Consider the following 110,411-nt stretch of genomic DNA (forward strand, 5'->3'; position numbering starts at 1 on the left):
CAGCAGGGCCGGGACGGGAATGGGCACTCCGGCGTACAGGCCGATATGGCGGGGCAGGAAATAGGCGTCGAAGCTGGACTGGGCCATGTTGCCCGCCACCACCATGTCGATGTCCTCGGCCGCGATGGTGGATTTCGCCAGGGCTTCGCGGGCCACCTTGATGCCGAGATCGGTGGGCGAGATGTCCGCCAGCACGCTGGTAAAGTCGGCGAACCCGGTCCGCACCCCATCCACCAGCCAAATATCGTCGTAGACGGTTCCGTGCCCGTTGGTCATTTTTCCAGTCTCCAAACTCTTGCCGTCATTCCCGCGAAAGCGGGAATCCATTTGAGTGGCAGTACAATCCGCAATGGTCCACGTCAGGCGCTGTTCCCGGCATGGACCCCCGCTTTCGCGGGGGTGACGAAGGAACGAGGGGTTCAGCCCAGGCGGATGACCTCGGGGTCATTGCCCTCGGCATAGAGTCGCTCCACCAGGGCGGCCCGGCGGGTCAGCACGGCGCGCTGGTTGATATAGCCCTTGTCGGTGATCTCGTTGGCGTCGATGCCGGGCGGCTCGTCCATCAGCAGCGCCCGGGCGACGCGGTGCGAGGTGCCCTTGCCCTGGGCCGCCAGGGCCTTCAGGGCGGCGGCCATCTTGTCGCGCACCGCCGGTTGGGCCATCAAGTCCTTGAGCGGCGTATCGGCGGGCAGGCCGGGGCACAGGGACAGGCAGCCTGCCGGGCTGGCGAAGCCCAGCACGCCCACTTCCTCGCGGTCGTGGCCGGTGATGACGGCGTCCTGGAGCACCGGCTGGGCGGCGTCGATCACCGCGACGCGCAGCGCGCCCACCGGCACCCAGGTACCCGACATCAGCTTGAAGTCCTCGGCGACGCGGCCGTCGAACAACACGCCCTTGGCGGGATCATTGGGGTCGGCCAGCTTTCCCGCGTCGCCGATGATGTAGAAACCGTCCTCGTCGAACGCCTTCTTGGTCAGGTCGTCGCGCTTGAAATAGCCCGGCGTGATGTTGGTGCCGCGCACCCGCATCTCCAACTTGCCGCCGTTGGGAATCATCTTCAACTCGCAGCCGGGGGCGGGCAGGCCCACATTGCCGGCCCGCTCGATGTCGAAATGGACGGTGGTGATCATGGGCGAGGTCTCGGTGGAGCCCCAGGACGACACCAGCCGCACCTTATACCCCAGGGCGCGCATGGACAGGGCTTCCAGCTTTTCCCACAGGCTTTGCGGCAGGGCGGCGCCCGCATAGAACATCAGCTTCAGGTTCTTGAAGAAATTGGCGCGGAGCGCGTCGTCGCTTTCCAGCAGCGGGATCAGCATGTCGTAGCCGCGCGGCACGTTGAAATACAGGGTGGGCGAAATCTCGCGCAGATTGGCCACGGTCTTTTCCACCAGCCCCGGCATGGGCTTGCCCTCGTCGATATACAGCGTGCCGCCGTGGCGCATGACCATGTTGAAGTTGTGATTGCCGCCGAAGGTGTGATTCCACGGCAGCCAGTCCACCAACACCGGATGGGAATCCGCCAGGAAAGGCCAGCATTGGCGGATGGCCTGCTGGTTGGAGCACATCATGCGCTGGGTATTGATGACGCCCTTGGGCAGATCGGTGGAGCCAGAGGTGAACAGGATCTTGGAGACGGTGGACGGCCGCACCGAGGCGAAGGCGTTTTCCACCTCGGGACCGGGCGCATTGTTCAGCAGGTCGGCCAGGGTGGCGGCGCCGGGCAGCGGATTGATGCTGGTGACCACCTCGACACGGGCCAGTTCCGGGATGTTCAGGGCATCGGCGAAGCGGGCGCCGTCATGGGCGTAGACCAGACCCGGCTTCAACAGCTCGGCGATGTATTTCAGCTTGGAATGGTCCTTGGAGACCAGGGAATAGGCCTGGGAGATGGGAGCCACCGGCACCCCCACATGCATGGCGGCCAGGGCCAGCAGGGCGTGGTCGATGCTGTTGTCCGACAAGATCATCACCGGCCGGTTCTTGTTCAGGCCGCGATCGAGCAGGCTTTGGGCGATGGCTTCCACCGAGCGCAGCGCCTCGGCCCAGGTGACCTTGCGCCAGCCGCCCTCGGCGTTGCGCTGGGCCAGGAACGGGGCGTTGGGAATGCGGTCGGCCCAGTGGTGCAGCAGGTCGCCCAGGCAGCGCGAGAACGGCTTCAGGCTGTCCGGCGAGCGCAGGATCATGCCGCCGTCGGGAAGCTCCTCGACGACGACGCGCGCGGGCGCGAAATTGATCTCTCCCCAGGTCATGGTCTGATCTCCCCGAATTGCCAATTCATCGTCATTCCCGCGAAAGCGGGAATCCATGCTTGATCAAACATAGCCGCCTTACTTGCGGCGATGGTGCTGGTCCCGCCATGGACCCCCGCCTTCGCGGGGGTGACGATAGGATGATGGCAGTCTCCGCTCATGCTCGCCTCACAGTCCCAGATAAGCCTGACGCACCCCGGCATCATTGAGCAGCGCCGTCCCGGTTCCCGACAGCACGATGCCGCCGTTTTCCAGGACATAGCCGCGATCGGCCAGTTTCAAAGAGGTCGAGACGTTCTGCTCGACCAGGATCACGGTCATGCCCTCGGCATGCAGGTCGCGGATGATCTTGAACATTTCGCTCACCACGGCGGGGGCGAGGCCCAGCGACGGCTCGTCGAACATCATCAGGCGTGGCTGGCCCATCAGGCAGCGGCCGATGGCCAGCATCTGCTGCTCGCCGCCCGACAAGGTGCCCGCCGACTGGTCCAGACGGGACTTCAGCTTGGGGAACAGTTGGAAGCAGCGTTCCAGCGTTTCCTTGCGCTTGGCCCGGGCACGCGGGATCACGGCCCCCATCTCCAGGTTTTCCAGCACGCTCAGCGTCGGGAAGATCTGGCGGCCCTCGGCCACCTGGGCGATGCCCAAATCGCAGATGCGGTTGGATGACAGGCCGGTGATGTCCTTGCCCTCGAACATGATCTTTCCGGCGCCGGGCTTGGCCATGCCCGCGATGGCGCGGATCAGCGAGGTCTTGCCCGCGCCATTGGCGCCGACGATGGCGACGACTTCGTGCTCGGCCACGTCGAGCGAGACCCCGGCCAGGGCCTGGGCGTCGCCATAGAACAGGTCGAGGCCGCTGATCTCCAGCATCACACGTGCTCCTCGCCCAGATAGCATTCCAGCACCTTGGGATGGCTGGTGACCTCGGCGGGGGTGCCTTCGGCGATCTTCTCGCCGTGATGCAGCACCACCACATGGTCCGACAGCGCCATGACGGCCCGCATGACGTGCTCGATCAGCAAGATGGTCAGGCCGGATTCCTTGTTGAGCCCTTGGAGAATGGCGACCATGCGGTCGCATTCCACCGGCCGCAGTCCCGCCATCACCTCGTCCAGCAGCAACAGCTTGGGCCGGGTCGCCAGGGCGCGGGCCACTTCGAGACGCTTGCGGTCGGGCAGGGTCAGGGATTGGGCCGGATGGGTCGCCTTGTCGCCCAGTTCCAGCAGGTCGAGAATCTTGCGCGAGGCGGCGCGGGCCTTCTCCACATGGCCGCCGTCATGGCGCAGGGCGCCGACCATGACGTTCTCCTCCACCGTCAGCCCGGCGAAGGGCTTGACGATCTGGAAGGTGCGGCCGACGCCCTGGCGGCAGATCGCCGCCTGTCCCATGCCGGTGACATCGTGGCCGTCCAGCAGGACGCGGCCGTCGCTGGGGGGCAGGGCTCCGGCGATCAGGTTGAAGGTGGTGGTCTTGCCCGCGCCGTTGGGGCCGATCAGGGCGACGATATCGCCCCGGGCCACCTGGAAGGTCACCGCGTTGACGGCGCGCAGGCCGCGAAAGCTTTTGCCCAGATTATCGACGGACAGCATGGGCGCGGTCATTTGGCGCCTCCGTCCAATCCCAGCCGGTGGCGCAGCCACGGCCACAGTCCGCCCGGCTTCAGGATCAGGATCGCCATCATGCAGGCGCCATAGGCGATCTGCTTGATGCCGTCGATGCCGATCTTCTCGCCCAGGATGGTCAGCCCCTCGCCCAGGGCGGTCAGCACCACGGCGCCGAGGATCGGCCCGAACAGGGTGCCGATGCCGCCGATGATGGTCCCCAGGATCAGCTCGATGGAGCGATGCATGGAGAAGATGCTTTCCGGGTAGAGGTTGTTGTTGAAGAAGGCGATGAACATGCCGCCCAGGCTGGTCATGGCGGCCGAGATGATCACGGCGATCATCTTGAGGCGGAAGACGTCGATGCCCAGCGCGTCGGCGGCGTCCTCGTTCTCGCGGATGGCCTGCCAGTAAAAGCCGATGCGACGGCGCAGCAGGGCGCGCGAGAACAGGAACCCGCCCGCCACCATGGCCAGGATGACGTAATAGAACATGGAGGCCGAGCCGCGCAGCAGCCAGATGTCGTCGTGGCTCCGGTTGGACACCGGCAGGAACAGGCCGGACGACGCGCCCACCCAGCCCCAATGGTCGAACAGGACGCGGGTGAATTCGGCGAAGGCGATGGTCAACAGGGCGAAATAGACTCCCATGACCTTGAAGCGGAACCCCAGCGCGCCGATCATGGAGGCGAAGGCGACCGAAACGCCCATTCCGGCGACCGCCCCCAGCCAGGGGGGAGTCCCGAAATGCACGAACAGGGCGCCGCTGGCATAGGCGCCCAACCCCACATAGAGGGCGTGGCCCAGCGAGAACTGACCGGCGAAGCCCATCATCACGTTCCACGACATGCCCAGATAGGCCTGCAACAGAACGGTGATCATGATGGACAGCATGTAGTCGCCGGCCATCAGCGGCGCCAGCATCAGAAGAATCAGCAGGCCGAGCAGCAGCCGGGTGCTCTGATCGGAAAAGTTCAGACTTCCGATCATGGCTTCTTCCCCAAGATGCCCTGGGGCCGCAGCAACAAGACCAGGATCAGCAATCCGAAGCTGAACATGCTTTTCAGGCTGGGTGCGATCAGGGCGCCCGACAGGGCTTCCGACAGCCCCACCAGGATACCGCCCAGCAAAGCGCCGCCCAGGCTGCCCAATCCGCCCAGGATGACGATGATGAAGCCCAGCAGGGTGTAGTCGGACGACAGGTGCGGATGCACGTCCACCAGCAGCAGCAAAAGGCAACCGGCGGCGCCCACGCAGGCGGTGCCGATGCCGAAGGTGATGGCGTAAAGCTGCTCCACGTTCAATCCCACCACGCGGGCGCCGATGGGATTGTCGGCGCAGGCGCGGATGGCGGTGCCGGTGGTGGTGTAGCGGAAGAAGGCCCAGAGCAGGGCGGCGACGCCGCCTGCGGTGAAGGCGGCGATGACGCGCACCTTGTCCAGGATCAGCGGGCCGACGGAATAGCTTTCGAAACTGGCTTCCAGTTGAATGTTGCGGGCATCGGGGCCAAACACCATCAGCATGGCATTGGTGATGATGATGGCGATGGAGAGCAGCAGCAGGAACTGGATGTGTTCCGTCACGCCCAGGAACCGGTTGATGAGGAAGCGCTGCAGGAGGTAGCCGAGGACGAAAAGACCACCCGCCACCACCGGCAGCGCCATCACCGGTTCGACGCCCAGTTTGGTGAACATCAGGAAGGCGGCGTACATGGCCACCACCATCATGTCGCCATGGGCGAAGTTGACCACGCGCATGACACCGAAAATGACCGACAGCCCCAAGGCCATCAGACCGTAGACCAGGCCGGTCAGAAGACCGGCGCTGGTTACGTTCATGAAAAAGCTCGCGTCCATGGAGGACTCCCGGCCTGTGCGGTATTGACGGCGTCAGGTGCGGCTTTTGAAGGCCGGTGCCGGGAAGACCAGCTTTGCCTCGGCGGATTCCGCGGGAAGCACCACGGTCGGCCTTCCGTTGAGGTTCTGGACCACGGCGGAGCGCAGGTTCATGTTCTGGCCGTTGGCCTCGAACTTGATCGGCCCGCCCAGCATGACGCGCTTTTCGATATTGGTGGCCCGGAGCGCCTCGGTGAGAACCTGGGGATCATTGCTGCCGGCCCGCTTGTGGGCGTCGGCGGCGATGAGGACCGCCTCGAAGGTGAAGCCCACGTTGAGATCGCAGCTTTCGTCGGGGAAGGCCTTCTCGAAGGTCTTGCTGAGCGCCGTGGCCATGTCCTGCTTGGGGTCGAACCAGGGAATGTTGACCGAGCAGAAGTCGGCGTATTTGCCCAGCGCCTTCAGGAACTGCTTGTCGTACATGCCGGGGCTGCCGGGCGAGGTGATGCCCATGGTATCCATCTGCTGCTTGACCATTTCGCGCACCAGCAGGATGGCGTCGTTGAGCCGCGTCACCGTCATGACGAAATCGGCCTTGGCCGCCTTGGCCTTGGCCACCTCGATGGACAGGTCGCGCGCCTTGGGGTCGTAGGCGATGGTCTCGACGATGGTGAAGGGCAGGTCCAGCTTGGGCATCAGGGCGTTGATGCCGCCCAGCATGCCCATGCCGAAGCTGTCGTTGATGTGCAGCAGCACGGCGGTCTTGGGCGTGACGCCGCTGGCGGCGAACATGTCCTTGTAGAGCAGCAGTCCACCCTTGCCCAGCATGCCGGCCGAGGGGAAGTTGCGGAAGACGTATTTGAAGCCCTGCTCGGTGATCTTGGGCTCGGCGCCGATATTGACCACGAAGGGAACGCCTTTCTGCTCGGCCACGCCCGCCACCGCCAGGGTGGTCGCCGAATCGAAGCAGCCCATCAGCATGTTGGCGCCTTCGCGGATCAGCTTTTCCGCCTGGGTGCGGCCAACATCGGGATTGGATTCGGTGTCGGCGTTCATCAACTCGACCGAATAGCCCAGATCCTTCAGCATGGGCAGGCCGATCTCGGCGCCACGCTGACAGGCCTGGCCGATCAGGGCCAGATGGCCGGAACGGGGCAACAGCACGCCCAGCTTCAAGGGCGTCGCGGCGCGCGCCGAGCGGGCGGGCAGGCCGACGGAAGCGGCAACGGCGCCCACCGCCGCGGTGGCGGTGAATTGGCGACGCGTGAGAGCAGACGGATTGATGGCGTTGTCAGACATTGGACGTCCCCTTATGACAGGTGAATAACCTCCGGAGGTCGCTCTTTGGCGACTTGTTGGAGATGATCCTGATCCGCGAAATGCAATTCGTCAAGGGGTATTGTTTTGCATAAAAACTGTTGCGGTGCGCAACAAAATGCCCATGATAGGCTGACGCTGTGTTTTGTCCGGGAGAGGCGCGATGAGCAAAAACCAAAAGATCGGGTTGGTGGGGGCTGGCACCATGGGGGCCGCCATCGCCCAAGGCGCCGCCGTCAGCGGTTTTGAGGTGATTCTCAACGACCGCGACCCGGCGGTGGTGGACCGGGCCATGGCCCAGATCAAGTCCTCGCTGGGGCGTTCCGTCGAGAAAGGCAAGATGACTGCACCGGATGCCGAGGCCGCCTTGGCGCGGCTTACACCGTCCAGCGACTTGGCCGATCTCGCGCCTTGCGCCCTGGTGATCGAGGCCATCATCGAGAACTTCGAAGCCAAGAGCGCCCTGTTCTCGGCTCTGTCGGGCCTGCTGGCGCCAACCGCTTTGATGGCGACCAATACCAGTTCGTTGAAGGTGGACGATCTGGCCAAGGCGGTGACCAATCCGGAACGGTTCCTGGGGCTGCATTATTTCTTTCCCGCCGCCATCAACCCGCTGTTGGAGATCGTTCGCGGCGCCGCCACCTCGGACGCGGTGATGGATACTGCTTCCGCCTTCGCCACGGCCACCGGCAAGCAAGCCATCCGCTGCAAGGATGCCTATGGTTTCGCGGTGAACCGCTATTTCGTGCCCTATCTCAACGAGGCGGCGCGCCTGCTGGACGAAGGAATGGCGCCGGGCGACATGGACCGTGCGGTCATGGATGCGTTCGGAACCGCCGTCGGTCCGTTCAAGCTGATGGATATCTCCAAGCCGGTGATCGCGCTGCATGCCTGCCGCACCCTGGCGGTGATGGGGGCGTTCTATCAGCCCGCGCCGTCACTGGTGATCAAAGGCGAGGCGGGCGGGCCGTGGAATGCCGAGATACCGGCCACGGTCGAACCCGAATTGGCTCGTACCATTACCGACCGCCTGCAAGGGGCGGTGCTGACCGCCATGCTGGAGGCCCTGGACGAGAAGGTGGCCACGCCCGAGGACATGGACCTTGGCGCCCGCATCGGCCTGCAATGGCAATGGCAGCCCTGGGCCGCCGCCGTCAAGCTCGGCCGGGCGGGAACCCAGGCGCTGGTGGCCCGCTACTTCGCGGGACGCGCCTTGCCCGTCAGTCTGGGACGTCTGAAATAGCCGATATCAGTCGTCATTCCAGCGAAAGCGGGAATCCATCCTTCTGGCGGCACGATGGCGAACGGCCAAAGCTCCGCAGGACGCCGTCATGGACCCCCGCCTTCGCGGGGGTGACGAAACAGATTAGAAAAAAGAGGAGACCTGACGCGTCGGCGTTCAGGTCTCCAGTGTTTCATCCGGGAGGATGAAAAGGGGATCAGCTACCCGCCTTGGCCGCCTTGCCTTCCAGGAAGGCGCGCATGCGGTTCTTGGCCTCGGGGCTGGTCTGGGTCATGGCTGCCATCAGCGATTCGGCGAACAGGCCGTCGCCTTGCGACATGTCGGCGATGCGGGGCAGGGCGTTGATGATGGCGTAATTGGTCAAGGGCGCGTTGGCCGCGATGCGCTCGGCCAGTTCGACGGCCTTGGGCAGGGCCTCGCCTTCGCCCACCAGATGGTGCGACAGCCCCATGCCCTGGCCTTCCTGGGCGTTATAGGCGTGGCCGGTCAGCATCATCTCGGCCATGCGACCGGCGCCGATGATCCGGGCGATGCGTACCGAGCCACCGCCGCCGACGAAGATGCCGCGCTGGCCTTCCGGCAGGGCGTAGAAGGTGGAGGGCTCGGCCACCCGCACATGGGTGGAGGTGGCCAGTTCCAGGCCGCCGCCGACCACGGCGCCCTTCAAGGCGGAGACCACCGGCAGACCGCCCATCTGGACGTGGTGAAAGGTGCGATGCCATTTCTGCGAATGCATCATGACCTCGAAAGCCTCGCGGTCGCGATGCTCGGCCAGATCAAGACCGGCCGAGAAATGCGGCCCATGGCCATGCAGCACCACGACGCGGGCATCCTTGGGCGGCGACGCGAAGAAGGCACAGATCTCGTCGATCAGCGGGTCGTTGATGGCGTTGCGCTTCTCGGGCCGGTTCAGGCCGACGACGGCGACGGCGCCGCGCATCTCGACGCTCAGCAGCGCATAGGATTGAGTGCTCATGGTGCATCTCCTCGGATCACCACGAGATGTTATTTGCTTAAATTGTTGTGCGCAACAACAAACTGGGAGTCAGCCCTGATACAGCCGCAGCAGCAGGCTGTTGAGCTGAACCCGTTCCTCGGGGCCGAGGCAGGCGGTGACGCGGTTGTCGTGTTCGGCCACCATCCGCTTCAGTTCGGCCAAGGTGGTCGCGCCCTTGTCGGTCAGCATGATGGCGTAGGTGCGCCGGTCCACCTTGGAGGGGACGCGGGCGGCGAGACCCTTGCCCTCAAGGGCGTCGATCAGGATCACGGCGCCGGAACGGTCGATCCCCATGGTGGTGGCCAGCGTCGTCTGGCTGAGACCCGGATTGGCGCCGATGATGGTCATGGCGGCGAATTGGGCGGGGCGGATATCCAGGGAGCCCACGGTGCGCACATAGTCCTGATAGACCAGCACCTGGGCGCGGCGCAGCCGGTAGCCGACGATATCGTCGAGCATGTCCAGGCAAAGGCCGGTCGTCGGCGCGGGCGGAATATTTCCCGCCAACGGCTGCTTATTGCCCTTCCGCGTCGTCGTTTTGACCGTCAAGATTTCCTCGTGCGTCTCTTGCTACATTACCTTTATTGTTTTCCTGGCAGGGGCACAACTGCATTAGTGTCTGGAAGAGGCCAGTTACGGTAAACCACTATACCGGGAGTGCAAGATTGATGAATTGCCCGTTCTGCGCCGAGGAGATCCGGGATGAAGCGGTGGTATGCAAGCATTGCCGCCGCGACCTCAGCATCGTGCGCCCGGTGCTGGATCAGCTGAAGGCCATGGCGGCCCGCGTCGAGGCGCTGGAAGCCGCGGGCGTGCTCCAATCCGAGTTGGCGGCCAGGGTGGCTGTGTTGGAAGCCCAGCCATCGGCGCGCTCCGCCACCGAAGGAGGGGGGGGCGATGCGCCAATCGTCGTAGCCGAGGCAAAGGCGTCGGCTCCGGCCTCGGGAATGGCGGCGGTGGTCGCCGCCATCGCGGTTCCCATCCTGGCCCTGCTGATGACTCATTGGCTGGTGGTGATCGTCTTCGACATGAAGTTCTGGGTCATCCGGGCGGCTTCCCTGCTCGTGCCCCTGGCCTTTGCCCTGTTCATGCCGATTCGCGGCGGCCACAAGGTGGCGGTTCCGGCCGTTCTCGGCCTGGTGATCGGCGGGGTTTCCGTGCTGGGGATGATGTCCATCACCGGTCTGATCGACGACCAGCCCATCATGCCCCAGGATCGGCGCGAATGGCGCGAAGTGATCGAATACGGCGTCAGCATGTGGCTCAGCTATCTCACCGGCGGCCTGATCGCCAGCGTCTTGCAGTCACGTCGATCGGCCGCCGCCACCGATACCATGGTGAAGCGGCTGGCCCGCGACCTCGCCAAGCTGACGGCCCCCGAGAACGAAAATCGGCAGCAATTGGAAAAGCGCATTCAGACCCTGGCCGTCACCATCGGCACCCTGGTGCCGGTGGTGACCGGCGCGGGATCCATCATCTCGGGCATGCGCAAGCTTTGGGAGTAGGCGCTATTTCACGGTGAGTTGAAGGGTGGCGCTGCCTGCGCGGCCGTCGCTGTCCTTGACGTCGACCCGGATGGAATGCTGCCCCGCCGGAACCTCCGCCTTGCCCATATCGATGCCGTCGGCGGTGACGAAGGGTTTGACACGGTCGGTGATGTCAACCGTCGGGGACTTCAGATAGACCACCTTGACCGAGCTGGGCTCGATCTTGGCGCCGCCATGGGGTTCGAACGCGACCTTCAGATTGAAGGGAGACTTCACCTCGGACGGATTGATCAGCTTGACGCCCGGACCACGGGTGACGCCACGCATGGTGATGCCGCTGGCGGCGGGCAGCGCGGCCTCGGCGGCGGTGATCAGGGTTTCCGCCATGGCATCCGCGGCGGTTGCGGCAAGCAAAGCCGCGGCGATCAGCAAGGCCTTGGACATGGAATCGGTCTCCTAGACGTCTGGCCGCAATTCTAGCCACGAGGCGGTCGCGAAAAAATGAAAAAGTGCAGGCCCGGCCGTGCCGAATTCCCACCCAAACGGCATGATCAAGGGAATGTGACTATAACCTTGGTTTTGCTATCGCAACATGGTGTCACAACTTCTTTCCCAACGCGTTTGGTAAATCAAGCCGCCCCGGAGCAGAATAACAGCAGTAAGGATGTTGTATGGTTGCGTTTTGGGGTGCTGCTCATGGATCCGTCCCTGATTGAAATCATCAAGCAAGCGGTGGTCAATGCCCGGCGACAGGGGCTGGCCGGTGGCCAGCAGCAGGATGCCGCCGTCTCGGTTCTGCTGAACATGATGCCTTCCCTGTCTCCTTCCATCGCCGGTCTGATCGTCGAACAGCTCTATCCCTTCGTGGAGGATATGGGGGCCGTCGCCTGACCCTGTCATGCGGCGTCACAAATCCTCCATATTCGGCGTTGGCTTGTTGCTTTGGGTTCGGACGATGATGATCGGACGGTTTTGTCGGCCATAGGGGAGGGGATCCCATGAGCCCAATTTTGATTGATCTGGTGACCCATGTGGTCGAAAGCGCCCAGCGCGCAGGCCTCGACGGCCGGGATCAGCGCGACGCCGCCGAGGCGGTCCTGATGGCGGCCATGCCTTCGGAATCTCCGGCCATCGCCCATTTCATGGTCGAGCTGCTGTATCCCGGCTTGGCGGCCTAGGATACGATCTTTCCCGGATTCATGATGCCCTGGGGATCGATGGCGGCCTTGATGCGCCGCATGACGTCGAGACCGTCGCCGAACTCCTCGTCCAGGAACTCCATCTTGCCGTGACCGATTCCGTGTTCGCCGGTGCAGGTGCCGTCCATGGCCAGGGCGCGCCGCACGATGCGGCGGTTGACCGCTTCGGCCTCGGCGGAATCCTCGGGACGCTTCGGGTCCACCAGCAGCATGACATGGAAATTGCCGTCGCCCACATGGCCGACGATGGCCGAGGTCAGCGAGCAACGGGCAAGATCGGCCCTGGTTTCCATCAGGCAGTCCGCCAGCCGGGAAATGGGAACGCAGGCATCGGTGGTCCAGGCGCGGCAGCCGGGCTTGAGCGCGATCCCGGCGTAATAGGCGTTGTGGCGGGCCGCCCATAACCGGGTCCGCTCCTCGGCGCTGGTGGCCCACCGGAAGTCGGGCGCGCCGAAGTCGGCGGCGATGGCCTGGACCTTTTCCGCCTGCTCGCGCACCCCGGCCGCGCTGCCGTGGAATTCGAAGAACAGGGTTGGGGCCACCGCGTGGTCCGTCTTGGAATAGCGATTGACCGCGTCCGCCATGACCTCGTCGAGGAATTCGATGCGCGCCACCGGAATGCCGGACTGGATGGTCAGGATGACGGTCTGCATGGCTGCCTCCACCGAGGGGAAGGGGCAGACCGCCGCCGATACCGCCTCGGGAATGCCCTGCAGCCGCAGCGTCAATTCGGTGATGATGCCCAGGGTGCCTTCCGATCCCACGAACAGTCGGGTCAGGTCATAGCCCGCCGACGACTTGCGGGCGCGGCTTGCGGTGCGGATGACGCGGCCGTCGGGCAGCACCACTTCCAAGGACAGCACGTTGTCGCGCATGGTGCCGTAGCGCACCGCGTTGGTTCCCGACGCCCTTGTGGCCGCCATGCCACCTAGGGAAGCGTCGGCGCCGGGATCGATGGGAAAGAACAGGCCGCTGTCGCGCAGATATTCGTTCAACTGCTTGCGGGTGACGCCGGGCTGGATGGTGACGTCCATGTCCTGGGGCCGCACGCCAAGAACGGCGTTCATACCGGCCACATCGACGCAGACGCCGCCCCTCAGCGCCGCCACATGGCCTTCCAGCGAGGTGCCGGTGCCAAACGCGATGACCGGCGTTTGGTGCTGGGCGCAGGCCTTGACGGCGGCGGCGACCTCGGCGGTGGACAGCGCGAAGACGACGGCGTCCGGCGGGCAGGGCGGAAAATGGGACTCGTCCTTGCCGTGATGTTCGCGCACCGCCGCCGAGGTGGACAATCGGTCGCCGAAGATGGCGGAAAGCTGGTCGAGAAGGGCTGGGTTGAGGGGCATGGTTGATACGACACCGAGGAGCCAATGACATATTCATTGGCGAGGAGTTGCGGCCAAGGGCCGGCGCCGCTCGTGCGGCGAAAGCCAAGGGATTCGGAGAATCCCGCCCGGCGATTGAGGGACCATGAATACTTTACGTTTCCTTGCCCGCCCGGCGCAAGGACAGCGCCAGTCCCATTCCGGCCAGCCCCGCCGGAACCAGGATGGCCGAGGCGGCGCCCCAACCCCATGCGGCCACGGCGGCGCCCACCACCACCGGGCCCAGCAACTGGCCCAGATTGCTTCCCTGCATGAACAGGCCCAGCGCCACCGGCACCAGATTGATGCTGGGGGCATAGACCGAGGCCGCCCCCAGGATGCAACTGGGCAGCAGTCCGGCGGTTCCGGTCACCAGCAGGCACAGGCCATAGGCGGCCAGGGGCGGCATCCAGGATTGGAAGATGCCCGCGCATCCCAGCAGCATGACCAGAAAAGCCCCGGCCATGGCCCTGCGTCGGCTCACCCCGGTTCGCAGCAAGGGACCGGACGCCAGGTTGCCGATGATGTTGGCGGCGGCGGCCAAGGCGGCCATCAGACCGGCCTCGCCCGCACTGACTCCCATGCGCTCCATCAGCAGGGTGGGCAGGAATCCGGTCAGGGCGGCATAGGTGGCGGAATAGGGGATGAAGGCCAGCGCCAGCAGCAGCGGCCCCGGCGCCTTCACCGTGGCGCCGATGTCGGCCAGGAGATGGCTGCCGGGAGATTGCGGCGGCCGTTGCGGACGCGGCATGGAACGGTGGACCCACAGGGCATAGGCCGCCAGCAAAGCGGCCATGGCCAGCCACAGCCCCCGCCATCCCAGCCAGGGCAAGCCGGGGGCGGCGGCCATGGAAACCGCCATGCCGAATGGCATGAAGGCCCCCCACAGGCCGAAGGCCATCTGGCGTTGGGCGGGCAGGGTCAGCAAGGTGATCAGGGCCGGGGCCGAGATGGTGACCAGCATGAAGCCGATTCCCTCGGCCACCCGCGAGATCAGCAGCAAGGAGAAGCTGGGGGCCAGGCCCCCCGCCAGGCTGGCCACCGCCAGCACGCCAAGGCCCATGGGCAGCAGTCGGCGCGAACCGATCCGGGTTACCAGCGTGCCCATGGCGCTGCCCACCGAGGCGCCCATCAACGCGAAGATGGACAAGACCCAGGCGGCGGTGGGCAAGTCCAGGCCCATTTCCGCGCGGATAAAGGGGAGCGCGACGGGGGCCTTGCCCACCTGGAAGGCGGCGAAGACCCCAGCGCCCACCGCCATCAAGACGGCGGGCCATTGGGTGCGGTCGGGCGACACCCTCACTCTCGGTCGAGGCAGGACTGCTCGCCGGGCATCAGTTCTTGATGGTCTTGCGGCAGGCGGTGGCGGCGCGGCGGCAGGCCTCGGCGCATTCCTTGAGACGGACATCCTCCTTGGACAGCCGCTCGCAGGCGCTGGCGCATTTGTCGCTGACTTCGGCCGCCACCTGACAGGTGAGATGATGCAGCCGCGAGGAACGCAGCATGAAATCGGCGGCGGTTTCGTTGATGTCGGCGCAGTCGAGCAGCAGCTGGACCAGTTCCCATTCGGCGGTGTGACCGCCATGCTGAAGGCCGTGAATGACGGTCTCGGTACAGATGCGATGGGCGTTTTCGCAGGCGTCGATGCATTCGGTCAAAGGCATATTCACACTCTCCCCTGAAGGTAAAGGCGGCGGCACTGACCCCCTTGGCCCGTGCCGCCCATGATTATTTCGCGTAATCGTATTTGCCGTTCTTCCAGACATACATGACATAGCCCGGCGCGGCGACGTCACCCTTGGCGTCGAAGCCGATCTTGCCCAGGGCGGTGTCGAACTTCTCGGATTTCAATACGGCGGCGACCTTCTTGGCATCGGTGGTCTTGGCCTTTTCGGCGGCCTGGGCCCAAGCCTGGATGGTGCCGTAGGTGTAGAGCGTATAGGCCTCGGGCTCGTAGTTCTGGGCGCGGTAGAACTTCACCAGATCGGCATTGGCGGGGTTCTTGCGCGGATCGGGGCTGAAGGTCATCAAGGTGCCTTCACCGGCGGCGCCCGTGATGGACCAGTATTCCTCGGTCACCAGGGCGTCACCGCCCATCAGCACGGTCTTCAGGCCCTGGTCGCGCATCTGGCGCACGATCAGGCCGCCTTCGGTCTTGTAGCCGCCCAGATAAAGCACGTCGACCTTGGCTTGCTTCAACTTGGTCACCAGGGCGGAGTAATCCTTTTCCCCGGCGGTGATGGCCTCGTAGACCGCTTCCTTGACGCCCAGCTTGTTCAGCGCGTCCTTGGTCTGGTCGGCCAGTCCCTTGCCGTAGGCCGACTTGTCGTGAACGATGCCGATCACCTTGCCCTTCAGCTCGGTGGCCATGTATTGGGCGGCGATCTGGCCTTGCTGGTCGTCGCGGCCGCAAGTGCGGAAGACGTTGCCCAGGCCCCGCTCGGTGAATTTGGGATTGGTCGAGGCGGGCGAAATCTGCAAGATGCCGGTTTCCGAATAGACGTCGGAGGCGGGGATGGAGGAGCCCGAGCAGAAGTGTCCGGCCACGAAGGGCACCTTCTTGGACGCCATCTCGTTGGCCACCGCCACGGCCTGCTTGGGATCGCAAGCGTCGTCGCCCATGGCGAGCACCAGCTTCTGGCCCAGCACGCCGCCCTTGGCGTTGATGTCGTCCACCGCCTTGACGGCGCCGCGGCGGAACTGCTCGCCGAACGCCGCCTCGCTGCCTGAAAGCGGCCCGGCGACGCCGATGGTGATGTCGGCACGTGCCGCCTGGGCGCTGAACAGCACGGCGCAAGCGACGGCCAGCGCCGAGAAAGTGGTCCTGGTCATGGGGCACTCCTCCCGAGGATTGGATGACATTGGGTCCAGTTTAGCAGGGCTGGCGGCTTACGCCACCCCGAATGGGGGCGCTGGCGGCGTCATAAAACGGTCATTTGAAAAGCGATATCGCTTCGATATAGCTTGACGCTGTAATTCAGTGCCCGCGTTTTCAGGAGATCACGTTCATGACGACCGAACCCAAAGCCGCCAAGCCCGAGGCTGTCGCGGCTCCCGCCGAGTCTGTCGCCCCCGCCAAGGCGGCCAAGCCTCAAAAGCCCACCAAGCCCGCCAAGCCCGCCGCCGCTCCCAAGGCGCCCAAGGCGGCCAAGCCAGCGGTCCCCGCCGCTGCTCCGGCGGTGAAGGCGGAAAAGCCCGCCAAGAAGGTGAAGAAGGACAAGAAGAAGGGCAAGAAGAAGGACAAGAAGAACAAGGAGGCGGTCATCATCCGCTTCGAGGATGACCAGATTCCCCAGGTGGATGCCCGTGCCGAGGCGCTGGGTCTGTCGCGCGCCGCCTGGGTGCGCATGGTGGTCGCCCAGGCACTGGCCAAGGCCTGAGAGCGGTTTCTTATGCGGGCGGGACGCCCGCGCTCCGAGTGGGATTGGGAGCGTGGGCATCTTGCCCGCCCCCTTTTCTATTCCTTTCCCAACTCCCGCCAGCCGAACGGGCCGTTGCGCTCGTAGAGCCAGGGGTATTGTTCCGCCATGCGGCGGGCGCGGGTGAAGCGGTAGGACAGCAGCGCCACCAAAGTCAGGACACCGCCGTCCAGCACGAAGCCGGGCAGCGACAGCAGCTCTCCCTGGAACAGGGCGAATTGCAGGAAGCGGTCGCCCGCCCCCAGCAGCAATGCGTAGGGGACCGCCTGGACCCAGGGGCGCCAGGTGGCGGCCAGGGCTTGGCCGGTCATGAAGGCGCAGCCGCCGAACAGGATCAGGGTCAGGCCGACGAAGACCGGGATGGAAGTGATCACGAGGCACCTCCATCCAGATAGTGGGCGCGGATTTCCGGGTTGGCCAGCAGGTCCGTGCCGCTGCCCGACAGGGCCACCTTGCCGTTGACCAGCACATAGCCGCGATGGGCCAGCTTCAGGGCATGGAAGGCGTTCTGCTCCACCAGGAAGATGGTGACGCCCTGGTCGCGGCTGATGGCGGCGATGATCTCGAAGATATGGCGCACCACCAGGGGGGCGAGGCCCAGCGAGGGCTCGTCCAGCAGCAGAAGCTTGGGGCGGCTCATGAGGGCGCGGCCGATGGCCAGCATCTGCTGCTCGCCGCCCGACAGGGTGCCGCCGCGCTGGTCCAGGCGCTCCTTCAGGCGGGGAAACAGCGCCAGCACCCGTTCCAGATCCTGGTCGAAATGGCGGGGATCGGAGACGGCGGCGCCCATCTGCAGGTTCTCGTAGACGCTCATGCGTGGAAAAATGTGGCGACCCTCGGGGCTATGGGCGAGGCCGCGCCGGATGATCTGATGGGTGGGCAGGGCGGTGATGTCCTCACCCGCCAGCAGCACCCGGCCCTCGCTGGCGCGGGGATTGCCGCAGAGGGTCATCAGCAGGGTGGTCTTGCCCGCGCCATTGGCGCCCACCAGGGCGACGATCTCGCCTTGCCCAACCTCGATATCAACGCCGTGCAGCGCCTGGATGCGGCCATAGCCGGATTTCAGCCCCTCGATCCTCAGCATGACGCCACCTCCGGCGGCAGTTCGGCATCCTCGGGCTCGCCCAGATAGGCGCGGATCACCGCCGGATCGCTTTTCACCTGGGCGGGGGTTCCGTCGGCGATCTTCTTGCCGTAGTCCAGCACCACCACCCGGTCTGAGATTTCCATCACCACGCTCATGTCGTGCTCGATCAGCAGCAGGCCGATGCCGTCGGTATCGCGGATGGAGCGCAGCAGAATGTTCAACTCGGCGGATTCGCGGGGGTTGAGCCCCGCCGCCGGTTCGTCCAGGCACAGCAGCCGGGGGCCGCAGCACATGGCCCGCGCGATTTCCAAGCGGCGTTGATGGCCGTAAGGCAGGCTGCCCGCTTCCTCGTCGGCGAATTGGGTCAGCCCGACCCGGTCCAGCCAATGGCGCGCCCTGTCCACCGCCCGCGCCTCGGCATGGCGATAGCGGCTAAGGCCCAGCAGCCCGGCCAACGAGAACACCGAGGCCCGCATCAGCTCGGTATGCTGGGCGACGATCAGGTTTTCCAGCACGCTCATCTTGGCGAACAGGCGGATGTTCTGAAATGTCCGGGCCACCCCGGCGCGGCGGGTGATGGCGTGGTCGTCCAGGCGTTCCAACAAAAAAGTGCCGCCGCCATGGCTCAGCGCCATGCGCCCCACCTGCGGCTTGTAGAATCCGGTGATGCAGTTGAACAAGGTGGTCTTACCGGCGCCGTTGGGGCCGATCACCGCCGTGATCGCGCCTGCTTGCGCCTCGAAGGACAGGTCGTTGACGGCGAACAGGCCGCCGAACCGCATGGTGACGTGTTGGATGGCGAGGAGAGGCACGCTCACTTGGCGCCTCCCAGCCGGATGGTGGGCTGGCGTTGGGATAGCAGCCCGGCGGGCTTCCACAGCATGATCAGCACCATGGCGCCGCCAAAGGCCAGCATGCGGTATTGCTGCAACTCGCGGAACCATTCGGGCAGGCCCACCAGCAGCAGGGCGGCCAGCACGATGCCGATCTGGCTGCCCATGCCGCCCAGCACCACGATGGCCAGGATCACCGCCGATTCGATGAAGGTGAAGCTTTCCGGGCTGATGAAGCCCTGGCGAGTGGCGAAGAACGATCCGGCGAATCCGGCGAACATGGCCCCCAGGGCGAAGGCCGACAGCTTGACGGTGGTGGGGTTGATGCCGAGGCTCCGGCAGGCGATCTCGTCTTCCCGCAGCGCTTCCCAGGCGCGGCCCACCGGCAGGCGGCGGATGCGCAGCGTGAATAGATTGGTGATCAGCGCCAGGGCCAGGATCAGGAAATACAGGAAGATCACCCGGTGGTCGGCGGAATAGTCCATGCCGAAGAATTCGGCGAAGCCGGTCTGGCCGTCGGGCGGCACCGCCTTGAAGGACAGGCCGAACAGGGACGGACGCTCGATGCCGGAAATGCCGTTGGGGCCGCCGGTGACGTCCTGCCAGTTCTGCAAGATGACGCGGATGATCTCACCCAGTCCCATGGTGACGATGGCGATATAGTCGCCGCGCAGGCGCAGCACCGGAAAGCCCAGGACCAGCCCGAAACAGGCGGCCATCACGCCGGCCAGCGGCAGGCAGACCCAGAAGGACAGCCCGAAGGTCTGGGACAGCAGGGCGTAGGAATAGGCCCCGACGGCGTAGAAGGCGACGAAGCCCAGATCCAGCAATCCGGCCAGTCCGACCACGATGTTCAGGCCCCAGCCCAGCATGACGTAGATGAGGACCAGGGTGGCCTTGTCCACCAGATTGCGGTCGGCGAAGGGCAGGAAGGGCAGCGCCACCGCGAAGGCGGCCATGGCCCATCCGGCCCCGAAGCGAAGATTGCCCAGGCGGGCGGGCAGGGCGGGGAGAGCGGGGAGCGAGGGCAGCAGTCCAAGCGCTAACCGTCCGGCGAAAACCAGCCCCGCCGACCACGCCACCAGATCGAACCGCCCGGCCAGCGACAAGCCGTTGGCGCTGTCCACCAGCCGAAAGCCCAACATGGGCAGCGCCATGGCGGCGGCGACGAAGGCGGCCAGCGCGCAATCGCGGAGCAGGCCGCCCATCTCAGATCTTCTCCACATCCGGCCGCCCCAGCAGGCCGGTGGGGCGGAACACCAGAACCATGATCAGGATGCCGAAGGTGGCGACATCCTTGTACTCGATGGAAAAATAGCCCGACCAGAAGGCCTCGATCAGCCCGATCAGCAAGCCGCCCAGCATGGCGCCGGGCAACGAGCCGATACCACCCAGCACGGCGGCGGTGAAGGCCTTGATGCCCGCCAGGAAGCCGATATAGAAGTCGATGACGCCGTAATACAGCGTCACCATCAGCCCGGCGACACCGGCCAGGGCGGCGCCGATGACGAAGGTCGTGGAGATCACCCGGTCCACGTCGATTCCCAACAGCGCGGCCATCTTCATGTCCTGCTCGGTGGCGCGCTGGGCGCGGCCCAGCGAGGTCTTGGTGATCATCCAGGTGAACCCCGCCATCAAGGCCAGGGTCATGACCATGACGATGATCTGCATCCAGCTCAGATTGACGGTGAAGCCGTCGCCCTCCATCAGGGTGAATCCGCCCTGGATCACCGGGGGCAGCGGCTTGACCCGCGCGCCCTGAGCCTGGGCGGTGAAGTTCTGCAAGACGATGGACACGCCGATGGCCGAGATCAAGGGTGCCAGCCGGGGGGCGGCGCGCAAGGGCCGATAGGCGATCCGCTCCACCGTCCAGCCCCACAGGGCGGTGAACCCCATGGTGGAGAACAGCGCCACCAGCAGGGCCACCACCACCGAGGCGCCGCCGATGGTGGTGGCGGCCAGGAACGCGATCAGCGAAATGAAGGCGCCCAGCATATAGATGGTGCCATGGGCGAAATTGATCATGCCGAGAATGCTGTAGACCATGGTGTAACCAAGGGCGATCAGTCCATAGATCGCGCCCAGCGTCAGGCCGTTGATCAATTGCTGGAGAAAATACTCCATCCGCCCTTCCTGCATGTCCCGGTCTCTTGAAACCTACTCACCACCATGATCCTGTCAACCGAGAAGGCTGGCGCCCCCTTGCGGCCAAGGCTTTTTCGAAGCGGCAATCGTGCTACACTCCGGCCGCTATCGAGGGGGGCAGAATGTCGCAAGAGCCGATGGACGACGTCATTCGCATTCGGATCGACACCACCCGCGCGGTGGAAGCCTTCCTGACCCTTCTGGTCGAACAGGCGGCGGAAGGAGAAACCCGCGCGCCGGCCAATCCGGCCGCCACCGCCATCTGGCGCGAATTGGCGCCGTTCCGCCTGGTGGAATACGCCTATGTGGACGATGGCGTCGGCACCATCGTCGGGGCCTATCTGGGCTTTCCCGATGGCGAGCTATACGCAGCCGGTGACGACATCCCCGAGACTGCCGTCACCGACATGGTCAAGGGCTGCGAGCACAGCGTCACCGATCTGCCGCCCATTTACGTTTATGTGGTGCTGGAGCGACCGGTGGGCCGCGAGGCCATCGACGCCTTCCTCACCGAATTGTCGTCCCATGTGGGCCACGCCCTGACGGCGGTGGTGCCGGGATCGGACGGGCAGTTGAAGGTGCGCTTCTATGATTCCGAGGGGGCCAGGGGCTTCGCCCGCGAAGGCGACCGCCATCTGTCCAAGGCGGCGGTGCTGGAGCGTTTCGCCACCCATTCCCAGCGCTCCGACGGCCGCGCTTATGCCGCCCTGACCTACGCCTATGCCAAGCAGGTGTTGGAATTCGCCTCGGCGCAGGATCGCGACGAGTTCATTGCCTGGTCCCGGTCCTTGTGCGACTGGATCTTCGCCCATGGCGGCGACAGCGCCCAATTGGGATTCCCAGAGGTGACCCGTCCGGCGGAAGCGGCGCCGGTACCGGAGGAGGATCGGGTTACCGCCCGCATGGAGGCGCCGGGAGCGTTCGAGAACGGAGAGGCTTGGAACTGCTTCGCCACCGACGCCTCGCCCACCGACGAGGTGGTGGCGCGGAGCTACTGGGCCTATGTGCGGCGAACCATCGACGAAGGCCGGGCAGGGACCGTCTACTAGAGTCTGTCAGTATTTCAGCGGCTTGCCTTCGGCATGGGACTCGAATAAGGAATCACCACCAAGGCACCAAGGACACCAAGAGGCCGACGCGGTTTCTTGCTCTTCGTCTTGCCCGGACGCGTTTCGGGCATCCACGCCGTATTGCTTCATAAGACGTTGAAGAGGAACCGCGAGGATGCTCGAGACACCCCCCGGCCATGACGAAAGAGAAAGGGCTGGCCGCTTGCTCCGCTCTCTTGGTGTCCTTGGTGCCTTGGTGGTGAATCGGCGGCGGCGGCCATGGGACAGTCCTGGCCGTCCATGGACCCTCGGGTCAAGCCCGAGGGTGACGAACAGAAAAACCGATTCCACCAAACTCTGACGGACTTTAGCCCTTGAGGGCCGCTTCGACGGCGGCCAGGAAGGCATCCACCTCGAAGGGCTTTTCCAGCACCGCGACGGCGCCGAGCCGCTGGGCGGTTTCCAGTCCCTGGGTCTTTTCCAGCCGGGCGCTGCCGCCGGAAATGGCGATGATGCGGGCGGCGGGCAGCATGGTCTGCAATTCCAGGATGGTCTGGATGCCGTCCATTTCCGGCATGATGATATCGGTGACGATCACGTCGAAACTGGCGCCGCCTTCGACCATTTCGACGGCAAGGGCACCATTGTCGGCGGTCACCGCCAGGTGTCCGGCCGCTTCCAGCACATCCACCAGCGAATCGCGCATCAGCTTGGTGTCTTCGACGATCAGAATCCGGCTCATGGCCCCTCGCGGCAAGGTGATGGTGTGCTGGCCATTGATACCGGCATTCCAACAGGGCGGCAAGACGGTTCCCCTTGACCTTCCAGTCACGGGAAGGTGAATGATAGACTCGTTCATTGAAGGAAAGGGACTTGCCGTGACCCATCAGGCGCCGCCCGCCAGCCTATCGCTTCCCGTCCGGGGCATGACCTGCGCCGCCTGTTCCACCCGGCTGGAACGGGTTTTGGGCAAGATCGACGGTGTCGAGCAGGCCCTGGTCAGTCTGGCGGCCGAGCGTGCCGATATCCGCTTCGATCCTGCCCTGGCGACGCCGGAACGGCTGGTGGACGCCATCGTCAAGGCGGGATTCCAGGCCGATCTGTCCCAGTCGGGCGACGAGGATCTGGACCGTGCCGAGGCCGACTATGCCGCCGAGTCCCGCCGTCAATTGATCGCCCTGGGCATCTCGGCGGCGCTGACCCTGCCGCTGGTGGGGCAGATGGGGCTCGATCTCGCCGGGATTCACTGGATGATCCCCGCCTGGATCCAATTGCTGCTGGCGGTGCCGGTGCAATTCTGGATCGGCGGCCGGTTCTACGCCGGAGCCTGGACCTCGTTGAAGGGCGGCATCGGCAATATGGACGTGCTGGTGGTGCTGGGAACCTCGGCCGCTTTCGGCCTGTCGGCGTGGCATGTGGTCGCGGGCGACGCCCATCACGGCAATCTCTATTTCGAGGGCGCCGCCGTGGTCATCACCCTGGTGCTGCTGGGCAAGACCCTGGAAAGCCGCGCCAAGCGCTCGGCCGCGGGCGCCATCCGCGCCCTGATGCGGCTGCGCCCCGACATCGCCCGCGTCGAGCGCGACGGCGCCATCATCGAGGTTCCCGCCGCCCTGGTGGCGGTGGGCGAGGTGGTGGTGGTGCGGCCGGGCGAGATCGTGGCGGTGGACGGCCGGGTGCTGGACGGCCAAAGCCAGATGGACGAAAGCCTGATCACCGGCGAAAGCCTTCCCGTGACCAAGGAGCCGGGCGATTCGGTGGTGGCGGGCGCCGTCAACGGCGACGGTCTGCTGCGGGTCGAGGCCACGCGGGTGGGCAAGGAATCCACCATCAGCCGCATCATCCGCATGGTCCAGGGCGCCCAGGCCAGCAAGGCGCCGGTCCAGCAACTGGTGGACCGCGTCTCGGCGGTGTTCGTGCCGGTGGTGGCCGCCATCGCACTGGCCTGTTTCCTCGGCTGGTGGCTGATGGGCGGCGATTTGCAGACCGCCTTCGTCGCCGCCGTCTCGGTTCTGGTCATCGCCTGTCCCTGCGCCCTGGGCCTCGCCACCCCCACCGGCATCATGGTGGGAACCGGCGTGGCGGCGCGGCACGGCATCCTGATCAAGGACGCCGAGGCGCTGGAACGCGCCCATCAGGTCACGGTGGTGGTGTTCGACAAGACCGGCACCCTCACCGAGGGCCGTCCGGCGGTGGCCAATGTCACCGCGCTGGACGGCGATGGGGCGGGTTTGCTGAGCCTTGCCGCCTCGGCCCAGCAGGGCAGCGAACATCCCCTGGCCCGCGCCGTGTTGGCCGCCGTGCCGGTCGGGGAACGGGTGGCGGTAAGCGCGTTCCAGTCGCTGCCGGGACGGGGGTTCTCGGCCATGGTGGCGGGCCGCGCCTTGCTGATCGGCAGCCGCCGCCTGATGAATGAGAGGGGGATCGATCTTTCGGCGCTGTCCTCCGACGCCGACGAGGCTATCGGCCGCACCGTCATGTGGGTGGCGGATTCGGGGAAGCTTCTGGGCTTCATCGCCGTCGCCGATCCGGTCAAGCCTTCCGCCGTCAAGGCGGTCACCGCCTTGACGGCGTTGGGGGTCGAGACGGTGATGCTGACCGGCGACAACGCGCGGGCCGCCCGCGCCGTAGCCGATTCGGTGGGGATCACCCGCGTGGTGGCCGAGGTGCTGCCCGAGGACAAGGCGGCCGAGGTGGAAAAGCTGAAGCGCGGCGGCGTGGTCGCCATGGTGGGCGACGGCGTCAACGATGCCCCCGCCCTGGCGGCGGCGGATATCGGCGTGGCCATGGGGACAGGCTCCGATGTGGCCATGCAGGCGGCAGGCATCACCCTGGTGCGCGGCGATCCGTCGCTGCTGGCCGAGGCGCTGTCGCTGTCGCGGGCGACCACCGCCAAGATCCGCCAGAACCTGTTCTGGGCCTTCGGCTATAACGTCATCGCCATTCCCGCCGCCGCCCTGGGCCTGCTCACTCCGGTGATCGCCGGGGCGGCCATGGCCATGTCCTCGGTCTCGGTGGTGTCCAATTCGCTGCTGCTGCGGCGTTGGAGGATGAGATGAATATCGGCGAGGCGGCCCGGCGTTCGGGCGTTTCGGCCAAGACCATCCGCTATTACGAGGGCATCGGCCTGATTCCGGCGGCCGGGCGCACCGCGTCGGGTTACCGCGCCTATAGCGCCAACGAGGTGGAAACCCTGCGCTTCATCCAGCGCGCCCGTTCACTGGGCTTTTCGGTCGATGAGGTGGGGACGCTGCTGGAATTGTGGCGCGACCGCTCGCGGGCCTCGGCCGACGTCAAGGCGGTGGCGCTCAAGCACGTGACGGCCATCGAGACCAAGATCGCCGAGCTGGAAAGCATCCGCCGCACCCTGCTGGACCTCACCAACCGCTGCTGCGGCGACGATCACCCGGATTGCCCCATATTGGATGGTCTGGCGGCGAAATGATGCGGGCAGGATGCCCGCGCTCCAAACCGGGGGCGCGGGCGTCTCGCCCGCTTTTCTCAATAAGCCCGGTCGATGCAGAAATCGATGACGTCGATCATGGCCTGCTTGACCGGGGAATCGGGGAAGATTCCCAGGGCGTCGCGGGCGATCTCGCCGTAATGGCGGGCGCGGGCGACGGTGGCGGCGAGGCTGCCGTGCTTTTCCATCAGGGCGATGGCGCGCTTCAGGTCGTCGTCGGTCTGTTCCAGCTCCTCGACGCAGCGCTTCCAGAATTCCCGCTGCTCGTCGTCGCCGCGCCGGAAGGCGAGGATGAGGGGTAGGGTGATCTTGCCCTCGCGGAAATCGTCGCCGACGGTCTTGCCCAGCACCGCCTGCTTGGCCGAATAGTCCAGCACGTCGTCGATCAACTGGAAGGCGATGCCCAGATTGAGGCCGTAGGATTCCAGCGCCTCTTCCTCCACCTTGGGCCGCTCGGCCACCACGGCGCCGATGCGGCAGGCGGCGGCGAACAGGGCGGCGGTCTTGGAGCGGATGACCTCCAGATAGGAATCCTCGCTGGTCTCGGTGTCGTTGGCGGTGATCAGTTGCAGCACCTCGCCCTCGGCGATCACCGAGGAGGCCCGCGACAAAATGGCCAGCACCGCCAGCGAGCCGTCTTCCACCATCAGCTCGAACGAGCGGGAGAACAGGAAGTCGCCCACCAGCACGCTGGGCTTGTTGCCGAACAGGGCATTGGCCGAGGCCTGTCCGCGCCGCAGGTCGGATTCGTCGACCACGTCGTCATGCAGCAAGGTGGCGGTATGGATGAATTCGACGCAGGCGGCCAGCTTGATGTGGCGTTCGCCGGAATGCCCCGCCAGCTTGGCCGAGGCCAGGGTCAACACCGGGCGCAGGCGCTTGCCGCCGGCGGCGATGATGTGGCCGGCCAGTTGCGGGATCAGCTCGACCGGCGAATGCATGCGCTCGACGATGGTGCGGTTGACCTTCTGCAAGTCGTCCTTGACCAGCGCCACCAAGGCATCGAAGCTCTTTGCCTTCTTGCCGCGTTCGTCTTCCAAGCTGACCACGATCGCCACGATACGGACTCTCCTCCTGACGGGCTCGACCCTACCCGCAGGATGAACATAGTGTCGCTGTGGAAAGTCGGTCAAGCTTGCATCGCCCCATTTACCCTGTTTCCAGTGATTTCATGCCCACGGAATTCCCCTTTACGCTCACCGACGACCGCCTGCTGGACGGCAGGGTCAGGTTGTTCCAGCCGCAAGACGGCTATCGCGCCGCCGTTGACCCGGTTCTGCTGGCCGCCGCCGTCCATGCCGGTCCGGGCGAGTCGGTGCTTGATCTGGGCTGCGGCGCGGGGGCGGCGGCGCTGTGTCTGATGGCGCGTATCGGCGGGGTTCGCGTGACCGGATTGGAGATTCAGCCCGACATGGTCCGCTTGGCGCGCATGAACGCCCAAGCCAATGCCGCCGCCGATTTCACGGTGGTGGAAGGCTCCATCGCGGCGCCTCCACCGGGTCTGGGGCCGTTCGACCATGTCATGACCAATCCGCCCTATGGGGCGGCGGGGCGGGGAACGCCGCCGCCGGTGGCGGGCAAGGCCGTCGCCCATGTGGAAGGCGAGTCCGATCTTCGCGCCTGGATCAAGGCTGCCGCCAAGCTGCTCAAGCCCAAGGGAAGCCTCACCCTTATCCATCGCGCCGACCGGCTGGACGAGATTCTGGCCGCCCTGTCGGGGCGCGGCCTCGGCGCTATCCATATCCTGCCGCTCTGGCCCAAGGCGGGGCGGTCGGCCGGGCGGGTGGTAGTGTCCGCCCGCAAGGGGTCGAAGGCGCCGCTGGAAGTTTTGCCCGGCCTGGTCTTGCACGGCGACAACGGGGCCTATTCGCGGGCGGCGGAGGCGATCTTGCGCGGGGCCGGTGCCCTATCTTGTTCTGGTTCCCAAGGTGGAGCATAAGGAAGCCATGTTCGGAAAATTCCTCCTCACCGTCGCGGTCATCGCAATCATCTGGTTCGGCTATAAGTATCTGGGCCATCTGGCGGAATTGAAGCGGCGCGATTCCTCTCCGCGCCCATCGGAACGTCCCGGCCGCGAGCCGCGCGACGCCAAGGTGGACGCGGAAGCCATGGTGGAATGCCGCGTCTGCGGCACGTGGCAGCCGTCGCGAACGGCCAGATCCTGCGGCAAGGCCGACTGTCCCTATTGAGTCAGCCGTTGCCCCACCAGTAGACCCAGACGAACAGGAAGATCCACACCACGTCCACGAAGTGCCAGTACCACGACGCGGCCTCGAAGCCCAAATGGCGCACGGCCGTGAAATGGCCGCTCAGACTCCGCGCCAGACACACCCCCAGGAAGCATACGCCGATCAGGACGTGGAAGCCGTGAAAGCCGGTGGCCATGTAGAATACCGACGGATAGATGCCGTCGGTGAAGGCGAACAGCGCCTGGCCGTATTCATGGATCTGCAAGGACAGGAACACCAGCCCAAGGAGGATGGTCACGGCCAGCCAGCGCGCCGCCCGGCCGGTCCGATCGGCTCGCAGGGCGTGATGCGAGCGGGTGAGCGTCAGGCCTGAACTCATCAGGATCAAGGTGTTCGCGAAGGGAATATGCCAGGTCTCCAGCGTCGCGATACCGGGCGGCGGCCATTGGGCGACCATGGGGGCCACCTTCAGGCTGGAATGGAAGAAAGCCCAGAAGAACCCGGCGAAGAACATGACCTCCGAGGCGATGAACAGGGCCATCCCCAGCCTGAGCCCGTGACGGACCTCGTGGCTGTGGGAATGGCCGTCCCGGGACTCGCGGACCACGTCGCGCCACCATACGGCCATGGTCGCCAGCAGCAGCGCCAAGCCCACCAACAGCCCCCATGTCTGGTCACGGTGATGGAAATAGGTGACGCCGCCATAGGCGAGCACGAAGGCCGAGACCGCTCCCATCAGAGGCCAGGGGCTGGGATCGACCAGATGATAGGGATGAGACGCGCGCGATATGCTCATGATCGGCCTCTTCCTATGCTGGCGGGCTCGTTGGCCCGGAAGAACGTATAAGACAGGGTGATGGTGGACACTTCCTCGGCATGGGGATCTTCGGCCATGGCGGGGTCGATGACGAAGGTCACCGGCATGTCCAGGCTCTGGCCCGGCTGAAGCTCCTGCTCGGTGAAGCAGAAGCACTGGATCTTGGCGACATAACGCCCGATCTTGTCGGGGGTGGCGTTGAACACCGCATTGCCGGTCACCGGGCGGTCGGACAGATTGGTGGCGGTGAAGACGGCCAGGGTGTCCTCGCCCAGCCTCACCCGCATCTCGCCGACCGGAGGCGAGAACCGCCAGTCCAGCCCCTTGGCCACCGAGGCGTCGAAGCGGATCTTGACCCAGCGTTCCGCCACCCGTTCCGACGCCGCCGCCACTTGACGCGGCGGCCCGCCGATGCCGGTGGCCTGGCAGAAGGCTCGGTACAGCGGCACGCTGCCCACCACCAGGCCCAGCATGGCGGCGATGACCACCATCAGCAGGGCCGCCGTCTTGCCGGGGCTGGGGTTCATGATCGCCTCACTCCGCCGGGCTGCCCAGATGGGGCAGGGTCTCGAAGGCGTGAACCGGCGGCGGCGAGGATACCGTCCATTCCAGGGTGGTGGCGCCTCCACCCCACGGATTGGGCGCTACCTGCTTGCCGACCGCGAAGGTGCGCCAGACCACCACCAGGAAGAACACCGTGCCGGCAAAGGCGATATAGGCCCCCACCGACGATACCAAGTTCCACCCGGCGAAGGCGTCGGGATAGTCGGGAATGCGGCGCGGCATGCCCTGGACGCCCAGGAAATGCTGCGGGAAGAAGGTCAGGTTGACGCCGACGAAGGTGATCCAGAAGTGGATCTTGCCGAGGGCTTCCGGATACTGGTGGCCGCTCATCTTGCCGATCCAGTAGTAGAATCCGGCGAAGATGGCGAAGACGGCGCCCAGGCTCAGCACATAGTGGAAATGGGCGATGACGTAATAGGTGTCGTGCAGCGCCACGTCCACCGGGTTGTTGGCCAGCACCACCCCGGTGACGCCGCCCATGGTGAACAGGAAGATGAAGCCCACCGCCCACAGCATGGGCGTCTTGAAGGTGATGGAGCCGCCCCACATGGTCGCGATCCAACTGAAGACCTTGATGCCGGTGGGCACCGCGATCACCATGGTCGCCGCGGTGAAATAGGCGCGGGTGTTCACGTCCAAGCCGGTGGTGAACATGTGGTGCGCCCAGACGGCGAAGCCGATGACGCCGATGGAAACCATGGCATAGGCCATGCCCAGATAACCGAACACCGGCTTTCTCGAGAAGGTGGCGATGATCTGGCTGACGATGCCGAAGGCGGGCAGGATCATGATGTAGACTTCGGGGTGGCCGAAGAACCAGAACAGATGCTGGTAGAGCAGGGGATCGCCGCCGCCCGAGGGCGCGAAGAAAGTGGTGCCGAAATTGCGGTCGGTCAGCAGCATGGTCAGCGCGCCCGCCAGCACCGGAATGGACAGCAGCAGCAGGAAGGCGGTCACCAGCATGGACCAGACGAACAGCGGCATGCGGTGCAGGGTCATGCCCGGTGCCCGCATGTTCAAGATGGTACTGATGAAATTGATGGCGCCCAGCACCGAGCTGATACCGGCCAGATGCAACGCCAGGATGGCGAAATCCACCGAGGCGTCGGGATGGCCCGAGGTGCTGAGCGGCGGATACAACGTCCAGCCGGTTCCGGCGCCCGCGCCTTCCAGCATGGACAGCATCATCAGCACGAAGGCGGGCGGCAGCAGCCAGAAGCTGATATTGTTCAGGCGGGGAAAGGCCATGTCGGGCGCCCCGATCATCAGGGGCACGAACCAATTGCCGAATCCGCCGATCAGGCCGGGCATGACGGTGAAGAACACCATGGTCAGGGCATGGGCGGTGACGAAGACGTTGTATTGATGCCAGTCGCCGCCGAACACGGTACCGCCGGGATGTGCCAACTGCATGCGGATGACCACGGACATGGAGCCGCCGATCAAGCCCGCGATCACGGAGAAGATCAGGTAGAGCGTGCCGATGTCCTTGTGGTTGGTGGAATACAGCCAGCGCCGCCAGCCATGGGGAAGGTCGTGGCTCATGGGAGGGGCTCCTCGGTCCGTGACATGGCGAGTGCGCTCACCGGGGGCGTTCCGTCGAGATGGACGAATTTCTTCTTGGCTCCGGCCACCCAGGCTGCGAACTCTTCCTTGGTGACGGCCCGCACATGCACCGGCATGAAGCCATGATTGACGCCGCACAGCTGGGAACACTGTCCGTAATACTGCCCCGGTTCCTTGACCTGAACCCAGCTTTCGCTGAGGCGGCCCGGAACCGCGTCGCTCTTCACTCCAAACGCGGGGACCGCCCAGGAATGGATGACGTCTTCCGCCGTCATCTGGAGGCGAATGGGAACGCCTGCGGGGATCACCAACTCGTTGTCGGCGGTCAGAAGACGGGGCTGGCCCGGCTTCAAGTCGTCGGTCTGCACCATCATGGAGTCGAACTTGAAATCCTGGTCGGGATATTCATAGCTCCAATACCATTGGTGTCCGATGATCTTCAGGGTCAAGTCGGCGTCGTGCACCCGGTCCATGAAGTAGAGCAGACGGAACGACGGCACCGCGATCAGCAGCAAGATGACGGCAGGTATGGTGGTCCAGGCCACTTCCAGCGGGGTATGATGGGACCACCGCGCAGGGCTCGGATTGCGTTCCGCCCGGAAGCGCCAGCAGGCATAGCCCAGCAGGGCGCTGACCAGGAGCGTGATGCCGACGATCACGCTGTTGATGAATCCGGCCAGCGAGACGATGCCATCCATGGTGGAGGAGGCCGGGGGCTGAAAGCTGATGGCCCAGGGCCGCGGCTCACCCGCAATGGCGGTGGAACTCGCCAGCACCGCTGCGAAAAACACTGTCAAGACAATGGCTTGGCGTGTCATGGGCGTTACCCCTTGCGTTGATCGGTGCCGCCCCAAGAGCGGATATCGCCGATCAAATAACAATGCGTGTCAAACGCAATATGGAAAGTGGTAGTCCGAATAAATGTTTCCAAGGCCCTTGTGGTGGAAAACTGACGCATACCACTTGTGGGTAGTGCCAGGATCGCTACATTAGCTGCAACGCAACAAGCCCATAGGATCAGCCTCATGCTGTCACGTCTGTTTAATGCCTTCGGTGCGCCGTCCGCGCCAGGGGGCGGCAAGGTTCAGGTCGTCGATCCCGTTACTATCCGCCGCTGGTGGGAAGCGGGCGAGGTTGTCCTGATCGATGTGCGCGAGCGCGACGAGAATGCCGCCGAGCGGATCGAGGGCGCCCTCAATCTTCCGCTCAGCAGCTTTAATCCCGCCGAGGTTCCGGTTCCGCCCGAAGGCAAGCGCCTGGTGATCCATTGCCGCAGCGGCGTGCGGTGCGGCAGCGCCACCAATCTGCTGCTGGCGGCGGGCTGGGATGGCGAGATCACGCGCATGGAAGGCGGGCTCATGGGCTGGACCGCTTTCGGCGGCCCCACCAAGCGGGGCTCATAATCTTTTAAGAATTGTTCTTATAAACTGCGCCCGTGCCACTTCATCACAGGAGTGTACGACCATGGGCCAGAAGGCTGCGCGCCGCGAGAAACTAGCGGCAATTCGGGAGCGGGCTTGGGAAGTGATTTCCACGCCCGAGACCCATACCCTGATGAACAGGGAGCGGGCCCTCGATTCCCTTGGGTACCTCTGGGAAGTCGAAAAGGAACGCGTGGGTTCTCTGCTGGCTTGCTAGCTGGCGATTCCATCATCCGCCCCCTCCCGGCACGGCAGGGGGCGGAGTTGGATCTTCAACCCGTCAGTCCAACGACATCAGCCCGAAGACGTCAGCGGGGACCGCAGCGCCTTGCCATCTTGGCCTGGGCCTCCGCCTCATCGGCGCAGTCACGGCAGTTCTTGGCATAGGGGTTGGCGCGCAATCGTTCGGCTTCGATATCCTCGCCGCACGCCTTGCAGGTTCCATCCGATGGAACCCTCTCCGCCCGCCCCAAAACCGCCTGAATTGCTGCTGCGTTGAGAACTTCAATACGTTCCGCCGCGAGGTCGATCTCGTCCATGCCCTCACTCCCGAGAGTCACTATGCCTGCATATTGTGTATAGAACTTGGGGAGATGGCAATATCTATGATGGTGGAATCGGTGTCTTTGGGCTATTCGGGGATCTTGGGCGACCAGACCAGGGTCGCGGCGGCATCGTCCTGATTGCACAATTCCGCCAGTTTACCCGCCGATACCCGCAAGGGAGTGACGCCGTTGATGCTCAGCACGCCCTTGCGCACCAGCTTCCATCCCACCGATACGCAGACGCTTGGCGGGATATCATGGGCGGTGACGGCCACTTGCCCGCCCTTGCGCTCGACCCTGATGGCGCCGCCATAGATGTTCTTTTCGAAGACGCTGCCCTGGGCGGCGCGCACCATCTGCTCGATAAAGGCTTCCGGGCTGGCCGAGACTTGCAATTCGGGATTCGGAAGTAAAAGGAATGAGACGGCGGTGAAGCCGCCAAGTATGAACGTCAGGGCAAGCAGGGCGAGGCCCTTGTGCCCGTGGCCCCCGGTGCCATGATGGTGGGGGTGGATGTGCTTGCCGGGAACCGCCGAGTGAGTGATCATGACACGCCCCTTTCAGGGGATAATCCTTCTCATGATCCGAATATGCCATGACTTGATTAAGACAAGGTTTATGCTTCGCGACTATTCGCTCGACTTGTACGATCACGCATTTTTCGTGTGGTTTTTGGGGGGCAAACCCCTGAAACGGACGAAACCCCAAGGTTTCCCTTGGGGTTTCGATGGTGGGCGGTACAAGGTTTGAACTTGTGACCCCTGCGATGTCAACACAGTGCTCTACCGCTGAGCTAACCGCCCGTCACGACGTGGCCGCAATGTCTCGCGGGCCGCCGAGGGGGGTTCTTTTAGCGTCGTTCGCGCGCCATTGCAAGCCCTTCTGAACGGCTTTTCGCAGGCTTTTGGTTCCATGATTTTTTAATCCCGGATATGACAGGCGGCCCGCGACCTGCTAAGAATTCGCCATAGCCATGGACACCAAGCCTTACGCCGCCATTGATGAGAGTTCCGTGCTGACGGTGCGTGCGCCGTCGCGGCAAAGCGTGCCCGTGGTCTTTTCGTCGCCCCATTCCGGCCGGGACTACCCCGAAGCGTTCGTGGCCGCCTCCCGGCTTGACGCCAAGACACTGCGGCGCTCCGAGGACAGTTTCGTCGATGAGCTATACGCCTGCGTGCCCGAATTGGGGGCGCCATTGATCAGCGCCCGCTTTCCCCGTGCCTATTGCGATCCCAACCGGGAGCCCTATGAATTGGATCCGGTGATGTTTTCCGGCCCGCTGCCCCGGCATGCCAATACCCGCAGTCCAAGGGTGGTCGCCGGGCTGGGGACCATCGCCAGGGTGGTGGCCAGCGGCGCCGAGATTTATGCGGGCAAGCTTTCCGTGGCGGAGGCGGAGGCCCGCATCGCCCAGTACTACCGCCCCTATCATGATCGGCTTGGCGCGCTGGTGGGCGAGACCCGGGAGAAGTTCGGCTGGTCGCTGCTGGTGGACTGCCATTCCATGCCGTCGGTGGGCGGTCCCATGGATCGCGATTCCGGGTTGTCGCGGGTAGACGTGGTGCTGGGCGACTGCTTCGGGGCGTCCTGCGATTCCATCTTCACCGAGACGGCCGAGGCGGCCTTCGAGGAATTGGGCTATCGGGTGGTGCGCAACACCCCCTATGCCGGCGGCTTCACCACCCGGCATTACGGCGATCCCGGCCACGGCAGCCACGCCTTGCAGATCGAGTTGAACCGCGCGCTCTACATGGTGGAAAGCGAGCATGCCCACGGTCCCCGCTTCGCCCAGGTCCAGGGCGATCTTCGCCGCGTCGCGGCCGCTTTATGCGCCGCCGCCGCCGGGTTCGGCGCGCCCGCTGGGTTCGGTGTGCCATGACCCGGACGCAACCCCTGCCGGTGACGATCCGCGACGCGGTGGAAGCCGACATGGCGGCCATCCAGGCCATCTACGCCTTCTATGTCACCCGCACCGCCGCCTCCTTCGAGGAGACGCCCCCCGATACCGCCGAGATCACCGCCCGCTGGCGCAATCTGACGGGGCGGGGGATGCCGTTCCTGGTGGCCGAGGAAAAGGGCGAGGTGTTGGGCTATACCTATGCCGGGCCGTTCCGTCAGCGCTCGGCCTATCGCTATACCGTGGAGGATTCCATCTATGTGGCGCCCTTCGTGGTTCGGCGCGGCATCGGCAAGATCCTGCTGGCGGCGCTGATCGAGCGCTGCACCCAGTTGGGCTATCGCCAGATTATCGCGGTGATCGGCGATTCCGCCAATCAGGCCTCCATCGCGCTCCATCGCGCCACCGGCTTCGGCCAGGAAGGCGTGCTGCGCGGCGTCGGGCTTAAATTCGGCCGCTGGGTCGACGTTGTGATCATGCACCGCACCCTGGGCGGCGACGACCGGCCGCTGCCCGACGGCGGCAAGGCGCCCCCGCTGACGCCCAATTCCCCTCTGGAGGACATGCCGTGAGCGACCCCGTTCCCGACGACATCGTGCTGAGCCGCCGCATCATCGCCGGAATGGCGATTCTGCTGGTGATCCTGCTGGGCTCCCTGGCCTGGGGCGCCTTGCGGACCTTCTCGTTTCCCCAGTAACCGCCCGGCCATGGCGAAAAAAAAGCCGCTGGGTTGCCCCAGCGGCTTGAGTTTTGGGAGGAAGTCGAAATAGGAAAAATCGTTATAAATCATGGTATTGTAGCCGTAATTCACATCAATCGTTCACATTTTTAGTTCACATTTTTAGCTGGAATCGATATCGTGCCCGTGCTGGTTTGGAGGGCGGCATGGGCAAGAAAAACGGGTTGTCCCGGTATCTGTTCCGCAAGGGGGACACCTTCTACGTTCGCATCGCCGTCCCGAAGCCGCTGCGTGGCTTCTACGGGGGGAGGGATATCGTCATCCGCAGTCTGGGCACCCGGGATCCGAAGGTCGCCGAGAACCGGAAGGATATCGAGGTCGGGCGCATCAAGGCCGAGTTCGAGCAGTTGGCGAATCAGGACCCTTTTGCCCGCCAAGCGGTCGGTTCGCTCGCCCGGTGGGAGGCATCTACGGAAGCCATGGGGGCGATCTTGGAGGCGAGCGGCGATGGTCAGGCATCTGCCCTCGGTGCCCTGGCGGTCGAGGCGATGACCACCGACGATCCGCAGCAGCGAGCGAAGTTGGAGGCCCGGAAGCAGGCGATGTTGGAGTCGGCGCGGGGTCGGGCGATGGAGTGGGGGGAGGACCTCGCTGCGCGCCGAGGGCGCTTCGCCCTGCCGCGTCAGCCCGTGGCCGATCCGGCCGAGGTGCGTGCTTGGATCCATGAAGCCAACACCCTGTTGGAGTTCCTTGACGGTGGCAAGGTTCCCGACGAGGGGATGCCGCTGGCAGAGGTAGCCGCCATGGTCAGCGGTGCCGATCTGGGGGAAATCGCCAGGGCACAGATCGCCGAGGAGATCCCCGCCGCTTTGCTACCGGCACGGGCACGTCCCTACCTGAGCCGCGCCATATCCAAGGTCGTTCCCTCCGACGACAACATCAGCCTGGCTGACCTGATCGAGCGCTTCTTCGCCGACAGCCACAGGGCTAATTTGGCAGTCGTGACGCGCCGGAACTACGAGACCACCGTGCGGATCCTGAAGGAGGTGTTGGGGGAGAACGTTGCCGTTCGGTCCATCGGCCGCGATGACATTCGTCGGGTGCAGGATGTGATCCTCAATCTGCCAGCGCCCGAAGCCAAGCGCGACGGTAGGTTCACAGGGATGGACTTCCGGCGGATGGCCCAGACCGTCAAGGTCGCCCGCGAGAAGGGCGAGATCATCCCGTGCCTGATGTCGGGCACCCGAAACAAGTATCTGCGGAACATCAGTACCATCTTCACCTACGCCCTCCACGAGCAGAAGATCGACGCCCATCCGGCTCTCGGGCTGACCCTTCATTTTCCCGATGACCGGCAGGAGGAGGGCAAGGAGCCCTTCAGTCCGGACGACCTGAAGGTAATGTTCCCGCGCACCTATCGTGTCGAGGGGCTGAACTGGTTGCCGCTGGTGATGCTCTACCATGGCCTGAGGCCAAGCGAGGCCGCCCAGTTGGATGTTGCCGATGTCATGGAGATCGATGGCGTCTGGGCTATCGACATCAGCGATCAGACCAAGGGAGCGGAAGGGACTGCGCGCTGGGGTGACAAGACCTTGAAGAATGACCGCTCGACACCCCGCCGCATTCCGGTCCATCAGCGTCTGCTCGACCTTGGGTTCCTGGAATACCGGCAATCACGGCAGGATGCAGGCGAGCGGAAGCTGTTCGCGGTCAAGCGTTACGGTCAGGCGGGATACTTTGCATCCATCCGCGACGATTTCGCGGCCTGGCTGACGGCGGTTGGCGTCAAACGGTCCTCGACCTCTCCCCATTCGCTGCGCCATACCTGGAACACCACAGCCTTTCCCGTCATGGATGACCGCATCCGCAAGATCCTCGGGGGCTGGACGCTGGGCAAGGGCGTGGACGTTCGCACCTACCTCCACACCAATCGGCTGTCCTTGACCGACGTGAAGGCGGAGTTGGACAAGGTCGCCTTCGACGTGCTGACCACCGAGGTGGAGGCTGCGCGCGCCCATCCAGGTCTGAGCGGAATGCAACGCCGATTTCGGCCGGGCGAAAATCCGCTGAAGCAGCCCAAGAAGAAGCGCCTTGTTCCGGGAAAAATGAGAGGCGCCGACAAGTCCTGATCCGGACTGGGCCCGGTGGATGGTGGCCCGCCGCATCTGAAGCTTTTTCATGGATTGAATCTCTGATACCGGGGCGCCCCCGCAAATATCGGAAGAGTTCAATGGAATCATCATTCTCAGCGTTGACGCCTCGCAGAATCGAATTGTTCTGCATGCGCCGTCTTGCGTCTGTCTTGCCCGCCGAGATCACCCTCGCACTTCAGGGCTATCTCGTAGGCCTGCTGGCCCGTAAGGAGTTCCCGCCATACCGCGGCACCCAGATGGATTTCGAGGCTGTCGCTGACGCCATTTCGTTTGAGGCCGCGCCGCTGAGATCGGTGAAAGCAAAATTGCAGCCGATCTTCGATGCGGTATGCCGTTCTGTTGCCGAAGCCGAACTTCGGCTTCGGGCGCACAAGGGTGGCAAGGCAAAGAAGAGTACTTCGCCGCGAGGGGAGGTTGCCAGAAGGCCGGTGGGACGGCCACGCAAGGCGATTGAGGAGTTTCCTGAGCCGGTGGAGAGGGACTGGGATGAGCCTGATGACCTGGGCTCGGCTTTGCGCCTCCATGCCAATCGGCACGGTGAGACGATCCATCGCCTTTACAAGGCTGTCGTCAGACCGGAAGACGGCATGCATCTCAGTACGCTGCTGTCCTGGGCGCGCGGGGAAAAGGCGCCTCGCTCGGTGATCAGCCTTGATGTTCTTCGCCGAATCGAAAGGCGGTACCGGTTGCCGAAGGGGTATTTTGCCGAGAAGGCCGCCAATCCGGTCCGTGCCGCGACCGGGTTTGATCTGGGCGATGTCTCTCCGTCGGAGCGCCGCCGCTTGGCATGGCATCTGCCGGATGATTTCAATTCCCGTCCGCGCCAAGAACAAGTGGAAATCCTCGACTGGGTGCGTACCGTCATTGTCAGTGGCTCCACGGATTATCGGCGCTATCAGGTTACCGCCATGCGCCAACACTATGCGATTCGGTTTTCCTGTGTTTCGGCGACGAGAAAAAGGTCATCCAGCGCAAAGGCGCCGGATGAACCGGGGCTTATTGACGCGCCGGCCCAATTGAATGCGGAACTCTCCGAACTCCTCAAATTCAAGACCTCGACCTTTGCCGCCTTCGGCCTGCAGCGCAACGGCGTGTGGGGCGAGGAAACCGCATCACAGCGAACCGAACATTTTGCTTTGTGGTTTGGCGCCTTCGCAGCCCCTGCGGCAAGTGAGGTTCGGGGATACGGAGCTGACCCCAACAGCCTTACCTTCGCGATGATGGTCTTCCCGCAGGTCTGGGACTGGTACCTGCAATGGCGCGAGCAGCGTCGCGGCTTCTACACCAAGTGGGAAGTCGATCTGCTGACGATTGCTGCCGCCTTGACCCGTGAGGAGACCGGCTGGCTGCGGCAGATGCCCCGCATTGGCGATCATCTCCGGGAAATCGAAGGGCTGATCTCGCGTCAGGATATTGACGAGGCGAGGGCTGATTGGGCGGCGGCCTGTGATCGGATGTTTCGTCACGCTCGTCGACGCGTCAAGGAAATCGCCCGTGTCGCCCGCATCCACAGAGATCCGTTCGAGCCGATTTTGCCTGTCCTCGAAGCGCCAAGTCCGGTTGGCGAATACCGCAAGATCACCGAGGAGATCCTGCGCCGCATGCCGGACGAGCGTCGGCAGCCACGGGCCGCCGCTGAAGCGGTTCGGGCCTTTCTGCTGCTGCGGATTGGCCTGCACACGGGTCTGAGACAAAAGAACCTCCGGGAGCTTCTTCTCTGCCGGCGGGACCAATTGCCGACACCGGAGCGGCGTCTGGAGGACATGAAGCGGGGCGAACTCCGATGGAGTCCACGGGATCACGGTTGGGAAATCCTGATTCCCTCGGTTGCGTTCAAGAATGCAAGCTCGTCCTTCTTCGGTTCCAAGCCGTTCCGCCTGATCCTCCCGGATCTTGGTGGGCTCTATGAGAAACTCGAGGCGTATATCGACCGGCACCGTGCCCGGCTGATAGGACCTGCCACTGATCCTGGGACCTTCTTCGTCAAGACCGCGAAGATGACCAGCACCAATGCCGCATATAACCAGAACACCTTCTATGAGGCATGGCGGCTGGTCATCCAGCGCTATGGTATCTTCAATCCCTGGACCCGGCGTGGAGCGATCGAAGGATTGCTCCCCCATGGGCCGCACAATGTGCGAGATGTTCTGGCCACTCACATCCTGAAGCAGACAGGTTCCTACGAACAGGCCAGCTACGCCATTCAGGACACGCCGGAGATGGTGGCCCAGCACTACGGTCGCTTCCTGCCGCAGGACAAGGCCGAGATCGCCGCTCGCATCCTCAACAAGGTTTGGGAAGCGGCCTGAGGCTTTGAATTCACTGCGCGAAGAGGGGCTGCTTACGTGCCGCAAAACAAGCGGTCATCCGTCTTGTCATCGCTGAGATAAAGGGACCATATTCATCGCGAAGGAAGCGGTGAATATGGTCTTTATCCACGCGCAACATGAATGGATGCGGCTCCGATGAGCGAGGCACGAGATCCTCGTCTTCCCCAGGCGGGTGACGTGCGCCGGGCAGGCTTTTTGATGATGCTGCGATCGGTGGAGGCCGAGACGGATCGTCTGGGGGATATTCCCATGGCTGATGTCCTGGTCGAGGTGGACGCGATCATCGGCAATGGGGTCCGCGATCCGTTCGCCGCCGGGGAGGGGGAGTTGATGGGTACTTGATGGGCGCGGGGTTCAAGTTGCCCTTCCCACCCATCCGCTTATTCCTCGCCCCGCCCGACCAAGCCGATGATGATCGACAGGAGCGCCCCTAAAGAAGATCGGCCAGCAGATCGGCCAAACAGCCTAGCCATCAGCGTCTTTTCCATTTAACATCACGGCATTACGATATACGGAATATCGGCCAGAATGCCCATCATCGAGAGCACCGACCGCATCGAGCCGGCCCGCCTGGAGCAGATTCCCGAGGCCCTGTCCGACAGTGTGGCCGAGCTTGCCGCCGCCTCGGCCAGGCTCGGGCATGCCCTCCATCCCCGCACGGCAGCCAGTCTGGCCGACCTCGTGCGCATCATGAACAGCTACTACAGCAACCTCATCGAGGGGCACAACACCCGTCCGCGGGACATCGAGCGGGCGCTGCTGGGGCAGTTCGACAGCGACAGCAAGCGTCGCAACCTCCAGATGGAAGCGGCGGCGCATGTCCGCCTGCAGGCCGATATCGACCGCCAGGCCGCCGAGGGCGCCCTTTCCGAACCGGCCTCGCCCGACTTCGTCCGCTGGCTGCATGCGGAATTCTACTGTGACGCCCCGCCGGAGATGCTGACCATACGGGGCACCGGCCGGGAGTTCGTCATGACCCCCGGGGCATGGCGCTCCGGTCCCGACCAGGACGTGGCGGTCGGCCGGCACCTGCCGCCGTCGAGCGACCGGGTCGCCGCCTTCATGGAGCACTTCGTCGACCGCTACCGCTTCGAGCCGCTCGGCAAGGCCGCCCGCATCCTGGCCATTCCGGCGGCCCACCACCGCTTCAACTACATCCACCCGTTCCCGGACGGCAATGGCCGGGTCGCGCGCCTGATGAGCCATGCCATGGCGCATCAGGCCGGTATCGGCGCCCATGGCCTGTGGTCGATCTCGCGTGGGCTGGCCCGGGGCCTGGACAGCCGGGGTGACTACAAGCGGATGATGGACCACGCCGACATGCCGCGACAGGGCGACCTGGACGGACGGGGCAACCTGTCGCAGCGCGCCCTGATCGATTTCTCGCTGTGGTTCCTGCGCGTCTGTCTGGACCAGGTTACCTTCATGTCCGGCCTGTTCGAGCTCGATACGCTGGCGCGCCGGCTGCGGATGCTGGTGGAGCGCAGCGACAGCCTGAAGCCAGAAGCGGCACGGCTGCTCGAGGAGGCCCTGATCCGGGGCGAGATCGAGCGCGGCGACATGCCGCGCATCACCGGCCTGCCCGAGCGCACCGCGCGCCGGGTCTTCAACGATGTGGTGGCCGCCGGCCTCCTGGCCTCGGACACGCCCAAGGGCAAGGTGTCGCTGTGCTTTCCGGTCGAGACCCTCGACACGTTGTTCCCGAGGTTGTTCCCCGAGACCTGATCCGGCCGGATCCCCTGGCGGAAGGTATCGACCTCACCATCCGTCGCAGCGCCCCGGCATCTCCAGCAGCCCGGCCTCGGGATGATGAATCCCGAAGCCGGTCAGGGCGATCTGGCGCCGGATGTCGGCCATGCTCCATCCCAGGGTGGACAGGGTGTCGATGGCCCAGGCGAGATCGCTGGCCAGGAAGCTCTCCTGCGGGCGCCCGCCCAGCCGGAACAGGGTCTTCGCCCGGAGACGCTCGAAGCTCATGGTGCGGCCTTCGCGGTGGATCTTCTTGATGCGGCCATTGGTGTTCTCGGTCATGCCGTTGGTGGTCCGCTCGGTGGTCCAGTAGGCCATGATCGGGCTCCGCCAGGCCCTCACCGCGTTCGCCACCCCGCGCAGTTCCGGCACTCGCCCGACGACCTCGCCGGCCCGCTTCAGCCAGGCGTCGAGCCGGGCGCCAGCCAGGGCCCGGTCCTCCTCGTCGAACACATCGAACAGCGCCTCCCTCATCTCGTAGGCGATCTTCAGCTCGGGATTGTCGTCGAGGACCTGCCGGAGAATGGGGCGCTCGACGAGGGCCAGTCTGGCGGCGCGCTTCTGCAGCATGGCCCGCAGCACGGTGGGGCGAGGCAGTTTGCTCCGCTTCTGCTGCTGTCGGCGCGGGGCCCCCTTCTGCTTCATGATCCGCATGCGCCAGGTGTTGACCACCGCGCGCGCCATCTGGGTCACGTGCCAGCGGTCGGCCACCACTGTGGCGTTGGGGAAGAACCGTCCGGCGAGGGTGGCGTATCCCCGGGTCATGTCGATGGCCACCACCTCTACGGCCTCGCGGTCTTCCATGGTCGCGAAGAAGCCCTCGAAATCCTCCCGGCTCCGCCCTTCCAGCAGGGTGATCAGGTGCCCGGTGTCGAGATCGACCACCACACCGCGATCCTTGCCGCCGATATGGGCCTCGTCGATGCCGAGGCGGCGGGGGCCTTGGGGCGGGGCGATGGGCTTCCACCGCCGGATCGTCTCGTCGAAGATGGCCAGGATGGTCCGTTCGTCAACGCCGGTGCGCCGGGCCAGCTCGGTGGCGGTGAGGTTGTGGCTCTCCTGCTCGATCATCGCGACCAGGCGGGACGTCATCGCCCGGCTGGTATCGAGCCAATCCGGGCGGAGCGTCCGGGTGGCGCCGCAATGCCGGCAGCGGAGCACCGGATAGCTGAGATCAAGGCGGATCCAGCTGGTGCCCAGCGGCACATCCTGGATCTGGCAGCGAACCGGCTGCTTGCTCTCCATACGGCCCGGGCAGCCGTGGGGACAGAGGCGATCGCCATCGGCTGGCTCGAAGCGGCAATCGATGACATGGCGGTGGATCCGTCGGGCGGCAGGATCCAGACGGCTGTGTTGCCCGACCAGACCGGGGAGCCCCAGGTGGGGCAGGAGGGAATGCTTCATGGCGGTTCTCCGGCTTTGTGTGGCTTGCTGGTTCAGCCGTAGACCGACCAGAACTCCTCCGGCGTGATCACCGGATAGGTATCTGTCATGGCCAGCAGGGCTTCGTTCTCGGTAACGCAGTGAGTTGCGCCGCACGGCAGGCGTTTCCTGCCCCGGGGTGTGGCTGGCGGTTCGCATCGGCTTCCCGGCGGCAGGACGACGGTGTTGAGGCGGATGGCGGCGATGAGGTCGTTGACCTCGAGCACCGACCATCCCAGGCGACCGGCCAGGCGATAGAAGATGTGGGCCAGGTCCTCGATTGCGGTGATCTCCAGGACGAGCTCCAGGCTGCCATGGCGCCAGGCGGAGATGATCCGCCCCTGGACGGTGCCGGGATAGGCGAGGCCGATGGCCACGGTTTCGGCGTCGGTCATGATGCGATGGGACATGGGATCAGCCCTCCCCGCCCGGGGCCTGGACCTCGGCGGCCATGGCCTTGAGATTGGCGATGCCGTCCTCGGCCGGGATTGCCGCGAAGGTCGCCGCGATCCCTTCGGCCAGCGGGACCAGCCGCCGCTGCGCCTCGCGCACTCGCTGGAACAGTCCGGTATCGATCAGGGTGGCGACATGCTTGCCGTCCTTGGTCAGGGCGATGCAGTCGCCGCGGTACTGTACCCGGTTGATCATGTCGCCCAGGTTGCTGCGAAAGGTCTGGGCATCGACGTCGACGATCATGGAGTCCTCCTCCTGCTGTGTGGTCCCGGGGGAGGATATGGATCGCATCGGGCGGAGCGGGCACGGCGATGGCCGGGCTGGTCTGATCGATGGGATCATGATGGTCGGGATGGCGGGGCGGGCCATGACCATCATGGTCCGGGTGGTCACGCCACCGATGACCCTCATGGTCCCCATGGTCAGGGGAGGATTCGGGCGGAAAATCCGGCTCGGCAAGGCGGCGATCCGAGGGGGGATCGGGCTCTGAAGGGGTTGAGAACGCCCAGTTATGGGCCTCTTGCCCCCCCGGCCTCGCCGCCTTGCCGAGCCGGACCTTTCAGAGGCCGGTGCGTGCCATTCGGCTGGTCGCTAACGCATCCGCCGGGCGGATGTACTGCCACAGGGTCTGGCGGCGCTGGTGACCGGTCTGGCGCTGGATCGCCCATTCGGGCGCGCCTGCCATGGCCGCCGACGAGGCGAAGCCGGCCCGCAGCGAATGGGCCCCCAGGCTCGCCACGAAGGCCCGCGCCCGACGACCCGACAGCCCCCTGGCCTCGGCCGCCCAGCCCGCCGCCTTGCAGACGATGCGGGCCACCGCCCGCGGCCGCAGGAAGGCCTCCTGGATCCGCCCGAAGCGGTCGATGGGCCGGAACAGCGGTCCCTCCGACAGATGCGCCCGCATCACCCAATCCTTCACCGCCGCCACCGGGCAGGGGCCGTCATCGCTGGCGCAGGCAATGCCTTTGATCAGCGACGCCGAACCGTCCTGGTCGGTCTTGCCGCCCGGCAGGTGGACCACCAGTCCGCCGGCCCGGAAGTCGAGCATGGAGATCTCCAAGGCGGCGAGTTCGGAGCGGCGGAAGCCGCCGGCGAAACCCAGCAGCAGCATCGCCCGGTCCCGCGCCCCGGCCAGCGAGCGCGGCAGCCCCGCCACCATGGCCCGCATGTCGTCCGGCGTCAGCGCCTCCTTGCCCTGGGGCCGCGCCCCATGCACCCGCCGGATCCCCGACAGCACCGCGCGGATCTCGTGGTTGCCAGGATCGAAGGCATGACCGGCAGCCCGGTGATAGGCGGCCAGCGCCGCCAGGCGGCGGTCGAGGGTGGTGGCCCGCAGCGTCCCGGCATGGGCGGCCAGATACTGGCAGACGGCATCGACGCTGGTGGGCAGCGCCGGCTGGCCCACCTCAGTGCACCAGGCCTGGAAGTGGGTCCAGTCGGAGCGGTAGGCCCGCCGGGTCGAGGGCGCCCGCGAGGCCGCCCGGTAGAGGGCCAGCCGGTCGGCGGTGTCCTCGGGCAGATCAGTCGGCGCCATGGGACACCTCCTGGCCGGCGGAATCGTTGAGGGTGAGGTGGCAGCAATGCTGGCCCTCGCGGTCAACATAGTCATCGACCACGCGGAGCCGCCGGTTGGGCAGGCGCTGCAGCCAGTCGAGGCATTCGCGCAGGCGGCCGCCATGGCCTCTGGGCGAGATCAGGATCACATCCATGGGAATCCTCCATGAGAGGGGTGGAGGCCGGGCAAACCCCGCCCGTTGACGGCCCACGGATGGACCGCCGGAGCAATGGTATGCACAGCCGGACTTGCCTAAGGAGATCACCTCAGGCTAGTACTCTGGTTACCACTCCGGCGAGTCCGGGTCAACAGAATTGGTACAGGGGTACTAAAGTGAGCCTCACGCCGATCCAGTGCCGCATGGCACGGGCCGCCCTCTTCCTCGGCTTCCGCGAGCTGGCCAAGATGGCCAACGTCTCCCCCAACACCATCGCCCGCCTCGAACGCGGCGAGAGCATGAACCCGCGCACTCTGGTCAAAGTGCGCACCGTGCTGGAGGACGCCGGGGTGATGTTTATCGACGCCGATGAGGTGGGCGGCGTTGGGGTGAGGGTGAAGGGGGAGAGGAATGCGGCACTGTAAAGAGCATTGGCTGGGGCGGCTAGAATGACTGCAAGGAGTCGAGAGCGGTATGTCCACCTGATGAAGTATGTCAGGCAAGGCTGCCGTGAACGTTCGAGGAGGATATCAACCTGGGTGAACATATGGGGTGGTTGCGCATTGAAAGTCGACTTTCAATAGATTCCGTCGTCTTCAAAGCCCATCTGTTCGTCATCACCGCCCTCGTCAAGATCGTCGAGTTCATCGACGTCCTCACCCTGGATTGCCTCTCGCAAGCGCCTCAATCGCTCGTTCTCCTGCCGCAATCCGCGCAAGGTCATAGTGATAGAGGTGTACCCGCGCGCTATGTCTAAAAAGCGGATCCGCTTTGCAAAGAGTAACCCGAAATACTGATCTTGAGCTATAAATACATCACTGATTCAAGGAAGAAATCCTTGAACAACAGCCTCATAAGAATACAACCACATTGGGCTCCGCAGCCCATCTGCTGTGAGTGATTGATCCCAAAGGCTGCGATCCACGACTCCGTGCACGAGTCCTTGCGCGTCAAGGCACACAACCAAAAGCGCGATGAATCCGTTCTCAATTTCAAACAGCGGCTTGAGGCGCCCAGCAGGAAGAGTCAAATTGAGGCGAATAGCTAGAAAAAGAAGCCATATAATCTCGCCAGACCTGTTGGATCGTGCTAGCACATGAATTCTATTGCTAATGAACTCTGTTAGTATTTCTTCATTCACATCGCAACTAGCTACTTGTCGCAGCAGAAGTATTTCAACCATAATTGGTATTATGCTTGGATTTCTTCGATACGCATTAATGAGGCTAAATTGAATGGCGTCCCAATCTTTGACGTTTACAAAGGCCGAGCGTGCGTGCTGGAGTCCGAACTTCTCCACGTTTAAGTCCGAGTGAATCTCGCATAGGCGACCAAGCTGATAGAGGAAGTGCTGAAGTTCGTCCGTTTCAGTTTGCCTCCCCGGGGGATGGCGCGGCAGATGTGCACGAACTGCTTGCTGCCATCCCGTGTGGTGACGATGCGACGTGGGGAATATTGCGGACTTCTCGCCATTCAGCTCAAGCTCGAACGCAGCCAGTGTTTGGCGCAACGCAGCCAACAATTCTTCACCGCTCGCCCCGCTGGGGCTGCTGAGTGTGTAGTCATCGATATAGCGAGATGCGTCACGCCTTCCAATGCCCAGCCGCTGCTGGAGAAGCCCATCTACTGCCGACGCCACCAACTCGGCGATAAGCCGGGACGTGTCTGGACCAACCGGGAGCCCTAACGTTTGACCATCCTGGGCGTTCCGGCACAACAGATCTATCAAATTCCCGTATTGCGTGGCGCTGCGGTTCTGTTTGGCGAACGCCTTTGTGTGAATTGCCCAAGGGATCGCATGAGTATAAATTGAATGAAAAAAGGCTCGGATGTCCCCTACTGCGTATTCTTCACGACGGGAGGAAAGATTCACGCGAGTGTCATCCCTTAAGGCAATGCTCGGTCGCATAAGGGCGCGTGAGCCAGACCAGTCAAAAACCGGCGGCGAAAGTGTAATAACGGACTTGCGGGCTTTGCGGCGTAGATCGATATAATTGTTGGCCAGAACCCTAGATAGGAGCAGGTGCGCAACAGGGTTTGGCACACCGTGTCGGCGGTCTTCTTTTCCGAAGCGAGGAAAATAAAACCACGCGGGTTCCGAAATATAGGCATGGTGATTGGGAGCCCCCCGCCTGGTAAGCGGCAAGGCATCTATTCCCGTAAGGATTGATGTCCGATACTTAGCCAGCGTCTCGGAGACAAAGCATGGCGGCAATTCTGGCGCAAAATACCCATGAGAGATTAGGCGCCTTAGGCGCTCGGATTTGGTCTTTGCGCTCATCATATCCCCATTAATTTCGCCGCGATGAAGAGATCGCCCCTTGCGTTCGGCGGAATACGAAAAGCTTACAGCTTCCAACAAAAAAGTCTATTACGTGTTTTATCGGTGCAGCAAGTTTCTTATGGCGGGCAATAAGCTGGAGCAAACATTCGCCGTGCAGCTCCAATCAAAGATTTCGGATTGGCATAAAAGGAAGGCACGCCCCTTTGAACATCAGCTTTCGGTAGTGACTTTCGCTGTGAGGGCCAAAAATCGGTCCGAGGAGCGACCGACAGTCATGGGCGCAATCAGGACATTTAGCCATGATGGCTTGATACCATCGGAAGGTGGTGTAGCATCCCCTATCTCCAATTCTGCGTTAGCCCCCCCCGTGCCCGACACGATCGCCTACTACAACACCAATGCGAGCACGTTCTTTGCGGACACTGTCGGGGTCGACATGTCAGAACTCCATCTGCGCTTCCTCTCAGCAATCCCGGGCGGCGGGCTCATACTCGATGCTGGCTGCGGGTCGGGGAGGGACAGCAAGGCTTTCGCTGAACGTGGCTATCGGGTCAACGCCTTCGACGGATCGCCCGAACTCGTCGAGAAGGCCACGGAAGTCATCGGTCAGCAGGTCCGTCTGTGCCGCTTCGAGGAATTCGGCGACCGGGATTGCTACGACGGGATCTGGGCCTGCGCCAGCTTGCTCCATGTCGCCGAACAGGAGTTGCCTGCGGCGATCGGACGGCTGTGGGCATCCCTCAAGCCCTCAGGGGTGTTCTACCTCAGCTTCAAGTACGGCGATGGCCAGCGCACACAGGGCGGACGGCACTTCACGGACGCCACGGAAGCCAGGTTGACGGCTTGGCTGACGGGCCTTCCGGACATTGAATCCGTCGAGTGCTGGATCACCACCGACAAACGGCCCGACCGCAATGAATCTTGGCTCAATGCCCTGGTGAAGAGGAAGGCCGTTGTCCAAGCGAAGCTGATCACGGGCGAAGCCGCCCATCCCTTCCTGCCTCAGCTCTGCGCGGCCATGGCGCAGGCAGATGAAATCGATCTGGCCGTCGCATTCATCAAGACGACGGGATTACGGCTCCTCCTTCAGGACCTCCATGCCGCCTTGGGTCTTGATGAAGCGCGATCTCGCAGGCCCGCCCGACTGCGGGTGGTGACCAGCGATTATCTCGACGTTACTGACCCCGATGCATTGCGCCTTCTGATGCTGATGCAGGAGAATGGCGCCCAGATCCGCATCTTCGAGGCGAATGGGACTAGCTTCCACATGAAGGCCTATCTCTTCGCTCGGTTCAGCGGCGACGGCGCCATGAGCGGAACTGCCTTCATCGGCTCCAGCAATATCAGCCGGATGGCGCTGACGGATGGCCTCGAGTGGAACTACCGGATCGATTATCCGGGAGACCAGGGCTTCGTCGAAGCCCGCGCTCGGTTTGAAGATCTCTTCGGGGATCCCAGAACCACATCTCTTACCGATGCCTGGATCGACCGCTACGAGGCCCGCCGCATTCCACCAGCTAGGTCTGTCGCACCGGGGAGTGAGGAACAAGAACCACCGCCGACGCCAACGCCGGTTCAAGTCCAAGCCCTTGCCGCACTCGATGGCACCAGACGGAGCGGATTCCGGCGAGGCTTGGTCGTACTTGCCACCGGCCTCGGCAAGACATGGCTGGCCGCGTTCGACGCCGAACAGCTTGGGGCTCGCCGCGTGCTGTTCATCGCCCATCGCGAAGAGATCCTGTATCAGGCTGCGGAAACCTTCATCCGTATCAGGCCGAAGGCCCGTGTCGGCTTTTTCATGGGACAGGTGCGGGACGTCCAGGTCGATGTCCTCTGCGCTTCGGTGCAAACGCTGGGGAAGGCGCTCCATCTGGATCGTTTCGCACCCCAGCACTTCGACTACATCGTCATCGACGAGTTCCACCATGCCGCAGCGCCGACCTATCGACGCCTCCTGACCCATTTCGCGCCCCAATTCCTCTTGGGATTGACGGCGACCCCGGATCGAACGGACCAATCCGACATCCTGACGCTGTGCGACGACAACCTCGTCTTTGGGTGCGACCTGTTTTCCGGGATCTCGGCCGGACTGCTGGCCCCATTCCACTATTATGGGATCTGGGACGAATCGGTGGATTACCGCGAGATCCCATGGCGCAGCGGTCGTTTCGATCCGGAACAGCTTTCAAACAAGCTGGCCACCCTTGCGCGTGCGCGCCACGCCCTGAAGCAATGGCAGGATCGCGCCCAGAGTAAGACCCTGGCCTTCTGCGTCTCGATCCGGCACGCCGAGTATATGGCTGAGCAATTCGGGCGGGCTGGGGTCCGTGCGGCGGCTGTCTATGCCGGCTCTGCACTGGGGCGAAGCGAAGCCCTCGAACAACTCGCCGATGGCAGGTTGCAGGTGATCTTCTCGGTCGATCTATTCAATGAAGGCGTCGACCTTCCCGGCATCGACACGGTGCTGATGCTGCGTCCGACGGAATCGAAGATCCTGTTCCTGCAACAGCTTGGGCGAGGCCTTCGCCGCGCCGCAGGGAAAGAGCGGTTGGTCGTTCTGGACTTCATCGGCAACCACCACAGTTTCCTTCACAAGCCGCAGGCACTGGCCAAGGCCGGGGCCACCTACCGACAGCTGGCCGAATTCGCCCGCAAGGTCGAAGCACGTAGGCTTGAGCTTCCGACGGGCTGCTTCATCAATTACGACCTCGAACTCATCGATTTCCTCAAAGCCCTCGATACCGATGGTGCGTCGAAAGATTACCTCGCTCTGAGAGACGGATTGGGCCGTCGCCCGACCCTTTCCGAATTCTACCGCGCTGGGGCGAATGTCTCTCGGGCGCGGCAAGAGTTTGGCAGTTGGTTCGAACTGGTTGGCTCGATGGAAGATCTATCGGAGGCAGAATCCGCCATCGTGACGAAGCATCGGGAATTCCTTCGCGACCTAGAAGCAACAGCCATGACCAAGTCCTTCAAGATGGTCTTGCTCGAAAGCTTCCAGGAACTGAACGGGTGGGAAGCCCCGCCGTCCTTGGACGCATTGGCGGAACGCTCATGGCACGTCCTTCAACGGCGGCGCCCACTGCTCGGCGATCTCCCTGACGATCATGCAACGGCCTCCGATGGTGCCAGTGAGGGGTGGAAACGATACTGGCGCGACAATCCAGTCAATGCCTGGATCGGCGGGAACCGAGCTTCCGGAGCCAAGACGCTTTTCCGATTGGTCGATGATAGGTTCGAGCCGACCTTCAGTGTTGAGCCTGCGGACCAAGCGATCTTCACGAATCTGGTTCAGGAGCTCATCGACTACCGGCTCGCGGCCTACGAGGTTCGCCGCGCGGCGACGGCACCCTCGGCAGAGGTCGTCCCATTCGAGCGCAAGCGGGCAGACCGTACTGAACTTGCGTATTTCCCCAACCTGCCCATCGCCTGCGGCCATTTCCGTACAGGACGGGCCGATGCCGAAGAGCATTACAGCCTTGGCCCCGGATATGGCCTATTGGATCCGGCCAAGCACTTCATCGCACGAGCCTCTGGCAACTCGATGAATGGCGGGAAGCACCCCATCCAAGATGGCGACTACTTGCTCCTGGAACTGGTCAGTTCGTCGAGCGCGGGATCCATTACGGGCAGCGTGATGGCGATCGAGCGCCAGGACGAGTCTGGCGACGATCAGTATCTCCTCCGCGTTGTCACCAAGACCCAGGACGGCCGCTACATCCTGAAGGCCAACAATCCCGAATATGCCGACCTCGAAGCAAACGATCAGATGAGGACATTCGCCCGCCTACGGGGCGTGATTCCTCCGCTCGATCTGGCCGTGGGTCGGGCATTCATGCGCGAAGAAATCCCCACCCTGTTCGGCGAAGACTTTAATCCGGGCAACTGGAATGTCGGGCACGTGACCTTGCGGGACAAGAGGGCCCATGTGCTGCTGATCACCCTCAACAAGCAGGGTAAGTCTGAAGACCACCGCTATCTGGACCACTGGATCGACGATAGGACATTCCACTGGCAGACCCAGAATGCGACCACGCCCGAGAGCTCGCGTGGCCGCGAGATCATCAACCATGAAAAGCTTGGTATCTCGCTCCACCTGTTCGTTCGAGATACCAAGCTGGCAGACGGAAAGGCCGCGCCCTTCGTCTACGAGGGGCCTGTGCGATACCAGAGCCACACAGGATCCGCCCCCATGAGCGTGGTCTTGAAGCTCAGCTAAGACGCGCTTTTGCCCGACCGATTCGCCAGCACCATTTCCGGATTGTTCGGCTTGCTCCAAGGTTGTCTTGGGCGGCACGGCAAGGGGCTACGCATGTGTTCATGGGCGCGGCGGGTGGGCGCTCGGGTGTATCGATAGGTGGCCGAAATGAGGGGCGGAAATTCACAGCAATCGGTCACATTTTCTATTCACATTTTGCCATATATAAGCGTGCGCGAATGTTATTCGCAACGCATTGATAAAAAGCAAAAAAAACCGCTGGGTTGCCCCAGCGGCTTGAGTTTTGGGAGGAAACGTCCAAGAAAGACAGCAAGGGTAGGTCCAGGGACTTTCCGTTTGCTGCACTGCAATATATAAGGGGCGAATGGCGGATCGGCAAGCAGAAAAAATGGGCAAAGCGTACCGGATTGGGAAAAGCGCCTATTTTTCAGTCTTTTGCGGGCGCAGATCAGGTATGACCACTTGAGTCCGGTCATGGCGCGGTTGCTGGCACGTGGCGTGCAGGAGTATGGTGTGGCCAACGCGGACGGAGCGCTATCATGATGATCGGTCGGAGGACATGGATGGGAGCGGCATTGGCCGTGATCATGCTTGCCCCGAATCCGGCCAAGGCGGTGACGCCGCCGGTGAACGACGCCATCTGCGCCGGAGAGACCGCGGCGGCCGAGCGCAGCTATGGCATTCCGGCCGCGCTGCTACATTCCATTTCCATCGTCGAATCCGGCCGCTACGATTCCGAACGCCGGGCAGTTATTGCCTGGCCGTGGACGGTGATGGCGGAAGGGCAGGGGCGATATTTTCCCAGCAAGGCCGAAGCCATCGCCGAAGTGCGTAAGCTGAAGGCGCGGGGGGTCCAGAACATCGACGTGGGCTGCATGCAGGTCAATCTGCGCTATCATCCGACCGCGTTCGCCAATCTGGACGAAGCCTTCGATCCGGCCGCCAATGTGGGCTATGCCGCTCGCTTCCTCAAAGGCCTGTTCGATGCCACCGGCCATTGGCCGACGGCCGCCTCTTATTATCATTCCCAGACGCCCAGTCTGGCCGCCATCTATCGCGACAAGCTGATGAAGGTGTGGAACGGCACCGGCGCCTCGACCCAGACTCAACTGGCCTCCGCCTCGCCGCCATCGCGGGCCACCGCCAAGTCCAAGCCGGTTCCCCATGCGCCGACCTTGCAGGCGGTGCCGGGGTCGCCCGATGTCGAGGAACGGCGCCGCGCCTGGCGGGAACAGACCCTGGCCAGCCGGGACGAGGCCGGGCGCATCGCCGCCGCCTATCGTCAGGCCCGGGTGGCGGAATATCAATTGCGCCGCGCCCGCTTCCAGGAAGCCCGCGCCGCCCTGTCCACCACGACACGGCGTTAGGCACGCTCAAATTTACCTCGTCATTCCCGCGAAAGCGGGAATCCATGCATCCGGCGGCACACCGTAGTGGCTATAGAGATGCCTGGGGCCAACATGGATCCCCGCCTGCGCGGGGATGACGAAATGAAGGCATGGCGGTGTCAGACCGCCGCAAGGAGGGCTTCCACCGCACTGACGAACATGGCTTCGGTCAGGCGGCGGGTGTTGGTGTTGTAGCGCGAGCAGTGATAGCTGTCGGTCAGCACCAGCCCGAATTCCAGCCGATGCACCGCGCCATGGCCGAACGGATGGGCCGACTTCCGCAAGCCCAGTGTGGACAGCACTTGGTCGTGGGACTCGCGGCCAAGGCAGAGCACGCCCTTCAGATTGGGCATGGCCTTGATCTCGGCGGCGAGAAAGGGGCGGCAGGCGGCGAATTCGGCCGGCGTCACCTTATTGGCGGGCGGCGCGCAGCGCGCCGCGTTGGTGATCCGGCAGTTCACCAGGGTATATCCGTCATCGGCGCTGGCGCCGTAGCGCCCTTGCGCCAGTCCCAGCCTGGACAAGGTGGCATAGAGGAGATCACCGGCATAATCGCCGGTGAAGGGCCGTCCGGTGCGGTTGGCGCCCTTCAGGCCGGGGGCCAGCCCCACCACCAGGATCTGGGCGTCCAGCGCGCCGAAACTGGCGACCGGATCGTGATGCCAGCCGGGATAGGCGCGGCGATTGGCGGCGCGATACGCCACCAGCCGGGGGCACAGGCCGCAGTCGGGGGCGGGCTCATCAACCATCGGATTCGATCCTGCTCATGCGGGCGAGACGCCCGCGCTCCCAGATAAGGGCGCCTCGCTTGGAGCGCGGGCGTCTCGCCCGCTTAACCACGGGGTGAACGCCTCAATCGTCCATGGCTTGCGGTTCGCGATAGCTTTGGGCGCGGGCGATCTGGGATTCCAGGTCCAGCAGTTCCAGGAAGACATCGGCCTGGCGGCGCAATTCGTCCGCCACCATGGGCGGCTGCGAGCGGATGGTGCTGACCACGGTGACGCGCACGCCCTTGCGCTGGACGGCCTCCACCAGTCGGCGGAAATCGCCGTCGCCGGAGAACAGCACCACATGGTCGAGATACTGGGCCATCTCCATGACGTCGATGGCCAGTTCGATATCCATGTTGCCCTTGATCTTGCGGCGCCCGGTGGCGTCGGTGAATTCCTTGGTGGGCTTGGTCACCATGGTGAAGCCGTTATAGTCCAGCCAATCCACCAGCGGCCGGATGGGGGAATACTCCTGATCCTCCATCAAGGCGGTGTAATAGAAGGCGCGGATCAGGCGGCCCTTGGCCGCGAACATGGACAAAAGCTTCTTGTAGTCGATGTCGAAGCCCAGGGAGCGGGCGGCGGAATACAGGTTGGAGCCGTCGATGAACAGGCCGATGCGTTCGGCGGAATAGAACTGCATGATCAATCTCGCTTTTCGAAAATGAACGATTCCGCCAGGGACGGCGGTAAGAATGCGGCGAAGTTAGGCGTCATTTCGCATATCCGCAAGAGGCGGCCTCTTGCTTTCTAGGCGCCGGGGCATATATAAGCTGTCTTCTTTCTCAGGCGGCTAAAGACAAGGATGACCGATGGCGCGCGTTACGGTTGAGGATTGCGTTCTGAAAGTTCCGAACCGCTTCGAGCTGGTGCTAGTGGCCGGCCAGCGTGCCCGCGACATTTCCGCCGGTGGCAAGCTGACGGTTGATCGCGACAACGACAAGAACCCGGTGGTGGCGTTGCGCGAGATCGCCGACGACACCGTTTCCCTCGACGTGCTGCAGAACTCCCTGATCCAGGGCCTGCAAAAGCATGTGGAAGTGGACGAGCCGGAAGAAGACGAGATGGAAGGCTTCATCCCCGACGGCGATCTGGCCTTCGAGACCGTCGCCAACGAGGACGAGATGGTCGAGGACGGTATGTCCATCAGCGAGGACGGCGCCGATTTCGATATCGAAGCCGCGGGCGATCTGCCCATCGGCGAGGACTGACCCGTCGCGGGTTTACCGGCCGCCCGTCTTCGCAAAAGAAGACGGGCGATGTCGGTTTCTTCTTTTCCTTCGGCCTTGGGCCGTACACACTCATGGAATGGCGGGTTGCCTTGCCCGCCGCGATAGGGTGATGCCGGCATGATGCGCCAATTCGAACTGCTGGAGCGCGTCAAGTCCTACGATCCGAGTGCGGACGAGGACGCCATCAACCGCGCCTATGTGTTCGCCATGAAGATGCACGGCTCGCAACTGCGCGCCTCGGGCGATCCCTATTTCTCGCATCCCATCGAGGTGGCCGGCATCCTGACCAAGTACCGGCTGGATTCCGCCTCCATCATCACCGCCCTGCTGCACGATACCATCGAGGATACGCCCGCGACGCTGGAGGATATCGAGCGCCTGTTCGGCCGCGAGATCGGGCGTCTGGTGGATGGCGTCACCAAGCTGAACCGCATCGAGTTGCAGTCCGACCACGCCAAGCAGGCCGAGAATCTGCGCAAGCTGGTGCTGGCCATGAGCGAGGACATCCGCGTCCTGCTCGTCAAGCTGGCGGATCGCATGCACAACATGCGCACCCTGCACTACATCAAGAACCCGGATAAGCGCCGCCGCATCGCCATGGAGACCATGGAGATCTACGCCCCCCTGGCCGAGCGCATCGGCATGCAGGGCATCAAGATGGAGCTGGAGGATCTGGCCTTCGCCGAGCTGCATCCCGATGCGCGGGGCTCCATCGTGGCGCGGCTGTCCTTCCTGCGCGAACAGGGCGGCGATCTGATCAGCCGCATCCTGGAAGAGCTGCGGCTGATCCTGGGCGACGCCGACATCAAGGCCACGGTGTCGGGGCGCGAAAAGACGCCTTATTCCATCTGGCAGAAGATGCAGCGCAAGAATGTCGGCTTCGAACAGCTGTCGGACATCATGGCGTTCCGGGTGGCGGTGGACGGGGTCGAGGATTGCTACCGGGCGCTGGGCGTCATCCATTCCAAGTACCCCATGGTGCCCAACCGCTTCAAGGACTACATCTCGACGCCCAAGCCCAACGGCTATCGCTCGCTCCATACCGGCGTGTTCGGGCCGGAACGCCATCGCATCGAGGTGCAGATCCGCACCGTCGAGATGCACGAGGTTTCGGAACTGGGCGTCGCCGCCCATTGGAAATACAAGCAGGACGGCGGCAATCTCACCGACGGACGCCAATACCGCTGGCTGCGCGAACTGCTCGACATCCTGGAGCATGCGTCCAACCCGGAAGAATTCCTGGAACACACCAAGCTGGAGATGTTCTCCGACCAGGTGTTCTGCTTCACCCCCAAGGGCGACCTGATCTCGCTGCCGCGCGGCGCCTGTCCGGTGGACTTCGCCTATGCCGTCCACTCCCAGGTGGGCGACACCTGCGTCGGCGCCAAGGTCAACGGCCGCATCATGCCGCTGCGCACCCAGCTGCAGAACGGCGATCAGGTCGATATTATCACCTCGAAGGCCCAGACGCCCAACCCCACATGGGAACGCTTCGTTGTCACCGGCAAGGCCCGCGCCCGCATCCGCCGTTTCATCCGCACCCAGCAGCGGGCTCAGTACACCGAGCTGGGCCGCGCCATCCTGGTGCGCGGTTTCCGCCAGGAAGGCTACGATTTCACCGAAAAAGCGGCGGACGGTGTGCTGCGCATCTTCAAGGCCGCCACGGTGGACGATCTGCTGGCCATGGTGGGCGAGGGGACGCTGACCGCCCGCGAGGTGGTGTCCTCGGTCTTCCCCGAACTCAAGTCGCAGGCGCAGCGGCCCGACAACGTGGTGGCCCTGAAGGCGCGGCAAAAATCCGCCAACGACAAGAAGGATAAGTCCCACGCGGTTCCCATCAAGGGGCTGATTCCCGGCATGGCCATGCATTTCGCTGGTTGCTGCCATCCGCTGCCGGGCGACCGCATCGTCGGCATCGTGTCCACCGGGCGCGGCGTCACCATCCACACCATCGACTGCGAGAATCTGGAACAGTTCGCCGATCAGCCGGAACGCTGGCTGGATCTGGCCTGGGACGAATCCGACACCGACGCCCATGTGGGCCGCATCGATCTGGTGGTGGCCAACGAGCCGGGGTCATTCGGCGCCATTTCCACGGTGATCGCCAAGAACATGGGCAATATCACCAATCTGAAGATCACCAATCGCACCACCGACTTCTTCGAGATGATCATCGACATCGAGGTGAGGGACGTGAAGCACCTGACCAATGTCATCGCCGCGCTTCGGGCGACCCCCGCCATCAACTCGGTGGATCGGGCGCGGAACTAGGATAAGAGGCCCTATATGCATAAGGCCGTCATTCCCGCGAAAGCGGGAATCCATGTGTCCGGCGATGCAGGCTTGGGTCATACGTCTCCTTCGCTCCCGTCATGGATCCCCGCTTTCGCGGGGATGACGCAAGAGGAGGAATCCTATCCGATACTTTGTGTGGCTAATTTCTTAGGTTTTTGGAGCAGTTAGGATATGTCCCGTCTTCGTCTCGGCGTGAACATCGACCACGTTGCCACCATCCGCAACGCCCGTGGCGGCCGTCACCCCGATCCGGTGCGGGCCGCCCATATGGCTGCCGCCGCCGGAGCCGACGGCATCACCGCCCATTTGCGCGAGGATCGCCGCCATATCTCGGATCGCGACATGGAGCGCCTCGCCAACGAGATCACCCTGCCGCTGAATTTCGAGATGGCCGCCACCGAGGAAATGGTGGCCATCGCGCTGCGCCATCGCCCGCACGCCGCCTGTATCGTACCGGAGCGCCGCGAGGAGCGCACCACCGAGGGCGGTCTCGACGTGGCGGGGCAGCTTTCGGTTCTGAAGCCGCTGGTGGGGCGGCTGGTCGAGGCGGGAATCCGCGTCTCCATGTTCATCGAGGCCGATCCCAGGCAGCTTGACGCCGCCAAGGCGGTGGGGGCGCCGGTGGTGGAGCTGCATACCGGCGCCTATTGCGACGCCGAGGGCGCGGACCGCGACCGCGAGCTGACCCGTATCATCGCCGCCGCCGCCCATGCCCATGCCATCGGTCTGGAATGCCATGCCGGACACGGCCTGTCCTTTGACACCGTCAAGCCGGTGGCGGCCATTCCCACCATCATGGAACTCAATATCGGTCACTTCCTGGTGGGCGAGGCCATCTTCATCGGCTTCGACGCCTCCATCCGCCATATGCGCCAGCTGATGGACGAGGCGCGCAAGGCATGATCCTCGGCCTCGGCAACGACCTCATCGACATCCGTCGCATCGAGAAGACGCTGGCCCGGTTCGGCGACCGCTTCATCGAGCGCGTTTTCACCGAGGCGGAGCGGGCCAAGGCCGAGCGCCGGGTCGAGACCATGCGCGCCGCCACCTATGCCAAGCGCTACGCCGCCAAGGAGGCGGCCGCCAAGGCACTAGGAACCGGATTCCGCAAAGGCGTGTTCTGGCGCGATATCGGCGTGGTCAATGACCCGCTGGGGCGGCCGACCCTGCATTTGACCGGCGGCGCCCAGGCCCGGCTGGCCGAGATGCTGCCGCCCGGCATGGCGGCGCGCATCGACCTCACCATGACCGACGAATACCCCATGGCCGAGGCGGTGGTGATCATCTCCGCCGTCCCAGCTTGACACACGGCCTCGGGGCTGGCTTGATCTGCCCGGACAGCGGGATCTCCTGCCATTGTCAAATCATTTGAAACCAATATGTTGGACGGCGCTCTTCATGTCTAAAGGAAAGTCTGGCGGAATGATGGAGACGGTCAGGACGATCGTCTATGCCATGCTCATCGCCGGCGGTGTCCGCACCATCGCCTATGAACCGTTCAACATCCCGTCGGGATCCATGATCCCCAGCCTGCTGATCGGCGACTATCTGTTCGTCTCCAAATACGCCTATGGCTATTCCCGCTATTCCATGCCGTTCGGCATCGGACCGGGCGGCGGCCGCATCTTCGAGAAGGTGCCGGAGCGTGGCGACGTGATCGTCTTCAAGAAGCCGACCGAGAACAAGGTGGACTACATCAAGCGGGTGGTGGGCCTGCCCGGTGATCGCATCCAGGTCAAGGGCGGCATCCTGCACATCAACGGCGAGGCGGTGGACCGGAAGCGCATCGAGGACTTCATCGAGCGCGACCGCGACGGCAACATCTTCCGCGCCCCCCAGTATGTGGAGACCCTGCCCAACGGCAAGAAGCACCGCATCATCGAAGCCATGGGCGACAATGGCCCGGCCGACAACACCATGGAATACAAGGTGCCCGCCGGTCACTACTTCATGATGGGCGACAATCGCGACAATTCCGCCGATTCCCGCTTCCTGTCCGAGGTGGGCTATGTCCCCGCCGAAAATCTGGTGGGCCGCGCCGAGGTGCTGTTCTTCTCCAGCGACGGCAGCGCCGCCCTGTGGGAAGTCTGGCGTTGGCCCTGGGCCATCCGCTATGCCCGCTTGTTCCAGGGAATCGAATAGGTGGGGGCGAAGGCTTCCGAGCTTGCCGATCTTCTGGGGCATCGCTTCGCCTCGCCCGACCTGCTGAGCCAGGCGCTGACCCATCCCAGCATCAATCAGGGGCGAAAGTACAAGCAATCGGCACCCTATGAGAGGCTGGAATTCCTCGGTGACAGGGTGCTGGGGCTGGTGGTGGCCGACATGCTCTATCGGGCCTTTCCCGACGAGGCGGAAGGCGCCCTGGCGCGCCGCTTCACCGCCTTGGTGCGCAAGGAGGCGGTGGCCCGCGTCGCCCTGTCCATCGGGCTGGATCGTCGGCTGGCCATGGCCAAGGGCGACGAGGATGCGGGCGGGCGCGCCAATCAGGGCATTCTGGCCGATGCCTGCGAGGCGGTGATCGGGGCACTTTACGCCGACGGCGGCTTCGAGGTGGCGGCCCGCTTCGTGCGTGGCCACTGGCGGGCGATCATGGACGAAGTGTCGGCGCCGCCCAAGGATGCCAAGACCGAATTGCAGGAATGGGCCCAGGGACGTGGCCTGAAACTGCCCGCCTATGTTGTGGTGGGCAGCGAAGGCCCGGCCCACGAACCGGTCTTCCTGGTGGAAGTGGCGGTCGAGGGTGTAGGCTCCGCCCAGGGACGCGGATCATCCAAGCGGGTGGCCGAACAGGCCGCCGCCACCGAATTGTTAGAGAAAGTGAAGTCATGAGCGAGGTTTTGGAATCCGATCAGCGCTGCGGCTTCATCGCCGTGGTGGGAGCCCCCAATGCGGGGAAGTCCACCCTGGTCAATGCCCTGGTGGGGACCAAGGTCTCCATCGTCTCGCCCAAGGTTCAGACCACCCGCTTCCGGGTGCTGGGCATCGTCATGGCGGGCACCGCCCAGATCATCCTGGTGGACACTCCCGGCATTTTCGCCCCCAAGAAGCGGCTGGAACGCGCCATGGTCGCCGCCGCCTGGAGCGGCGCCTCCGACGCCGATCACGTCTGCCTGCTGGTGGACGCCCATCGCGGCTATGACGACGACGCCCGGGCCATTGTCGCTAAGCTGAAGGAGGCGGGACGCAAGGCCATCCTGGTGCTCAACAAGGTGGATCTGGTCAAGCGCGACAAGCTGCTGGGACTGACCGCCGATCTGGATGCCGAGGGCATCTTCACCGACGTGTTCATGATCAGCGCCCTCAACGGTTCCGGCGTCGCCGATCTGATGGCGCATCTGGAAAAGCTGGTGGCGCCCGGTCATTGGATGTTCCCCGAGGATCAGGTGTCCGACCTGCCGCAGCGACTGCTGGCCGCCGAGATCACTCGCGAGAAGGTGTTCCTGGATCTGTATCAGGAGCTTCCCTATTCGGTGCATGTGGAGACCGAAAGCTGGGAAGAGAAGTCCGACGGCTCGGCCCGCATCGACCAGGTCATCTATGTGGAGCGCGACAGCCAGAAGCCCATCGTTCTCGGCAAGGGCGGCAAGCAGATCAAGGCCATCGGCGCCGCCGCGCGGGCCGAGCTGGAAGAGCTGCTGGAACGCCGCGTCCATCTGTTCATCCACGTCAAGGTGCGTGACGACTGGTCGGAAAAGCGCGGCCATTACAGCGAAATCGGCCTGGATTTCGATGCCTGAGCGCAAGCCGAGCAAGGTTCACCCCACCCCCAACCCCTCCCCATCGAGGGGAGGGGAGGCGAACGAAAGCCCCTCCCCATGGAGGGGAGGGGGGATGATCCTTAGCCCCTCCCCATGGAGGGGAGGGGGGATGATCCTTAGCCCCTCCCCCTTGTGGGGAGGGGTTGGGGTGGGGGGACCATGACACCGCGTGACCTCGCCCTTGGCTTGATGTGGTCGGGGACGCTGTTGCTGGCCGGATTGCTGCTTTATCGCCTTCGCCTCGGGGCGTGGAGCCTGGAAGACGAGGAGATCCCCAAATCCACCCAGGGCCAATGGGTTACCGCCGGTCTCGCCTTGTCCGCGGCCGGTTTGGGCCTTGGCCTGTTCGTGTGGAGCTGGTTCGCGCATGGAGTGGGATGACGAGGCCATCGTGCTGGCGGTGCGCCGCCACGGCGAACATGGCGGCATCGCAAGCCTGTTGACCCGCGCCCACGGCCGCCATGCCGGTCTGCTCCACGGCGCCCAATCCAAGGCGAACCGCGCCGTCGCCCAGCCGGGCAATCAGGTGCGGGCGTGGTGGAAAGGCCGACTGGCCGAGCAATTGGGCACCTTGCGCCTGGAAGTGCTGCACGCCCATGCCGGAATGGTGCTGGACGATCCCGCCCGCCTGACCGCCTTGTCGTCGGCCTGCGCCCTGGCGGAACTGGCGTTGCCCGAGCGTCAGCCCCATCCCGGCGCCTATGCCGCGCTGTCGGCCCTGCTGGGGGCGCTGGCTGCCGAGTCCTGGCCCAGTGTCTATGTCCATTGGGAATTGGCCCTGCTGCGCGATCTCGGCTTCGGTCTCGACCTGTCGGCCTGCGCCGTCACCGGGGCCACCGAGGATCTCGGCTTCGTCAGCCCCAAGACGGGGCGGGCTGTGTCGCGCTCCGCCGCCGGGCCATGGAAGGACAGGCTGTTGCCGCTGCCTCGCTTCCTGGTGGACGGCGGAGAGGGCGAGGCCGCCGAGATCCGCGACGGCCTGAGCCTGAGCGGATATTTCCTCGACCGCCATGTCCTGGCCGCCCATCACGCCGTGATGCCCGCCGCTCGCATACGACTGGTTGACCGCTTCCGTGCATGAGATACTATATGTCGCTTCTGGCGGTCGAGTGAGGGACGCGTGCTTCCGAACTTCGTTCGTCATTCCCGCGCAAGCGGGAATCCATGTGTCCGCGCACGAGGATAGGGGCCAAAGGCCTCATTCGCGTCCGCCATGGACCCCCGCATTTGCGAGGGTGACGAGGGAAATGGAGAAGACGTCCTTCATTGGCCCGCAACCATTCTGCTGAACCGGGACTCCCATGACCAAGCCTGCCGCGACCACCGGCGAAATCCGCGAGACCGCCTTCGCCGACGCGCTGGGCGAGCGTTATCTCGCCTATGCCATGTCCACCATCGTGTCGCGCTCGCTGCCTGATGTGCGTGACGGGCTGAAGCCGGTGCATCGCCGCCTGCTGTTCGCCATGCGCCAGTTGAAGCTGGACCCTGCCGGCGGCTTCAAGAAATGCGCCCGCGTGGTCGGCGACGTCATCGGTAAATACCATCCCCACGGCGATGTGGCGGTCTACGACACCCTGGTGCGTCTGGCCCAGGATTTCGCGGTGCGCTATCCCCTGGTGGAGGGCCAGGGCAATTTCGGCAATATCGACGGCGATAACGCGGCCGCCATGCGCTACACCGAGGCCAAGCTGACCGAGGTGGCCGCCGCCCTGATGGACGGTCTCGACGAGGATTGCGTCGATTTCCGCCCCACCTATGACGGCACCGAGGAAGAGCCGGTGGTGATGCCGTCGGCCTTTCCCAATCTTCTGGCCAATGGTTCGGCGGGTATCGCGGTGGGCATGGCGACCTCCATACCGCCCCATAACCTGGGCGAGATCTGCGACGCGCTGACCCATCTGATTCAGCAGCCCGAATGCTCCGTTGACGCGTTGATCGAGCGCATGCCCGGCCCCGATTTCCCCACCGGCGGCGTACTGGTGGAAACCAGGGAGGCCATCGCCGAGGCCTACCGCACCGGCAAGGGCGGCTTTCGCGTTCGCGCCAAATGGGCGGTGGAGAAGATGTCCCACGGCCTCTATCAGATCGTCATCACCGAGATTCCCTATCAGGTCCAGAAATCCAAGCTGGTGGAAAAGATCGCCGAGCTGCTGGGCGACAAGAAGCTGCCGCTGCTGGCCGATATCCGCGACGAATCCGCCGAGGACATCCGTCTGGTGCTGGAACCGCGCAACCGCACGGTGGAAGCCGAACTGGTGATGGAACAATTGTTCCGCCAGACCGATCTTGAGACGCGCTTCTCGCTCAACATGAACGTGCTGAACGCCCAGTCGGTGCCGGGCGTCATGAACCTGAAGCAAGTCCTGCGCTGCTTCCTCGATCACCGCATGGAGGTGCTGGAACGCCGCTCGCGCTTCCGCCTCGACAAGATCGACCGGCGCCTGGAAATCCTCGAAGGCTTCCTCAAGGTCTATGCCGACCTCGATCAGGTCATCAAGATCATCCGCTTCGCCGACGAGCCCAAGGCCGAGCTGATCCGCACGTTCACGCTGTCCGAGACCCAGGCCGAAGCCATCCTCAACATGCGGCTGCGGTCCTTGAACAAGCTGCAAGAGCTGGAGATCAAGACCGAGCACGCCTCGCTGTCGGGGGAAAAGGCCGATATCGAGGCCCTGCTGGCGGACGAGGGCCGTCGCTGGACCACCATCGCCGCCCAGGTGGTCGAGACCCAGAAGGCGTTCGGACAAGCAACCGTCCTCGGCAAGCGCCGCACCGAGCTGGGCGACGCGCCCTCGGCCGTGGTGGTGCCCATCGAAGCCTATGTGGAACGTGAAGCCATCACCATGGTGCTGTCGGACAAGGGCTGGGTCCGCGCGCTCAAGGGCCATGCCGAAAGCCCGGATTCGCTCAAATTCAAGGAAGGCGACCAGTTGCGCTTTACCTTGAAGACCTGGACCACCGACAAGATCCTGGTCTTCGCCACCGACGGGCGCTTCTACACCATCGGCGGCGACAAGCTGCCGTCGGGGCGCGGCCACGGCGAGCCGTTGCGGCTGATGATCGATCTCGGCAACGACGTGGACGTGGCGGCGGTGATGGTCCACAAGCCGGGTCGCAAGCTGCTGGTGGCCAGCAATGGCGGCCGCGGCTTCGTGGTCGATGAGAACGAGGTGCTGGCCCAGACCCGCGCCGGCAAGATGATCCTCAATGTGGGCGACGGCGAGAAAGCGGAATTCTGCATGCCCATGGAGGGCGATGCCGTCGCCGTCATGGGCGACAATCGCAAGCTGCTGGTGTTCATGGCGGACGAAATCCCCGACATGAGCCGGGGCAGGGGTGTCATGCTTCAGAAATACCGCGATGGCGGCACCGCCGACATCAAGGTCTTCACCCTGGCGGGCGGCCTGACCTGGAGCCTGGGCGAGCGCACGCGTACCGAGGCCGACCTGACCCCCTGGTTGGGCAAGCGCGCCTCCATCGGCCGCCTGCCGCCCACCGGATTCCCCAGGAACAACAAGTTCAGCTAAGGGGGGAGCATTCGGCCACGGGCTGCCCCCCTTGCCCCTATCGGCGTCAAATCATCACATACAGTTTCTTTCCTCCTAGAACATTAGCGGTCCATTGTATTGGGGATAGAGTTGGGGGGTGGATTTGCCTCTGAGGTGGCGGCTGCGTCGAACGGAGCTGGGGATATATGCGGCGGTGGGCCTTGCCTTCGCGGCCGTGGCCGGTTGGCTGGTCATGGACCTGATCGAGGGCCGCGAACGCATCATCGCCGAGAAGACGGTGCTGGCTGTCCAAAAAAGCCAGTTCATGAGCCAGTGGTTCGGAACCACCATTCTGACCGCCGATTATGTTCTGCGCGATCTCAGCGGCAGGATCGCGCCCGGCGACCTGATCTATCCCGATCCCGATCCGGCTCATCGGCAGCGTCTCCAGACCTTGCTCCAAGAGAAGCTGGCGACGCTGAACAGCGTGGCCGGTATTACAATCTACGACCGGAACTGCATTTTTTTAGCCTCTCATGATGGTTTGCGTCTGGGCTTTCGGAGCAATCAAAGGGTCTGTTCCGAGCCGGGGGCGCCGGTGGGGCGAGGGCGCAATATTCAGTACGTCCCCTCGGAAAAGTCCGCCTCGAAATCGCCGGTCATCCTCATTTCCCGCCATGTGGTCGCACCGGACGGCACGCTGCAGGGAGGCGTGCTGGCGGCGATCGAATTGGCCCGTGCCCAGGACTGGATCACGTCCTTCGCGGTCGAGACCAACGACGTCCTGGCCATCGTGGATGGCGACGGCACCTTGCTCGCCCGCAATCCGCCATTGCCCGAATCCATCGGCAAGCGCGCGCCGACAACGCCGGGACAGCCGAGCTTTGGCGCGACACGCTCGAGCGCATCCTTTGTCGCCGTCTCGCCGCTGGATGGGCGCGAACGTATTTTCGGCATGAGCAAGATCGAGGATATTCCGCTGCTGATCATCGTCGGCTTCGACAAACAAGGGGTGCTGCGGGAATGGCGGCGGCGGGCCTGGCAATTGTCGGGCGGCTTTCTGGCCCTTCTGGCTTTGACGGCGATGGTCTTGCGCGCTCATACCATCGCGCTCGGACAGCGCGAGCAGATGCGCAAGCTGGCCACCACGGATATGTTGACCGGTGTGGCCAACCGGCGCCAACTGGTCGAGGTCGGCATGCGGGAATTCGACCGCTCAAGGCGCTACCGCGCCCCTTTGTCGGCTTTGATGGTTGATATCGACCGTTTCAAGTCGATCAACGATACTTGGGGGCATCCCACCGGGGATCGCGCCATTCAGGCCTTGGCCAATGTGATGGTGGCCGCGGTTCGCGATCAGGACGAGGTCGGCCGTCTGGGGGGCGAGGAGTTCGCGGCCATTCTGCCCGAAACCGGCATGGACGGGGCCATCATCATCGCCGAGCGCCTGCGGCGCGCTGTCCAGGAGGATATCGATTTGGTGTCCGAGGATGGCCAGACGATCCGGTTCACCGTCAGTGTCGGTGTGGCGACGCTGAGCGATGACATCGCGTCCTTCGATGACCTGATGAGCCAAGCCGACAGAATGCTCTACAAAGCCAAGGATGGCGGCCGGAACCAAGTGGTGGCCGATGTGGATGCGTGATTGCTCGCGTTGCGACGTCTGAGCGTCCCTGGCTCGACCGGAAACAAACACTTATTCGTTTCCTCCCCTTCTCTTTGTCGCTACACTGAATCCAACGAGGGGTGGAACACCCCCGCCGCCATTCTCACAGGGACGGGAAACGTCAATCATGATCAGGACGCTCGGAGTCGTGGCGCTGACCGTATTTGCGGTCGCGACCGCCATGCCGGTTCAGGCGCAGCAAGTGGTGAAGCTCGGCATTCTCACCGATATGTCGGGCCCCTATTCGGACATGGGCGGGCCGGGCTCGGTGGCCGCCGCCCAGATGGCCATCGACGAATGTCTGGCCGCCGAATGCAAGGGCATGAAGATCGAACTGCTGTCGGCCGATCACCAGAATAAGGCCGATATCGGGGCGCAGAAGGCCCGCGAATGGGCCGATGTCAACAAGGTCAACGCCATTGCCGATCTGACCAATTCCGCCGTGGCGCTGGGCGTGCAGAAGCTGACCGCCGAGCATAACTTCGTCGCCATGTATTCCGGTCCCGCCACCACCAAGCTGACCAACGAGGAATGCTCGGCCACCGGTTTCCATTGGATGTTCGACACCTATGCCCTGGCGGCGGGTTCGGCCCAGGCCATCACCAAGATGGGCGGCAAGTCGTGGTATTTCGTCACCGTGGATTACGCCTTCGGCCATTCCCTGGAAGCCGACGCCATGGCCATGGTCAAGTCCCTGGGCGGCACCGTGGCGGGTTCCATCCGTCATCCGCTCAACGCGCCGGACATGTCCTCTTTCCTGCTGTCGGCGCAAAGCTCGCCTGCGGGTGTCATCGCCCTGGCCAACGGCGCCGCCGACACCATCAACGCCATCAAGACGGCCCGCGAATTCGGCATCGTCGCCTCGGGCAAGCGCGTGGTGCCGCTGCTGATCTTCCTGTCGGACATCCGCAGCCTGGGCCTCGACATCGCCCAGGGACTGACCTTCACCGAGGGCTTCTATTGGGACCAGGACGACGCGGCGCGGGCCATGTCGGCCAAGTTCCAGAAAGCCTTCCAGGACCGCAAGCCCACCATGGTTCAAGCAGGCGTCTATTCCAGCGTGCTGCATTACCTGCGCTCGGTGGCGGCGGCCAAGACCACCGAGTCCAAGGCGGTGGCGGCCAAGATGCGCGAGATGCCCATCAACGACGCGGTCATGCGCCATCCCCGCATCCGTCCCGACGGCCGCGTGGTGCACGACATGCTGCTGGTCAAGGTCAAGACTCCGGCGGAGTCCAAGGGCGGCTGGGACTTCTATTCCATCCAGGCCACCATCCCGGCGGAAGAGGCGTTCAAGCCCCTGGCCGGTTCGGCCTGTCCCCTGGTCAAGAATTAAGCGGAGCGGCCTCGGCGGCGGCATCGAGCAGATGCCAGCCGTCGGGGCCGAAGGCCTCCAGCGGCTTGAAGCGGGTCTTGTAGGACATCTTGCGGCTTTCGGCGATCCAATAGCCGAGATAGAGATGCGGCAGACCGTGGCGTCGCGCCTCTTCCGCCAGCCACAGCACCACATAGGTTCCCAGCGAGCGGGCGGCGAGATCGGGCTCGAAGAAGCTATAGACCGCCGACAGGCCGTCGGCGATGCGATCAGCCAGACAAACGGCGGTCAGCACGCCATCGCCATCCCGGAATTCCACCAGGAAGGTATCGACCGGGCTGTCTTCCACCATGGACCGGTAATCGTAAAATCCCATCAGCGCCATGTCGCCGCCGGAATGGCGGGATTCCTGGTAGCGGGCGAATAGACGGAATTGCTCGGCACTGGCCTTGGCGGGAATGATGGCGGCTGTCAGCCCTTGGTTGACGCGGCTGATCTTGCGCATGGTGCGGTCGGGAATGAAGTCGTTCACCATGACCCGTACCGGGATGCAGGCGTTGCAGCCCGGACAGGCGGGCGTATAGGCGATGGAGTGGCTGCGGCGGAATCCGGCCCGTGACAGCGCTTCGTGCAGGGCGTCGGCATCGCCGCCGTTCAACTCGGTGACGATCTTGCGCTCCAACCGGCCCGGCACATAGGGGCAGGGCAGGGGCGCCGTGGTAAAGAAGAAATGCGGCCGTTTAAGCGGAAAATGGTCCATCACGTCATCGTCAGGCCTAGGTTTACCCCTCTATATAGGACGGCCCGGCAGTCTCTTCTAGACCGGATCAGGTGCCGGGGCCGCCCCATTGGGCGGGGTCGTTGACCACGACGGTGGAGGCGACCACATCGTGGACCGTGCGGCGGCGGGGATTGAACAGCGCCACCACCAATATCAGCGTACAGGTGAGCGCGATGGAAAGATAGAAGGCGACGGTCTGGATCAGCGCCTGGATCAGGCTGGGCTTGCCATTGGTTGCCGCCGCGCCGGGCGCGATGGACATCACCCGGATGCCCGCGGCCCGCATGCCCAAGGTGGCCGATCGCTCGCCGCCGATGGTCAGGGTGTGATAGGCGATGGGAACGCAGCCCATCAGAACCATCATCAGCGGCCACAGCAGCCCGAAGGACAGCATGCCCAGGATCAGGCTGGCGATGAACATCATGCCGCACAGCAGGGCAACCACCACCACGTCCAGCAGATAGGCGTAGATGCGCCGGGGGGTGACGCCCAGATAGTAGCGCGGATTGTCCCAGGGATCGGCCCATTCGGGAAGATGGTCGATGATGACATCCTGGCGCATGGCGGCAGCCTTAAGGTTTGGCGCCCGGGGTCCGGCTCATGGGCACCGTCAGGCTTTGCGAGGTGGCGGGGCCGACATCGTTCTCGCGCAGCAAGATGATGCTGATGCGGCGATTGCGCAGGCCCTTGGGGTCGGCCTTGTCCAGCGGTTCCTGGTCGGCCCGGCCGACCACCCGGTCGATGCGGTTTTCCGGCACGCCCGAGGCGATAATGGCGCGGCGCGTCGCCAGGGCGCGGTCGGCGGACAATTCCCAGTTGGTGTAGCCCGACGGATCCTTGAACGGCACCGCGTCGGTATGGCCGGAAATGGCGATGCGGTTGTCGGGCAGCTGGCGCACCACGCGGGCCACCAGATCCAGCATGGCCTTGGTGTGGCCGAACGGGGCGGAAGACCCCGACGGGAACATGGCGAGGCCTTCCTGATCGGTGATCTGGATGCGCAGGCCCTCGGGCGTGTTGTCCACCAGCATGCTGCCCTGGAACTGCTTGAGCTCCGGGATGCCCTTCATGGCGTTGTCGAGGACTTCCTTGGCCTTGTCGAATTTCTGCTGCTCGCGCTGGGCCTGGGCTTCCTTGAACTCGGCCTCGCTCATGCCGGACTTGTCGTTGCCTTCCTTGCTCTTGCCGGTGCCCTGTTCCTTGCCGTCCGTGCCTTCCTTGGATTCGGATTCCTGTTCGGGCGCGAATTCCTTGGAGCCGGTCAGATCCTCGCCGCCGGGACCAACCGAGGTGGGGGGCAGATGTTGGACCAGGGTGGGAGAAGAGGTATTGGAGGTCTGGGCGCCTTCGCCGATCACCTTGCCGCCCAGCACGCCGCCCGCGCCGGACGCGCTTTTCGACGCCATGGTGGGAGCGAAATAATTGGAAACGCCGGTCAGCTGTTCCTCGGTGACGGCGTTCAGCAGCCACAGCAGCAGGAAGAAGGCCATCATGGCGGTCACGAAGTCGGCATAGGCCACCTTCCAGGCGCCGCCATGGTGCCCGCCGGCCATTTTCTTGACCCGCTTGATGATGATCTGGTTGCCGCCGCCTTCCGCCGCCATGAGCGTCTATCCCTTAATCGGGCGGCAGGTTGGTGACGGTCTCTTCCAATTCCTGGAAGGTCGGCCGCAGTTCGTCGGGCAGGATCTTGCGGGCGAATTCGATGGAGACCTGCGGCGCATAGCCCTGCATATGGCCCAGCAGCCCGGCCTTGATGGCCATGAAGTAGTAATGGTCCGAATCGAAGCACAGCTGCATGTTGCGCGAGAACGGTGCCACGAAAGCGTAGGAGATCAGCACGCCGGTGAAGGTTCCCACCAGCGCGGCGCCGATCAGGTGACCCAGCACTTCCGGCGGCTCGGTGATGGAGCCCATGGTGTGAATAACGCCCAGCACGGCGGCGACGATGCCCAGGGCGGGCATGGCGTCCGACATCAGCGCCACGGCGTGTGAAATCTCGTGGTAGTGCTTGTGATGGGCTTCCAACTCGCCGTCGATGATGGATTCCAGTTCGTGGGCATTGCTGGTGCCCAGCGTCAGCAGGCGCAGATAGTCGCAGAAGAAGGTCCGGGTATGGTGGTCGGAGGAGAATTTGGGGAACTTGCCGAACAGCGGGCTTTCGTCGGGCTTTTCCACATGGCTTTCCAGGGCAAGGTCGCCCTTGGTCTTGGCCAGCTTGAACACGGCGTAGAGCACCGACAGGAGCTCCATGTAGTCGTCCCGGCCATGATGGGCGCCCTTGAAGATCACGCCGAAATTCTTGACCACGCCCATGATGACGATCTTGGGATTGCCAAGCAGCAGCGAACCGACCGAAGCGCCGAGAATGATGATGAATTCAAAAGGCTGCCAAAGCACGCCCAAGTGACCGCCCGGCGCGGCGTAGCCGCCGATCACGCAAACGATGGTGACAACCATCCCAATAATCGCGAACATTCGGTTCCCCTGCTCCGCCGGCCCACATGGGACGGACAGACCATCTTCATGTACCGAAGAATGCTATAATTCCTGCCCGCTGTCGCGAGTCAACTGGCATGTGGTGACGAAAAATGTTTATAGCGACGATTTTCTCGAAGCGGCATTTGACGTTGCGGAGCCAACACCAGTAATCTCGGCTGGAATCAATGTCATATCGAGACGCCGCATGCCCCTAGATCCCCGTTCCTTTCGCAAGACCTTGGGGTGTTTCGCCTCGGGGGTGACGGTCGTCACCACGCTGGCGCCCGAAACCAGGGCTCCGGTGGGCGTGACGGTCAGCGCGTTTTCATCCTTGTCGCTGGATCCGCCGCTGGTGCTGTTCTGCCTGGGCAATGCCACGTCGTCGCTGGAGGCCTTCAAGGGATTCGGGCATTTCGTCATCAACATCCTGTCGGAAAGCCAGCGCGACCTGTCCATCCGCTTCGCCAGCCGGTCCGAGGACAAATGGCAGGGCGTGGCTTGGTCGGCATGGGAGAGCGGCGCGCCGGTCATCGCCAATTGCCTCGCCACTTTGGAATGCTCTCTGGTGCGGGAAGAAGACGGCGGCGATCACCGGATCTTCATCGGCCGGGTGGAGCGCATGAAGCATCAGGAGGGCGGCAGCCCGCTGGTCTATTTCCGCGGCAGCTATCTGGACTTGGCGCCGCATGGCGGCCTCAACGAGGTGATGTAGGCCTTAGCGGCCCCGTTCAAGCTTGAACACGGCGAAGGTCTTGTCCTGGGTCGGCCAGGGCAGGCGGTTGGCCTGCCAATCCTTCATCATGTCGGCGTAGTGGCGCGACAGCGGCAGTCCCGACTGCCCCGTGGCGATGACGAAGCGGCTGTTGGCGAGATTGCCGAGATCGAACACCGCCCGCAGACCGGCGCCGTGGTTTTGCGGGAATTCGGTGGCCTTGGCATCGGCGACATAGCTTCCGCGCGACACCGTGTAGTTGTCGCCGTCGGTGGCGATGGCCAGATTGGCCAGATTGGCCACCAGCGGCACCTTGCCCAGCACGGCGTTGTCGAATGTCGCCCGATGGGTCGCGCCCCAGGACCACTTGGCCATGTCGTTGCCCCAGCGCCCGGCAAGGTCGGCCAGGGCCTGCTCCAAGGCGCGCTCGATCATGTCCTCGCAGCTTTCCGGCTCCGGTGTCGAGACGTCGTCGCACCAATGCCGCCGCCGGGTGAGGGCTTCCAGCAGCATCTGCGCCCTCGGCGCGGCGATGGCCTCGAAGCGCTCCTTCAATTCATCGGCGAAGACGGCGCGGTTGAGATGCCCTAGCCAGGACGCGTAGATCAGCGGCTCGGCGCGGTCGCGGGCCATGCGGCCGTCCCAATCCGCCAGTTTCTGTGCGGCGTCGCGGGCCGTCTTCCCCTTGAACTCATGGCCGCTCAACAGATCCTTCAGCTCCAGCGCCTGCAGCGACACGATGTCGCCCTGGGTCTCGGACATGTCGGCGGGGGTCAGCTTGCGGCGCGGCTCCAGCAGGTCGCGGATGCGGCTTGCCCGATAGCCATCGTCCCAGGTCGCGGTGATCAGATAGGGGTATTTATCGCCGACCACCTTGTTGTTGGCGTTGATCAGCAGAGCGGATTTGGGATTGTAGGATTGCGGCAGCTTGGCGAAGGGCACCCAGCCGGTCCAGTCGCCCTCGTTGGTCCAGCCACGCGCCGGAACCATTCCGTTGCCCGATTTACGGATGGGAACCCGTCCGGCGGTGTAAAAGCCGATATTTCCGGCGGTGTCGGCATAGCCGATATTGAGCACCGGCGCCTGAAGATCCTTCACCGCATTGGTGAAGCCGGCCCAGTCCTTGGCCTGATTGAGCTTGCGCAGGGCCTGGATGCTGAAATCCTGCTCGCCCAGCAGGGTGGCGGACAAGGCCACCACCTCGCCAGGACCGGCGACGTCCTTGGCCACCAGATCCGAGATCACCGGCCCATGGCGGGTTTCGCGGACCGTAAGGGCGACATCGGCGGCGCCCTTGACCCGAATGACCTCGTCGCGGACCACGAAGGGGCGGGAGCCCTCGGGGGTCTTGTAGGCGGACTCGCCCGCCAGCTTCTCCACGAACAGATCCACGGTGTCGGCTTGGGTGGCGGTGAAGCCCCAGGCGATACGGGTGTTGTGGGCGATGACATGGAACGGCACGCCGGGAACGGTGGCGCCGCTCAGCGACAGATCGGGCGCGTCCAGTGCGGCCAGATACCACAAGATGGGGGCACGAAAGCCCAGATGCGGGTCGTTGGCCAGCAATGGCTTGCCACTCTCGGTCCGGTTGCCGCCCACCACCCAGATATTGGAGGCGGGCATGGTCCTGGCGGCCTCGGGCAGGCCGTCCAGCAGGGCCTTGCCGCCTTCGCTCGACAGGGTGACGGGGGCATCGGCGGGGGTGGCGGGGAACAGCTCCTGCACCCGCTTTGGGTCCAGGCTGCGGTTCAACTGGGCGCGCAGAATATCGTCGTGCCAGTTCCCCGCCAGTTGCAGCGCCATAAGCTTTTGCCAAACCATGGAATCGGCGGGGGTCCAGGGTTCGGGCCGAAAGCCCAGCAGGGTGTATTCAGGCGGCAGACGCAGCCGGTTCTCCTTCATCCAGGCATTGACGCCCGCCGCATAGGAAACCAAGGCGGCGCGGGTCGGCTCGTCCAACTGGGGAAAGGCGCGCTCGGCCAAGCGGTAAAGGCCCAAGCTTCGGGTGAAGCGGTCATTGCTCAGCCCGGCCTCGCCCACCACTTCGGCCAGACGACCGGCGCCGACCCGGCGCTGCATTTCCATCTGCCACATGCGGTCCTGGGCATGGACCCATCCCAGGGCGAAATAGGCGTCGGGCAGGGATTTCGCCGTGATGCGCGGAACGCCCAGGGAATCGCGGGCGATGGCGGCACTGGTATGAATGCCCGGCAGCGGCATGGTTCCTTCGATGCGCGGCAGCGAGCTCATCACCACCACCCAAAGCACCGATAGGGCGAGCAAGACCACCAAGGCAACGGATTGGCCCAGCATCAGCGCACGGCTGGGCGCATCGCCGATGGGCGGCACGCCGACAGGCAGGTCTGGAATGTGACGCGCTTTGCTCACGGTCTCGGTGGGATCGCCGTTGGACAAATTCTCGTCTCCGTGCGCGCCTGGCGCTGGTGAGCGAAAGTCCTAACCTAGAGCCGTAATGCCTGTAAAGCGCCCATCGGCTTTGGCTCGGCCCCTGCCTCATGATATAGGTGCCCTTAGACCATCACCCGTGAGGACAAGCATGATCGGAAAGCTGAACCACGTTGCCATCGCCGTGCCGGACCTGGACGCCGCCACCGCGCTGTATCGCGACACCCTGGGCGCCAAGGTTTCCGCGCCGGTGCCGCAGCCCGCCCATGGCGTCACCGTGGTGTTCGTCGAGCTGCCGAATACCAAGGTGGAACTGCTGCATCCCCTGGGGGAGAAGTCCACCATCGCCGGATTCCTGGAAAAGAATCCGTCGGGCGGCATTCATCACATCTGCTACGAGGTCGAAGACATCCTGGCCGCCCGCGACCAGTTGAAAGCCAAGGGCGCTCGTGTCCTGGGCGACGGCGAGCCCAGGATCGGCGCCCATGACAAGCCGGTGTTGTTCCTGCATCCCAAGGATTTCGTAGGCACCCTGGTCGAACTGGAACAGGCTTGAGTCCATTTTTCGTCATTCCCGCGAAAGCGGGAATCCACACTTCGGTGGTCGAGGCGAAGCGTTCGTCGAAGCGACGGGTGGCTGCCATGGCCCCCCGCTTTCGCGGGGGTGACGAGAGGAGATGGAAATGACCTGGTATTGTGATGTCGCGCCAGGCCATCCCGTGCACGGGCCATACCACGACGAGGAATACGGCTTTCCGCTCGTCGACGACCGGGCGCTGTTCGAACGCCTGAGCCTGGAAATCTTCCAGGCCGGGTTGTCGTGGCTGATCGTGCTGAAGAAGCGTCCCGCCCTGGTGGCGGCCTTCGACGGTTTCGATCCCGCCGTGGTCGCCGCCTATGGCGAGGCGGAGGTGGAGCGGCTGATGAACGATGCCGGCATCATCCGCAACCGCCGCAAGATCGCCGCCACCATCGAGAATGCCCGGCTGCTGCTGATGATCCAGGCCAGCCATGGTTCGCTGGCGGCCTGGATCGCGGCGCATCACCCGCTCGCCAAGCCCCAATGGATCAAGCTTTTCAAGCAGAGCTTCGTCTTCATGGGCGGCGAGGTGGTGGGGGAGTTCCTCATGAGTATCGGCTATCTGCCCAATGCCCACCGCGAGGATTGCCCGGCATTCGCTCGGATCAAGGCGCTGAACCCGCCGTGGATGGCGGTGGGGACGGCGTTCTACGGTTGAAAATGCAAATGGCAAGATCAGCGTCGTGATCTTGCCATCCCTGCGTCTCGAAGCTTGGCGCGCGGCGCCGAGCCTGATGGATTCCTCCCGAAACTCAAGCCGCTTGTTGCGACCGGTTATCGGATACGATGCCCGTTTCCCGAGCTTGGCGGCACAATACGCAATTGCCTTCCATTCGTCACCCCAAAAATAGCGCAATGGTTTCTTCGCAGCCGATTTTTATGAAATTCTTTATCGCGGGACGTTAAAATCAGCATGGTTGCGCTAAGGAGGTTGTCATGCCCATTCGGTACGGCGTCATCGCCCTGGGGGTTTGCGGACTGGCGGTTATTCCCGCCCAGGCGCAGCAGGCCCAGGCCACCGGCGGCCCCATGGTGATCACCATCACCAAGCTGGATTGCTCGCGCCTGATCCAGCACCAGCCCTCCGCCGATGTGGCTTACAAGCCGGGGGTGGACGTGCGCGGCAGGCCGGTGGCCTCGGCCGATACCGATCCCGGCCGGGCCGAGTTCGCCAAGAAGCTGATTCCCGATGTTCTGGAAATCCCCATCACCATCAACCCGCTGAGTTACGCCAAGCGCAATACCGCCAATCAGAACAAGGCGACGGCGGCGGCCAATGTGGCCAGCAACACCACCGCCATCGCCACCGCGAAGTCGGAGGGAACGGCGCTGAGTTCCCAGCTCTCCACCCTGAATACCCAGTTGAGCACGGTGAACACGAATTACAGCGCCGCGACCGCCGCCAATGTCGCCTCCACCGGCGGCTCGTCGCCCACCGCGGCGCAGACGACCGTGCGCACCATCCGGCAATCGGAAATCGATTCGACCTATACGCCGCAGATCAGCAGCATCAACAGCCAGATCACCACGGTCAATTCCTCCATCGCCACCAACACCGCGACCCAGACGTCGCTGGCAACCAAGGACACCACCCTGCGCCAGACCTATACCGACACCAACATGGCGACCGAGGGAACCCTGGCGGGCATTTCGGCCAAGGGGCTTGATTCCACCCAGATGAAGGTGGGAACGGTGAAATACGACATCGCCCGCAACGCCTTCACCTTCAATGACCAGCCCATGATCTCCGAGGATCAGCAGAAGCTGGCCGCCGCTTGCGCCAAGCAAGGGGTGAAGTAGCCCCCAATTCATTGCCAAGCGGCCTCGCATTGCCTATTGTCCCCGGCGATCCCCCTTTGCCGTTTCGAGGACTCTCATGCGCCGTTCCGCGTTTTTCCTGCCGACCCTGAAGGAGACACCTTCCGAAGCCCAGATCGCGTCGCATCGCCTGATGCTGCGGGCGGGCATGGTGCGCCAGTCGGCGGCCGGCATCTATTCCTGGCTGCCGCTGGGCTTCAAGGTGCTGCGCAAGATCGAGCAAATCGTGCGGGAAGAGCAGGACGCGGCGGGCGCCCAGGAACTGCTGATGCCCACCATCCAGTCGGCCGATATCTGGCGCGAATCCGAGCGCTACGACGCCTATGGCAAGGAGATGCTGCGCTTCAAGGATCGCCATGACCGCGAGATGCTCTACGGCCCCACCAACGAGGAGCTGATCACCCAGCTTTTCCGCGACAATGTCCGCAGCTATCGCGACCTGCCCAAGATCCTCTATCACATCCAGTGGAAGTTCCGCGACGAGGTGCGTCCCCGTTTCGGCGTCATGCGCGGTCGCGAATTCCTCATGAAGGATTCCTATTCCTTCGACATGGATTTCGAAGGTGCCAAAAGGTCTTACGAGGCGATGTTCACCGCCTATCTGAAGACTTTCAAGCGCATGGGCCTGACCGCCATTCCCATGCAGGCGGATTCCGGCGCCATCGGCGGCAACCTCACTCATGAGTTCCACGTGTTGGCAGAGACGGGCGAGAGCGGCGTCTTCTACGACATCGCCTATGACGATCTGGCCGCCAAGGGCGAGATCGATCTGGCGGCGCTTAACGACCTCTATGCCGCCACCGACGAGAAGCATGTTCCCGGCGGCCCCAACGTGCCGCCGCCCGAGCGGCTGCGCGAAGCCCGCGGCATCGAGGTCGGCCACATCTTCTATTTCGGCACCAAGTATTCCAAGGCCATGAACGCCATGGTCCAGGGCAAGGACGGCGAGCCGGTCTTCGCCGAGATGGGCTCCTACGGCATCGGCGTGTCGCGCCTTGTTGGCGCCATCATCGAGGCCTATCACGACGATCGCGGCATCAAGTGGCCGGAAAGCGTGGCGCCGTTCAAGGTGGGCCTGATCAATCTGAAGGCGGGCGACGCGCTCTGCGACAAGACCTGCGACGACATCTACGCCAAGCTGGGCGCCGCCGGGGTCGAGGTGCTCTACGACGACCGCGACGACCGCGCCGGGGTCAAGTTCGCCGATATGGACCTGATCGGCCTGCCGTGGCAGTTGATCGCCGGACCCAAGGGCCTGGCCCAGGGTGTGGTGGAGCTGAAGAACCGCGCCACCGACGAAAAGGTGGAACTGTCGGTGGACTCGGCGCTGGCAAGGCTGGTGGGGTAATTTCTATTCGTCATCACCGGGCTTGTCCCGGTGATCCACGCGGGCGCGCTCGAACGTCCTTGGAAACATTACGCTCGACGGATGGGCGTGGATGCCCGGAACAAGTCCGGGCATGACGATAGTTAGGTTACCGATCGGTTCTTATCCGTGTGCATCTGTGTTTATCTGTGGCCTCAATTTTAGTCTGCGTGAGTGTGGCTATGATCTTCGACGCGTTCGAGCGGATGGTGGCGTTCCGGTATCTGCGGGCGCGGCGCAAGGAAGGCTTCATCTCGGTAATTGCCGGATTCTCCCTGGCGGGAATTGGGCTCGGCGTCGCGACCCTGATCGTGGTCATGGCGGTGATGAACGGCTTTCGCCATGAACTGCTGGGCCGTATCCTCGGCATCAACGGCCATATCGGCGTCTATGGCCAGTCCGGCCCCATGACCGACTTCGACCCGCTGGCCCAGGCCATGCGCGGCCTGCCCGGGGTGACGCGGGTGATTCCCACGGTGGAAGGCCAGGTCTTCGCCACCTCGGGCGGCGGCGGTACCGGCGCCATCGTGCGCGGCGTGCGCCCCGAGGACATGTTCACCCGGCCGGTGTTCCAGAAGAACTTTCGCGGCAAGGTCGACGAGTTCGGCGGCGAGGATGCCGTGGTGATCGGCTATCGGCTGGCGGAAAAGCTGGGGGTTCGCATCGGCGACACCGTCTCGCTGATCTCGCCCAAGGGCAATGCCACCGCCTTCGGCACCGTGCCGCGCATGCGCGGTTATCGGGTGGTGGGCACCTTCAATGTGGGCATGTTCGAATACGATTCCGGCTTCGTCTTCATGCCCATGGAGGCGGCCCAGACCTATTTCCGCCTGCCCGGCGCGGTGACCCAGATCGAGGTCTTCGTCGAGAACCCCGACATGGTCCCCGACACCCGCAAATCCATCAACGAGCTGACCGGCGGCAATGCCCGCATCTACGACTGGCAGCAGGCCAACGCCAACTTCTTCAACGCCATCCAGGTGGAACGCAACGTCATGTTCCTGATCCTGACCCTGATCATCCTGGTGGCGGCCTTCAACATCATCTCCAGCCTGATCATGCTGGTGAAGGACAAGGGGCGCGACATCGCCATCCTGCGCACCATGGGGGCGAGCCGGGGGATGATCATGCGCATCTTCTTCCTGTCGGGCGCCTCGGTGGGGGTGGTGGGCACCTTGGCCGGAACCGTGCTCGGCGTGTGGTTCGCCACCCATATCGAGGCGATCCGCCAGTTCATCCAGTCCATCATCGGCCGCGAGCTGTTCGCCGCCGAGATCTACTTCCTGACCCAGCTTCCGGCCAGGGTGGAGACCGGCGAGGTGGTCACGGTGGTGCTGATGGCGCTGGGCCTGTCGCTGGCCGCCACCATCTATCCCTCGTGGCGCGCCGCCAATCTGGACCCGGTGGAGGCCCTTCGCTATGAGTAACGACGGTCTCCGGCTGGAACAGGTCCGCCGCAGCTTCAAGCAGGGCAAGGACAGCCTGGACGTGCTGCGCGGCGCCGATCTTGACATCCGGGGCGGCGAGATCGTCGCGCTGGTCGGCCCCTCGGGGGCGGGCAAGTCCACGTTGCTGCACATCGCCGGATTGCTGGAAAAGCCCGATTCGGGCGAGGTCCGCCTTGCCGGGCAGGCGGCGGGCAATCTGTCCGAAGGGCAACGCACCCGCCTGCGCCGCCTCCATCTCGGCTTCGTCTACCAGTATCACCACCTGCTGCCGGAATTCTCGGCGGCGGAGAACGTCATCCTGCCGCAGATGATCGCGGGCGCCTCCAAGTCCAAGGCCAAGGCCCGCGCCATGGATCTGTTGGGCCGCATGAAGCTGACCGAGCGGGCCGAGCACCGCCCCGGCCAATTGTCGGGCGGGGAACAGCAGCGCGTCGCCATCTGCCGCGCCCTGGCCAACGCGCCCCGCGTCCTGCTGGCCGACGAGCCCACCGGCAATCTGGACCCCCATACCGCCGAGGGGGTGTTCGACGAGCTGATCAAGCTGGTGCGGGGCTCCGGCGTCGCCGCCCTGATCGCCACCCACAACCCCGATCTGGCGCGCCGCATGGATCGCATCATCCGTCTCGAGGATGGTCTGCTGGTGGAGGGCTGAGATGGCTCCGAAAATCGTCGCTTCTTACGCGCTGGTCCTGGCCGTCATGTTCGTTGTTCTGACCGTCCGGGTCGTCAAGCAACGCTACCGCGCCAAGATGTCCCTGGGCGACGGCGGCGACGAGACCTTGCAGCGGGCCATCCGCGTCCACGGCAATTTCGCCGAATTCGTGCCGTTCTGCGTGGTGCTGATCGCCCTGGCGGAAATGAACGGCTCGCCGTCCTGGTCCATTCACGTGCTGGGCAGCGTGCTGATTCTGGCCCGCCTGTCCCACGCCTACGGCATCACCCAGGGCATGGCGGGGATGACCTTCCGCAAATACGGTATGATCGGCACCTTCATCGTCCTGCTCGGCGCGGCGCTGCATGCGGTGATCGGGGGCTGAAGGTGGAGCGTAGGATTTAGGAGCGCGGGCGCCCTCGCCCGCAGGCGGGAGAGGCATGAAAGACCATAAGGGATGGCACTCTCGGGGGTACCTTCCTCATCTGGATGCGCCGGGTGTCATTCAAGCCGTGACCTTCCGGCTTTCCGATTCGCTCCCAATAGAGGTGGTCGAGCGATTGGATCACGAGGCGGAGGTGGCGAAACGTCGTCATTCTCTTGATGTGGCCCTCGACGCCGGGCATGGCGATTGTCTTCTGGCTTTTGCCCAGCCTGCCGACATCGTTGAGCGGTGCTTGTTGGAACGCGATGGGCCGGATTATCGCCTCATTGCCTGGGTGATAATGCCCAATCACGTCCATGTGGTGGCGAAACCACTGATCCCATTGCCTGATATCCTGCAAGCCTGGAAATCCGTCACGGCGCGACGGATAAATGCTTGGCGGGGCTGCGGTGGGCGACTGTGGCAACCCGATTACTTCGATCGCTTCCTGCGAGATGATGCCCATTTGGCGGCGGTCATTGCTTATGTGGAGGAAAACCCGGTCAAGGCGGGGTTGTGCGAAAGGCCCGAGGATTGGCGATGGGGCTCGGCGGTCCGGAGGGCGGGCGAGGGCGCCCGCGCTCCATGACAATTTTGATCGGACGCCCGCGCTCCGATGGGGTAATCTCTCCCCATGCCCAGCCATGCCGACTTCGTCCATCTGCGCGTCCACACCGCCTATTCCTTGTCGGAAGGGGCGATCAAGCTCAAGCAGCTGATCAAGCTGTGCGAGAAGGCGGTCATGCCCGCCGTCGCCATCACTGATACCGGCAATCTGTTCGGCGCCCTGGAATTCTCGGTGTCGTGCGCGGATGCGGGGATTCAGCCCATCGTCGGGGTCCAGCTTGCCATCCGGCGCGAGGACGGGCCGGTGTCCAAGGACGGCCGCAAGCCCGATCCCGACGCGGTGGCGCTGCTGTGCCAGGACGAGGCCGGTTATCTCAACCTGCTGAAGCTGGTGTCCAAGGCCTTCCTCGAAACCGACGCGGGCGAGACGCCGCAGGTGACCCTGCATGACCTGGAAACCCGCTCCGACGGGCTGATCGCGCTGACCGGCGGCCCGGCCGGTCCGGTGGGGCGCCTGCTGGCCGACGGTCAGGCCGACAAGGCTGAGGTCGTGCTGGTCCGCCTTGCCCGCGCCTTCGCCGGGCGGTGCTATGTGGAACTGATGCGCCACAAGCTGGAGGTTGAGGACCGCATCGAACCCGCTTTGGTGGATCTGGCCTACAAGCACGATCTGCCGCTGGTCGCGACGAACGAGGCCTTCTTCGCCGACCGGGGCATGTACGAGGCCCACGACGCCCTGATCTGCATCGCCGACGGCGCCTATGTCTCCCAGGACGAGCGCCGCCGCCTGACGCCGGAGCATTATTTCAAGTCGCCCGCCGAGATGCGCGAACTGTTCGCCGATCTGCCCGAGGCCTGCGACAACACGCTGGTGATCGCCAAGCGCTGCGCCTATATGGCGCTCAAGCGCAAGCCCATCCTGCCGCCCTTCCGCATGGACGGCCTGACCGAGGCCGAGGTGCTGCGCAAGACCACCCTGGAGGGGTTGGAAAAGCGGCTGTGGAAGCATGTCTTCCAGCCCGGCATGACCGATGACGAGCGCGAGCACGCCGCCAAGCCCTATCGCGAGCGGGTGGATTTCGAGCTTAACGTCATCGAGCAGATGGGCTTTCCCGGCTATTTCCTGATCGTGTCCGACTTCATCCAGTGGTCCAAGGCCCACGATATCCCGGTGGGGCCGGGGCGCGGTTCCGGCGCCGGTTCGGCGGTGGCCTGGGCGCTGACCATCACCGATCTCGACCCGTTGCGCTGGGGGCTGCTGTTCGAGCGGTTCCTCAATCCCGAACGCGTCTCCATGCCCGACTTCGACATCGACTTCTGCCAGGACCGCCGGGAAGAGACCATCCGCTACGTCCAGGACCGCTACGGCTATGGCCAGGTGGCCCAGATCATCACCTTCGGAAAGCTTCAGGCCCGCGCCGTGCTGCGCGACGTGGGGCGCGTGTTGCAGATGCCCTATGGTCAGGTGGACCGGCTGTGCAAGATGGTGCCCAACAATCCCGCCAATCCCATGACCCTGGAACAGGCGCTGGACTCCGAGCCGCTGCTGAAGGAGATGAAGGAGCGCGACGAGGCGGTCGGCCATCTGCTCGACCTCGCCATGAAGCTGGAAGGTCTGTACCGCCACGCGTCCACCCATGCCGCCGGCGTGGTGATCGGCGACCGGCCGCTGGACGAGCTGGTGCCGCTGTATCGCGATCCCCGGTCCGACATGCCGGTCACCCAGTTCAACATGAAATGGGTGGAACCCGCCGGTCTGGTGAAGTTCGACTTCCTGGGCCTGAAGACGCTGACGGTGATGGAAACCGCCGTCAAGCACGTCAAGAAGACCAAGGGTATAAGCATCGACCTTTCGGCCATCCCCTTGGATGATCAGAAATCCTACGATCTGTTGGCCCGGGGCGATGCGGCCGGGGTGTTCCAGCTGGAAAGTTCCGGCATGCGCGACGTGTTGCGCAAGATGGGGCCAAACCGGCTGGAAGACCTGATCGCCGTGGTGGCGCTGTACCGTCCCGGTCCCATGGACCAGATTCCGCGCTACATCGCCTGCAAGCACGGCAAGGAAGAGCCGGACTACATGCATCCGCTGCTGGAGCCCATCCTGAAGGAGACCTTCGGGATCATGGTCTATCAGGAGCAGGTGATGCAGATCGCCCAGGTGCTGTCGGGCTACTCGCTCGGCGGCGCCGATCTGCTGCGCCGCGCCATGGGCAAGAAGATCAGGGAGGAGATGGAGGCCCAGCGCAAGACGTTTGTCGAAGGCGCTGTCGCGCGGGGCGTCGACGGCGCGCAAGCGTCGATGATCTTCGACAAGGTGGCCAAGTTCGCCGAATACGGCTTCAACAAGTCGCACGCCGCCGCCTATGCCCTGATCGCCTATCAGACCGCCTGGCTGAAGGCCAATCACCCGGCCGAGTTCATGGCGGCGACCATGACCTATGAAATGGCCAATACGGACAAGCTCAACGGCTTCCGCCAGGAGCTTGACCGCCTCGGCATCAAGCTGTTGCCGCCCGATATCAACACCTCGCAGCCGACCTTCTCGGTGGAGATCTTGCCCGACGGCACCCAGGCGGTCCGCTATGCCCTGGCCGCCCTGAAGAATGTGGGCGAGGCGGCCATGACGTCACTGACCGAGGAGCGCGAGCGCGGCGGCAGGTTCAAGGATCTGGGCGATTTCGCCGCCCGCATGGATTCCCGCGTGCTCAACCGCCGCCAGTTGGAGAACATGGTCAAGGCCGGGGTGTTCGATACCCTGGACAAGAATCGCGGACGCCTGTTCAAGAACGCCGACACCCTGACCCGCTACGCCGCCCAGGCCGCCGAGGACCGCGCCTCCAACCAGATGAGTCTGTTGGGCGGTTCCAATGCCCCGACGCTCAAGCTGGAAAACGGCCCCGACTGGTCACCGCACGAGAAGCTCAACCAGGAATTCGAGGCGGTGGGGTTCTATCTGTCGGCCCATCCGCTGGATGCCTATGCCAAGAGCATGAAGCGTCTGAACGTCTTCAAGATCGCCGAATTGCCGCGCCATCTGCAAAGCGGCGGCAAGGGAAGGGTGCGCCTCGCCGGTTCGCTGCTGTCCAAGCAGGAACGGGTCTCGGCCAAGGGCTCGCGCTATGCCTTCCTGCAATTCTCCGACGCCAGCGGCATGTTCGAGGTGACCTGCTTCTCCGAGACCCTGGCGGCGTCGCGTGAGGTCTTGGAGGCGGGCGGGCCGCTGCTGATCGAGGTGGATGCCAAGCTGGAAGAGGACCAGTTGCGCATGACCTGCCAGCGCATCGCCTCGCTGGATCAGGAATCCGCCAAGGCCGCGGCGGGCATCCGCATCGTCATCGATAACGAGGCTCCCATCCGCGAGCTTCAGGCCCTGATCAACGGCGAGGGCAGGGGCCGCAACCTGATCCGCATCGTCGCCCGTGCCGCCGGGCGCGAGGTGGAACTGGGCCTTAAGGGGAGCATCGCGATCACGCCGAAATTCATGAGCGCGCTGCGCTCCATTTCCGGCATCGCCGAAGTGGAGGAGATATGATGGCAGGTTACGGATATGCGGGCGGGACGCCCGCGCTCCAGATAAAATGGGAGCGCGGGCGTCCCGGCCGCTGGCTGGCCACGCTGCTGATCATGTTCCTCGCCGCCTGCGCGCCGACGGAATTCACCGAGCCGCCGGAAGTCATCCTGGTCGACCTGCGGCCCATGGATGTGTCGCTGTTCGAACAGCGTCTGGCGGTGGGGTTGCGCATTCGTAACCTCAACGACACGCCCATGGAGATCAATGGCCTGCGTTTCGCGCTGGGCCTCAACGGCAAGCCCTTCGCCAAGGGGACAAGCGACCATTCCCTCACGGTGCCCCGCCTGTCCGACGCCGAGACCGAAGGCGTCGCCAGCGTGGCGACTGCGGATATCCTGCGCCAGATCATGGGAGCGCCGGACGCCAAGGGACTCACCTACCGGGTCAGCGGCGTGCTGTTCCTGTCGGGCGCGACCCGGCGCAGCATCGCCTTCGACAGCCAGGGCGATTTCGATCTTCTTTCCACCTCATCCGCCGGAAAGCTCAGGGGGCTAGGTCAATGATCTCCATCCAGAAGCTCGAACAGATCCTGACCGCCCATGCCAAATGGCTGAAGGGCGATAAGGACGGCGTGCGCGCCAAGTTCGACCACGCCGACCTGTCGGGGGCCGACCTCAAGGGGCGCGATCTGCGCTCCATCAGCTTTCGCGAGGCGGATCTGCGCAATGCCGATCTGCGCGAAGCCAATCTCAAGGACTGCAATCTGAGTGATGCCGATCTGCGCGGCGCCAATCTGGATCAGGCCTTGCTGGCCGAGGCCGACATGTCCCATGCCGATCTGCGTGGCGCTTTTCTCGAAGGCGCCCATCTGGACAGCGCCGATATCTGGCGCAGCAATCTCTATGGTGCCGTGATCAGCCCGGCCAAGCTTCACCGCGTGCTGGGCTGCGTCGACCCCCAAAAAAGCTGACGGATCTTTCATGAGCAAGATTTTTGCGTATGTCGTCGTCGCCGTGATGGCGGCGGTCAATGTGGCGGGCTGGTGGTGGTTCAATCGCCCCATCCCGGTGGAGCTGTCCTTCAACGAGCCGTTTCCGTCGGTGTCCTTCGCGCCGTTCCGTCGCGGCCAAGGCCCCATCACCAAGGTATTTCCGCCCCCCGAGCAGATCGTCGAGGATTTGCGGAGCCTGGTCGGCGTCACCAAGGGGGTGCGCACCTATACCAGCCTGGAAGGCATGGATATCGTGCCCAAGGCGGCGGGGGAACTGGGGCTCGAGGTCACCCATTCGGCTTGGCTGGGGCAAAAGCGCGCCAACAACGACATGGAGATCGCGGCGCTCATCAAATCCGCCAACCAATATCCCGACACCATCAAGCGGGTGATCGTCGGCAACGAGGTACTGCTGCGCCAGGACTTGCCGGTAGACGAGCTGATCGGCCATATCCGCGAGGTCAAGGCCAAGGTCAAGCAGCCGGTCACCTATGCCGATGTCTGGGCCTTTTGGCTGAAGAACCCCCAACTGGCCAAGGAAGTGGACTTCATCACCATCCACATCCTGCCCTATTGGGAAGACGAGCCCATCGGCGTTGAACACGCCGAGCGCCATATCCTGATGATCACCCGCATGGTGGCCCAGGCCTTTCCCGGCAAGCCCATCCTGATCGGCGAGGCCGGTTGGCCGACGCGAGGGCGCTCGCGCGGGCCGGCGGTGGCCAATATGGAGAATGCGGCGATCTTCGTGCGCACCCTGGCCCGCGTCTCCAAGGAGAACGGCTTCGACTACAATGTGGTGGAAGCCTTCGACCAGCCGTGGAAGGCCAAGCTGGAAGGCACCGTCGGCGCCAAATGGGGGGTGGTGGACGAGGACCGCCACGTCAAATTCGCCATGTCGGGGCCGGTTGAGCCCAGTCCATTGTGGCCCATGCATGCCATGGTCTCCACCGTGCTGGGCGTGGTGGCGGGGCTGTGGTTCCTGCGCCGTCCCGAGCGTTACGACGCGAAGGCCGGTCTGGCGGTGGCGGTCATCGCCCAGTTGATGGGCGCGCTGGTGATCTGGCAGGTGATCAACGCCCAGGCCCTGGCCTATGACGCGTTGGAGGATTATTGGGCCTATGCCCGTGTCACCGCCCATGGCGCCCTGGCGGTGCTGCTGGTCAAGGCGGCGGGCCAAGGCTTCGCCCGCGACGGAGTGCCCCTGGCCAGCAAGACGGGGGAATGGCTGGTGGCGCTATACGGCTTTTGCGCCATCTCCATCTCGTTGCTGCTGTTGCTGAACGGTCGCTACCGCGACATACCACCCATGGAATTCCTGGCCCCTTGCGTCGGCGTGACCGTCTATGCCCTGGCGCGCATGGCGGTGCTGGGGCTGGACTGGAAGCAGGCCTTCGCCATCTCGAAGCTGTTCGGCGGCTGCTTTCCCGGCGGTGTCTGCCCGACCGGGAAAATCCTGGCCGGTCTCATCGTCTCGGTGGTGATCTCACCGCTGTCGGAAGTGGTGGCCTTGGCGCGCGGCGAGGATTTCGTCGCCTCCCATCCCAAACTGTCCGACCAACTGCCCATGCTGACCGGCGCTTTGTGGGAAAACCGGGAGATGTGCGTCTGGACCGTCATGGTGGCGGTGATGGGGCTGCCCTTCCTGGCCGAGTGGCTGCTGTCGCGGCGGGGAGAGAGCTAGGATGGGCAAATTCCAGGCGGTCTTGCCCGACTGGCTGGGCTCCTGCGTCAGCCGCCATGGCCCCATGGTGTTTCCGCTCAAGGACGCCTATGTGGGCCGTTCGCTGGCGGAATACCACGAATATTCCGAGGGCGAGGTCGACCTGTTTCGCCAATTGCTGCGGCCCGGCGACACGGTGGTGGAGGCGGGCGCCAATATGGGAGCGCTGACCGTTCCCATCGCCCGGCTGGTGGGCAATTCGGGGCGTGTGCTGGCCTTGGAGCCGCAACGCTCCATCCATGGATTGCTGACCACCAATCTGACTCTCAACGGCTTGTCCCAGGTCTGGGTCGAGCGCGTTGCCCTGGGGGACAGGGCGGGCGAGATCAAGGTACCCCTGGTGCCGCTGGATGCTGCCGCCAATTTCGGCGGAATAGCGTTGGGGGGCGAGACGGGGGAAAGCTGCAGCCTTCGCACGCTCGATTCCTTCCAACTGAAATCCCTGCGGTTGCTGAAGGCCGATGTGGAAGGCGCCGAATGCGAGGTCATCGCGGGCGCCGTCGACACGATCTCGCGGCTGCGGCCGGTCCTCTATGTGGAAAACGACCGGCCCGATCGCTCGGCGGCCCTGATCAAATGCATCCTGGACCTGGACTATCGCCTGTGGTGGCACATGGTGCCGCTGTTCAATCCAGGCAATTTTCGCGGCAACGCGACGGATGTGTTCCCCGGTATCGGCTCGCTCAACATGCTGTGCCTGCCCAGGGACTGGACCATGACGGCGCCGGAAGCCATGGAAATCCTGACTCCCGACACGCCGCATCCCTTCGCTTGATCTACTTGCACTGACCGATGGAGCCCTGGGCGCAGACCCGGCCGTCCGTCCAGACGGCACCCGTGAAATCGGCGCCGGTGAGGATCGCCTTGTTCAGGTTTGCCCCCTTGAAATTGGCTCCCATGGCCATGGCCTTGGTCAAGGTGGTGCTGGCAAGGTTGGCGCCCGTCAGATCGGCGCCCATCAACTGAGCGGCATGAAGGTGGGCGCGCTCCAGGTTGGCCTTGCTCAAGTTCGCCTTGGTCAGGTTGACCACCTGCATGCTGGAACCTGACAGGTTGGCCCCGCTCAAATCGGCTTCGTCCATACGGGCGGTGTCGTAATTGCCGCTATGCAGATCCTTGCCGGCCAGCTTGGCCTTCCGCAATTCACCGAAGGCGCACTGATTCTCCGGCTCGGCCTTGCAGGACGGATTGACCACTTCCTTGTCATTGGCAAGCGTCGGAGAGGCGAGGAGGAGAGAGACGCCGACAAGGAGGGCGGAGTTGGTCAAGCGCTTCAGGACTATCGGCATGGCAAGTGATCCTCCAGGGTAAAATTTTCAATGCTATGTGAAATATATCCTGCTTATGCCAAAAACCTTAGTCCACAGCATTGACTTTCATCAATAACACAACAATGATGTTAAATATGGGGTCGGCAATGCGGTTTGCCAAGTCGGGGCATGGATTCGCGCTATCGCGACAAGAGGCGGGCGGCTTCGGGGGCGGTATAGGTGAGGATGGCGTCACAGCCGGCGCGCTTGAAGGCCATCAGGCTTTCCAGCACCGCCTTGTCCCAGTCCAGCCAGCCGTTCAGGGCGGCGGCCTTCATCATGGCGTATTCGCCCGACACCTGATAGGCCAGGGTGGGAACCGCGAAGGACTCCTTGACCCGGCGCACGATGTCCAGATAGGGCAGGCCGGGCTTGACCATGATCATGTCGGCGCCTTCGGCCAGGTCGAGGGCCACTTCGCGCAACGCCTCGTCGGTATTGGCGGGGTCCATCTGATAGGTCTTCTTGTCGCCGCCCTTGAGCGCCGATTTTGATCCCACGGCATCGCGGAACGGGCCATAGAAGGCAGAGGCATACTTGGCGGCATAAGACAGAATACGGACAGGCTCTAATCCAGCGGAATCAAGGGCTTGCCGGATGGCCTTAATGCGGCCATCCATCATGTCGGACGGCGCGATGACGTCGCAGCCTGCCTCGGCCTGGATAATGGATTGGCGACAGAGGATCTCGACGGTGGCGTCGTTGACCACATAATTGTCGATCACCAGCCCGTCATGGCCGTCGCTGTTATAGGGGTCCAGCGCCACGTCGCAGATGATGCCCAGATTGGGCACCGCCTTCTTGACGGCGCGGACGGCGCGGCAGACCAGATTGTTGGGATTGACCGCCTCGGCGGCGTCGGGAGTCTTCAGGGACGGCTCGACCGAGGGAAACACCGCGATGGCGGGAATCCCCAGATCGGCGGCGCGCCGCGCCTCGTCCACCAGCAGATCGATGGAGACGCGGCTGACGCCCGGCATGGAGGCCACCTCCTGCCGCACGCCGTTTCCCTCGACCACGAAGACGGGCCAGATCAGATCATCGACGCTCAGGCGATGTTCCGAAACCAACCGCCGGGACCAGTCGTCCCGGCGGTTGCGCCGCATGCGGGTCAGGGGGAATTCGGCGTGAGGAAGGAAGTTGGTCAAGGCTTACGCGGCCTCCAAAGCCTGCTTGAGATCGGCGAGAATGTCGTCGATATGCTCGATTCCGACCGACAATCTCACATAGCCCGGCGTCACGCCAGAGGCCAACTGCTCGTCGGCGGTCAGCTGGGAGTGGGTGGTGCTGGCCGGGTGAATGGCCAGCGAACGGGCATCGCCGATATTGGCCACGTGATAGAACAGCTTCAGCGCGTTGATGAAACGGGCGCCCGCCTCGGCGCCGCCGGTCAGTTCGAAGCCCAGCAGACCGCCGTAGCCGCCCTTCAAGACGGCATCGGCGCGACGGCGAAGCTCGCCGGTCTGTTGGCTGGGATGGATCACCCGGCTGACCTTGGGATGCTTGGCGAGGAATTCCGACACCGCCTGGGCATTGCGGCAATGTTCGCGCATGCGCAGCGGCAGGGTTTCCAGCCCCTGCAGCGCCTGGAAGGCGTTGAACGGGCTGATGGCGGCGCCGATGTCGCGCAGAAGCACCACGCGGGCGCGAATGATATAGGCGATGGGGCCCAGCGGCCTGACCGCCTGCGACCATACGGCGCCGTGATAGCTGGGGTCGGGCTCGTTGAGCAGCGGAAAGCGCTTGCCCTGCTTTTCCCAATCGAAGCTGCCGCCGTCGATGATGGCGCCGCCGATGGTGGTGCCATGGCCGCCCAGGAACTTGGTGGTGGAATAGACCACGATATGGGCGCCCAGCGCCAAAGGCTTGCACAGGATCGGCGCGGCGGTGTTGTCGACGATCAGCGGCACACCGGTGGCATTGGCCAGCTTGGCCACTTCGGCGATGGGAAACACCTGCAGCTTGGGATTGGGCAGGGTCTCGGCATACCAGGCGCGGGTCTTGTCGTCGGTGGCGCGGACGAAGGCTTCCGGATCGGTGGGATCAACGAAACGGGCCTCGATGCCCATTTGCTTCATGGTGTTGGCGAACAGATTCCAGGTGCCGCCATACAGATCGGTGGAGGTGACGAAATTGTCGCCCGCCTGGGCCAGATTCAGGATGGCGAAGGTGCTGGCCGTCTGTCCCGAGGCCACCGCCAGACCGGCGACGCCGCCTTCCAGGGCGGCAAGGCGCTGTTCCAACACATCGGTGGTGGGATTCATGATGCGGGTGTAGATATTGCCGAATTCCTTCAGCGCGAACAGATTGGCGGCATGGTCGGTGTCGTTGAACTGGTAGGAGGTGGTCTGATAGATGGGAACCGCCACGGAATTGGTGGCGGGATCGGCGCGGTAGCCGGCGTGCAGCACGATGGTCTCGGGATTGGCGCTCGTCACGGTCATGGGCCTCGGGCTCCTGTGGGTGGCGGAGTGGAAATAGCGGAAGCGACAGCCTCGTTCGACTGAGGTCGCGTGGCAATCTAGAAAATTTCACACCAAAAGTTTCGTTGGTCAAGTTGTTAGCACACAAAGTTTGTGGATTAAATGGGGGAGCCATGAGCGGATCCGAGACCATATTCAGCAAGGACGGCGGCTTGGGCCGGGTCCGCCTCAATCGTCCCAAGGTTCTCAACGCCCTATCCGCCGCTCAATATCATGCGCTGACGGAAACACTGACCACATGGGAAGACGACGATTCCGTCGCCCTCGTCCTGGTGGAAGGCGAGGGGGAGCGAGCGTTTTGCGCGGGCGGTGACATCCGCATGGTGTGGGAGGCGCAAGCCCGTGGCGACCACGATTTCAACCGCCAAATCTTTCGCACGGAATATCGGCTGAACCGCCGTATCCATCACTATCCCAAGCCCTATATCGCCATCCTGGACGGCATCGTCATGGGGGGCGGCGCCGGAATTTCCATCAACGGGAAATGGCGCATCGCCACCGAGCGCACCCAATTCGCCATGCCGGAAACAGGCATCGGCTTTTTCCCCGATGTGGGCGCCACCTCATTCCTTGGGCGATGTCCCGGTGCTCTCGGGCTCTATCTTGGCCTGACCGGGGCGCGGCTGGGTCCGGCCGATTGCGTCGCGGCCGGTCTGGCCACCCATTTCGTGCCGCAGGCCGAGTTGGATGCCATGACCGCAAAGTTCCTCGTCGCGGCGGCTTCCAGTGATTCGGGAGGGGCGGCCGAAGATGTCCTTCGTCGTTTTCATCGCGATCCCGGGCCTGGCCCCATGGCTCTGCGCGCCGCCGAGGTGGATCGCTGCTTCGGCAGGGGCACCTTGGGTGACATCCTGGCCGCGCTGCGTTCGGAAAAGTCCGACTGGGCCTGGGACACGGTGGAGGATCTGAGCTCTCGCTCTCCCACCAGCCTCGCCGTGACCTTTCGCCAGTTGACCGAGGGCAGGGGGCTGGCGTTTGACGACGCCATCCGTCGTGAATTTCGGCTGGCCTGCCGGTTTCTCGCCGGACGAGACCTGTTCGAGGGCATTCGCGCCCAGGTGATTCATAAGGATCGCCGACCAAACTGGTCGCCCGCCAGTCTATCCGAAGTCGATGAAATCGCGGTCGACGGCTATTTCGCGTCGCTGGGTGGCGATGAACTTCCCCTTCCATAAGGACGAAACATGGCCCTGAACGGCGAGGTACTGTTCGAATTCCGCCAGATCGGCAATAGCGTCAAGGTGACCGCCTTTCACTGCGACAGCCTGACCGAAATCTCGGTGGTCGGTCCCGTCAGCGCCGGAGAAACGCGGCTGAAGCAACTGGCGCTGCGGAAATTGGACTATGTCCTGGCGAAGAATGGCGGTGTCAAACGTTCTGAAGAGAGGTGACGCTGGCCGCTGATGACGTGTCGGAAAAGCGCTTGCGATTGGGCTTCGCCCGCAAAATAAAAGGTCGACCCCGTGGGGGGCCGACCTTCCTCTTGGATGTTCGCGACAAGGGCTAGCGGCGCGGCTTGCGCGGAGTCTTGTCCACCGTCTCGCCCGCCTTGCGACCAAGACCGATCTTCTTGGCGAACTCGGATCGCTGGGCGGCGTAATTGGGGGCGACCATGGGATAGTCGGGCGGCAGCCCCCACTTGGCGCGGTATTCGTCCGGCGTCATGTTGTAGGTGGTGCGCAGATGCCGCTTCAGCATCTTCAGCTTCTTTCCGTCCTCAAGGCAGATGATGTAGTCGGCGGTAACCGACCTCTTGACGGAAATAGCCGGCTTCGGCGCTTCGGATTTGGCTTCCACATGCCCACCCTCCAAGGAGGACAGGGATCCGTAGACCGTATTGATCAGGTCGGGCAGCTGGTTGGCCGAGACCGGATTCTTACCGACATAGGCGGAAACCACGTCGGTCACCATGCGAAGAATGTCTTCGCGATTGGCTTTGTCGATGTTTGCATCACTCATATGACGATCCAACCAGAGTATGTTGCCATCATTGAATCAATGAATGCATGTCTCGTCTTGGGTGTCAATTCGAAATTGAATCGCGAGAATAATGAATTCTTTGCCGACTCCGACAACTGAGTAATCACCATGCCAATTGGGATGGAAATACGCCGACGCTACGTCGGGAGTTGGTCGCTTCTATTGCCTGGGCCATCGGAAAACCTCGCGGCATTGCAAAAAGCCTGTTGATGTCGGCGGAGGATCGGCTTTGGCCCATGAGGTTGTGGCGCATTGGCAAACCAGTCCGATATATGGTATCTAGCCCATTCGTCCTCAAGGCAGTCGAGGTGTCCGGGAATGAGTTCGAAAACCATCGCCATCGCGTCCGATCACGGCGGCGTCGAATTGAAGGCGCAATTGGCCAAGGCCCTGGCCGATTGGGGGTGGGGCGTGCTTGATCTCGGCACCGATGGCCCCGCCTCGGTGGACTATCCCGATTACGCCGCCAAGGTGGCCGAGGCGCTGAAGGCCGGCAAGGCGGCGCGCGCCGTGTTGCTGTGCGGCACCGGCATCGGCATTTCCATCGCCGCCAACCGTTTCCGCCATCTGCGCGCCGCCCTGGTGCACGACGCCTTCGGCGCCCGCATGTGCCGCCAGCACAATGACGCCAACGTCCTGGTGATGGGCGGGCGCACCATTGGGCCCGAAGTCGCCCGCGACTGCCTCAAGATCTTCCTCGAGACCGAATTCGAGGGCGGTCGCCATGCGGGGCGCGTCGCCAAGTTTTCCGAATGATGTCCAGACCAGCCAAGTCGAAAGAGAACCCATGACCAGTTCAGCCACCGACGCCTTTTTCCGCACTCCCCTGGCCGAGCGCGATCCCGAGATTTTCGGCGCCATCGCCAAGGAGTTGGCGCGCCAGCAGGATCAGATCGAGCTGATCGCGTCCGAGAACATCGTCTCGAAGGCGGTGCTGGAGGCCCAGGGGTCGGTCATGACCAACAAATATGCCGAGGGCTATCCGGGCAAGCGCTATTACGGCGGCTGCGAGTTCGTCGACATCGCCGAGCAGCTGGCCATCGACCGCGCCTGCAAGATCTTCGGCTGCACCTACGCCAACGTGCAGCCCAGCTCGGGCTCGCAGGCCAATCAGGGCGTGTTCATGGCGCTGCTGCAGCCGGGCGACACCATCATGGGCATGAGCCTCGCCGCCGGTGGCCATCTCACCCACGGCGCCGCCCCCAATCAGTCGGGCAAGTGGTTCAAGGCCGTCCAGTACGGCGTGCGCCAGCAGGATTCCCAGATCGATTTCGGCGAGGTGGAGGAACTGGCCCGCGCCAATAAGCCCAAGCTGATCATCGCAGGCGGTTCCGCCTATCCGCGCGAGATCGACTTCGCCCGCTTCCGCAAGATCGCCGACGAGGTCGGCGCCCTGTTCATGGTGGACATGGCCCATTTCGCCGGTCTGGTGGCGGGTGGCGCCTATCCCAGCCCGCTGCCCCATGCCCATGTGGTCACCACCACCACCCATAAGACCCTGCGCGGCCCGCGCGGCGGCATGATCCTGTCCAACGATCCCGATATCGGCAAGAAGATCAACTCTGCCATCTTCCCCGGCATCCAGGGCGGCCCGCTGATGCATGTGATCGCAGGCAAGGCGGTGGCCTTCGGCGAGGCGCTGCGGCCCGAGTTCAAGCTCTATGCCCGTCAGGTGGTGGACAATGCCCGCGCCCTGGCCGACGTGCTGGTGCGGCGCGGCCTCGACATCGTCTCGGGGGGCACCGATTCCCATCTGATGCTGGTGGATCTGCGCCCCAAGAAGCTGACCGGCAAGGCCGCCGAGGCCAGCCTGGAGCGGGCGGGCATGACCTGCAACAAGAACGGCATCCCGTTCGATCCGGAAAAGCCCACCATCACCTCGGGCGTCCGTCTCGGCACCCCGGCGGCGACCACGCGCGGCTTCGGCGTCGCCGAGTTCCGCCAAGTGGGCGAGTTGATCGGCGACGTGCTGGACGGCTTGGCCGCCAATCCGGACGACAACTCGGCGGCGGAATTGGGCGCTCGCACCAAGGTTACGGAGCTGTGCAAGCGGTTTCCGATCTATCAATAGAACGACGACCAGGGTGAGGGGGCGAACAAGCGCTCCCCGCCGCAGTTTGGGGGGATTACGTCATGCGGTGTCCGTTTTGCGGTCACGAAGATACCCAGGTGAAGGATTCGCGGCCGACCGAGGATAACTCGGCCATCCGCCGTCGGCGGTCCTGCCCGGAATGCGGCTCGCGCTTCACCACCTTCGAGCGGGTGCAGATCCGCGATCTGGTGGTGATCAAGAAGGATGGCTCGCGCTCGCCCTTCGATCGCGACAAGGTTCTGAAGTCGCTAAAGATATCGCTGCGCAAGCGGCCGGTGGACGAAGAACAGATCGAACGCATCGTCAACGGCATCCATCGCCGCCTGGAAAGCATGGGCGAGAACGAGGTGCCGAGCAAATTCATCGGCGAGTTGGTGATGGAGGTGCTGATGGACCTCGACAAGGTCGCCTATGTCCGCTACGCCTCGGTCTACCGCAATTTCCGCGAAGCCAAGGACTTCGAGGATTTCCTGGGGAAGATGGTTGTCCCACGCCTCGATTGATCGGTCCCAGGTCGAGATCGACCTGGGCCATATGCGCGCCGCCCTGGCCTTGGCTCGGCGCGGCTTGGGGACCGTGTGGCCCAATCCCGCGGTGGGCTGCGTCATCGTCAATGGCGGACGCGTCGTCGGGCGGGGTTGGACCCAGCCGGGCGGCCGTCCCCATGCCGAGACCGAGGCGCTGGCCATGGCGGGAGACGCCGCCAGGGGCGCCACCGTCTATGTGACCTTGGAGCCCTGCGCCCATCACGGCAAGACGCCGCCCTGCGCCGAGGCCCTGATCAAGGCGGGCATCACCCGTGCGGTGGTCGCCGTCCAAGATCCCGACGACCGGGTGGCGGGCAAGGGCGTCGCCATGCTCGCCCGCGCCGGGATCAAGGTGGTGGAAGGCATGCTGGAGGCCGAGGCCACCGAGCTTAACGCCGGATTCTTCCAGCGTGTCGGCACCGGACGACCGCTGGTGACCCTGAAACTGGCCAGCACGCTCGACGGCCGCATCGCCACCCATTCCGGCGAAAGCAAATGGATCACCGGCGAGCCCGCTCGCATGGCGTCGCATCTGCTGCGGGCGGAAAACGACGTCATCATGGTGGGCAGCGGCACCGCGCTGCATGACGATCCCGATCTGACCTGCCGCCTCAATGGGCTGGAAGAGCATTCGCCGGTTCGCGTGGTGGTGGACGGCCGGTTGCGGCTGCCATTGACCAGCCGGTTAGTGGCCACCGCCAATGACATTCCCACCTGGGTGCTGACCCTGGACGGTTGCGATCCGGCGCGGCGCGAGGCATTCGAGGATGCCGGGGTGGATGTGGTTGAAATTCCCGCCGGCGCCCGGGGCTCCATCGATCTGGAACTGGCGCTTCAAGCCTTGTCCGAAAGCGGTGTGACCCGCGTTCTGGTGGAGGGCGGCGCCCATCTCTCGGCGGCTTTGTTGCAGGCCGGTCTGGTGGATCGGCTGATTTGGTTCCGCTCTCCGCGCATCATGGGCGGCGACGGATTGCCTGCCGCCCAGGCCTTCGGCATCGATCATCTGGCCCAGACGCCTCGCTTCGAGCGCATGGACATCCGTCCGGTGGGCGACGACGTGATGGAAACCTATTCCCGTCTATAGAGAAGGACGCAGACCTCCATGTTCACCGGCATCGTCACCGATCTTGGCGAGGTCCGGCGGGTGATTCGGGGCGAAGGCCGCGAGACCCGCTTCGAAATCTCCAGTCATTACGACTCCGCCACCATCGCCATGGGGGCCAGCATCGCCCATAACGGCGTCTGCCTGACCATCGTCGAGACCGGCCCCGGCTGGCATGCGGTGGAGGCTTCGGCCGAGACCCTGTCCAAGACCACCCTGGGCGGCTGGTCCGAGGGAACCCGGATCAATCTGGAGCGGGCGTTGAAGGTGGGCGACGAGCTGGGCGGCCATATCGTCTCGGGCCATGTGGACGGAATCGCCACGGTGATCAGCATCACGCCGGAGAACGAGTCCAAGCGTTACGTCTTCGAAACCCCGGCCGATCTCGCCAAATTCGTCGCCCCCAAGGGCTCGGTGGCGCTGGACGGCGTGTCCCTGACCGTCAACGAGGTTGAAGGACGCCGCTTCGGGGTCAATATCATTCCCCATACCCAGTCGGTGACCACCTTCGGCACTTATAAGCCCGGCGACGCCGTGAATATGGAAATCGACATGCTGGCGCGCTATGTTGCGCGCCTTCTGGAAAGGGATTAGGCCCGTCGTGTCCGAATATCATCAGTACCTGTCCTCCATCGAGGACATCATCGAGGAAGCCCGCCAGGGCCGCATGTTCATCCTTGTGGACGACGAGGACCGGGAGAACGAGGGCGACCTCGTCATTCCGGCCGAGATGGCCAGTCCCGAGGCGGTCAATTTCATGGCCCGTTACGGACGCGGGCTGATCTGCCTGACCCTGACGCGGGCCAGGGTCGAGGATCTCGGCCTCACCCTGATGAGCACCGACAACGGCACCCGCATGCAGACCGCCTTCACCGTGTCCATCGAGGCCCGCGAAGGCGTCACCACCGGCATTTCCGCCGCTGACCGCTCGCGCACCGTCCAGGTCGCCATCGACCCTGCCAAGGGCCGCCACGACATCGTCACCCCCGGCCACGTGTTCCCGCTGGTGGCCCGCGACGGCGGCGTGCTGGTGCGCGCCGGTCACACCGAGGCGGCGGTGGATATCTCGCGGCTGGCGGGGCTCAACCCGTCCGGCGTGATCTGCGAGATCATGAACGACGACGGCACCATGGCCCGCATGCCCGATCTGGTGAAATTCGCCGTCCATCACGGACTGAAGATCGCGACCATCGCCGATCTGATCGCCTATCGCCGTCGCAACGACAAGATCGTCGCCCGCGACATGGACGCGCCGTTCCATTCCAAATGGGGCGGCGACTGGCGCATGATGGTCTACACCAACACCGTGGCCTATGCCGAGCACATCGCCCTGGTGAAGGGCGATCTGGGCGGCGACAAGCCGGTGATGGTCCGTGTTCACGCGGTCAACGTGCTGGACGACGTGCTGGGCGACCAGGGCTCGGGCAAGGCCGGGCAGCTTCATTCCGCCATGGAAATGATTGCCGAGCACGGCAGCGGCGTGGTGGTCCTGATCCGCGAGCCGCGCCCCACCAGCCTGTCCGACCGCGTCCGCGCCCAGTTGGAGCGCCGTCCGGCGGCACCGGAACTGCGCGATTACGGCGTCGGCGCCCAGATCCTGCTGGATCTCGGCATCCACGAAATGATTCTGCTGTCCAACACCAAGCGTTCCATCGTCGGTCTCGACGGATATGGGCTTAAAGTGGTGGAGCAGCGGCCGATTCCGGTCGGCTGAGAAGGAGTTACGACCATGTCCCGCGTGCTGATCATCGAGGCCCGCTTCTACGACCATATCGCCGACGGCTTGCTGGCCGGGGCGCGGGCCGAGTTCAAGAAGGCCAATGTCGAGCACGAGTTGTTGGTGGTTCCCGGCATCTTCGAGCTGCCGACGGCGCTGAAGCTGGTGCTGACGGCCGCCGAGCAGGGCAACGACAAGGCCCGCTACGACGGCTTCGTCACCCTGGGCTGTGCCATTCGGGGCGAGTCCGACCATTATCACCATGTGGGAACCGAATGCATGCGCGGCATCGCCGATCTGTCCATGGCCTATGATCTGGCCCTGGGCAATGGGGTGCTGACCGTCCACAACGAGGCCCAGGCCCTGGCGCGGTCCGATCCGGCGCGCAAGAATCTGGGCGGACAGGCGGCGCGGGCCTGCCTGCGCATGATGGCGGTCAAGCGCGAACTTGGACTCGGCTCATGAACACGAACCCCTCCGTCGCCCGGCGCAGCGCCGCCCGTCTGGCCGCCATCCAGGCGCTTTATCAGATGGAAATGACCGGAGTCTCCGACGAGCAGGCGCTTTTGGATTCCAAGGCGCGGCGCACCGAGGAGCCCAGGGGCCGCATGGCCGAACCGGATTCCTCGTTGCTGGGCCAGATCGTGCGCGGCGTCTCGGGCGATACGGCGCGACTGGACCGGCCCATCGGCGAGGCCTTGACCGGCGATTGGTCGGTGGAGCGGCTGGAAGCCATCCTGCGCGCCATCATGAGGGCAGGGGCCTGGGAGTTGCTGGCGCGGCCGCAAACCCCGACGCGGGTTTGCATCTCCGAATGGGTCGATGTGGCCCATGCCTTCTATTCCGGGCCGGAGCCGGGGCTGGTCAATGCCGTCCTCGACCGTCTGGCCCAGATGCTCCGACCGGAGGCGTCGGGAAAGGGAGAGTAATGGTCGGGACGGCTCTCGACGAATTCGCCCTGATCGCCGAACTGTTCGCGCCGCTGGCGGCGGGCTGCCCCGGCGCCCTGGGGCTGACCGACGACGCCGCCTTCCTTGCCGCCGCCCCCGGCTTCGACACCGTGGTCACCATGGATGCCATGGTGGAAGGCGTTCACTTCCTGCCCGACGATCCCCCCGACCTGATCGCCCGCAAGCTGGTGCGGGTCAATCTCTCCGATCTGGCCGCCAAGGGGGCCAAGCCCGTCCATGTGATGCTGGCGGCGGCCTTCGTGGCGGGAACCTCGGAGGATTGGCTGCGGCGCTTCGCCCAAGGATTACGGCAAGACCTTGAGGAATACGGTGTCGCGCTGATCGGCGGCGACACTGTTTCGACACCTGGGCCGCTCAGTCTGACCCTGACCGCCTTCGGGCGGGTGGAGGCGGGGCGGGGAATTCTGCGATCGGGCGCCAAAGTGGGTCACGATGTCTGGCTATCGGGCAGTCTGGGCGACGCGGCCTTGGGCCTGAAGGCCATCAGGGGCCAGCTATCGGGAGTGGACGAAGGCCACCTGTCGTTCCTGGCGGGACGTTACCGGCTTCCATCGCCGAGGCTTCGGCTGGGGCAGGGGTTGGTGGGACTGGCCGCTTCGGGCATGGATGTGTCCGACGGACTGGTGCAGGATCTGGGGCATATCTGCCGCGCCTCTGGAGTCGGCGCCGAGATCGAGGCGGCGCGGCTGCCTTTGTCGCGGGCCGCGGCCCAGGCCATCGCCGGAAATCAGTCGTTGCTTGCCCTGGCGTTGGAGGGAGGCGATGATTACGAGTTGCTGTTCACCGCCGATCCCGCGCTTGCCGAATCATTGCGGCGGCTGGCGACGGCGACGGCGACGCCGCTCACGCCGATCGGGCGAATTGTGTCGGCGGAATCGGTGACGGCGGTTAGGGTGCTGGGGGCCGACGGGCGACCCGTTCCCACCGGCAGGGGCGGCTGGCGCCATTTCTGACCGCCGGTCGATAATAGGGGGAATAGTGGTTTGGGCCGACTGATTATCATCATTGTCGCTTTGCTTGTGCTGATCGGCGGAGGCGTCGGGGGAATGTATTTCTTCGGCATCGATCCGCTGGTCAAACTGGGGATCTCGGCCCCCGCCGTTCACCAGGACGAGCCGCCGCCGCCGCCGCTGCCGCCCAGCTACGTGGAATTCGGCGTTCTGATCATTCCGGTCATCCAGGACCGTGAGGTCAAGAAGCAGGCGGAAATGATCGTGCGATTACAGGTCGAGCCCAAGAACAAGGAAATCGTCGCCAAGAATTTGCCCCGTCTCCAGAACGCCTTCCTGGGCGATATGATCGGCTTTCTCAGCGTCACGGTGCGCGAGGGCCAGCCGCTTGACGTGGTTGCCATCCAAAACCGTCTGCTCATGACCGGCGACAAGACCCTGGGGGCCGGATTCCTGAAGGACGTGGTCGTCGAGAACCCCGTCCTGAAGTGATTGCCGCCCAAAAGTGTGGGCCGGGAATACTGGCGGAACCCGCCCGATCGAGTATGCGTAAATGCCGTCGTCGATCCATAATTACGCGCCGGACCCTGGATTCCTTCCAATTAGTCCGGTGTTTGTGAGGCGTGGCAGCATTTTATTGCATAGCCCTGCTTAATCTGGCAGTTTCACAACGCTTCCGTCGTGCTCCAAAGCGAGATGCGACGCCAAGAAAGTTCATCAGGGGATTCGACCAAAATGACCAACCTCTTCGTGATCGCATGCGGCGTTCTGGCGCTGCTGTACGGGGTCTACGCCATTAAATCCGTCATGGCGACCTCGGCCGGCACCGCTCGGATGCAGGAAATCGCTGCCGCCGTTCAGGAAGGCGCCGCCGCCTATCTGAACCGCCAGTATACCACCATTGCCATGGTCGGCGTTGTCGTCGCCATCATTCTTGCCGCCCGCCTGGGCATCTATCAGGCCGTCGGCTTCGTCATCGGCGCGGCGCTTTCCGGCGCGGCCGGTTATGTCGGCATGTTCGTTTCGGTCCGCGCCAATGTGCGCACCGCCGAGGCTGCCCGTTCGGGTGGCATGCAGCAGGCCCTGGACGTGGCCTTCAAGTCTGGCGCCATCACCGGTTTGCTGGTGGTCGGCCTGGGTCTGATCGGCGTCGCGGGCTATTACATGGTGCTCAAGGGCTCGGGCATGGATCCGCGCAGCCTGCTCGAAGCGCTGGTCGCCCTGTCCTTCGGCGCCTCGCTGATCTCCATCTTCGCCCGTCTGGGCGGTGGTATCTTCACCAAGGGTGCCGATGTGGGCGCCGATCTGGTGGGCAAGGTCGAAGCGGGTATCCCCGAGGATGACCCCCGCAACCCGGCCGTGATCGCCGACAACGTGGGTGACAATGTGGGCGATTGCGCCGGCATGGCCGCCGATCTGTTCGAGACCTATGCCGTGACCATCGTCGGCACCATGCTTCTGGGCTCGATCTTCTTCACCGGTGCGGCTCAAGAAACCATGATGATGCTGCCGCTGGTCATCTGCGCGGTTTGCATCTTCGCCTCCATCATCGGCACCTTCTTCGTGAAGTTGGGCGCCAGCAACAACATCATGGCCGCGCTGTACAAGGGCGTGATCGTGACCGCCGTCATTTCAGCGGTTCTGATCGCCATTGTCATCAACGTCACTCTCGGTGGCTTCGACGCCAAGTTCATGGCGGCGGGCAAGGAAATCACCGGCATGGGGCTGTATATCTGCGCCCTGATCGGCCTGATCGTCACCGGTCTTCTGGTGTGGATCACCGAGTACTACACCGGCACCGACTACCGTCCGGTCAAGTCGGTGGCCGAGGCCTCGACCACCGGCCACGGCACCAACGTCATCCAGGGTCTGGCGGTTTCCATGGAAGCCACTGCCCTGCCGGTGCTGGTGATCTGCGTCGCCATCATCGTCGCCTTCAAGATCGCCGGCCTGTTCGGCATCTCGGTATCCGCGACCACCATGCTGGCCCTGGCCGGTATGATCGTGGCCCTGGACGCCTATGGCCCGGTGACCGATAACGCCGGTGGCATCGCTGAAATGGCCGAACTGCCCAAGGAAGTCCGCAAGGTCACCGACGCGCTCGACGCCGTCGGCAACACCACCAAGGCGGTCACCAAGGGCTATGCCATCGGTTCGGCCGCCCTGGCCTCGCTGGTGCTGTTCGCCGCCTATACCGAGGATCTGCACCACTACTTCCCCAATCTGAACATTCAGTTCAGCCTGGAAGATCCCTATGTGGTGATCGGTCTGTTCCTCGGCGGTCTGCTCCCCTATCTGTTCGGTGCCATGGGCATGCAGGCAGTGGGGCGCGCCGCCGGTTCCGTGGTGGTGGAAGTCCGCCGCCAGTTCAAGGAAATCCCCGGCATCATGGAAGGCACCGCCAAGCCCGACTACGGTCGTGCCGTGGACATGCTGACCAAGGCCGCCATCAAGGAAATGATCATCCCGTCCATGCTGCCGGTTCTGTCTCCGGTGGTGCTGTACTTCGTGATCCTCCTTGCCGCCGACCAGAAGGCCGCTTTCACCGCCATGGGCGCCATGCTGCTGGGCACCATCGTGACCGGCCTGTTCGTCGCCATCTCGATGACCTCGGGTGGTGGTGCTTGGGATAACGCCAAGAAGTACATCGAGGACGGCCATCATGGTGGCAAGGGTTCCGACGCCCACAAGGCGGCGGTGACCGGCGACACCGTCGGCGATCCCTACAAGGACACCGCCGGCCCGGCCGTCAACCCGATGATCAAGATCATCAACATTGTCGCCATTCTGCTGTTGGCGATGGTTGCGGGTCACTGATCGAACGGGCGTGGTCGATACCGGCGAACCATCGTGTTCGTCGGTATCCAGCCGCCATTGAGGCGGCGGCCCCTCAGCAGGGCCCTTGCCCCTGCGAGGCCTTTGGGAAGGGCGCGGAAGCGCCCGCCCGGCGAGGGACCATGAATAAGAAAACCCCGGTCGGAAACGACCGGGGTTTTTGATTCCCGAGGGGGAGGAGAAAGCGCGAAGGAGGGGGAGCTACTTCTCTTTGCCTTCCTTGGAGAACTTGCCCACATTGCCCATCAACTGGCGCAAAATGGTCATTTCGGTGCCTGCGGTGGGGGTCTCGCGGTCGACCGGAGTAACCTCCTTGCCGTCACGCAAATTCCGGGTTTCCAAAGCGCGAACGATGCCGTTGCGGTCGAATACCACGCTGATGATCTTGCGTTCCTTGATCTCGGGCTCCAAGAAGGCCTTGCGCTCGAACACCGAGGAGATGTAGTGCCAGGTCTCATCGCCGAACGGGGCCACGTTGGACGGCGTCCCCAGCAGGGCCTGCACATCGTCGCGGGACGTGGTTCCCACCTTGACCAGTTCAAGCTGTTCGGGCGGCGGCAGGTTGCCGCGCAATTCGATGATGGGGTCACAGGCGACGGCGCCAAGGGCCGTGCTTGCGACGAAAAGGGCAAGGCGGATTCGGTGAAGGTTTTTCATGCGCTCTGCAGCCGAAGCATTGACGGATACGGCCACCGCGGCCAATGTGAGGCGAGATTGCACCTCGCTCCTTCATCTTGTCAACGCCGTCTCCGTGTACGAGGCGCCGCGACGCCGGGAAACCCAAATGGCCTTTCTTAAAATCGGCGAGCGCCGCCGTCGCGACCGCATCGCGCATGCCCTTTACGTCACCATCATCGAACAATCCCGCCGTCCGGAATTTTATGTTCGGCATGGCGTTCCCGATACCCTGGACGGCCGGTTCGACCTGATCGTGCTGCATGCCTTTCTCGTCATGCGTCGCCTAAAGGGCATCACCTCGGCGGGGGAGGAGGCCCGTGCCATCTCGCAGGCCTTGTTCGACCTGATGTTCGACGACATGGATCAGAACCTGCGGGAAATGGGCGTGGGCGACATGTCGGTGGGAAAGCGGGTCAAGCAGATGGCGCGCGCCTTTTACGGCCGGGTTGCCGCCTACGAGGCCGCCCTGGGCGGGGATGGAATGGCCGGGGCACTCATTCGCAATTTGTACGGCACCGTGGAGGCGCCGCCGCCGCCCGAGTCCCCGGTCGCCATGGCCGCCTATGCCCTGCAATGCGCCGAGTCACTGGATGGCCAGGATGATTCCGCCATTCTGAGCGGGCGCGTTACTTTTGCCGAGGTGGCGGGATGATTAAGGTCGAGACGCCGCCGGAATTCTCCCGTCCACTCCTGGTTGACGCCCTGCCGGCCAAGATAAGCCGCCAGTCCATCGAGGCCGATTCCGACGAACGCGCCGCCATCGCAACGCGATTGGATTTGGTCGAGATCAAGTCGCTGAGCGCCAAGATATCGCTAGAGCCCTTGGGCCGTACCGGCCTGATCCGCGTCAATGGCCGGTTGACGGCCGAGGTGGTGCAGACCTGCTGCGTCACCCTGGCACCCATTGCCGCCGTGATCGAGGATGAATTCCAGCTGACTTTCGGCCCCCCTGAAGCGGAACTGGATGAAGCGGAGGAAATAGAGGTATCATGGGATGGAGAGGATCCGCCCGATCCCATTACCGACGGCGCCATTGATATCGGCGAACTGGTGGTGGAACATCTGGCCCTCGCATTGGACCCGTTTCCGAGGGCTCCCGATGCGGCGTTCGAGCCGCCGCCGGAGCCCGAGGACACTTCCGAGGCGAAGCCAAATCCCTTCGCCGTCCTGGCTGCCTTGCGCCAGAAAAAGGAGTGATGGCGTTAAAAAGATGGGTGGGGGAAAGCATCCCCTTGCTCTGGCCGGTCTTTTTGGCTAATAAACCACCCTTTCCCATCATGGGTCGAAGTGAGTATACGAAATGGCTGTCCCCAAGAAGAAGACCTCCAAGTCCAAGCGCAACATGCGCCGGTCGCATCATGCGCTGGTCAATGTGGTCGGCGCCGAGTGCCCGAACTGCGGCGAAGTGAAGCTGCCTCATCACGTCTGTGGGGCCTGCGGGCACTACGATGGTCGCGAAGTGGTCGCCCAGGCCGAAGCCTGATCGCCTCGAAGCCTAAGCAGGGGAGGGCGGGCCGGTGAGTGTTGCCGTCACCATTTCCATTGATGCCATGGGGGGCGATGCCGCTCCCGGTATCGTCGTGGAAGGGGTGCGCATGGCTCATGAGCGCCTGCCCCATGTTCGCTACCTTCTGTTCGGCGATGCCGCCCAGATCGATCCGCTGCTGGCGCGCCATCCCGAGATCAAGGGTGTTTGCACGGTTCATCACACCGATGAGACCGTGTCCAACGACGCCAAGCCCAGCCTTGTCCTGCGGCAAGGGCGCCGGTCCAGCATGTGGCTGGCCGTCGATGCTGTCCACAAGGGCGCGGCGGCGGGCGTGGTCTCGGCGGGTAATACCGGCGCGCTGATGGCGGTGTCGAAATTCGTGCTGCGCATGCTGCCCGGCATCGACCGTCCCGCCATCGCGGGGCTGTTTCCGACCATCAAGGGCGAGACGCTGATGCTCGACCTTGGCGCCAATGTGGACTGCAACTCCAACAATCTGGTGGAGTTCGCGGTGATGGGCGAGGTCTATGCCCGCGCCGTGCTGGGCTTGGAAAAGCCCACCGTCGGCCTGCTGAACGTCGGCTCCGAGGATATGAAGGGCAATGACGCCGTCAAGGCCGCCGCCGCCGCGTTGCGCGACAGCCATCTGCCCATCAGCTTCTACGGCTTCGTCGAGGGCAACGACATCTGCGGCGGCACGGTGGATGTGGTGGTCACCGACGGGTTCACCGGCAATATCGCGCTGAAGACCGCCGAGGGCACCGTGCGGCTGTACTCCACCTTGCTGAAGGAGGGCTTCAACAGCTCGCTGCCGGCCAAGCTGGGCTATCTGTTCGCCCGCCACGCCATCAATAAGGTCAAGGTGCGGACCGATCCGCGCCGCTATAACGGCGCCATGTTCCTGGGATTGAACGGAATCGCGGTCAAGAGCCATGGTGGCACCGATGCCTTCGGCTTCGCCAACGCCATCGGCGTCGCGGTCGAGTTGGTGACACACGGTTACAACGAGCGCATCCGCAAGGAATTCGATCGCTTGAAGCCCCCCGAGACCTCGGCCTCGCAACTTGCTGCCGGAACACGGTGAACCGATGATTGTTCGTTCACAGATTATCGGTTGTGGCAGCTATTTGCCCGCTCGCCTGGTCTCCAACGCCGAACTCGCCGCCAAGGTCGACACCTCGGACGAGTGGATCGTCGAGCGCAGCGGCATCCGCCAGCGCCATATCGCCGCCGAGGGCGAACTGACCTCGGATCTGGCCTTCAATGCCGCCTCGCGTGCCCTGGAAGCCGCCGGTATCTCCGGCTCATCGGTGGATCTGATCGTGCTGGCGACCGCCACCCCGGACAATACCTTTCCCGCCACCGCCACCAAGGTGCAGCGTCGAATCGGCATGAAGCACGGCTTCGCCTTCGACGTGCAGGCGGTCTGTTCCGGCTTCGTCTATGCGCTGTCCATCGCCGACAGTTTCATCCGCAACGGTCAGGTACAGACCGCGCTGGTGATCGGCGCCGAAACCTTCTCGCGCATCCTCGATTGGAACGACCGCACCACCAGCGTGCTGTTCGGCGACGGCGCCGGGGCGGTTGTGCTGCGGGCCAATCGGGGCAAGGGGTCCAGCCAGGATCGCGGCATCCTGTCGACCCATCTGCATTCCGACGGCACCCATCATGACCTGCTCTATGTGGACGGCGGGCCGTCCAGCACCCAGACCGTCGGCCATCTCCGCATGGAGGGCCGCGAGGTCTTTCGCCACGCGGTGATCAATCTGGCCGCCGTGGTGGGCGAGGCCCTGGCGGCCAACGATCTGAAGGCATCGGATATCGACTGGGTGGTGCCGCATCAGGCCAATCGGCGGATCATTGAAGGCACCGCCAAGAAGCTGGGCTTCCCCATGGAGCGCATGGTGATGACGGTGGACCGTCATGCCAATACCTCGGCGGCCTCTATTCCGCTGGCGCTGACCGAAGCGGTCGGCGATGGGCGCGTCAAGCCCGGACAATTGGTGCTGCTGGAAGCCATGGGTGGCGGATTTACCTGGGGTTCCGCCCTGGTTCGGATGTAATCATCCTTCCTGCATATGTGCTGCAACGCCGCGTCGCATCCCTTTGATATTGACGGTTTTCGCGTGACGCGTTAGGGTCGCTCGATTATGGGTGGCTGCAGTCGATGCGGGGCGGTATGAGCGAGAAAACTATCACACGTGCGCAATTGAGCGAAGCCGTCTACCAGGAGGTCGGGCTGTCGCGCAATGAATCCGCCGATCTGCTGGAAGCCGTGCTGGGCGAAATTTCCGGCGCCCTGGGCAAGGGCCAGACCGTGAAGATCTCGTCCTTCGGCAGCTTTTCGGTCCGCTCCAAGGGCCAGCGCATCGGCCGTAATCCCAAGACTGGCGAGGAAGTGCCGATCCTGCCGCGCCGGGTTCTGGTGTTCCGTCCATCCCAACTGCTGAAGAAACGCATCAATGACGGACATGCCACCGGGCGCGGCGGCAAGAAATGAACATCGAGGACGGCGAGCTTTCCTCCGTCCGCCGTAACGGAAAGTCCGAGGCGGCTTTCCGAACCATCAGTGAAGTCGCCGACGAACTGGACGTGCCGCAGCATGTGCTGCGGTTCTGGGAGGGCAAGTTCCCTCAGGTCAAGCCGCTGAAGCGCGGCGGCGGCCGCCGCTACTACCGTCCCGACGATGTGGCGCTGCTGCGGCGCATCCGCGATCTGCTCTATAGCGAAGGCTATACCATCAAGGGCGTCCAGAAGCTGCTGAAGGAAGGCGGGGCTGGGATTCCGGCATCATCCGGCCGCGACGGCGCGCCTTCGTCACGTGCCGCGGAGCAGGAGCTGGAACTCGGTCTCCATATCCATGATCCCGACCCGCCCGATTCGTATCCGTTGCCAACGGTGGCGGACGAGTGCGGGGTCGTTGAGGTCTTGGATCGGGGCGTTCCCACCCACGACGGCGGGGAAACCTCGGGGCTGAGCCGGTCGCTTCGCCGTGAATTGGAAGATCTCCTGACCGAGTTGGAGCAAATGCGTTCGCTGTTGCAGCCAAGGTAAGTTCGCGGTTGCAAGCCTGGGGCGGCCTGACTATAGTGCGCCCCTCTCCCGGCACACCCCGCCGGGTTACTTCCCCCTCCCGGTCCGGAAAACGGCCTGGGATCACGGAATTCGGCGGAGCAATCCGCCACGGTCGGAGCGTAGCGCAGCCCGGTAGCGCATCAGTCTGGGGGACTGGGGGTCGCAGGTTCGAATCCTGTCGCTCCGACCAATCTTTTCAAGGGAATCGCCGCCTTACGGGCGGCGATTTCTTTTTCAGGATATGGATGCGTCCGTACCGAGGAATTCCGCGATGAAAATCGTTCCGGCACTGGCGCGGGTTACCTGGGTCAGGAACTCTTCATCCACCTTCGCCATGTTGAAGTGGCACAAGATGGCGATGAACTCGCCCAGGCGGCCGGGCAGGGCGGGGAATAGGTCGGTGACGGCATCCATCATGGCGCCGTCGCGCGTGCGGTCCTGGTAGGAACGGCGTTCCAGTTCCTGTTCATAGATATCGGACAGCATCGACCAGCGTTCGTCCAGTTCCGGTCGAAGGTCCGACAGCAGTCGTCCGAACAGGTTGATGAGGTCGCCGCCGATCTTGGCCATGGCATAGCGGGGTGGATCTGTGGGCGCCAACTGTTTGCGGATGACCTTGAGGGCGGCCGGCGCCACCGTCTTGCCGGTCTTGTCGTCGCGCTTCGGTTTGAATTCGTTCCATGCGTCACGCCAGGTGGACAACAGGCGATCGGCCAGTCCTTCGCCTTCGGCGACGATGGTCCAGAACTCCTCGGTGCTGACGCGGCGCCATTGCCGCCCATGTTCCAACGCGCCGACGAACCGCTGGTTCTTCATCATGGTGGGCGCGATATGTTCGGTTATGACGGAAGCGAAACGCTCGTCGAAGTCCGGCGACAGCAGGAAGGGCGGCAACCGATCCCGCCGAACGGTCTTGGTCCGCCGATGAAAGAACGTGGTGACGTGGCGGACCCGATAGACCAGGGACGCCGCCAACAGTTCGGCGAAACCATCGTGACGGGTGGGCAGCGGCGGCGAGGAATCGCCGTCCTCCGCTTCCTCGGCTTCCTCGGCCGCCCGCGTCTCGGCGGCGGCTTGGCCCATGGCGGCGGCGCGCGAGGGGCGGCTTTGGATGGAGATCTGGACCACCTGTCGGCAGAAGTCGCGGATTTCCGCCAAGTCGGCATCATGACGGGTGGCGAAGAAACCGTCGATGGCCGCCTTGGTCTTGCCCAGCAAGGGCTGGTCCTCGTCACGGCGAAGCAACTGTTCCACCACCCAATCGATGCGGCGATTGAGTTCGGCGGCGCTGTCGAACCGGTCGAATTCCGCCCCCAGGGCATGGACCAAGTCTGCGATCGCGCTGTTCTGCGAGGAGGTATCGGGCATCTGTATCCTAAGGGTCTTGCTCGCCGGAATGTAGCACAGCCCAAGGATGCGATGCGGCTCTTTATCGCGCTATATCAGTCGGCCATAAGGCTGGTGAGTCCGATGATGCTCCAGCCGACCACGGTGCCGACGATGACAAACAGGGAAAATGCCAGGGCGGCCACGCCGACGACGCGCTTGATCAGGCATTTGGGGGCAGCGCAGGTTTGGGCATCCATCATGGGCTCCTATGTCGTTCGTCTGGGGTAGACTATCTCCGTGACTTTCGTCAAATGCAAGACTCGGACTGCATCCGCCCACGAAAAAAGGGCCCGACCGCCGAGCGGCCGGGCCCTTGCGGCGATGGGAAGCGAATCAGGCGTTGTAGGCGCCGCTGCGCAGGATCCGGATATAGTTGACGCGGTCGAAGGCGGCGACATCCTTGACGGCGCCCCGGCTCATACGGCCACGGATATCGGACAGCTTCTCTACCTCGCGGGATTTGAGGTCGGCGACCAGACCGTCGTGCAGGGTCTTCATATAGCCGACGCCGTGGCGCATCAGGGCCGAGGTGGTCATGACCACGTCGGCACCGACGAACAGGTATTTGACCACCTCGACGGCGGTCTGCACGCCGGTGCTGGCGGCGATGGAGCCCTTGATATTGCCGGCCAGGGCGGCGATCCACAGTAGGGGCAGGCGAATCTCGCCCTTATGGCTGAGCTTGAGATCGCGCACCAGCGACAATTCATCCAGGTCGATATCGGGCTGATAGAAGCGGTTGAACAGGACGAAACCATCGGCTCCGGCCTGATCCAGCGTCTTGACCATATGGCCGAGCGAGCTGAAATAAGGGCTGAGCTTCATGGAGACCGGGATCGAAACGGCTTTCTTGACGCCGGTCAGAATCTCCACATAACGCGCTTCGACGTCGGCGCCGCTTAAGGCAAGGTCGGTGGCGAGGAAATAGACGTTGAGTTCGATGGCGCTGGCGCCAGCCTCTTCCATCTGCTTGGCGTAGTCGATCCAGCCGGTCCTCGAGGTACCGTTCAGGCTGCCGATCACCGGGATATCCACCGCCTCGCGGGCCTTGCGGATCAGGTCCAGGTAATTCTTCGGCCCCACATTCTCGCTCATATGGGCGGGGAAGTAGGAAAATGCCTCGGAATTGCCCTCGGCGATCAGGCGTT

Annotated in this window: 116 protein-coding genes and 2 tRNA genes (2 of these 118 cut by a window edge); 69 read left to right on the top strand and 49 right to left on the bottom strand. The window is 63.9% G+C overall.

The genetic code is table 11. The annotated features are described in order from the left end of the window. The 7 genes from CU669_RS06925 to CU669_RS06955 all read right to left on the bottom strand — a co-directional run. A protein-coding gene (locus CU669_RS06925) for a thiolase family protein (protein ID WP_112143612.1) crosses the window boundary here: on the bottom strand, positions 1-276 show its start. It extends 948 nt beyond the left edge of the window; the window shows 276 of its 1,224 coding nt (coding positions 1-276); it begins with the start codon at positions 274-276; its stop codon lies beyond the left edge, outside the window. Between the two features lie 143 nt (positions 277-419). Beyond that, on the bottom strand, positions 420-2,309 hold the full coding sequence (locus CU669_RS06930; RefSeq protein WP_112143106.1) for a feruloyl-CoA synthase: 1,890 nt from the start codon (positions 2,307-2,309) through the stop codon (positions 420-422). Positions 2,310-2,420: 111 nt separating this feature from the next. After that, positions 2,421-3,125, bottom strand: a complete 705-nt coding sequence (locus CU669_RS06935; protein ID WP_112143107.1) for an ABC transporter ATP-binding protein — start codon at positions 3,123-3,125, stop codon at positions 2,421-2,423. After that, a complete protein-coding gene (locus tag CU669_RS06940; RefSeq protein ID WP_192884590.1) occupies positions 3,125-3,856 on the bottom strand; it encodes an ABC transporter ATP-binding protein in 732 nt (243 codons plus the stop codon). Before CU669_RS06940 ends, CU669_RS06935 begins: the two co-directional genes overlap by 1 nt. Further along, entirely contained in the window at positions 3,853-4,845 is a 993-nt protein-coding gene (locus CU669_RS06945; protein ID WP_112143108.1) for a branched-chain amino acid ABC transporter permease, read from the bottom strand. Before CU669_RS06945 ends, CU669_RS06940 begins: the two co-directional genes overlap by 4 nt. Further along, a complete protein-coding gene (locus CU669_RS06950; RefSeq protein WP_112143109.1) occupies positions 4,842-5,711 on the bottom strand; it encodes a branched-chain amino acid ABC transporter permease in 870 nt (289 codons plus the stop codon). The genes CU669_RS06945 and CU669_RS06950 overlap by 4 nt, the downstream gene beginning before the upstream one ends. A 33-nt stretch (positions 5,712-5,744) precedes the next feature. Beyond that, positions 5,745-6,989, bottom strand: coding sequence for an ABC transporter substrate-binding protein (locus CU669_RS06955; protein WP_112143110.1), 1,245 nt, complete (start codon positions 6,987-6,989; stop codon positions 5,745-5,747). Positions 6,990-7,170: 181 nt separating this feature from the next. Here CU669_RS06955 and CU669_RS06960 point away from each other — a divergent pair, with 181 nt between their 5' ends. Beyond that, positions 7,171-8,250, top strand: coding sequence for a 3-hydroxyacyl-CoA dehydrogenase family protein (locus CU669_RS06960; RefSeq protein WP_112143111.1), 1,080 nt, complete (start codon positions 7,171-7,173; stop codon positions 8,248-8,250). A gap of 196 nt (positions 8,251-8,446) precedes the next feature. On the opposite strand, the gene CU669_RS06965 is transcribed toward CU669_RS06960, so the two are convergent. Both CU669_RS06965 and CU669_RS06970 read right to left on the bottom strand, forming a co-directional pair. Next, complete coding sequence (locus CU669_RS06965) at positions 8,447-9,226, bottom strand: crotonase/enoyl-CoA hydratase family protein (protein ID WP_112143112.1); 780 nt, start codon at positions 9,224-9,226, stop codon at positions 8,447-8,449. A gap of 69 nt (positions 9,227-9,295) precedes the next feature. Next, entirely contained in the window at positions 9,296-9,796 is a 501-nt protein-coding gene (locus CU669_RS06970; protein ID WP_146747688.1) for a MarR family winged helix-turn-helix transcriptional regulator, read from the bottom strand. A 116-nt stretch (positions 9,797-9,912) separates the two neighbouring features. On the opposite strand from CU669_RS06970, the gene CU669_RS06975 reads away from it, so the two are divergent. Beyond that, the gene (locus CU669_RS06975; RefSeq protein WP_146747689.1) at positions 9,913-10,752 is read left to right on the top strand and encodes a hypothetical protein; all 840 of its coding nucleotides are present in this window, start codon (positions 9,913-9,915) and stop codon (positions 10,750-10,752) included. Positions 10,753-10,755: 3 nt separating this feature from the next. Here CU669_RS06975 and CU669_RS06980 read toward each other — a convergent pair whose 3' ends face one another. Further along, entirely contained in the window at positions 10,756-11,178 is a 423-nt protein-coding gene (locus CU669_RS06980) for a hypothetical protein (protein WP_112143118.1), read from the bottom strand. 252 nt (positions 11,179-11,430) lie between these two features. Between CU669_RS06980 and CU669_RS06985 the strand changes: the two genes are divergently transcribed. Then, the gene (locus CU669_RS06985; RefSeq protein ID WP_112143120.1) at positions 11,431-11,625 is read left to right on the top strand and encodes a hypothetical protein; all 195 of its coding nucleotides are present in this window, start codon (positions 11,431-11,433) and stop codon (positions 11,623-11,625) included. Positions 11,626-11,732: 107 nt separating this feature from the next. Then, on the top strand, positions 11,733-11,912 hold the full coding sequence (locus tag CU669_RS21055; RefSeq protein WP_146747690.1) for a hypothetical protein: 180 nt from the start codon (positions 11,733-11,735) through the stop codon (positions 11,910-11,912). On the opposite strand, the gene CU669_RS06990 is transcribed toward CU669_RS21055, so the two are convergent. The 4 genes from CU669_RS06990 to CU669_RS07005 form a co-directional block, all read right to left on the bottom strand. Beyond that, positions 11,909-13,279 (bottom strand): FAD-binding oxidoreductase, encoded by a 1,371-nt coding sequence (locus tag CU669_RS06990; protein WP_112143122.1) that lies wholly within the window; start codon positions 13,277-13,279, stop codon positions 11,909-11,911. The two genes, CU669_RS21055 and CU669_RS06990, sit on opposite strands and share 4 nt — an antisense overlap. Before the next feature lie 133 nt (positions 13,280-13,412). Then, a complete protein-coding gene (locus CU669_RS06995) occupies positions 13,413-14,594 on the bottom strand; it encodes an MFS transporter (protein WP_112143124.1) in 1,182 nt (393 codons plus the stop codon). A gap of 37 nt (positions 14,595-14,631) precedes the next feature. Beyond that, a complete protein-coding gene (locus CU669_RS07000; RefSeq protein WP_112143126.1) occupies positions 14,632-14,961 on the bottom strand; it encodes a four-helix bundle copper-binding protein in 330 nt (109 codons plus the stop codon). A 64-nt stretch (positions 14,962-15,025) separates the two neighbouring features. Beyond that, a complete protein-coding gene (locus tag CU669_RS07005) occupies positions 15,026-16,129 on the bottom strand; it encodes a branched-chain amino acid ABC transporter substrate-binding protein (RefSeq protein ID WP_112143127.1) in 1,104 nt (367 codons plus the stop codon). Positions 16,130-16,305: 176 nt separating this feature from the next. Between CU669_RS07005 and CU669_RS07010 the strand changes: the two genes are divergently transcribed. After that, positions 16,306-16,677 carry a hypothetical protein gene (locus CU669_RS07010; protein ID WP_161539603.1) on the top strand — a complete coding sequence of 124 codons (372 nt, stop codon included), beginning with the start codon at positions 16,306-16,308 and terminating at the stop codon, positions 16,675-16,677. A gap of 77 nt (positions 16,678-16,754) precedes the next feature. Here CU669_RS07010 and CU669_RS07015 read toward each other — a convergent pair whose 3' ends face one another. The 5 genes from CU669_RS07015 to CU669_RS07035 are packed head-to-tail and all read right to left on the bottom strand — an operon-like array spanning position 16,755 to position 20,760. Beyond that, the gene (locus tag CU669_RS07015; RefSeq protein WP_112143129.1) at positions 16,755-17,090 is read right to left on the bottom strand and encodes a DUF6867 family protein; all 336 of its coding nucleotides are present in this window, start codon (positions 17,088-17,090) and stop codon (positions 16,755-16,757) included. Further along, positions 17,087-17,800 (bottom strand): ABC transporter ATP-binding protein, encoded by a 714-nt coding sequence (locus CU669_RS07020; protein WP_112143131.1) that lies wholly within the window; start codon positions 17,798-17,800, stop codon positions 17,087-17,089. The genes CU669_RS07015 and CU669_RS07020 overlap by 4 nt, the downstream gene beginning before the upstream one ends. Continuing rightward, positions 17,794-18,585: an ABC transporter ATP-binding protein gene (locus tag CU669_RS07025; RefSeq protein WP_112143618.1), complete on the bottom strand. Its 792-nt coding sequence runs from the start codon at positions 18,583-18,585 to the stop codon at positions 17,794-17,796. The genes CU669_RS07020 and CU669_RS07025 overlap by 7 nt, the downstream gene beginning before the upstream one ends. 32 nt (positions 18,586-18,617) lie before the next feature. Beyond that, a complete protein-coding gene (livM, locus tag CU669_RS07030) occupies positions 18,618-19,844 on the bottom strand; it encodes a high-affinity branched-chain amino acid ABC transporter permease LivM (RefSeq protein WP_112143133.1) in 1,227 nt (408 codons plus the stop codon). A gap of 1 nt (position 19,845) precedes the next feature. Continuing rightward, on the bottom strand, positions 19,846-20,760 hold the full coding sequence (locus tag CU669_RS07035) for an ABC transporter permease subunit (RefSeq protein ID WP_112143616.1): 915 nt from the start codon (positions 20,758-20,760) through the stop codon (positions 19,846-19,848). A gap of 143 nt (positions 20,761-20,903) precedes the next feature. Here CU669_RS07035 and CU669_RS07040 point away from each other — a divergent pair, with 143 nt between their 5' ends. After that, complete coding sequence (locus CU669_RS07040; protein WP_146747692.1) at positions 20,904-21,830, top strand: hypothetical protein; 927 nt, start codon at positions 20,904-20,906, stop codon at positions 21,828-21,830. A 367-nt stretch (positions 21,831-22,197) separates the two neighbouring features. Here the strand turns inward: CU669_RS07040 and CU669_RS07045 are convergent, their stop codons facing one another. Next, entirely contained in the window at positions 22,198-22,635 is a 438-nt protein-coding gene (locus CU669_RS07045; protein WP_161539604.1) for a response regulator transcription factor, read from the bottom strand. 37 nt (positions 22,636-22,672) lie between these two features. Here CU669_RS07045 and CU669_RS07050 point away from each other — a divergent pair, with 37 nt between their 5' ends. Further along, a complete protein-coding gene (locus CU669_RS07050; RefSeq protein ID WP_112143139.1) occupies positions 22,673-24,889 on the top strand; it encodes a heavy metal translocating P-type ATPase in 2,217 nt (738 codons plus the stop codon). Next, positions 24,886-25,275 carry a Cu(I)-responsive transcriptional regulator gene (gene cueR, locus CU669_RS07055; protein ID WP_112143141.1) on the top strand — a complete coding sequence of 130 codons (390 nt, stop codon included), beginning with the start codon at positions 24,886-24,888 and terminating at the stop codon, positions 25,273-25,275. The genes CU669_RS07050 and cueR overlap by 4 nt, the downstream gene beginning before the upstream one ends. 56 nt (positions 25,276-25,331) lie before the next feature. Here cueR and CU669_RS07060 read toward each other — a convergent pair whose 3' ends face one another. Beyond that, a complete protein-coding gene (locus tag CU669_RS07060) occupies positions 25,332-26,351 on the bottom strand; it encodes a polyprenyl synthetase family protein (protein WP_112143143.1) in 1,020 nt (339 codons plus the stop codon). A gap of 113 nt (positions 26,352-26,464) precedes the next feature. Between CU669_RS07060 and CU669_RS07065 the strand changes: the two genes are divergently transcribed. Both CU669_RS07065 and CU669_RS07070 read left to right on the top strand, forming a co-directional pair. Continuing rightward, positions 26,465-27,232, top strand: a complete 768-nt coding sequence (locus CU669_RS07065) for a tRNA1(Val) (adenine(37)-N6)-methyltransferase (RefSeq protein WP_112143145.1) — start codon at positions 26,465-26,467, stop codon at positions 27,230-27,232. Further along, on the top strand, positions 27,195-27,482 hold the full coding sequence (locus CU669_RS07070; RefSeq protein ID WP_239988586.1) for a hypothetical protein: 288 nt from the start codon (positions 27,195-27,197) through the stop codon (positions 27,480-27,482). Before CU669_RS07065 ends, CU669_RS07070 begins: the two co-directional genes overlap by 38 nt. 1 nt (position 27,483) lies before the next feature. Here the strand turns inward: CU669_RS07070 and CU669_RS07075 are convergent, their stop codons facing one another. The 4 genes from CU669_RS07075 to coxB are packed head-to-tail and all read right to left on the bottom strand — an operon-like array spanning position 27,484 to position 31,247. Continuing rightward, positions 27,484-28,278, bottom strand: coding sequence for a cytochrome c oxidase subunit 3 (locus tag CU669_RS07075; protein WP_112143147.1), 795 nt, complete (start codon positions 28,276-28,278; stop codon positions 27,484-27,486). Beyond that, positions 28,275-28,826 (bottom strand): cytochrome c oxidase assembly protein, encoded by a 552-nt coding sequence (locus CU669_RS07080; RefSeq protein ID WP_112143149.1) that lies wholly within the window; start codon positions 28,824-28,826, stop codon positions 28,275-28,277. Before CU669_RS07080 ends, CU669_RS07075 begins: the two co-directional genes overlap by 4 nt. Positions 28,827-28,833: 7 nt before the next feature. Then, complete coding sequence (gene ctaD / locus CU669_RS07085) at positions 28,834-30,408, bottom strand: cytochrome c oxidase subunit I (protein ID WP_112143151.1); 1,575 nt, start codon at positions 30,406-30,408, stop codon at positions 28,834-28,836. Beyond that, entirely contained in the window at positions 30,405-31,247 is an 843-nt protein-coding gene (gene coxB, locus CU669_RS07090) for a cytochrome c oxidase subunit II (RefSeq protein ID WP_112143152.1), read from the bottom strand. The genes ctaD and coxB overlap by 4 nt, the downstream gene beginning before the upstream one ends. A 207-nt stretch (positions 31,248-31,454) precedes the next feature. Between coxB and CU669_RS07095 the strand changes: the two genes are divergently transcribed. Next, positions 31,455-31,832, top strand: a complete 378-nt coding sequence (locus CU669_RS07095; RefSeq protein ID WP_112143154.1) for a rhodanese-like domain-containing protein — start codon at positions 31,455-31,457, stop codon at positions 31,830-31,832. 326 nt (positions 31,833-32,158) lie between these two features. On the opposite strand, the gene CU669_RS07100 is transcribed toward CU669_RS07095, so the two are convergent. From CU669_RS07100 to CU669_RS07115, 3 genes are all read right to left on the bottom strand, one after another. Further along, on the bottom strand, positions 32,159-32,389 hold the full coding sequence (locus CU669_RS07100) for a TraR/DksA C4-type zinc finger protein (protein ID WP_112143622.1): 231 nt from the start codon (positions 32,387-32,389) through the stop codon (positions 32,159-32,161). 92 nt (positions 32,390-32,481) lie between these two features. Further along, positions 32,482-32,943 carry a hypothetical protein gene (locus CU669_RS07105; protein WP_112143156.1) on the bottom strand — a complete coding sequence of 154 codons (462 nt, stop codon included), beginning with the start codon at positions 32,941-32,943 and terminating at the stop codon, positions 32,482-32,484. Between the two features lie 180 nt (positions 32,944-33,123). Further along, positions 33,124-33,198 (bottom strand) — tRNA-Val (locus CU669_RS07115). Between the two features lie 170 nt (positions 33,199-33,368). On the opposite strand from CU669_RS07115, the gene CU669_RS07120 reads away from it, so the two are divergent. The 7 genes from CU669_RS07120 (at position 33,369) to CU669_RS07145 (ending at position 41,179) form a co-directional block, all read left to right on the top strand. After that, the gene (locus tag CU669_RS07120; RefSeq protein WP_112143159.1) at positions 33,369-34,274 is read left to right on the top strand and encodes an N-formylglutamate amidohydrolase; all 906 of its coding nucleotides are present in this window, start codon (positions 33,369-33,371) and stop codon (positions 34,272-34,274) included. Next, a complete protein-coding gene (locus CU669_RS07125) occupies positions 34,271-34,864 on the top strand; it encodes a GNAT family N-acetyltransferase (RefSeq protein WP_112143624.1) in 594 nt (197 codons plus the stop codon). The genes CU669_RS07120 and CU669_RS07125 overlap by 4 nt, the downstream gene beginning before the upstream one ends. After that, on the top strand, positions 34,861-34,989 hold the full coding sequence (locus tag CU669_RS21995; RefSeq protein ID WP_275667806.1) for a hypothetical protein: 129 nt from the start codon (positions 34,861-34,863) through the stop codon (positions 34,987-34,989). Before CU669_RS07125 ends, CU669_RS21995 begins: the two co-directional genes overlap by 4 nt. A 188-nt stretch (positions 34,990-35,177) precedes the next feature. Beyond that, a complete protein-coding gene (locus CU669_RS07130) occupies positions 35,178-37,100 on the top strand; it encodes a DUF6538 domain-containing protein (protein WP_146747693.1) in 1,923 nt (640 codons plus the stop codon). 101 nt (positions 37,101-37,201) lie between these two features. Beyond that, on the top strand, positions 37,202-39,433 hold the full coding sequence (locus tag CU669_RS07135; RefSeq protein ID WP_112143162.1) for a hypothetical protein: 2,232 nt from the start codon (positions 37,202-37,204) through the stop codon (positions 39,431-39,433). A gap of 156 nt (positions 39,434-39,589) precedes the next feature. After that, positions 39,590-39,796, top strand: a complete 207-nt coding sequence (locus CU669_RS07140) for a hypothetical protein (protein ID WP_146747694.1) — start codon at positions 39,590-39,592, stop codon at positions 39,794-39,796. Between the two features lie 186 nt (positions 39,797-39,982). Continuing rightward, positions 39,983-41,179 (top strand): Fic family protein, encoded by a 1,197-nt coding sequence (locus CU669_RS07145; RefSeq protein ID WP_205119389.1) that lies wholly within the window; start codon positions 39,983-39,985, stop codon positions 41,177-41,179. A 33-nt stretch (positions 41,180-41,212) separates the two neighbouring features. Here CU669_RS07145 and CU669_RS07150 read toward each other — a convergent pair whose 3' ends face one another. Genes CU669_RS07150 through CU669_RS07155 form a run of 3 tightly spaced genes read right to left on the bottom strand, consistent with a single transcriptional unit; the run spans position 41,213 to position 43,321 of the window. Then, positions 41,213-42,607, bottom strand: coding sequence for an ISL3 family transposase (locus CU669_RS07150; RefSeq protein ID WP_161539605.1), 1,395 nt, complete (start codon positions 42,605-42,607; stop codon positions 41,213-41,215). A gap of 32 nt (positions 42,608-42,639) precedes the next feature. Next, complete coding sequence (locus CU669_RS21330) at positions 42,640-43,035, bottom strand: hypothetical protein (protein WP_161539606.1); 396 nt, start codon at positions 43,033-43,035, stop codon at positions 42,640-42,642. Positions 43,036-43,039: 4 nt separating this feature from the next. Then, the gene (locus CU669_RS07155; protein ID WP_112143167.1) at positions 43,040-43,321 is read right to left on the bottom strand and encodes a type II toxin-antitoxin system Phd/YefM family antitoxin; all 282 of its coding nucleotides are present in this window, start codon (positions 43,319-43,321) and stop codon (positions 43,040-43,042) included. A gap of 37 nt (positions 43,322-43,358) precedes the next feature. Here CU669_RS07155 and CU669_RS07160 point away from each other — a divergent pair, with 37 nt between their 5' ends. Next, on the top strand, positions 43,359-43,568 hold the full coding sequence (locus CU669_RS07160) for a hypothetical protein (protein WP_146747695.1): 210 nt from the start codon (positions 43,359-43,361) through the stop codon (positions 43,566-43,568). Between the two features lie 69 nt (positions 43,569-43,637). Here the strand turns inward: CU669_RS07160 and CU669_RS07165 are convergent, their stop codons facing one another. Both CU669_RS07165 and CU669_RS21335 read right to left on the bottom strand, forming a co-directional pair. Next, on the bottom strand, positions 43,638-44,612 hold the full coding sequence (locus CU669_RS07165) for a site-specific integrase (protein ID WP_161539607.1): 975 nt from the start codon (positions 44,610-44,612) through the stop codon (positions 43,638-43,640). After that, positions 44,599-44,787, bottom strand: coding sequence for a hypothetical protein (locus tag CU669_RS21335; RefSeq protein WP_161539608.1), 189 nt, complete (start codon positions 44,785-44,787; stop codon positions 44,599-44,601). Before CU669_RS21335 ends, CU669_RS07165 begins: the two co-directional genes overlap by 14 nt. A 179-nt stretch (positions 44,788-44,966) precedes the next feature. On the opposite strand from CU669_RS21335, the gene CU669_RS21615 reads away from it, so the two are divergent. Then, positions 44,967-45,215: a helix-turn-helix domain-containing protein gene (locus CU669_RS21615; protein WP_407671559.1), complete on the top strand. Its 249-nt coding sequence runs from the start codon at positions 44,967-44,969 to the stop codon at positions 45,213-45,215. A gap of 398 nt (positions 45,216-45,613) precedes the next feature. On the opposite strand, the gene CU669_RS07175 is transcribed toward CU669_RS21615, so the two are convergent. After that, positions 45,614-47,149 carry an RNA-directed DNA polymerase gene (locus CU669_RS07175; protein ID WP_205119391.1) on the bottom strand — a complete coding sequence of 512 codons (1,536 nt, stop codon included), beginning with the start codon at positions 47,147-47,149 and terminating at the stop codon, positions 45,614-45,616. A gap of 292 nt (positions 47,150-47,441) precedes the next feature. Between CU669_RS07175 and CU669_RS07180 the strand changes: the two genes are divergently transcribed. Together CU669_RS07180 and CU669_RS07185 are read left to right on the top strand one after the other, a co-directional pair. Further along, a complete protein-coding gene (locus CU669_RS07180; RefSeq protein ID WP_112143632.1) occupies positions 47,442-51,293 on the top strand; it encodes a DUF3427 domain-containing protein in 3,852 nt (1,283 codons plus the stop codon). Positions 51,294-51,832: 539 nt separating this feature from the next. Further along, complete coding sequence (locus CU669_RS07185; protein ID WP_239988587.1) at positions 51,833-52,660, top strand: lysozyme family protein; 828 nt, start codon at positions 51,833-51,835, stop codon at positions 52,658-52,660. A gap of 140 nt (positions 52,661-52,800) precedes the next feature. Here CU669_RS07185 and CU669_RS07190 read toward each other — a convergent pair whose 3' ends face one another. Further along, a complete protein-coding gene (locus CU669_RS07190; protein ID WP_112143172.1) occupies positions 52,801-53,430 on the bottom strand; it encodes a uracil-DNA glycosylase in 630 nt (209 codons plus the stop codon). Positions 53,431-53,533: 103 nt separating this feature from the next. Beyond that, positions 53,534-54,094 carry a LabA-like NYN domain-containing protein gene (locus CU669_RS07195; protein WP_112143636.1) on the bottom strand — a complete coding sequence of 187 codons (561 nt, stop codon included), beginning with the start codon at positions 54,092-54,094 and terminating at the stop codon, positions 53,534-53,536. A gap of 169 nt (positions 54,095-54,263) precedes the next feature. On the opposite strand from CU669_RS07195, the gene rpoZ reads away from it, so the two are divergent. The 12 genes from rpoZ (at position 54,264) to CU669_RS07255 (ending at position 67,226) form a co-directional block, all read left to right on the top strand. Further along, the gene (gene rpoZ, locus CU669_RS07200; protein ID WP_112143174.1) at positions 54,264-54,662 is read left to right on the top strand and encodes a DNA-directed RNA polymerase subunit omega; all 399 of its coding nucleotides are present in this window, start codon (positions 54,264-54,266) and stop codon (positions 54,660-54,662) included. A 138-nt stretch (positions 54,663-54,800) separates the two neighbouring features. Further along, on the top strand, positions 54,801-56,954 hold the full coding sequence (locus tag CU669_RS07205) for a RelA/SpoT family protein (RefSeq protein ID WP_112143176.1): 2,154 nt from the start codon (positions 54,801-54,803) through the stop codon (positions 56,952-56,954). Positions 56,955-57,149: 195 nt separating this feature from the next. Continuing rightward, positions 57,150-57,881: a pyridoxine 5'-phosphate synthase gene (locus tag CU669_RS07210; RefSeq protein ID WP_112143177.1), complete on the top strand. Its 732-nt coding sequence runs from the start codon at positions 57,150-57,152 to the stop codon at positions 57,879-57,881. After that, positions 57,878-58,282, top strand: a complete 405-nt coding sequence (gene acpS, locus CU669_RS07215) for a holo-ACP synthase (RefSeq protein ID WP_112143179.1) — start codon at positions 57,878-57,880, stop codon at positions 58,280-58,282. The genes CU669_RS07210 and acpS overlap by 4 nt, the downstream gene beginning before the upstream one ends. A 94-nt stretch (positions 58,283-58,376) precedes the next feature. After that, positions 58,377-59,120, top strand: coding sequence for a signal peptidase I (gene lepB, locus CU669_RS07220; RefSeq protein ID WP_112143181.1), 744 nt, complete (start codon positions 58,377-58,379; stop codon positions 59,118-59,120). Further along, positions 59,121-59,807 carry a ribonuclease III gene (gene rnc / locus CU669_RS07225; protein WP_112143183.1) on the top strand — a complete coding sequence of 229 codons (687 nt, stop codon included), beginning with the start codon at positions 59,121-59,123 and terminating at the stop codon, positions 59,805-59,807. Beyond that, positions 59,804-60,715, top strand: coding sequence for a GTPase Era (gene era, locus CU669_RS07230; protein ID WP_112143184.1), 912 nt, complete (start codon positions 59,804-59,806; stop codon positions 60,713-60,715). Before rnc ends, era begins: the two co-directional genes overlap by 4 nt. Positions 60,716-60,895: 180 nt before the next feature. Further along, positions 60,896-61,117, top strand: a complete 222-nt coding sequence (locus CU669_RS07235; protein WP_112143186.1) for a hypothetical protein — start codon at positions 60,896-60,898, stop codon at positions 61,115-61,117. Beyond that, the gene (gene recO, locus CU669_RS07240; RefSeq protein ID WP_112143188.1) at positions 61,104-61,817 is read left to right on the top strand and encodes a DNA repair protein RecO; all 714 of its coding nucleotides are present in this window, start codon (positions 61,104-61,106) and stop codon (positions 61,815-61,817) included. Before CU669_RS07235 ends, recO begins: the two co-directional genes overlap by 14 nt. A 220-nt stretch (positions 61,818-62,037) precedes the next feature. Next, positions 62,038-64,263, top strand: a complete 2,226-nt coding sequence (gene parC, locus CU669_RS07245; RefSeq protein WP_112143190.1) for a DNA topoisomerase IV subunit A — start codon at positions 62,038-62,040, stop codon at positions 64,261-64,263. Positions 64,264-64,381: 118 nt separating this feature from the next. Next, positions 64,382-65,869, top strand: coding sequence for a sensor domain-containing diguanylate cyclase (locus tag CU669_RS07250; RefSeq protein WP_239988588.1), 1,488 nt, complete (start codon positions 64,382-64,384; stop codon positions 65,867-65,869). Between the two features lie 148 nt (positions 65,870-66,017). After that, positions 66,018-67,226, top strand: coding sequence for an ABC transporter substrate-binding protein (locus CU669_RS07255; RefSeq protein WP_112143192.1), 1,209 nt, complete (start codon positions 66,018-66,020; stop codon positions 67,224-67,226). On the opposite strand, the gene CU669_RS07260 is transcribed toward CU669_RS07255, so the two are convergent. The 4 genes from CU669_RS07260 to motA all read right to left on the bottom strand — a co-directional run bounded on the left by CU669_RS07260 (position 67,216) and on the right by motA (position 70,464). Beyond that, positions 67,216-67,965 carry an arginyltransferase gene (locus tag CU669_RS07260; RefSeq protein WP_112143194.1) on the bottom strand — a complete coding sequence of 250 codons (750 nt, stop codon included), beginning with the start codon at positions 67,963-67,965 and terminating at the stop codon, positions 67,216-67,218. The two genes, CU669_RS07255 and CU669_RS07260, sit on opposite strands and share 11 nt — an antisense overlap. A gap of 67 nt (positions 67,966-68,032) precedes the next feature. Then, the gene (locus CU669_RS07265) at positions 68,033-68,548 is read right to left on the bottom strand and encodes an RDD family protein (protein WP_112143196.1); all 516 of its coding nucleotides are present in this window, start codon (positions 68,546-68,548) and stop codon (positions 68,033-68,035) included. 10 nt (positions 68,549-68,558) lie between these two features. Beyond that, positions 68,559-69,590 carry a flagellar motor protein MotB gene (locus tag CU669_RS07270; protein ID WP_112143198.1) on the bottom strand — a complete coding sequence of 344 codons (1,032 nt, stop codon included), beginning with the start codon at positions 69,588-69,590 and terminating at the stop codon, positions 68,559-68,561. Between the two features lie 13 nt (positions 69,591-69,603). Further along, the gene (gene motA / locus CU669_RS07275; protein ID WP_112143200.1) at positions 69,604-70,464 is read right to left on the bottom strand and encodes a flagellar motor stator protein MotA; all 861 of its coding nucleotides are present in this window, start codon (positions 70,462-70,464) and stop codon (positions 69,604-69,606) included. Positions 70,465-70,672: 208 nt separating this feature from the next. Here motA and CU669_RS07280 point away from each other — a divergent pair, with 208 nt between their 5' ends. Then, on the top strand, positions 70,673-71,179 hold the full coding sequence (locus CU669_RS07280) for a flavin reductase family protein (RefSeq protein ID WP_112143202.1): 507 nt from the start codon (positions 70,673-70,675) through the stop codon (positions 71,177-71,179). A 3-nt stretch (positions 71,180-71,182) separates the two neighbouring features. Here CU669_RS07280 and CU669_RS07285 read toward each other — a convergent pair whose 3' ends face one another. Beyond that, positions 71,183-73,594 (bottom strand): penicillin acylase family protein, encoded by a 2,412-nt coding sequence (locus tag CU669_RS07285; RefSeq protein ID WP_239988589.1) that lies wholly within the window; start codon positions 73,592-73,594, stop codon positions 71,183-71,185. 142 nt (positions 73,595-73,736) lie between these two features. Between CU669_RS07285 and mce the strand changes: the two genes are divergently transcribed. The 13 genes from mce to CU669_RS07350 all read left to right on the top strand — a co-directional run bounded on the left by mce (position 73,737) and on the right by CU669_RS07350 (position 87,440). Continuing rightward, positions 73,737-74,141 carry a methylmalonyl-CoA epimerase gene (gene mce / locus CU669_RS07290; protein WP_112143204.1) on the top strand — a complete coding sequence of 135 codons (405 nt, stop codon included), beginning with the start codon at positions 73,737-73,739 and terminating at the stop codon, positions 74,139-74,141. 127 nt (positions 74,142-74,268) lie between these two features. After that, the gene (locus tag CU669_RS07295; protein WP_112143642.1) at positions 74,269-74,823 is read left to right on the top strand and encodes a DNA-3-methyladenine glycosylase I; all 555 of its coding nucleotides are present in this window, start codon (positions 74,269-74,271) and stop codon (positions 74,821-74,823) included. Between the two features lie 278 nt (positions 74,824-75,101). After that, positions 75,102-75,965: a hypothetical protein gene (locus CU669_RS07300; RefSeq protein ID WP_112143206.1), complete on the top strand. Its 864-nt coding sequence runs from the start codon at positions 75,102-75,104 to the stop codon at positions 75,963-75,965. A gap of 76 nt (positions 75,966-76,041) precedes the next feature. Then, positions 76,042-77,331, top strand: coding sequence for a proline--tRNA ligase (gene proS, locus CU669_RS07305; RefSeq protein ID WP_112143208.1), 1,290 nt, complete (start codon positions 76,042-76,044; stop codon positions 77,329-77,331). Positions 77,332-77,531: 200 nt separating this feature from the next. Then, a complete protein-coding gene (locus tag CU669_RS07310) occupies positions 77,532-78,776 on the top strand; it encodes a lipoprotein-releasing ABC transporter permease subunit (RefSeq protein ID WP_112143210.1) in 1,245 nt (414 codons plus the stop codon). Beyond that, entirely contained in the window at positions 78,769-79,449 is a 681-nt protein-coding gene (locus CU669_RS07315; protein WP_112143212.1) for an ABC transporter ATP-binding protein, read from the top strand. The genes CU669_RS07310 and CU669_RS07315 overlap by 8 nt, the downstream gene beginning before the upstream one ends. Before the next feature lies 1 nt (position 79,450). After that, complete coding sequence (locus CU669_RS07320; RefSeq protein WP_112143213.1) at positions 79,451-79,834, top strand: MAPEG family protein; 384 nt, start codon at positions 79,451-79,453, stop codon at positions 79,832-79,834. A gap of 55 nt (positions 79,835-79,889) precedes the next feature. After that, complete coding sequence (locus CU669_RS07325) at positions 79,890-80,462, top strand: transposase (RefSeq protein WP_112143215.1); 573 nt, start codon at positions 79,890-79,892, stop codon at positions 80,460-80,462. Between the two features lie 45 nt (positions 80,463-80,507). Further along, the gene (dnaE, locus tag CU669_RS07330) at positions 80,508-83,972 is read left to right on the top strand and encodes a DNA polymerase III subunit alpha (RefSeq protein WP_112143217.1); all 3,465 of its coding nucleotides are present in this window, start codon (positions 80,508-80,510) and stop codon (positions 83,970-83,972) included. After that, on the top strand, positions 83,969-84,514 hold the full coding sequence (locus tag CU669_RS07335; RefSeq protein ID WP_239988590.1) for an LEA type 2 family protein: 546 nt from the start codon (positions 83,969-83,971) through the stop codon (positions 84,512-84,514). Before dnaE ends, CU669_RS07335 begins: the two co-directional genes overlap by 4 nt. Beyond that, complete coding sequence (locus tag CU669_RS07340; protein WP_112143219.1) at positions 84,511-84,921, top strand: pentapeptide repeat-containing protein; 411 nt, start codon at positions 84,511-84,513, stop codon at positions 84,919-84,921. Before CU669_RS07335 ends, CU669_RS07340 begins: the two co-directional genes overlap by 4 nt. A gap of 10 nt (positions 84,922-84,931) precedes the next feature. Beyond that, positions 84,932-86,626 (top strand): glycoside hydrolase family 17 protein, encoded by a 1,695-nt coding sequence (locus CU669_RS07345; protein WP_112143221.1) that lies wholly within the window; start codon positions 84,932-84,934, stop codon positions 86,624-86,626. 1 nt (position 86,627) lies between these two features. After that, positions 86,628-87,440, top strand: coding sequence for an FkbM family methyltransferase (locus CU669_RS07350; protein ID WP_112143223.1), 813 nt, complete (start codon positions 86,628-86,630; stop codon positions 87,438-87,440). A 1-nt stretch (position 87,441) separates the two neighbouring features. Here the strand turns inward: CU669_RS07350 and CU669_RS07355 are convergent, their stop codons facing one another. The 3 genes from CU669_RS07355 to CU669_RS07365 all read right to left on the bottom strand — a co-directional run bounded on the left by CU669_RS07355 (position 87,442) and on the right by CU669_RS07365 (position 90,419). Beyond that, entirely contained in the window at positions 87,442-87,954 is a 513-nt protein-coding gene (locus CU669_RS07355) for a pentapeptide repeat-containing protein (protein ID WP_112143225.1), read from the bottom strand. 161 nt (positions 87,955-88,115) lie between these two features. Continuing rightward, positions 88,116-89,123, bottom strand: coding sequence for a porphobilinogen synthase (hemB, locus tag CU669_RS07360; protein ID WP_275667807.1), 1,008 nt, complete (start codon positions 89,121-89,123; stop codon positions 88,116-88,118). A 3-nt stretch (positions 89,124-89,126) separates the two neighbouring features. After that, complete coding sequence (locus CU669_RS07365) at positions 89,127-90,419, bottom strand: O-acetylhomoserine aminocarboxypropyltransferase/cysteine synthase family protein (protein WP_112143227.1); 1,293 nt, start codon at positions 90,417-90,419, stop codon at positions 89,127-89,129. A 152-nt stretch (positions 90,420-90,571) separates the two neighbouring features. Here CU669_RS07365 and CU669_RS07370 point away from each other — a divergent pair, with 152 nt between their 5' ends. Together CU669_RS07370 and CU669_RS07375 are read left to right on the top strand one after the other, a co-directional pair. Next, positions 90,572-91,633 (top strand): enoyl-CoA hydratase/isomerase family protein, encoded by a 1,062-nt coding sequence (locus CU669_RS07370; RefSeq protein ID WP_112143229.1) that lies wholly within the window; start codon positions 90,572-90,574, stop codon positions 91,631-91,633. 9 nt (positions 91,634-91,642) lie between these two features. Further along, positions 91,643-91,849 (top strand): DUF6898 family protein, encoded by a 207-nt coding sequence (locus CU669_RS07375; protein ID WP_112143232.1) that lies wholly within the window; start codon positions 91,643-91,645, stop codon positions 91,847-91,849. Between the two features lie 112 nt (positions 91,850-91,961). On the opposite strand, the gene CU669_RS07380 is transcribed toward CU669_RS07375, so the two are convergent. Next, on the bottom strand, positions 91,962-92,417 hold the full coding sequence (locus tag CU669_RS07380; protein ID WP_112143234.1) for a MucR family transcriptional regulator: 456 nt from the start codon (positions 92,415-92,417) through the stop codon (positions 91,962-91,964). Positions 92,418-92,756: 339 nt separating this feature from the next. On the opposite strand from CU669_RS07380, the gene rpiB reads away from it, so the two are divergent. The 11 genes from rpiB (at position 92,757) to CU669_RS07435 (ending at position 102,614) form a co-directional block, all read left to right on the top strand. After that, on the top strand, positions 92,757-93,194 hold the full coding sequence (rpiB, locus tag CU669_RS07385; RefSeq protein WP_112143236.1) for a ribose 5-phosphate isomerase B: 438 nt from the start codon (positions 92,757-92,759) through the stop codon (positions 93,192-93,194). 31 nt (positions 93,195-93,225) lie between these two features. Next, positions 93,226-94,509, top strand: coding sequence for a serine hydroxymethyltransferase (gene glyA, locus CU669_RS07390; protein WP_112143238.1), 1,284 nt, complete (start codon positions 93,226-93,228; stop codon positions 94,507-94,509). 62 nt (positions 94,510-94,571) lie between these two features. After that, positions 94,572-95,033, top strand: a complete 462-nt coding sequence (gene nrdR, locus CU669_RS07395) for a transcriptional regulator NrdR (protein WP_112143240.1) — start codon at positions 94,572-94,574, stop codon at positions 95,031-95,033. A 31-nt stretch (positions 95,034-95,064) separates the two neighbouring features. Then, complete coding sequence (gene ribD, locus CU669_RS07400; RefSeq protein ID WP_112143648.1) at positions 95,065-96,141, top strand: bifunctional diaminohydroxyphosphoribosylaminopyrimidine deaminase/5-amino-6-(5-phosphoribosylamino)uracil reductase RibD; 1,077 nt, start codon at positions 95,065-95,067, stop codon at positions 96,139-96,141. Between the two features lie 18 nt (positions 96,142-96,159). Continuing rightward, entirely contained in the window at positions 96,160-96,753 is a 594-nt protein-coding gene (locus CU669_RS07405; RefSeq protein WP_112143242.1) for a riboflavin synthase, read from the top strand. Then, the gene (gene ribB / locus CU669_RS07410) at positions 96,725-97,873 is read left to right on the top strand and encodes a 3,4-dihydroxy-2-butanone-4-phosphate synthase (RefSeq protein ID WP_112143244.1); all 1,149 of its coding nucleotides are present in this window, start codon (positions 96,725-96,727) and stop codon (positions 97,871-97,873) included. Before CU669_RS07405 ends, ribB begins: the two co-directional genes overlap by 29 nt. A 15-nt stretch (positions 97,874-97,888) precedes the next feature. Continuing rightward, a complete protein-coding gene (ribH, locus tag CU669_RS07415; protein WP_112143246.1) occupies positions 97,889-98,341 on the top strand; it encodes a 6,7-dimethyl-8-ribityllumazine synthase in 453 nt (150 codons plus the stop codon). After that, a complete protein-coding gene (gene nusB / locus CU669_RS07420; protein ID WP_112143248.1) occupies positions 98,338-98,805 on the top strand; it encodes a transcription antitermination factor NusB in 468 nt (155 codons plus the stop codon). Before ribH ends, nusB begins: the two co-directional genes overlap by 4 nt. After that, on the top strand, positions 98,805-99,800 hold the full coding sequence (gene thiL, locus CU669_RS07425; RefSeq protein ID WP_112143250.1) for a thiamine-phosphate kinase: 996 nt from the start codon (positions 98,805-98,807) through the stop codon (positions 99,798-99,800). Before nusB ends, thiL begins: the two co-directional genes overlap by 1 nt. 30 nt (positions 99,801-99,830) lie before the next feature. Continuing rightward, positions 99,831-100,289 (top strand): flagellar basal body-associated protein FliL, encoded by a 459-nt coding sequence (locus CU669_RS07430; protein WP_239988591.1) that lies wholly within the window; start codon positions 99,831-99,833, stop codon positions 100,287-100,289. Positions 100,290-100,532: 243 nt separating this feature from the next. After that, positions 100,533-102,614: a sodium-translocating pyrophosphatase gene (locus CU669_RS07435; RefSeq protein WP_112143252.1), complete on the top strand. Its 2,082-nt coding sequence runs from the start codon at positions 100,533-100,535 to the stop codon at positions 102,612-102,614. A 219-nt stretch (positions 102,615-102,833) separates the two neighbouring features. Here CU669_RS07435 and CU669_RS07440 read toward each other — a convergent pair whose 3' ends face one another. Next, positions 102,834-103,289, bottom strand: a complete 456-nt coding sequence (locus CU669_RS07440; protein ID WP_112143254.1) for an outer membrane protein assembly factor BamE — start codon at positions 103,287-103,289, stop codon at positions 102,834-102,836. Positions 103,290-103,416: 127 nt separating this feature from the next. On the opposite strand from CU669_RS07440, the gene CU669_RS07445 reads away from it, so the two are divergent. The 8 genes from CU669_RS07445 (at position 103,417) to CU669_RS07480 (ending at position 108,064) form a co-directional block, all read left to right on the top strand. Beyond that, positions 103,417-103,962 carry a ubiquinol-cytochrome C chaperone family protein gene (locus CU669_RS07445; RefSeq protein WP_112143652.1) on the top strand — a complete coding sequence of 182 codons (546 nt, stop codon included), beginning with the start codon at positions 103,417-103,419 and terminating at the stop codon, positions 103,960-103,962. Beyond that, the gene (locus CU669_RS07450; protein WP_112143256.1) at positions 103,959-104,507 is read left to right on the top strand and encodes a YceD family protein; all 549 of its coding nucleotides are present in this window, start codon (positions 103,959-103,961) and stop codon (positions 104,505-104,507) included. Before CU669_RS07445 ends, CU669_RS07450 begins: the two co-directional genes overlap by 4 nt. A 103-nt stretch (positions 104,508-104,610) precedes the next feature. Continuing rightward, a complete protein-coding gene (gene rpmF, locus CU669_RS07455) occupies positions 104,611-104,793 on the top strand; it encodes a 50S ribosomal protein L32 (RefSeq protein WP_112143258.1) in 183 nt (60 codons plus the stop codon). A gap of 34 nt (positions 104,794-104,827) precedes the next feature. Next, positions 104,828-105,883, top strand: coding sequence for a phosphate acyltransferase PlsX (plsX, locus tag CU669_RS07460; RefSeq protein WP_112143260.1), 1,056 nt, complete (start codon positions 104,828-104,830; stop codon positions 105,881-105,883). A 4-nt stretch (positions 105,884-105,887) separates the two neighbouring features. After that, positions 105,888-106,862 (top strand): beta-ketoacyl-ACP synthase III, encoded by a 975-nt coding sequence (locus CU669_RS07465; protein ID WP_112143262.1) that lies wholly within the window; start codon positions 105,888-105,890, stop codon positions 106,860-106,862. Between the two features lie 116 nt (positions 106,863-106,978). Continuing rightward, on the top strand, positions 106,979-107,299 hold the full coding sequence (locus tag CU669_RS07470) for an integration host factor subunit alpha (protein WP_112143264.1): 321 nt from the start codon (positions 106,979-106,981) through the stop codon (positions 107,297-107,299). Continuing rightward, positions 107,296-107,853, top strand: coding sequence for a MerR family transcriptional regulator (locus CU669_RS07475; protein WP_112143266.1), 558 nt, complete (start codon positions 107,296-107,298; stop codon positions 107,851-107,853). The genes CU669_RS07470 and CU669_RS07475 overlap by 4 nt, the downstream gene beginning before the upstream one ends. A gap of 134 nt (positions 107,854-107,987) precedes the next feature. Further along, positions 107,988-108,064 (top strand) — tRNA-Pro (locus CU669_RS07480). Positions 108,065-108,108: 44 nt separating this feature from the next. Here the strand turns inward: CU669_RS07480 and CU669_RS07485 are convergent. The 3 genes from CU669_RS07485 to CU669_RS07490 form a co-directional block, all read right to left on the bottom strand. Then, positions 108,109-109,242: a hypothetical protein gene (locus CU669_RS07485; RefSeq protein WP_112143268.1), complete on the bottom strand. Its 1,134-nt coding sequence runs from the start codon at positions 109,240-109,242 to the stop codon at positions 108,109-108,111. Positions 109,243-109,316: 74 nt separating this feature from the next. After that, positions 109,317-109,463, bottom strand: coding sequence for a hypothetical protein (locus CU669_RS21340; RefSeq protein ID WP_161539609.1), 147 nt, complete (start codon positions 109,461-109,463; stop codon positions 109,317-109,319). A gap of 133 nt (positions 109,464-109,596) precedes the next feature. Further along, on the bottom strand, positions 109,597-110,411 hold the 3' portion of the coding sequence (locus CU669_RS07490; protein ID WP_112143270.1) for a dihydroorotate dehydrogenase-like protein. The gene runs 175 nt beyond the window's last position; the window shows 815 of its 990 coding nt (coding positions 176-990); the start codon falls outside the window, past its right edge; its stop codon occupies positions 109,597-109,599.

This window comes from Paramagnetospirillum kuznetsovii, from assembly GCF_003284725.1.
Classification (GTDB): domain Bacteria; phylum Pseudomonadota; class Alphaproteobacteria; order Rhodospirillales; family Magnetospirillaceae; genus Phaeospirillum; species Phaeospirillum kuznetsovii.

Excerpts from the sequence above, each read along its gene's own strand:
- CU669_RS07485 (WP_112143268.1), bottom strand. The coding sequence starts at position 109,242 with ATGCCCGATACCTCCTCGCAGAACAGCGCGATCGCAGACTTGGTCCAT.
- CU669_RS07130 (WP_146747693.1), top strand. The coding sequence starts at position 35,178 with ATGGGCAAGAAAAACGGGTTGTCCCGGTATCTGTTCCGCAAGGGGGAC.
- CU669_RS07465 (WP_112143262.1), top strand. The coding sequence starts at position 105,888 with ATGATTGTTCGTTCACAGATTATCGGTTGTGGCAGCTATTTGCCCGCT.
- ribD (WP_112143648.1), top strand. The coding sequence starts at position 95,065 with ATGCGCGCCGCCCTGGCCTTGGCTCGGCGCGGCTTGGGGACCGTGTGG.
- CU669_RS07365 (WP_112143227.1), bottom strand. The coding sequence starts at position 90,419 with ATGACCGTGACGAGCGCCAATCCCGAGACCATCGTGCTGCACGCCGGC.
- CU669_RS07095 (WP_112143154.1), top strand. The coding sequence starts at position 31,455 with ATGCTGTCACGTCTGTTTAATGCCTTCGGTGCGCCGTCCGCGCCAGGG.
- ribH (WP_112143246.1), top strand. The coding sequence starts at position 97,889 with ATGTCCCGCGTGCTGATCATCGAGGCCCGCTTCTACGACCATATCGCC.
- CU669_RS07000 (WP_112143126.1), bottom strand. The coding sequence starts at position 14,961 with ATGCCTTTGACCGAATGCATCGACGCCTGCGAAAACGCCCATCGCATC.
- CU669_RS07375 (WP_112143232.1), top strand. The coding sequence starts at position 91,643 with ATGGCCCTGAACGGCGAGGTACTGTTCGAATTCCGCCAGATCGGCAAT.
- CU669_RS07450 (WP_112143256.1), top strand. The coding sequence starts at position 103,959 with ATGATTAAGGTCGAGACGCCGCCGGAATTCTCCCGTCCACTCCTGGTT.
- CU669_RS07120 (WP_112143159.1), top strand. The coding sequence starts at position 33,369 with ATGGACACCAAGCCTTACGCCGCCATTGATGAGAGTTCCGTGCTGACG.
- CU669_RS07065 (WP_112143145.1), top strand. The coding sequence starts at position 26,465 with ATGCCCACGGAATTCCCCTTTACGCTCACCGACGACCGCCTGCTGGAC.
- CU669_RS06950 (WP_112143109.1), bottom strand. The coding sequence starts at position 5,711 with ATGGACGCGAGCTTTTTCATGAACGTAACCAGCGCCGGTCTTCTGACC.
- CU669_RS07080 (WP_112143149.1), bottom strand. The coding sequence starts at position 28,826 with ATGAACCCCAGCCCCGGCAAGACGGCGGCCCTGCTGATGGTGGTCATC.
- dnaE (WP_112143217.1), top strand. The coding sequence starts at position 80,508 with ATGCCCAGCCATGCCGACTTCGTCCATCTGCGCGTCCACACCGCCTAT.
- CU669_RS07210 (WP_112143177.1), top strand. The coding sequence starts at position 57,150 with ATGTCCCGTCTTCGTCTCGGCGTGAACATCGACCACGTTGCCACCATC.
- CU669_RS07320 (WP_112143213.1), top strand. The coding sequence starts at position 79,451 with ATGGCTCCGAAAATCGTCGCTTCTTACGCGCTGGTCCTGGCCGTCATG.
- CU669_RS06980 (WP_112143118.1), bottom strand. The coding sequence starts at position 11,178 with ATGTCCAAGGCCTTGCTGATCGCCGCGGCTTTGCTTGCCGCAACCGCC.
- ctaD (WP_112143151.1), bottom strand. The coding sequence starts at position 30,408 with ATGAGCCACGACCTTCCCCATGGCTGGCGGCGCTGGCTGTATTCCACC.
- CU669_RS06935 (WP_112143107.1), bottom strand. The coding sequence starts at position 3,125 with ATGCTGGAGATCAGCGGCCTCGACCTGTTCTATGGCGACGCCCAGGCC.
- CU669_RS07295 (WP_112143642.1), top strand. The coding sequence starts at position 74,269 with ATGACCTGGTATTGTGATGTCGCGCCAGGCCATCCCGTGCACGGGCCA.
- CU669_RS07270 (WP_112143198.1), bottom strand. The coding sequence starts at position 69,590 with ATGGCGGCGGAAGGCGGCGGCAACCAGATCATCATCAAGCGGGTCAAG.
- CU669_RS21055 (WP_146747690.1), top strand. The coding sequence starts at position 11,733 with ATGAGCCCAATTTTGATTGATCTGGTGACCCATGTGGTCGAAAGCGCC.
- CU669_RS07445 (WP_112143652.1), top strand. The coding sequence starts at position 103,417 with ATGGCCTTTCTTAAAATCGGCGAGCGCCGCCGTCGCGACCGCATCGCG.
- CU669_RS07005 (WP_112143127.1), bottom strand. The coding sequence starts at position 16,129 with ATGACCAGGACCACTTTCTCGGCGCTGGCCGTCGCTTGCGCCGTGCTG.
- nrdR (WP_112143240.1), top strand. The coding sequence starts at position 94,572 with ATGCGGTGTCCGTTTTGCGGTCACGAAGATACCCAGGTGAAGGATTCG.
- motA (WP_112143200.1), bottom strand. The coding sequence starts at position 70,464 with ATGTTCGCGATTATTGGGATGGTTGTCACCATCGTTTGCGTGATCGGC.
- CU669_RS07235 (WP_112143186.1), top strand. The coding sequence starts at position 60,896 with ATGACACCGCGTGACCTCGCCCTTGGCTTGATGTGGTCGGGGACGCTG.
- CU669_RS06940 (WP_192884590.1), bottom strand. The coding sequence starts at position 3,856 with ATGACCGCGCCCATGCTGTCCGTCGATAATCTGGGCAAAAGCTTTCGC.
- ribB (WP_112143244.1), top strand. The coding sequence starts at position 96,725 with ATGTTGCGCGCCTTCTGGAAAGGGATTAGGCCCGTCGTGTCCGAATAT.
- CU669_RS07370 (WP_112143229.1), top strand. The coding sequence starts at position 90,572 with ATGAGCGGATCCGAGACCATATTCAGCAAGGACGGCGGCTTGGGCCGG.
- rpoZ (WP_112143174.1), top strand. The coding sequence starts at position 54,264 with ATGGCGCGCGTTACGGTTGAGGATTGCGTTCTGAAAGTTCCGAACCGC.
- CU669_RS06960 (WP_112143111.1), top strand. The coding sequence starts at position 7,171 with ATGAGCAAAAACCAAAAGATCGGGTTGGTGGGGGCTGGCACCATGGGG.
- CU669_RS07010 (WP_161539603.1), top strand. The coding sequence starts at position 16,306 with ATGACGACCGAACCCAAAGCCGCCAAGCCCGAGGCTGTCGCGGCTCCC.
- CU669_RS07355 (WP_112143225.1), bottom strand. The coding sequence starts at position 87,954 with ATGCCGATAGTCCTGAAGCGCTTGACCAACTCCGCCCTCCTTGTCGGC.
- acpS (WP_112143179.1), top strand. The coding sequence starts at position 57,878 with ATGATCCTCGGCCTCGGCAACGACCTCATCGACATCCGTCGCATCGAG.
- CU669_RS07135 (WP_112143162.1), top strand. The coding sequence starts at position 37,202 with ATGGAATCATCATTCTCAGCGTTGACGCCTCGCAGAATCGAATTGTTC.
- CU669_RS07185 (WP_239988587.1), top strand. The coding sequence starts at position 51,833 with ATGATGATCGGTCGGAGGACATGGATGGGAGCGGCATTGGCCGTGATC.
- CU669_RS06965 (WP_112143112.1), bottom strand. The coding sequence starts at position 9,226 with ATGAGCACTCAATCCTATGCGCTGCTGAGCGTCGAGATGCGCGGCGCC.
- CU669_RS07340 (WP_112143219.1), top strand. The coding sequence starts at position 84,511 with ATGATCTCCATCCAGAAGCTCGAACAGATCCTGACCGCCCATGCCAAA.
- glyA (WP_112143238.1), top strand. The coding sequence starts at position 93,226 with ATGACCAGTTCAGCCACCGACGCCTTTTTCCGCACTCCCCTGGCCGAG.
- rpmF (WP_112143258.1), top strand. The coding sequence starts at position 104,611 with ATGGCTGTCCCCAAGAAGAAGACCTCCAAGTCCAAGCGCAACATGCGC.
- proS (WP_112143208.1), top strand. The coding sequence starts at position 76,042 with ATGCGCCGTTCCGCGTTTTTCCTGCCGACCCTGAAGGAGACACCTTCC.
- CU669_RS07475 (WP_112143266.1), top strand. The coding sequence starts at position 107,296 with ATGAACATCGAGGACGGCGAGCTTTCCTCCGTCCGCCGTAACGGAAAG.
- CU669_RS07335 (WP_239988590.1), top strand. The coding sequence starts at position 83,969 with ATGATGGCAGGTTACGGATATGCGGGCGGGACGCCCGCGCTCCAGATA.
- nusB (WP_112143248.1), top strand. The coding sequence starts at position 98,338 with ATGAACACGAACCCCTCCGTCGCCCGGCGCAGCGCCGCCCGTCTGGCC.
- CU669_RS06990 (WP_112143122.1), bottom strand. The coding sequence starts at position 13,279 with ATGCCCCTCAACCCAGCCCTTCTCGACCAGCTTTCCGCCATCTTCGGC.
- CU669_RS07300 (WP_112143206.1), top strand. The coding sequence starts at position 75,102 with ATGCCCATTCGGTACGGCGTCATCGCCCTGGGGGTTTGCGGACTGGCG.
- CU669_RS07160 (WP_146747695.1), top strand. The coding sequence starts at position 43,359 with ATGGATCGCATCGGGCGGAGCGGGCACGGCGATGGCCGGGCTGGTCTG.
- CU669_RS07310 (WP_112143210.1), top strand. The coding sequence starts at position 77,532 with ATGATCTTCGACGCGTTCGAGCGGATGGTGGCGTTCCGGTATCTGCGG.
- livM (WP_112143133.1), bottom strand. The coding sequence starts at position 19,844 with ATGGGCGGCCTGCTCCGCGATTGCGCGCTGGCCGCCTTCGTCGCCGCC.
- CU669_RS07265 (WP_112143196.1), bottom strand. The coding sequence starts at position 68,548 with ATGCGCCAGGATGTCATCATCGACCATCTTCCCGAATGGGCCGATCCC.
- CU669_RS07105 (WP_112143156.1), bottom strand. The coding sequence starts at position 32,943 with ATGATCACTCACTCGGCGGTTCCCGGCAAGCACATCCACCCCCACCAT.
- CU669_RS07440 (WP_112143254.1), bottom strand. The coding sequence starts at position 103,289 with ATGAAAAACCTTCACCGAATCCGCCTTGCCCTTTTCGTCGCAAGCACG.
- recO (WP_112143188.1), top strand. The coding sequence starts at position 61,104 with ATGGAGTGGGATGACGAGGCCATCGTGCTGGCGGTGCGCCGCCACGGC.
- mce (WP_112143204.1), top strand. The coding sequence starts at position 73,737 with ATGATCGGAAAGCTGAACCACGTTGCCATCGCCGTGCCGGACCTGGAC.
- parC (WP_112143190.1), top strand. The coding sequence starts at position 62,038 with ATGACCAAGCCTGCCGCGACCACCGGCGAAATCCGCGAGACCGCCTTC.
- CU669_RS21330 (WP_161539606.1), bottom strand. The coding sequence starts at position 43,035 with ATGTCCCATCGCATCATGACCGACGCCGAAACCGTGGCCATCGGCCTC.
- CU669_RS06985 (WP_112143120.1), top strand. The coding sequence starts at position 11,431 with ATGGATCCGTCCCTGATTGAAATCATCAAGCAAGCGGTGGTCAATGCC.
- CU669_RS07315 (WP_112143212.1), top strand. The coding sequence starts at position 78,769 with ATGAGTAACGACGGTCTCCGGCTGGAACAGGTCCGCCGCAGCTTCAAG.
- CU669_RS07470 (WP_112143264.1), top strand. The coding sequence starts at position 106,979 with ATGAGCGAGAAAACTATCACACGTGCGCAATTGAGCGAAGCCGTCTAC.
- CU669_RS21335 (WP_161539608.1), bottom strand. The coding sequence starts at position 44,787 with ATGGATGTGATCCTGATCTCGCCCAGAGGCCATGGCGGCCGCCTGCGC.
- CU669_RS07350 (WP_112143223.1), top strand. The coding sequence starts at position 86,628 with ATGGGCAAATTCCAGGCGGTCTTGCCCGACTGGCTGGGCTCCTGCGTC.
- CU669_RS07150 (WP_161539605.1), bottom strand. The coding sequence starts at position 42,607 with ATGAAGCATTCCCTCCTGCCCCACCTGGGGCTCCCCGGTCTGGTCGGG.
- CU669_RS07260 (WP_112143194.1), bottom strand. The coding sequence starts at position 67,965 with ATGGACCATTTTCCGCTTAAACGGCCGCATTTCTTCTTTACCACGGCG.
- CU669_RS07165 (WP_161539607.1), bottom strand. The coding sequence starts at position 44,612 with ATGGCGCCGACTGATCTGCCCGAGGACACCGCCGACCGGCTGGCCCTC.
- CU669_RS06930 (WP_112143106.1), bottom strand. The coding sequence starts at position 2,309 with ATGGATTCCCGCTTTCGCGGGAATGACGATGAATTGGCAATTCGGGGA.
- CU669_RS07280 (WP_112143202.1), top strand. The coding sequence starts at position 70,673 with ATGCCCCTAGATCCCCGTTCCTTTCGCAAGACCTTGGGGTGTTTCGCC.
- CU669_RS07020 (WP_112143131.1), bottom strand. The coding sequence starts at position 17,800 with ATGCTGAGGATCGAGGGGCTGAAATCCGGCTATGGCCGCATCCAGGCG.
- CU669_RS07155 (WP_112143167.1), bottom strand. The coding sequence starts at position 43,321 with ATGATCGTCGACGTCGATGCCCAGACCTTTCGCAGCAACCTGGGCGAC.
- coxB (WP_112143152.1), bottom strand. The coding sequence starts at position 31,247 with ATGACACGCCAAGCCATTGTCTTGACAGTGTTTTTCGCAGCGGTGCTG.
- CU669_RS07125 (WP_112143624.1), top strand. The coding sequence starts at position 34,271 with ATGACCCGGACGCAACCCCTGCCGGTGACGATCCGCGACGCGGTGGAA.
- CU669_RS07040 (WP_146747692.1), top strand. The coding sequence starts at position 20,904 with ATGTCGCAAGAGCCGATGGACGACGTCATTCGCATTCGGATCGACACC.
- CU669_RS06945 (WP_112143108.1), bottom strand. The coding sequence starts at position 4,845 with ATGATCGGAAGTCTGAACTTTTCCGATCAGAGCACCCGGCTGCTGCTC.
- CU669_RS07140 (WP_146747694.1), top strand. The coding sequence starts at position 39,590 with ATGAGCGAGGCACGAGATCCTCGTCTTCCCCAGGCGGGTGACGTGCGC.
- CU669_RS07035 (WP_112143616.1), bottom strand. The coding sequence starts at position 20,760 with ATGGAGTATTTTCTCCAGCAATTGATCAACGGCCTGACGCTGGGCGCG.
- cueR (WP_112143141.1), top strand. The coding sequence starts at position 24,886 with ATGAATATCGGCGAGGCGGCCCGGCGTTCGGGCGTTTCGGCCAAGACC.
- lepB (WP_112143181.1), top strand. The coding sequence starts at position 58,377 with ATGTCTAAAGGAAAGTCTGGCGGAATGATGGAGACGGTCAGGACGATC.
- CU669_RS21340 (WP_161539609.1), bottom strand. The coding sequence starts at position 109,463 with ATGATGGATGCCCAAACCTGCGCTGCCCCCAAATGCCTGATCAAGCGC.
- CU669_RS07205 (WP_112143176.1), top strand. The coding sequence starts at position 54,801 with ATGATGCGCCAATTCGAACTGCTGGAGCGCGTCAAGTCCTACGATCCG.
- era (WP_112143184.1), top strand. The coding sequence starts at position 59,804 with ATGAGCGAGGTTTTGGAATCCGATCAGCGCTGCGGCTTCATCGCCGTG.
- CU669_RS07195 (WP_112143636.1), bottom strand. The coding sequence starts at position 54,094 with ATGCAGTTCTATTCCGCCGAACGCATCGGCCTGTTCATCGACGGCTCC.
- CU669_RS07190 (WP_112143172.1), bottom strand. The coding sequence starts at position 53,430 with ATGGTTGATGAGCCCGCCCCCGACTGCGGCCTGTGCCCCCGGCTGGTG.
- CU669_RS07145 (WP_205119389.1), top strand. The coding sequence starts at position 39,983 with ATGCCCATCATCGAGAGCACCGACCGCATCGAGCCGGCCCGCCTGGAG.
- thiL (WP_112143250.1), top strand. The coding sequence starts at position 98,805 with ATGGTCGGGACGGCTCTCGACGAATTCGCCCTGATCGCCGAACTGTTC.
- CU669_RS07100 (WP_112143622.1), bottom strand. The coding sequence starts at position 32,389 with ATGGACGAGATCGACCTCGCGGCGGAACGTATTGAAGTTCTCAACGCA.
- CU669_RS07435 (WP_112143252.1), top strand. The coding sequence starts at position 100,533 with ATGACCAACCTCTTCGTGATCGCATGCGGCGTTCTGGCGCTGCTGTAC.
- CU669_RS07050 (WP_112143139.1), top strand. The coding sequence starts at position 22,673 with ATGATAGACTCGTTCATTGAAGGAAAGGGACTTGCCGTGACCCATCAG.
- CU669_RS07405 (WP_112143242.1), top strand. The coding sequence starts at position 96,160 with ATGTTCACCGGCATCGTCACCGATCTTGGCGAGGTCCGGCGGGTGATT.
- CU669_RS07025 (WP_112143618.1), bottom strand. The coding sequence starts at position 18,585 with ATGCGGTTCGGCGGCCTGTTCGCCGTCAACGACCTGTCCTTCGAGGCG.
- CU669_RS07325 (WP_112143215.1), top strand. The coding sequence starts at position 79,890 with ATGAAAGACCATAAGGGATGGCACTCTCGGGGGTACCTTCCTCATCTG.
- CU669_RS07380 (WP_112143234.1), bottom strand. The coding sequence starts at position 92,417 with ATGAGTGATGCAAACATCGACAAAGCCAATCGCGAAGACATTCTTCGC.
- CU669_RS07075 (WP_112143147.1), bottom strand. The coding sequence starts at position 28,278 with ATGAGCATATCGCGCGCGTCTCATCCCTATCATCTGGTCGATCCCAGC.
- rpiB (WP_112143236.1), top strand. The coding sequence starts at position 92,757 with ATGAGTTCGAAAACCATCGCCATCGCGTCCGATCACGGCGGCGTCGAA.
- CU669_RS06955 (WP_112143110.1), bottom strand. The coding sequence starts at position 6,989 with ATGTCTGACAACGCCATCAATCCGTCTGCTCTCACGCGTCGCCAATTC.
- CU669_RS07255 (WP_112143192.1), top strand. The coding sequence starts at position 66,018 with ATGATCAGGACGCTCGGAGTCGTGGCGCTGACCGTATTTGCGGTCGCG.
- CU669_RS07345 (WP_112143221.1), top strand. The coding sequence starts at position 84,932 with ATGAGCAAGATTTTTGCGTATGTCGTCGTCGCCGTGATGGCGGCGGTC.